98 protein-coding genes and 1 pseudogene (1 of these 99 running past the window's edge) are annotated in these 115055 nt (G+C 61.5%); 50 read left to right on the forward strand and 49 right to left on the reverse strand.

Features of this window, described 5'->3' with window-relative positions; genetic code table 11:
- Nucleotides 1-226 precede the first annotated feature (226 nt).
- Complete coding sequence (locus V7773_RS16080; RefSeq protein ID WP_336074135.1) at nt 227-610, reverse strand: DUF6124 family protein; 384 nt, start codon at nt 608-610, stop codon at nt 227-229.
- A 481-nt stretch (nt 611-1091) separates the two neighbouring features.
- Here V7773_RS16080 and oscA point away from each other — a divergent pair, with 481 nt between their 5' ends.
- The 8 genes from oscA to V7773_RS16120 all read left to right on the forward strand — a co-directional run bounded on the left by oscA (nt 1092) and on the right by V7773_RS16120 (nt 9802).
- Nucleotides 1092-1274 (forward strand): sulfur starvation response protein OscA, encoded by a 183-nt coding sequence (gene oscA / locus V7773_RS16085; protein ID WP_003186967.1) that lies wholly within the window; start codon nt 1092-1094, stop codon nt 1272-1274.
- 138 nt (nt 1275-1412) lie between these two features.
- Nucleotides 1413-2426 carry a sulfate ABC transporter substrate-binding protein gene (locus V7773_RS16090; RefSeq protein WP_336074136.1) on the forward strand — a complete coding sequence of 338 codons (1014 nt, stop codon included), beginning with the start codon at nt 1413-1415 and terminating at the stop codon, nt 2424-2426.
- A gap of 230 nt (nt 2427-2656) precedes the next feature.
- A complete protein-coding gene (gene cysT / locus V7773_RS16095) occupies nt 2657-3475 on the forward strand; it encodes a sulfate ABC transporter permease subunit CysT (protein WP_013692011.1) in 819 nt (272 codons plus the stop codon).
- 12 nt (nt 3476-3487) lie between these two features.
- Nucleotides 3488-4357 (forward strand): sulfate ABC transporter permease subunit CysW, encoded by an 870-nt coding sequence (gene cysW, locus V7773_RS16100; protein ID WP_336074137.1) that lies wholly within the window; start codon nt 3488-3490, stop codon nt 4355-4357.
- A 3-nt stretch (nt 4358-4360) separates the two neighbouring features.
- A complete protein-coding gene (locus V7773_RS16105; RefSeq protein WP_092225611.1) occupies nt 4361-5350 on the forward strand; it encodes a sulfate/molybdate ABC transporter ATP-binding protein in 990 nt (329 codons plus the stop codon).
- Nucleotides 5351-5716: 366 nt separating this feature from the next.
- A complete protein-coding gene (locus V7773_RS16110) occupies nt 5717-7084 on the forward strand; it encodes a cytochrome C (protein WP_336074138.1) in 1368 nt (455 codons plus the stop codon).
- Nucleotides 7074-7583, forward strand: a complete 510-nt coding sequence (locus V7773_RS16115) for a hypothetical protein (protein ID WP_063323499.1) — start codon at nt 7074-7076, stop codon at nt 7581-7583. The genes V7773_RS16110 and V7773_RS16115 overlap by 11 nt, the downstream gene beginning before the upstream one ends.
- Nucleotides 7580-9802, forward strand: coding sequence for a GMC oxidoreductase (locus V7773_RS16120; RefSeq protein ID WP_092349662.1), 2223 nt, complete (start codon nt 7580-7582; stop codon nt 9800-9802). Before V7773_RS16115 ends, V7773_RS16120 begins: the two co-directional genes overlap by 4 nt.
- 60 nt (nt 9803-9862) lie before the next feature.
- Here the strand turns inward: V7773_RS16120 and V7773_RS16125 are convergent, their stop codons facing one another.
- A complete protein-coding gene (locus tag V7773_RS16125) occupies nt 9863-10387 on the reverse strand; it encodes an Mpo1 family 2-hydroxy fatty acid dioxygenase (protein WP_063323497.1) in 525 nt (174 codons plus the stop codon).
- A gap of 88 nt (nt 10388-10475) precedes the next feature.
- On the opposite strand from V7773_RS16125, the gene V7773_RS16130 reads away from it, so the two are divergent.
- Complete coding sequence (locus tag V7773_RS16130) at nt 10476-11162, forward strand: Crp/Fnr family transcriptional regulator (protein WP_336074141.1); 687 nt, start codon at nt 10476-10478, stop codon at nt 11160-11162.
- Between the two features lie 190 nt (nt 11163-11352).
- Here the strand turns inward: V7773_RS16130 and V7773_RS16135 are convergent, their stop codons facing one another.
- On the reverse strand, nt 11353-12357 hold the full coding sequence (locus tag V7773_RS16135; RefSeq protein ID WP_063323495.1) for an AraC family transcriptional regulator: 1005 nt from the start codon (nt 12355-12357) through the stop codon (nt 11353-11355).
- Nucleotides 12358-12457: 100 nt separating this feature from the next.
- On the opposite strand from V7773_RS16135, the gene V7773_RS16140 reads away from it, so the two are divergent.
- Nucleotides 12458-13531: a fatty acid desaturase gene (locus V7773_RS16140; protein WP_336074142.1), complete on the forward strand. Its 1074-nt coding sequence runs from the start codon at nt 12458-12460 to the stop codon at nt 13529-13531.
- A gap of 139 nt (nt 13532-13670) precedes the next feature.
- Here the strand turns inward: V7773_RS16140 and V7773_RS16145 are convergent, their stop codons facing one another.
- The 3 genes from V7773_RS16145 to V7773_RS16155 all read right to left on the reverse strand — a co-directional run bounded on the left by V7773_RS16145 (nt 13671) and on the right by V7773_RS16155 (nt 17752).
- A complete protein-coding gene (locus V7773_RS16145) occupies nt 13671-16175 on the reverse strand; it encodes a TonB-dependent siderophore receptor (RefSeq protein ID WP_336074143.1) in 2505 nt (834 codons plus the stop codon).
- Between the two features lie 85 nt (nt 16176-16260).
- Nucleotides 16261-17262, reverse strand: coding sequence for a FecR family protein (locus tag V7773_RS16150; protein ID WP_336074144.1), 1002 nt, complete (start codon nt 17260-17262; stop codon nt 16261-16263).
- Entirely contained in the window at nt 17252-17752 is a 501-nt protein-coding gene (locus V7773_RS16155; protein ID WP_014335956.1) for a sigma-70 family RNA polymerase sigma factor, read from the reverse strand. Before V7773_RS16155 ends, V7773_RS16150 begins: the two co-directional genes overlap by 11 nt.
- Before the next feature lie 253 nt (nt 17753-18005).
- Between V7773_RS16155 and V7773_RS16160 the strand changes: the two genes are divergently transcribed.
- The gene (locus V7773_RS16160) at nt 18006-19886 is read left to right on the forward strand and encodes a methyl-accepting chemotaxis protein (protein ID WP_336074145.1); all 1881 of its coding nucleotides are present in this window, start codon (nt 18006-18008) and stop codon (nt 19884-19886) included.
- Between the two features lie 446 nt (nt 19887-20332).
- Here the strand turns inward: V7773_RS16160 and V7773_RS16165 are convergent, their stop codons facing one another.
- Nucleotides 20333-20458: a hypothetical protein gene (locus V7773_RS16165; RefSeq protein WP_256572709.1), complete on the reverse strand. Its 126-nt coding sequence runs from the start codon at nt 20456-20458 to the stop codon at nt 20333-20335.
- A gap of 158 nt (nt 20459-20616) precedes the next feature.
- Here V7773_RS16165 and V7773_RS16170 point away from each other — a divergent pair, with 158 nt between their 5' ends.
- On the forward strand, nt 20617-21567 hold the full coding sequence (locus V7773_RS16170; RefSeq protein ID WP_336074146.1) for a S66 peptidase family protein: 951 nt from the start codon (nt 20617-20619) through the stop codon (nt 21565-21567).
- A gap of 67 nt (nt 21568-21634) precedes the next feature.
- Here the strand turns inward: V7773_RS16170 and V7773_RS16175 are convergent, their stop codons facing one another.
- The 5 genes from V7773_RS16175 to leuS all read right to left on the reverse strand — a co-directional run bounded on the left by V7773_RS16175 (nt 21635) and on the right by leuS (nt 27817).
- Nucleotides 21635-22957 carry a lytic murein transglycosylase gene (locus tag V7773_RS16175; protein ID WP_063324233.1) on the reverse strand — a complete coding sequence of 441 codons (1323 nt, stop codon included), beginning with the start codon at nt 22955-22957 and terminating at the stop codon, nt 21635-21637.
- A 72-nt stretch (nt 22958-23029) separates the two neighbouring features.
- On the reverse strand, nt 23030-23194 hold the full coding sequence (gene arfA / locus V7773_RS16180; RefSeq protein ID WP_063324234.1) for an alternative ribosome rescue factor ArfA: 165 nt from the start codon (nt 23192-23194) through the stop codon (nt 23030-23032).
- A gap of 243 nt (nt 23195-23437) precedes the next feature.
- Entirely contained in the window at nt 23438-24475 is a 1038-nt protein-coding gene (holA, locus tag V7773_RS16185; RefSeq protein ID WP_092224999.1) for a DNA polymerase III subunit delta, read from the reverse strand.
- A gap of 39 nt (nt 24476-24514) precedes the next feature.
- Nucleotides 24515-25120, reverse strand: a complete 606-nt coding sequence (locus V7773_RS16190) for an LPS-assembly lipoprotein LptE (protein WP_336074148.1) — start codon at nt 25118-25120, stop codon at nt 24515-24517.
- Nucleotides 25121-25210: 90 nt separating this feature from the next.
- Nucleotides 25211-27817, reverse strand: a complete 2607-nt coding sequence (leuS, locus tag V7773_RS16195) for a leucine--tRNA ligase (protein ID WP_336074149.1) — start codon at nt 27815-27817, stop codon at nt 25211-25213.
- A gap of 303 nt (nt 27818-28120) precedes the next feature.
- On the opposite strand from leuS, the gene V7773_RS16200 reads away from it, so the two are divergent.
- Together V7773_RS16200 and V7773_RS16205 are read left to right on the forward strand one after the other, a co-directional pair.
- A complete protein-coding gene (locus tag V7773_RS16200; protein ID WP_063324238.1) occupies nt 28121-28441 on the forward strand; it encodes a hypothetical protein in 321 nt (106 codons plus the stop codon).
- A 103-nt stretch (nt 28442-28544) separates the two neighbouring features.
- A complete protein-coding gene (locus V7773_RS16205) occupies nt 28545-29306 on the forward strand; it encodes a YdcF family protein (RefSeq protein ID WP_336074150.1) in 762 nt (253 codons plus the stop codon).
- A 362-nt stretch (nt 29307-29668) separates the two neighbouring features.
- Here the strand turns inward: V7773_RS16205 and lnt are convergent, their stop codons facing one another.
- The 5 genes from lnt to miaB all read right to left on the reverse strand — a co-directional run bounded on the left by lnt (nt 29669) and on the right by miaB (nt 35105).
- On the reverse strand, nt 29669-31192 hold the full coding sequence (gene lnt / locus V7773_RS16210; protein ID WP_092348887.1) for an apolipoprotein N-acyltransferase: 1524 nt from the start codon (nt 31190-31192) through the stop codon (nt 29669-29671).
- A gap of 27 nt (nt 31193-31219) precedes the next feature.
- Complete coding sequence (locus V7773_RS16215; protein WP_003205870.1) at nt 31220-32059, reverse strand: HlyC/CorC family transporter; 840 nt, start codon at nt 32057-32059, stop codon at nt 31220-31222.
- Between the two features lie 40 nt (nt 32060-32099).
- Entirely contained in the window at nt 32100-32558 is a 459-nt protein-coding gene (gene ybeY, locus V7773_RS16220; RefSeq protein WP_003205868.1) for an rRNA maturation RNase YbeY, read from the reverse strand.
- Nucleotides 32551-33561 (reverse strand): PhoH family protein, encoded by a 1011-nt coding sequence (locus V7773_RS16225; RefSeq protein ID WP_092332904.1) that lies wholly within the window; start codon nt 33559-33561, stop codon nt 32551-32553. Before V7773_RS16225 ends, ybeY begins: the two co-directional genes overlap by 8 nt.
- A 215-nt stretch (nt 33562-33776) precedes the next feature.
- Nucleotides 33777-35105, reverse strand: coding sequence for a tRNA (N6-isopentenyl adenosine(37)-C2)-methylthiotransferase MiaB (miaB, locus tag V7773_RS16230; RefSeq protein ID WP_161951742.1), 1329 nt, complete (start codon nt 35103-35105; stop codon nt 33777-33779).
- A 133-nt stretch (nt 35106-35238) separates the two neighbouring features.
- Between miaB and V7773_RS16235 the strand changes: the two genes are divergently transcribed.
- On the forward strand, nt 35239-35568 hold the full coding sequence (locus V7773_RS16235) for a DUF1820 family protein (RefSeq protein ID WP_003185742.1): 330 nt from the start codon (nt 35239-35241) through the stop codon (nt 35566-35568).
- 158 nt (nt 35569-35726) lie between these two features.
- On the opposite strand, the gene V7773_RS16240 is transcribed toward V7773_RS16235, so the two are convergent.
- From V7773_RS16240 to V7773_RS16255, 4 genes are all read right to left on the reverse strand, one after another.
- Nucleotides 35727-36281 (reverse strand): tetratricopeptide repeat protein, encoded by a 555-nt coding sequence (locus tag V7773_RS16240; protein WP_003205863.1) that lies wholly within the window; start codon nt 36279-36281, stop codon nt 35727-35729.
- A 217-nt stretch (nt 36282-36498) separates the two neighbouring features.
- A complete protein-coding gene (hemL, locus tag V7773_RS16245; RefSeq protein ID WP_058546736.1) occupies nt 36499-37782 on the reverse strand; it encodes a glutamate-1-semialdehyde 2,1-aminomutase in 1284 nt (427 codons plus the stop codon).
- A 28-nt stretch (nt 37783-37810) separates the two neighbouring features.
- Nucleotides 37811-38437, reverse strand: a complete 627-nt coding sequence (gene thiE / locus V7773_RS16250) for a thiamine phosphate synthase (RefSeq protein WP_063324243.1) — start codon at nt 38435-38437, stop codon at nt 37811-37813.
- Between the two features lie 17 nt (nt 38438-38454).
- The gene (locus V7773_RS16255) at nt 38455-39252 is read right to left on the reverse strand and encodes a hydroxymethylpyrimidine/phosphomethylpyrimidine kinase (protein ID WP_003205858.1); all 798 of its coding nucleotides are present in this window, start codon (nt 39250-39252) and stop codon (nt 38455-38457) included.
- 325 nt (nt 39253-39577) lie between these two features.
- On the opposite strand from V7773_RS16255, the gene V7773_RS16260 reads away from it, so the two are divergent.
- The 4 genes from V7773_RS16260 to V7773_RS16275 all read left to right on the forward strand — a co-directional run bounded on the left by V7773_RS16260 (nt 39578) and on the right by V7773_RS16275 (nt 46067).
- Nucleotides 39578-41962 (forward strand): hybrid sensor histidine kinase/response regulator, encoded by a 2385-nt coding sequence (locus tag V7773_RS16260; RefSeq protein ID WP_092224993.1) that lies wholly within the window; start codon nt 39578-39580, stop codon nt 41960-41962.
- A 71-nt stretch (nt 41963-42033) separates the two neighbouring features.
- Nucleotides 42034-43683 carry an acyl-CoA dehydrogenase family protein gene (locus V7773_RS16265; RefSeq protein WP_336074152.1) on the forward strand — a complete coding sequence of 550 codons (1650 nt, stop codon included), beginning with the start codon at nt 42034-42036 and terminating at the stop codon, nt 43681-43683.
- Nucleotides 43684-43862: 179 nt separating this feature from the next.
- Nucleotides 43863-45362, forward strand: coding sequence for an AMP nucleosidase (gene amn, locus V7773_RS16270; protein WP_336074188.1), 1500 nt, complete (start codon nt 43863-43865; stop codon nt 45360-45362).
- A 138-nt stretch (nt 45363-45500) separates the two neighbouring features.
- Nucleotides 45501-46067, forward strand: coding sequence for a pseudouridine synthase (locus V7773_RS16275; RefSeq protein WP_336074154.1), 567 nt, complete (start codon nt 45501-45503; stop codon nt 46065-46067).
- Here the strand turns inward: V7773_RS16275 and V7773_RS16280 are convergent.
- The 5 genes from V7773_RS16280 to V7773_RS16300 form a co-directional block, all read right to left on the reverse strand.
- Nucleotides 46062-46271 carry a DUF2788 domain-containing protein gene (locus V7773_RS16280; RefSeq protein ID WP_007937369.1) on the reverse strand — a complete coding sequence of 70 codons (210 nt, stop codon included), beginning with the start codon at nt 46269-46271 and terminating at the stop codon, nt 46062-46064. The two genes, V7773_RS16275 and V7773_RS16280, sit on opposite strands and share 6 nt — an antisense overlap.
- A 235-nt stretch (nt 46272-46506) precedes the next feature.
- On the reverse strand, nt 46507-46986 hold the full coding sequence (locus V7773_RS16285) for an Lrp/AsnC family transcriptional regulator (RefSeq protein ID WP_025215622.1): 480 nt from the start codon (nt 46984-46986) through the stop codon (nt 46507-46509).
- Nucleotides 46987-47323: 337 nt separating this feature from the next.
- Nucleotides 47324-48001: a hypothetical protein gene (locus V7773_RS16290; protein WP_238992568.1), complete on the reverse strand. Its 678-nt coding sequence runs from the start codon at nt 47999-48001 to the stop codon at nt 47324-47326.
- Nucleotides 48002-48123: 122 nt separating this feature from the next.
- Nucleotides 48124-57765, reverse strand: a complete 9642-nt coding sequence (locus V7773_RS16295; RefSeq protein ID WP_336074155.1) for a hemagglutinin repeat-containing protein — start codon at nt 57763-57765, stop codon at nt 48124-48126.
- 35 nt (nt 57766-57800) lie between these two features.
- On the reverse strand, nt 57801-59492 hold the full coding sequence (locus tag V7773_RS16300) for a ShlB/FhaC/HecB family hemolysin secretion/activation protein (protein ID WP_063324250.1): 1692 nt from the start codon (nt 59490-59492) through the stop codon (nt 57801-57803).
- Nucleotides 59493-59827: 335 nt separating this feature from the next.
- Here V7773_RS16300 and V7773_RS16305 point away from each other — a divergent pair, with 335 nt between their 5' ends.
- Nucleotides 59828-60838: a DUF6515 family protein gene (locus V7773_RS16305; protein WP_336074156.1), complete on the forward strand. Its 1011-nt coding sequence runs from the start codon at nt 59828-59830 to the stop codon at nt 60836-60838.
- 136 nt (nt 60839-60974) lie between these two features.
- On the opposite strand, the gene V7773_RS16310 is transcribed toward V7773_RS16305, so the two are convergent.
- Together V7773_RS16310 and V7773_RS16315 are read right to left on the reverse strand one after the other, a co-directional pair.
- Entirely contained in the window at nt 60975-61868 is an 894-nt protein-coding gene (locus V7773_RS16310; protein ID WP_092149963.1) for a cation diffusion facilitator family transporter, read from the reverse strand.
- A 28-nt stretch (nt 61869-61896) separates the two neighbouring features.
- Entirely contained in the window at nt 61897-62316 is a 420-nt protein-coding gene (locus V7773_RS16315) for a polyribonucleotide nucleotidyltransferase (protein ID WP_092149960.1), read from the reverse strand.
- 95 nt (nt 62317-62411) lie between these two features.
- On the opposite strand from V7773_RS16315, the gene hrpB reads away from it, so the two are divergent.
- On the forward strand, nt 62412-64928 hold the full coding sequence (gene hrpB, locus V7773_RS16320; RefSeq protein WP_336074157.1) for an ATP-dependent helicase HrpB: 2517 nt from the start codon (nt 62412-62414) through the stop codon (nt 64926-64928).
- Between the two features lie 144 nt (nt 64929-65072).
- Here the strand turns inward: hrpB and V7773_RS16325 are convergent, their stop codons facing one another.
- Entirely contained in the window at nt 65073-66152 is a 1080-nt protein-coding gene (locus tag V7773_RS16325; protein ID WP_092348875.1) for an endonuclease/exonuclease/phosphatase family protein, read from the reverse strand.
- Nucleotides 66153-66242: 90 nt separating this feature from the next.
- Nucleotides 66243-66905, reverse strand: a complete 663-nt coding sequence (locus V7773_RS16330; RefSeq protein WP_092149951.1) for a YciC family protein — start codon at nt 66903-66905, stop codon at nt 66243-66245.
- 174 nt (nt 66906-67079) lie between these two features.
- Between V7773_RS16330 and V7773_RS16335 the strand changes: the two genes are divergently transcribed.
- The 3 genes from V7773_RS16335 (at nt 67080) to V7773_RS16345 (ending at nt 69070) form a co-directional block, all read left to right on the forward strand.
- On the forward strand, nt 67080-67829 hold the full coding sequence (locus tag V7773_RS16335) for a DUF2076 domain-containing protein (RefSeq protein WP_336074159.1): 750 nt from the start codon (nt 67080-67082) through the stop codon (nt 67827-67829).
- 128 nt (nt 67830-67957) lie between these two features.
- Entirely contained in the window at nt 67958-68437 is a 480-nt protein-coding gene (locus V7773_RS16340; protein WP_063324258.1) for a LabA-like NYN domain-containing protein, read from the forward strand.
- Between the two features lie 21 nt (nt 68438-68458).
- Nucleotides 68459-69070, forward strand: coding sequence for a 3'-5' exonuclease (locus V7773_RS16345; protein ID WP_053189903.1), 612 nt, complete (start codon nt 68459-68461; stop codon nt 69068-69070).
- 170 nt (nt 69071-69240) lie between these two features.
- Here the strand turns inward: V7773_RS16345 and V7773_RS16350 are convergent, their stop codons facing one another.
- Nucleotides 69241-69693, reverse strand: coding sequence for an Lrp/AsnC family transcriptional regulator (locus V7773_RS16350; RefSeq protein ID WP_336074160.1), 453 nt, complete (start codon nt 69691-69693; stop codon nt 69241-69243).
- A gap of 161 nt (nt 69694-69854) precedes the next feature.
- Between V7773_RS16350 and yedA the strand changes: the two genes are divergently transcribed.
- Together yedA and V7773_RS16360 are read left to right on the forward strand one after the other, a co-directional pair.
- Nucleotides 69855-70757 carry a drug/metabolite exporter YedA gene (gene yedA / locus V7773_RS16355; RefSeq protein ID WP_063324260.1) on the forward strand — a complete coding sequence of 301 codons (903 nt, stop codon included), beginning with the start codon at nt 69855-69857 and terminating at the stop codon, nt 70755-70757.
- Nucleotides 70758-70815: 58 nt separating this feature from the next.
- A complete protein-coding gene (locus tag V7773_RS16360) occupies nt 70816-72153 on the forward strand; it encodes a DEAD/DEAH box helicase (protein ID WP_336074161.1) in 1338 nt (445 codons plus the stop codon).
- A 121-nt stretch (nt 72154-72274) separates the two neighbouring features.
- Here the strand turns inward: V7773_RS16360 and V7773_RS16365 are convergent, their stop codons facing one another.
- Together V7773_RS16365 and V7773_RS16370 are read right to left on the reverse strand one after the other, a co-directional pair.
- On the reverse strand, nt 72275-73510 hold the full coding sequence (locus V7773_RS16365) for a TIGR03862 family flavoprotein (protein WP_336074162.1): 1236 nt from the start codon (nt 73508-73510) through the stop codon (nt 72275-72277).
- A gap of 179 nt (nt 73511-73689) precedes the next feature.
- Complete coding sequence (locus tag V7773_RS16370; RefSeq protein ID WP_092348863.1) at nt 73690-74610, reverse strand: histone deacetylase family protein; 921 nt, start codon at nt 74608-74610, stop codon at nt 73690-73692.
- A 73-nt stretch (nt 74611-74683) separates the two neighbouring features.
- Here V7773_RS16370 and V7773_RS16375 point away from each other — a divergent pair, with 73 nt between their 5' ends.
- From V7773_RS16375 to V7773_RS16385, 3 genes are all read left to right on the forward strand, one after another.
- Nucleotides 74684-75253, forward strand: coding sequence for a GNAT family N-acetyltransferase (locus V7773_RS16375; protein ID WP_063324264.1), 570 nt, complete (start codon nt 74684-74686; stop codon nt 75251-75253).
- A 104-nt stretch (nt 75254-75357) separates the two neighbouring features.
- Complete coding sequence (gene tesB / locus V7773_RS16380; protein WP_003205823.1) at nt 75358-76227, forward strand: acyl-CoA thioesterase II; 870 nt, start codon at nt 75358-75360, stop codon at nt 76225-76227.
- Entirely contained in the window at nt 76224-76817 is a 594-nt protein-coding gene (locus tag V7773_RS16385) for an HAD family hydrolase (protein WP_336074164.1), read from the forward strand. The genes tesB and V7773_RS16385 overlap by 4 nt, the downstream gene beginning before the upstream one ends.
- Before the next feature lie 70 nt (nt 76818-76887).
- On the opposite strand, the gene V7773_RS16390 is transcribed toward V7773_RS16385, so the two are convergent.
- Together V7773_RS16390 and ypfJ are read right to left on the reverse strand one after the other, a co-directional pair.
- Complete coding sequence (locus tag V7773_RS16390; RefSeq protein ID WP_336074166.1) at nt 76888-77835, reverse strand: alpha/beta hydrolase; 948 nt, start codon at nt 77833-77835, stop codon at nt 76888-76890.
- Nucleotides 77836-78720 carry a KPN_02809 family neutral zinc metallopeptidase gene (gene ypfJ / locus V7773_RS16395; protein WP_003205817.1) on the reverse strand — a complete coding sequence of 295 codons (885 nt, stop codon included), beginning with the start codon at nt 78718-78720 and terminating at the stop codon, nt 77836-77838.
- A gap of 211 nt (nt 78721-78931) precedes the next feature.
- Between ypfJ and V7773_RS16400 the strand changes: the two genes are divergently transcribed.
- Both V7773_RS16400 and V7773_RS16405 read left to right on the forward strand, forming a co-directional pair.
- On the forward strand, nt 78932-79708 hold the full coding sequence (locus tag V7773_RS16400; protein ID WP_072348468.1) for an IclR family transcriptional regulator: 777 nt from the start codon (nt 78932-78934) through the stop codon (nt 79706-79708).
- Nucleotides 79709-79770: 62 nt separating this feature from the next.
- A complete protein-coding gene (locus V7773_RS16405) occupies nt 79771-80649 on the forward strand; it encodes a DMT family transporter (protein ID WP_336074168.1) in 879 nt (292 codons plus the stop codon).
- Between the two features lie 274 nt (nt 80650-80923).
- On the opposite strand, the pseudogene V7773_RS16410 reads toward V7773_RS16405, so the two are convergent.
- Nucleotides 80924-81083, reverse strand: a pseudogene (locus V7773_RS16410) (IS3 family transposase); the annotation flags it as partial.
- 706 nt (nt 81084-81789) lie between these two features.
- On the opposite strand from V7773_RS16410, the gene V7773_RS16415 reads away from it, so the two are divergent.
- Nucleotides 81790-82800: a terpene synthase family protein gene (locus tag V7773_RS16415; protein WP_336074169.1), complete on the forward strand. Its 1011-nt coding sequence runs from the start codon at nt 81790-81792 to the stop codon at nt 82798-82800.
- A 702-nt stretch (nt 82801-83502) separates the two neighbouring features.
- Here the strand turns inward: V7773_RS16415 and V7773_RS30510 are convergent.
- Complete coding sequence (locus V7773_RS30510; RefSeq protein WP_442963488.1) at nt 83503-83757, reverse strand: transposase; 255 nt, start codon at nt 83755-83757, stop codon at nt 83503-83505.
- A gap of 105 nt (nt 83758-83862) precedes the next feature.
- Nucleotides 83863-85200, reverse strand: a complete 1338-nt coding sequence (locus V7773_RS16425) for an MFS transporter (protein ID WP_336074170.1) — start codon at nt 85198-85200, stop codon at nt 83863-83865.
- Nucleotides 85201-85471: 271 nt separating this feature from the next.
- Here V7773_RS16425 and quiC point away from each other — a divergent pair, with 271 nt between their 5' ends.
- Both quiC and V7773_RS16435 read left to right on the forward strand, forming a co-directional pair.
- Nucleotides 85472-87373: a 3-dehydroshikimate dehydratase QuiC gene (gene quiC / locus V7773_RS16430; RefSeq protein WP_336074171.1), complete on the forward strand. Its 1902-nt coding sequence runs from the start codon at nt 85472-85474 to the stop codon at nt 87371-87373.
- Nucleotides 87374-87476: 103 nt separating this feature from the next.
- Nucleotides 87477-88154 (forward strand): TetR/AcrR family transcriptional regulator, encoded by a 678-nt coding sequence (locus tag V7773_RS16435; RefSeq protein ID WP_063324270.1) that lies wholly within the window; start codon nt 87477-87479, stop codon nt 88152-88154.
- Between the two features lie 117 nt (nt 88155-88271).
- Here V7773_RS16435 and V7773_RS16440 read toward each other — a convergent pair whose 3' ends face one another.
- Both V7773_RS16440 and aroQ read right to left on the reverse strand, forming a co-directional pair.
- Nucleotides 88272-89123: a shikimate dehydrogenase gene (locus V7773_RS16440; RefSeq protein WP_371856981.1), complete on the reverse strand. Its 852-nt coding sequence runs from the start codon at nt 89121-89123 to the stop codon at nt 88272-88274.
- A gap of 5 nt (nt 89124-89128) precedes the next feature.
- Nucleotides 89129-89569: a type II 3-dehydroquinate dehydratase gene (gene aroQ, locus V7773_RS16445; protein WP_336074172.1), complete on the reverse strand. Its 441-nt coding sequence runs from the start codon at nt 89567-89569 to the stop codon at nt 89129-89131.
- A gap of 298 nt (nt 89570-89867) precedes the next feature.
- Between aroQ and idi the strand changes: the two genes are divergently transcribed.
- The 4 genes from idi to ispG all read left to right on the forward strand — a co-directional run bounded on the left by idi (nt 89868) and on the right by ispG (nt 94772).
- Nucleotides 89868-90434: an isopentenyl-diphosphate Delta-isomerase gene (gene idi, locus V7773_RS16450; RefSeq protein ID WP_336074173.1), complete on the forward strand. Its 567-nt coding sequence runs from the start codon at nt 89868-89870 to the stop codon at nt 90432-90434.
- Nucleotides 90435-90565: 131 nt separating this feature from the next.
- Entirely contained in the window at nt 90566-91363 is a 798-nt protein-coding gene (locus tag V7773_RS16455) for a polyprenyl synthetase family protein (protein WP_336074175.1), read from the forward strand.
- Nucleotides 91364-91384: 21 nt separating this feature from the next.
- On the forward strand, nt 91385-93316 hold the full coding sequence (dxs, locus tag V7773_RS16460) for a 1-deoxy-D-xylulose-5-phosphate synthase (protein WP_336074176.1): 1932 nt from the start codon (nt 91385-91387) through the stop codon (nt 93314-93316).
- Between the two features lie 151 nt (nt 93317-93467).
- On the forward strand, nt 93468-94772 hold the full coding sequence (ispG, locus tag V7773_RS16465; protein WP_336074177.1) for a flavodoxin-dependent (E)-4-hydroxy-3-methylbut-2-enyl-diphosphate synthase: 1305 nt from the start codon (nt 93468-93470) through the stop codon (nt 94770-94772).
- A gap of 26 nt (nt 94773-94798) precedes the next feature.
- On the opposite strand, the gene trmA is transcribed toward ispG, so the two are convergent.
- Both trmA and V7773_RS16475 read right to left on the reverse strand, forming a co-directional pair.
- A complete protein-coding gene (gene trmA / locus V7773_RS16470; RefSeq protein WP_336074178.1) occupies nt 94799-95878 on the reverse strand; it encodes a tRNA (uridine(54)-C5)-methyltransferase TrmA in 1080 nt (359 codons plus the stop codon).
- On the reverse strand, nt 95875-97170 hold the full coding sequence (locus V7773_RS16475; protein ID WP_092149903.1) for an NCS2 family permease: 1296 nt from the start codon (nt 97168-97170) through the stop codon (nt 95875-95877). The genes trmA and V7773_RS16475 overlap by 4 nt, the downstream gene beginning before the upstream one ends.
- 204 nt (nt 97171-97374) lie before the next feature.
- Here V7773_RS16475 and V7773_RS16480 point away from each other — a divergent pair, with 204 nt between their 5' ends.
- Both V7773_RS16480 and V7773_RS16485 read left to right on the forward strand, forming a co-directional pair.
- A complete protein-coding gene (locus V7773_RS16480; RefSeq protein ID WP_336074179.1) occupies nt 97375-97830 on the forward strand; it encodes a DUF4879 domain-containing protein in 456 nt (151 codons plus the stop codon).
- 78 nt (nt 97831-97908) lie between these two features.
- Nucleotides 97909-98475, forward strand: a complete 567-nt coding sequence (locus tag V7773_RS16485; protein WP_336074180.1) for a DJ-1 family glyoxalase III — start codon at nt 97909-97911, stop codon at nt 98473-98475.
- A 6-nt stretch (nt 98476-98481) separates the two neighbouring features.
- Here V7773_RS16485 and V7773_RS16490 read toward each other — a convergent pair whose 3' ends face one another.
- Nucleotides 98482-98769 (reverse strand): HigA family addiction module antitoxin, encoded by a 288-nt coding sequence (locus V7773_RS16490; protein ID WP_092149894.1) that lies wholly within the window; start codon nt 98767-98769, stop codon nt 98482-98484.
- Nucleotides 98770-98784: 15 nt separating this feature from the next.
- Nucleotides 98785-99063, reverse strand: coding sequence for a hypothetical protein (locus V7773_RS16495; RefSeq protein WP_092149892.1), 279 nt, complete (start codon nt 99061-99063; stop codon nt 98785-98787).
- On the opposite strand from V7773_RS16495, the gene V7773_RS16500 reads away from it, so the two are divergent.
- From V7773_RS16500 to V7773_RS16510, 3 genes are read left to right on the forward strand one after another with little or no spacing between them, the layout of a single operon-like run.
- Complete coding sequence (locus V7773_RS16500) at nt 99062-99583, forward strand: (2Fe-2S)-binding protein (RefSeq protein WP_336074181.1); 522 nt, start codon at nt 99062-99064, stop codon at nt 99581-99583. The genes V7773_RS16495 and V7773_RS16500 overlap by 2 nt on opposite strands.
- Nucleotides 99580-100581, forward strand: a complete 1002-nt coding sequence (locus V7773_RS16505) for an FAD binding domain-containing protein (RefSeq protein ID WP_336074182.1) — start codon at nt 99580-99582, stop codon at nt 100579-100581. Before V7773_RS16500 ends, V7773_RS16505 begins: the two co-directional genes overlap by 4 nt.
- Nucleotides 100581-102782, forward strand: a complete 2202-nt coding sequence (locus tag V7773_RS16510; RefSeq protein WP_336074184.1) for a xanthine dehydrogenase family protein molybdopterin-binding subunit — start codon at nt 100581-100583, stop codon at nt 102780-102782. Before V7773_RS16505 ends, V7773_RS16510 begins: the two co-directional genes overlap by 1 nt.
- Here the strand turns inward: V7773_RS16510 and V7773_RS16515 are convergent.
- Nucleotides 102779-104017: an MFS transporter gene (locus V7773_RS16515; protein ID WP_092224955.1), complete on the reverse strand. Its 1239-nt coding sequence runs from the start codon at nt 104015-104017 to the stop codon at nt 102779-102781. The genes V7773_RS16510 and V7773_RS16515 overlap by 4 nt on opposite strands.
- Before the next feature lie 505 nt (nt 104018-104522).
- Here V7773_RS16515 and V7773_RS16520 point away from each other — a divergent pair.
- From V7773_RS16520 to V7773_RS16530, 3 genes are read left to right on the forward strand one after another with little or no spacing between them, the layout of a single operon-like run.
- Nucleotides 104523-105959 (forward strand): cytochrome ubiquinol oxidase subunit I, encoded by a 1437-nt coding sequence (locus V7773_RS16520; RefSeq protein ID WP_092149874.1) that lies wholly within the window; start codon nt 104523-104525, stop codon nt 105957-105959.
- A gap of 3 nt (nt 105960-105962) precedes the next feature.
- Nucleotides 105963-106970 carry a cytochrome d ubiquinol oxidase subunit II gene (gene cydB, locus V7773_RS16525; protein ID WP_092464225.1) on the forward strand — a complete coding sequence of 336 codons (1008 nt, stop codon included), beginning with the start codon at nt 105963-105965 and terminating at the stop codon, nt 106968-106970.
- 11 nt (nt 106971-106981) lie between these two features.
- Entirely contained in the window at nt 106982-107146 is a 165-nt protein-coding gene (locus V7773_RS16530; RefSeq protein ID WP_086936717.1) for a DUF2474 domain-containing protein, read from the forward strand.
- Nucleotides 107147-107189: 43 nt separating this feature from the next.
- Here V7773_RS16530 and V7773_RS16535 read toward each other — a convergent pair whose 3' ends face one another.
- Complete coding sequence (locus V7773_RS16535; protein ID WP_336074185.1) at nt 107190-108329, reverse strand: methyltransferase; 1140 nt, start codon at nt 108327-108329, stop codon at nt 107190-107192.
- Nucleotides 108330-108511: 182 nt separating this feature from the next.
- A complete protein-coding gene (locus V7773_RS16540) occupies nt 108512-109225 on the reverse strand; it encodes an autoinducer binding domain-containing protein (protein ID WP_063324281.1) in 714 nt (237 codons plus the stop codon).
- A gap of 293 nt (nt 109226-109518) precedes the next feature.
- On the opposite strand from V7773_RS16540, the gene V7773_RS16545 reads away from it, so the two are divergent.
- A complete protein-coding gene (locus tag V7773_RS16545; protein ID WP_336074186.1) occupies nt 109519-110295 on the forward strand; it encodes a ferredoxin--NADP reductase in 777 nt (258 codons plus the stop codon).
- Between the two features lie 20 nt (nt 110296-110315).
- Here V7773_RS16545 and mscL read toward each other — a convergent pair whose 3' ends face one another.
- Nucleotides 110316-110729, reverse strand: a complete 414-nt coding sequence (gene mscL, locus V7773_RS16550; RefSeq protein WP_003205779.1) for a large-conductance mechanosensitive channel protein MscL — start codon at nt 110727-110729, stop codon at nt 110316-110318.
- A gap of 282 nt (nt 110730-111011) precedes the next feature.
- Between mscL and katB the strand changes: the two genes are divergently transcribed.
- From katB to radA, 3 genes are all read left to right on the forward strand, one after another.
- Nucleotides 111012-112553 carry a catalase KatB gene (gene katB, locus V7773_RS16555; protein WP_336074187.1) on the forward strand — a complete coding sequence of 514 codons (1542 nt, stop codon included), beginning with the start codon at nt 111012-111014 and terminating at the stop codon, nt 112551-112553.
- Between the two features lie 118 nt (nt 112554-112671).
- Entirely contained in the window at nt 112672-113220 is a 549-nt protein-coding gene (locus V7773_RS16560) for an ankyrin repeat domain-containing protein (protein ID WP_336074189.1), read from the forward strand.
- Between the two features lie 43 nt (nt 113221-113263).
- Nucleotides 113264-114631 (forward strand): DNA repair protein RadA, encoded by a 1368-nt coding sequence (gene radA / locus V7773_RS16565; protein ID WP_003185644.1) that lies wholly within the window; start codon nt 113264-113266, stop codon nt 114629-114631.
- Between the two features lie 192 nt (nt 114632-114823).
- Here radA and V7773_RS16570 read toward each other — a convergent pair whose 3' ends face one another.
- Nucleotides 114824-115055, reverse strand: partial view of a PilZ domain-containing protein gene (locus V7773_RS16570; RefSeq protein ID WP_063324284.1) — the 3' portion only. The gene runs 125 nt beyond the window's last position; only the last 232 of its 357 coding nucleotides appear in the window; its start codon lies beyond the right edge, outside the window; the stop codon is at nt 114824-114826.

Here is a 115055-nt window from a genome sequence, read left to right on the forward strand (position 1 = left end):
ACGCAATGCCTGCGTTCGGCCATCGTGGTTAACGGGGCGCCCGAGATCAACGTCCACCGCGAGGCGGCCTAGTAGCCGACCTGGCTCTGGGTGAGACCGCGTTTCCCCTGTGGGAGCGGGCTTGCTCGCGAAGGCGCCGGTTCAGCTTGCATCATTGTTGCCTGACACTCCGCTATCGCGAGCAAGCTCGCGATGGCGTCGGTTCAGCCTGCATCAATGCAAAGCTCTACCCCTTGGCCCCAGACGCCGCCATCTCCTTCGTTTCCAAATGATCCAACGCCCGCTCGACCAACAACTGCACCCCATCGGCCATGCGACTGATCGCCAGGGCCACGCAGCGGCGTGAGTCGTCGACGTCGTCGGCCAGGTCGGCGGCGATGGTGCTGATGGAGAGCAGGTCTTCGGAGGCGTTGGCGAGCAGGGTTTCGGTGTCTATGTGGGGGGACACGATGAAAAGTTGGTTTTTGTCGGGTTCGGGCGGTGAGGCGGGCTTGGGGTTGAGGTAGTAGTCGAGGGCGCGGGTGGCGGCGTCATCGAGCTTTTTTTCTTCCTGCGCTTGGACGCGGGATTTGTGGCCGCTTTGCGGAGGATTCGGTGAAGGCTTGACCATATTCTATGTACCAGAGTTGAGGTCGACATCCTTTCGCTTGCATTCGAAGAGGTGGCAACTGTACGTAGGTGTGCAAGACCGGTCCGGTACCGCCGGCAGACCCGAAGGCCTCCCACGCACAATTGCCATAACGGACGCGAGCATAAAAAAATGCTCGGTCAATAGCCATAACCAATTGCGTACCAGTCCGGGCTTGCACGTCCGTGTCACCGTTTTTTGCGATGACGAACAGAGGTTAGCCGCGGCATGGAGCGCTGCCTAGTTCATGAACAGCTCAGCGTTTTGAAGGAAATATCCCAGGCGTTAGCAGGGAAAGGCCTCCCAAGCGCCCCTGCCGTAGGACGTCGGCTACTTTCTGTAATTTCGGTTATATAAAAATTCTTAAATAGTCTTTTTAAGAATATCTGCGCTTATCTAGTATTGCTCCCACGCCGCAAGCAGTGCCGCCCACTGCCAGGCATTCATTCAAAGGAGCAGCAGCATGAGCGCATCTCTACGTAGCGTTGACGGCCAGGACGAAGCAACCATCTTGCGCGAGATCCAGAGCGCGTTGCGCGATCTACGCTTTGGGGCAGTGGAAATCACCGTGCACAACGCGCAGGTGGTCCAGATCGAACGCAAGGAAAAATTCCGCTTGCAGCAACCGAGTCATAAGCCGTCTTGAAGAAAGACAAAAGATCGCAGCCTTCGGCAGTGCCTACGGGGGGCTGAGTGTAGGGGCTGGTGAAGGCTGCGATCTTTTCTACAAGCCAAACGAATTTCCAGAAGCCATAAGAAAACCAGAATTCCAGGAGCTTTCACCATGTCGTCCATTCGTCGTTATGCCCTGGCCGCCCTGGCCAGTGCTGTTTTTGCAGGTTCCGCCGTCGCCAAGGATTACGAGCTGCTCAACGTGTCCTACGACCCGACGCGTGAGCTTTACCAGGATTACAACGCCGAATTCGCCAGTTTCTGGAAGAAAGCGCACCCGGACGACAGCGTGAAGATCCAGCAATCCCACGGTGGTTCGGGCAAGCAGGGCCGGGCGGTGATCGACGGTCTGCGGGCCGACGTGGTGACCCTGGCCCTGGCCGGCGATATCGATGAAATCGCCAAGCTGGGCAAGTCCCTGCCGGCGGACTGGCAAACACGCCTGCCGGAAGCCAGCACGCCCTACACGTCCACCATCGTGTTCCTGGTGCGCAAGGGCAACCCCAAGGGCATCAAGGATTGGGGCGACCTGATCAAGAATGACGTGTCGGTCATCACCCCGAACCCGAAGACCTCAGGCGGTGCTCGCTGGAACTTCCTCGCGGCCTGGGCCTACGGCCTGAAGGCCAATGGCGGTGACGAAGCCAAGGCCAAGGAATACGTGCAAGCGCTGTTCAAGCACGTGCCGATCCTCGACACCGGCGCCCGTGGCTCGACGATTACCTTCGTCAACAACGGTCAGGGCGACGTGTTGCTGGCCTGGGAAAACGAAGCCTTCCTGGCACTGAAGGAAGATGGCGGCGCCGACAAGTTCGACATCGTCGTGCCGTCGCTGTCGATCCTTGCCGAACCGCCGGTGGCGGTGGTGGACAAGAACGCCGAGAAAAAGGGCAACGCTGAAATCGCCGAAGCCTATCTCAAGCACTTGTACAGCCCGGCCGGCCAGGAAATCGCCGCGAAAAACTTCTATCGCCCACGTGACAAGGATGTGGCCGCCAAGTACTCCCGCCAATTCCCGAAACTGGAGCTGGTGACCATCGACAAGGACTTCGGCGGCTGGAAAACCGCGCAACCGAAATTCTTCAATGATGGCGGCGTGTTCGACCAGATCTATCAGGCGCAGTAAGCTGGACAGGCCATAAAATGGGCTCTGACTGCGGTTGCAATGTTGTTTACTCAAGGCTTGAAGGATTCTTTGTGGCGAGGGAGCTTGCTCCCGCTTGAGTGCGAAGCGCTCACAAAAACGGGGCTGCTGCGCAGCCCAGCGGGAGCAAGCTCCCTCGCCACGGATTCACTCGCCAGCGAACCACATTGCAATGACCGTCGGGGCTTTGCTGTTCTCAACCAAGGACTTCTATGTCGCGTCGCATATCCCCCGTCATACCCGGCTTCGGGCTGACGCTGGGCTACACCCTGGTGTACCTCAGTCTGATTGTGCTCATACCCCTGGCGGCGATGTTCGTGCATGCCGCCCAACTCACCTGGGAACAGTTCTGGGCGATCATCTCGGCGCCGCGGGTGCTGGCGGCCTTGAAGCTCAGTTTCGGCACCGCGCTGTACGCCGCGATCATCAACGGCGTGATCGGTACGCTGCTGGCCTGGGTGTTGGTGCGGTACACCTTCCCCGGCCGCAAGATCATCGACGCGATGATCGACCTGCCGTTCGCCCTGCCCACCGCCGTAGCCGGTATTGCCCTGACAGCGTTGTATGCGCCGACCGGCCTGGTCGGCCAGTTCGCCACTGACCTGGGGTTCAAGATCGCCTACACGCCGCTGGGCATCACCCTGGCGCTGACGTTCGTGACGCTGCCGTTCGTGGTGCGCACGGTGCAGCCGGTGCTGGCCGATATTCCTCGTGAAGTCGAAGAGGCCGCCGCTTGCCTCGGTGCCAAGCCGTGGCAGGTGTTCCGCCATATCCTGGTGCCAGCGTTGCTGCCGGCCTGGTTGACCGGCTTCGCCCTGGCCTTTGCCCGGGGCGTGGGCGAGTACGGTTCGGTGATTTTCATCGCCGGCAACATGCCGATGAAAACCGAGATCCTGCCGCTGCTGATCATGGTCAAGCTCGACCAATACGACTACACCGGCGCCACCTCCATCGGCGTGCTGATGCTGGTGGTTTCCTTCGTCCTGTTGCTGCTGATCAACCTGCTGCAGCGGCGTATCGAAACCCCATAAGGAGGCGCGAACATGTCCCAATCGTCTATTTCCGCGGCCTCCACCAATGCCGCCCGTCGCGGCAGTGCGACGTCGCGGCGAATCCTGATCGGCATTGGCTGGCTGATTTTTGCGCTGTTTTTGCTGTTGCCGCTGTTCATCGTGGTGTCCCAGGGGCTGAAGTCCGGCCTGGGGGCATTCTTTACCGCGATTTTCGAACCCGACGCATTGTCGGCGCTGAAGCTCACGGTGATCGCCGTGCTGATTTCGGTGCCGCTGAACCTGGTGTTCGGTGTCAGTGCCGCGTGGTGCGTGAGCAAGTATTCATTCCGTGGCAAGAGCATGCTGGTGACGCTGATCGACCTGCCGTTTTCGGTGTCGCCGGTGATCGCCGGCCTGGTGTATGTGCTGATGTTTGGCGCCCAGGGCCTGTTCGGGCCGTGGCTGTCGGATCACGACATCCAGATCGTGTTTGCGCTGCCGGGCATCGTGCTGGCGACGATTTTCGTCACCGTGCCGTTCGTGGCCCGGGAGCTGATTCCGCTGATGCAGGAGCAGGGCACCCAGGAAGAAGAGGCCGCGCGCCTGCTCGGTGCCAACGGTTGGCAGATGTTCTGGCATGTCACCGTGCCGAACATCAAGTGGGGGCTGATCTATGGCGTGGTGCTGTGTACCGCCCGCGCCATGGGCGAGTTCGGCGCGGTGTCGGTGGTGTCCGGGCACATTCGCGGGGTGACCAACACCCTGCCGCTGCACGTCGAGATCCTCTACAACGAATACAACCACGTGGCCGCGTTCGCCGTGGCGAGCCTGTTGCTGATCCTGGCGCTCTTCATCCTGCTGCTCAAGCAGTGGAGCGAAAACCGAATCAACCGCCTGCGCGCCAGCGCCGCGGAGGAATAAGTCATGTCGATCGAAGTTCGTAACGTCAGCAAGAATTTCAATGCCTTCAAGGCCCTGGATGACATCAGCCTGGACATCCAGAGCGGCGAGCTGGTGGCGCTGCTGGGCCCGTCGGGTTGCGGCAAGACCACGCTGCTGCGGATCATCGCCGGCCTCGAAACCCCGGACCAGGGCAACATCGTGTTCCACGGCGAGGACGTGTCCGGCCACGACGTGCGTGACCGCAACGTCGGTTTCGTGTTTCAGCACTACGCTTTGTTTCGCCACATGACGGTGTTCGACAACGTCGCCTTTGGCTTGCGCATGAAGCCCAAGCAGCAACGTCCGAACGAAAGCCAGATCGCGACCAAGGTCCATGAGCTGCTGAACATGGTGCAGCTGGATTGGCTCGCCGATCGTTACCCTGAGCAACTGTCCGGCGGCCAGCGCCAGCGTATCGCCCTGGCCCGCGCCTTGGCGGTGGAGCCCAAGGTGTTGCTGCTGGACGAACCCTTCGGTGCACTCGACGCCAAGGTTCGCAAGGAGCTGCGCCGCTGGCTGGCGCGGCTGCACGAGGACATCAACCTGACCTCGGTGTTCGTGACCCACGACCAGGAAGAAGCCATGGAAGTCGCCGACCGGATCGTGGTGATGAACAAGGGCGTGATCGAGCAGATCGGCTCGCCGGGGGATGTCTACGAAAACCCGGCCAGCGACTTTGTGTATCACTTCCTCGGCGACTCGAACCGCCTGCACTTGGGTGAGGACCGGCATGTGCTGTTCCGCCCTCACGAAGTCTCGCTGTCGCGCTCGGAGCTGGAAGACCACCACGCCGCCGAAGTGCGCGACATCCGTCCGCTCGGCGCCACCACTCGGGTGACCCTGAAGGTGGAAGGCCAGAGTGAGCTGATCGAGGCGGAAGTGGTGAAGGATCACGACAGCCTGGTGGGCCTGGCGAAGGGCGAGACGCTGTTCTTCAAGCCGAAGGTCTGGCAGAAAGTCGCCAACCTCTAAAAGCATCGCGAGCAAGGGCCTGGTGGTTCGATCGTTCCCACGCTCCTGCGTGGGAACGCCGCCAGGGACGCTCCGCGTTCCGCTTCTGGAAGGTGACGCAGAGCGTCACGGGATGCATCCCCACGCAGAGCGTGGGGACGATCAGCTTCACGCCAATCCATGGGATCGAGCTTGCTCGCGATGGCGTCCTCACTGCCCCCGATCAGAATCTGAATAACTCCACCCAACCTTGCTTCGATTGGTTCTACGCCAACGCCTTTTCCCCGCCCAAACCCTACCTAGACTCTGACAGGCCAGGAGGCAAGTGAGAGTCCATGACGGACCGGTGTTATCTCTCCTGGTGCCCTGATGCCAAGGAGAGAAAACATGAGAGTGGAAGTCAGTCGGCATGGCCCGCTTGGCTGTGCATTGTTAGGCGTCTTGCTGGCTCCGGCCGCCAGCGCCGCCCCTTCGTTGTCCCCCCAGATACCCTTCGATGTCACGGTGACCCACCCCGTTTCACTGGTCAGCCTGCAAGCCGATTTCGATGAGCTGTCGTGGCAAACCTTCATTGCCCTGAACTGGCCGGCGCTGGACAACGGTGATCCGAATACCGGCACGCCCATCGGCAAGCAGGATGGCGCCACCGTGTGGGAGAGCTGGAAAGAGAGCTACCAGATTTTCCGCGCCAAGGGCCAGGCGCCGCTGCCCTGGAATGCCCCGGCGACTCTGCCCGAAGCGTGCAAGTCGCTCAAGCCCGGTCGCCTGTTGCAGCAAATGGGCAAGGTACCCGATGTGCTGGATGAGTTTATCCAGCCCTTCGAGAGCGGCCCGCTGGTTGACCAGAACGGCACCTACACGCGCAACGAAATCGTGGTCAACCAATCGATGTTCAACGGCATCGTCGACAACGGTCTGTACAGCATCGAAGGCCAGCAGAAGTTCTTCGCCGCGAAGCCGACCAATACCGTGGCGTTCAGTTGTGGTTCCACCGAGACCAAACAGGTCGGCGCGGTGATGGTGAAGGCGTCGTGGAAAGTGCTGGGCCCCAACGACAACCGGCAGGACTTTCACACCGTCGATGCACTGGTCTACACGCCGGGCAACAACGACCCGAGCCATGGGCCGATTGTCGGAGAGTCGTGCGTGTCCGAGCCGGTCGGGTTGGTGGGATTGCACATGGTCCATAAGACCACCAGTGCGGCGCAATGGGTCTGGTCAACCTTCGAGCATGTGAAAAACGTGCCGGAAAAAACCACGCCTGTTGCCCAGCGCACGGGGCCTTATCTGTTCTACAACGCAGCCAGCCAAAGCGACATCAACCAACCGCCGCCACGGCCATGGAACCCGGCGGTCAAGGCGACGCCCTCGCAGATCGTGCGCGACGTGCCGCTCACCGAGGCCACCAAAAAACTGAACGCTACGTATCAAGGCCTGTTGCGTACGGTGAACCCGAAGAGCGTCTGGGCGAACTATCAACTGATCAGTACCCAGTGGCCGTCGGCCCCGTCACCGAACTGCCAGATATCGGCCGCCAACCCGCTGGGCAGCCCTGCCCCCTTGTTCCTGGCCAACGCCACGCTGGAGACCTACATCCAGGGCACCGTGCCCCAGGCGTCTTCCAGTTGCATGGCTTGCCATGGCAATGCGGCCACCCATGTCACCGAGTCGCCGCGTACCAGCTTCGCGGATTTCACCTATTTGCTCGAACGCGCACAGTCCACTGGCGGACAAGGAGTCAACCATGAGCAGTGATCTGGACAACTTTGTGGGCCTGTCATCGGCCCTGACCGGCATTCCCACGGATCGGCTGGCACCGGCGATCGACCAGGTGGGTTTGCCACCGATTTTTCTCGCGTTCATCACCCCGCGTATCACCCCTGAGGTGCTCAATACGTTGCTGACTCAATACGCCACGCTGGCAGCGGACAATGTGCCCCCCGACCAGATCGCCAAAGCGGTGCTGATGGATGGATCGCGACCGGCTGTCACGCAAGCGGCCCAAGCTGCGCGTTCGATCATGAAACTGTGGTTGCTGGGAGTCTGGTATCAGCCCTATGCCACTGGCAACTACAAATCGACCGACTCGACGGTGGTGTCCGACCAGGCTTACATCCAGAGCTGGGCCTGGAAAATCGCCCAGGCCCACCCCATGGGCTACAGCGAGATGTTTTTCGGCTATTGGAACACCACGCCACCGAGCCTTGAGGACTACACCGGCGTGCCTGCCAACACACAAGGAGCCTCGTCATGAGTACCGAACAAGCCGAGGTGATCATCGTTGGCGCGGGGTTGGCCGGCAGCATCATCGCTTATCAGTTGGGCATGGCCGGCGTGGATGTGTTGGTGCTCGAATCGGGTCCGGAGATCCCGGCCAACCGTGCGCAATACCTGGAGCGTTTCTACACCGCCACCCTGAAGACCCCGGAGTCGCCCTATCCGCCAGTGTCGACCCTGGACACGCCGCGTGACCCGAGCAAGGAAAATGCCCCGCGGGCGACCATCGCCGACCTGATCCTTGGCTGGGACAAGCCGCAAGTCAGCTATCTGGTGCAGAAAGGCCCACTGCCCTTCAACAGTACTTATGAACGGGTGGGCGGCGGCACGACCTGGCATTGGGTCGGGACCTGCCTGCGCATGGTGCCGAACGATTTTCGCCTGAAGAGCAAGTACGGCGTCGGAGTAGATTGGCCGATCGGCTACGACGACCTGCAAAGCGCCTATTGCCGGGCCGAGGCGGAAATCGGGGTGTCGGCCAATGTCGCCGACCAGGCCTACCTGGGCATGACGTTCCCCGAGGGCTATTCATTTCCGATGCACAGCATTCCGTTGTCGTTGGTCGATGGCAGTTTCGTCACAGCCGTGACCGGCAAGAACTTCGACGGCTTGCCGTTGGTGGTCAGCCCGACCCCGGCCGGGCGCAACTCCCAGCCCTATGCCGGGCGCCGGGTGTGTGCCGGCAATACCAACTGCACGCCGATCTGCCCGATCCAGGCCAAGTACGACGCCACCGTGACCCTGAACAAGGCCCTGGCCACCGGCAAGGTCCGAGTCATGTACCGGACCGTGGCCAGCAAAGTGACCGTGGGCCCGGACAAGAACATCAATGGCGTCGAATTCATTCAATACCAGCTTGGCGAGGGACCGAAGACGGGCACCGGCGTGGCCATCGGGCAGCGTTACGTGATCGCGGCCCATGCCATCGAAACTCCCAAATTGTTGCTCAACTCCAAGACCCCTGCCTGGCCCGATGGCGTGGCCAATAGCAGCGGCCAGGTCGGACGCAGCCTGTCCGACCATCCGATTTACCTGGCGTGGGGGCTGATGCCGGAAGGCAAGACGGTGTTCCCGTACCGGGGACCGGTGTCCACGGCGGGCATCGAGAGCCTGCGTGACGGCGACTTTCGCAGCCAGCGAGCGGCGTGGCGTATCGAAATTGGCAACGAGGGCTGGAACTGGCCGGTGGGCGACCCTTACATCACCGTGGCCGATTTTATCGATGGCAAGAACAAAAGCAGCACCAACCCGTTGCCATCGAAAGAGAACCCGCCGCCGCCCACTGAAGCGCTTTACGGCACGGCCCTGATTCAACGGCTCAATGACCTGTTCATCCGCCAGTTTCGGATCGGCTTTTTGGTGGAGCAGGTGGAGAAGGATCCCGACCAGTCCAAGAGCTACATCGTGCCTTCGACGGACAAGCTCACGGACGGGCTTGGCATTCTTCGGCCGGAAATCCACTACGACCTGTCCGATTACACCAAGGAAGGTTTCAGGCAGGCGAAGATATTGGCGAGCCACATCATCAAGGACCTGCTCGGCGCCGTGGAACTGACGGCACCTATTGGCCAAGGGAAATTCAGGTACAAAGAAGAGGATTACACCTTCCAGGGCGCCGGGCACCTGATGGGCACCTACCGCATGGGTGATGATCCGGCCAAGTCGGTGGTGGACAAGTACCAGCGCAGTTGGGACCACAAGAACCTGTTCCTGGTAGGCGATGGTGTCTTCCCCAGTACCGGCACCTCGAACCCGAGCCTGACGATCGCGGCGTTGTCGTTCCAGGCCGGGGACACTGTGGCCAACGACCTGAAGGCGGTGACGATGCAGGTCCAATCCAACATCGCCTGGCAGGGCACTGGCGTGAAGGTCAACGGGTTGGTTCCGCGTTTGGTTCGCTACGTCAGTGGGCTATGGTGTGCCAGTCCGCAGGGTGGAAATGTCGATGGAAATGGCGGTTCGAGGCACATCGACTACAGCAGCTATGCCTTGCCCGGTGCCGCCGAAGGTGCCTTGATCGGTCGCGTGGGCGATGGTGGCAAGCCGTTCCTGGTGGGGGATCTGGGGCAGGTTCCTGCCAGCGAGCAAGGCGAGCTGCAACTGTGCATCAATGATGACCTGACCGGGCAATACGGAGCAGGTTTGAGCGATAACACCGGTGCGCTGACGGTGCGGATCGAATTCGGCGCCCTGTAGTGCCTGAGCGGTAAGGCCCAACTCCTGTGGGAGCAAGCTCGCTCCCACAGAGGGGTGTTTTCAGGCGGCCGAACGCTGGTTGCGCAACGTCACCGGCCCGGCGCGCTCTTCGATGGCCTGCTTCAATTCGCCGCGAAGCCCCAGCAGGAAACCCGCTTCCACCACCACAAACAGCGGTCCGACAATCAGCCCGGTGAGGTCGTCGACAAACGCCGGTTTGCGGCCTTCGTAATAGTGGCCGACGAACTGGATCACCCAACCCACCACGAACATCCCCAGGCCACTGCTCAACCACACCGCCGTGCTTTGCGCGGCCAGTGTCTGACCCAGCCATAGCGCCAGGCCCAGCAGCACCGTCATCAGCACACCCAGGCGCACTTCCAGGCGTAGGTAGAACCAAGCACTGGCCACGGCCACCAGCAATGCCGGAGAAATCAGGATCGCGCCCAGCGGCCAACCGGGCCGTGACAGCAGCACGGCAACGGCGACGAAGATCAGCGGAATGCCAACGAAATGAGTGGCGATGTTGCGCGGGTCTCGGTGATAAGCAGCGTATTGACTGAGATGATCGACGAGGCTTTTCATTGTTGTTCCTCCTGGGGTGATGCCCGCATGATGCATCAGGTCTTGCACGACGCTCTGTCAGTTAGCCGACACTTGTCCCGGAGTTTCCATGAATTCGCATCCCTGGCACTCACAACTGATGGCCGGCCACTGGTACAGCCACTTGCCCGTTGAGTTACAGAATAGCCTGCTGGATATGGCCCGCGAGCGCCGCCTGCCGCCGGGCCATGGGCTGTTCAAGCGTGGCGATCCGCCGTGCGGGCTGTATGCCGTGCTGGAAGGCGCGGTGCGCGTCGGTGCGGTGAACGAACAGGGCAAGGAGGCACTGCTGAGTATGATCGAGGCGCCCCACTGGTTCGGTGAAATCTGCCTGTTCGATGGCCAGCCGCGCACTCATGATGCGGTCGTGGTGGGTCAATGCACGTTGTTGCACGTGCCGCAGGCGCCGTTGCTGGCCTTCCTGCAAGCGCAGCCGATCTACTGGCGGCATCTGGCATTGTTGATGAGCCACAAACTGCGCCTGACCTTCATCAACCTCGAACATCTGAGCCTGATGCCCGCCCCTGCCCGGGTGGCCCACCGCCTGCTGATGATCGCCGAAGGCTACGGCGAAATCGAACCGCCGCGCCGAATCTTGCAACTGCCCCAGGAGCATCTGGCGCTGATGCTCGCGCTGTCACGCCAGACCACCAACCAGATCCTCAAGGACTTGCAGGCCCAGGGCATTCTCCACCTCGGTTATGGCGAGATCGAAATCCTCGACATCGAACGATTGCGCGGGTTGACCACGATCTGAAACCAACCTGGCCCCCGTGGCGAGGGAGCTTGCTCCCGCTGGCCTGCGCAGCAGGCCCTTGGCATGTCTATAGGCAGGCGGAGCGCATTGGCCGGTTTTGCGACTGCTGCGCAGCCGAGCGGGAGCAAGCTCCCTCGCCGCAGGGGCTTGTCTGGGCGAAAGTCATCGCCCGCCCAGCCAATCCAAATCCCTAGCGCAACCCATCCCGAAACTGCCCCGGCGTCATCCCGGTCCAGCGCTTGAAGGCGCGGCTGAAGCTGCTGGCATCGGCAAAACCCAACAGGTAGCTGACTTCGCTCAGCGAGCAATTCGGATCCCGCAGGTGCAGCAGCGCCAGATTCTCCCGGCACTCGTTGAGCAGTGCGTCGAAGCGGCAGCCTTCGTCGGCCAGGTGCCGTTGCAGGCTGCGCAGGCTCAGGTGCATGGCCTGGGCGATGCGTTCGGCGCTGGGCTCACCTTCGGGCAGTTGGGCCTCGATGGCCGCGCGTACTTTGCGCTCCCAGGTCAATGGCTTGAGCTGTGCGAGGGTGCGTTCGAGCACTGTTTCATTGTGTTCGGCCAGTTCCGGGTTGGCGTCGTCCAGGTGGCTGTCGAAATCGGTGAGGTTGAACTCCAGGCAATCCTGCGCGGCGCCGAAATGCACCGGCGAGCGGAACACTTTGTGCCAGGGGCTGGGGTCCGCCGGTTCCGGGCGCCGCAGGTACACCGCCAGTGGTGCGTAATCACGGCCGAGGCGGTTGCGACAGGTGCGCACGTAAATCGCCGCGAACGCGTCGATGGCCTCGAAGGCTGGCGCCGGTCGGTCCGGCGGCACCTCGAGGCTAAAGCGATAACGGTCCTCTGCGCGGATCAGCTGGAGGGTTAGCGCATCGCTGACCACCGGGTGATAGCGTACGATCCGCTCGAACACTTCCCGCAGGCTGCCGCTGGCCACCAGGGCATAACCCAGCGCGTGAAAGGTGGTGGGGCTGACGAAACGCGAGACCCGCAGGCCGATGGCCGGGTCGCCGCTGGCCTGCACCGCCAAGGTCCACAGGCGGGTGGTGGCCGAGAGCGGGTAACGGGCGTTCGGGTCGTCCATCCATTGCGGGTCGAGGCCGGCTTCTACGCACAGGGCGTGGCTGTCCAGGCCCAGCGCATCGAGCTGTTTGCGCAGGGCGCGGGTCCAGCTGGCGAGGGAAGTCGGTTCAGTCATGACGATTGGCGCGTGCGGTCAACAGGTTGGCGTTTACGGCTACCACCCCAGGGGACAACGCCCGGCAGGATGAGCACATCTCTAACAGAGGATGTAAGCCATGCACGGCACTTGCGCAAGCCCCGAGCGATTGAATGCACAACAGCGATCAGCCCATATTCGCCAGGTTGTATTGGCCCGGGGCGAGGAGTTGCGTCGGCGCTATCCGATCCTGCGCCAGCAGGACGCGTTGGGCGCGGGCATCCTGGCGTTCGCCCTGGCCGGGATGATCGGTTCGGCGCTGCTCTACATCAACGGTTACCTGGCCGGGTGGGCGTGCCTGTTGCTCAACGCGTTCTTCGCGTCGCTGACCCACGAGCTGGAACATGACCTGATCCACAGCATGTATTTTCGCAAGCAGCGCCTGCCCCACAACCTGATGATGGGGTTGGTCTGGCTGGCGCGGCCGAGCACGATCAATCCGTGGATCCGTCGTCACCTGCACCTCAACCATCACAAGGTGTCCGGCAGCGAAGCCGACATGGAGGAGCGGGCCATCACCAACGGCGAACCCTGGGGGCTGGCGCGGTTGCTGATGGTCGGCGATAACGTGATGTCGGCGTTCATCCGCCTGCTGCGAGCCAGGACCTGGGCGCATAAGCGCAGCATTCTCAAGCGCACGCTGAAGGTGTATTTCCCGCTGGCGTTGCTGCATTGGGGCGCCTGGTATGTGTTTCTCGGTTTTCATGGGGCCAACGGCATCGCCGGTCTGCTGGGCACTTCAATTGACTGGTCGGCTACCACGCTGGCGACGATGCAGGTGATCGACATCGCCGCGGTGGTGATCATCGGGCCGAACGTGTTGCGCACCTTTTGCCTGCATTTCGTCAGTTCGAACATGCACTACTACGGCGATATCGAGCCGGGCAACGTCATCCAGCAAACCCAAGTGCTCAACCCCTGGTGGTTGTGGCCGTTGCAGGCGTTCTGCTTCAACTTCGGCAGCAGCCATGGCATTCATCACTTCGTGGTGAAGGAGCCGTTCTACATTCGTCAACTGACGGTGCCGGTGGCGCATAAGGTGATGCGGGAGATGGGTGTGCGGTTCAATGACTTCGGCACGTTCGGGCGGGCGAATCGGTTTGTGCGCCAGGACGGTGTGGTGCGGGAGGAAGGGGATACGGTTCGGGTTTGAAGCTGCCCCATCCGAAGGGCCAGAACAGAACCTGTGGCGAGGGAGCTTGCTCCCGCTGGGCTGCGCAGCAGCCCCAAAAAAACGGGCCGCTTCGCGTCCAGCGGGAGCAAGCTCCCTCGCCACAGGGAATGGGTTGCAGTTAGAACTGGTAACTCACCGTCGCCGCCACATTGCGCTCTTCGCCCATGTAGCAAAAGCTCAGGCTGGCGCACGAAGCGACGTAGCTTTCGTTGGTCAGGTTGTTCGCGTTCAGGCGCACGTCCACGCCCTTCAAGCCGACCTTGCCCAGGTCATACCCCACCGAGGCATCGAACAACGTGTAGGACGGCACTTTCATGGTGTTCTCCGCATCGGCCCAGCTGTAGCCGACATACCGCACGCCGCCGCCCAGGCGCAGGCCATCGAGGGTGCCGCTGTCGAACTTGTAATCCGCCCAGACGGAGGCCATGTGGCGCGGGGCCTGGGTCGGGGAGTTGCCCTTGTTTTCGATGATGTCGGTGGGCGTGCTGAGGGTGCTGACCATCGATTTCGAGTATTCGATGTCGGTGAAGGTGTAACTGCCCAGCACTTTGAATTGTTCGGTCAACTGCAGATGCGCTTCCAGCTCCAGGCCCTGGGAGCGCACGGCCCCGATGGCGCGGTAGAAGCTGTCCTGGGGCAGTTTGGTCGCCAGGTTTTCCTGGTCGATGCGGAACAGAGAGGCTGTGTACAGGTCGTCAGTGCCCGGCGGCTGATACTTCAGGCCCAGTTCCCATTGCTTGCCATCGGTGGGCGGCAGTGGGTTGCCGGCGCTGTCGGCATAGGAGTTCGGGTTGAACGACTCGGAGTAGCTGATGTACGGCGCCAGGCCATTGTCGAACAGGTACAGCGCTCCGGCACGGCCAGTGAGCTTGGTGCGTTTGTCGTTGATCTCGGTGCCTTCCGGGCGACCAAATTCAGCGATGCGGTTCTCATCCGAGGTTTGAACCCAGTCCTGGCGCAGGCCGAGGGAAAAGCGCCACTTGTCCATTTCGATCAGGTCTTGCAGGTAGACGCCGGTCTGCTCCAGGCGTCGCAGGTAGCTGGTGTCATAGCGACCAGTGATGGTCGAGTTGCCGTAGACCGGGTCAAAGGCGTTGATTGGCGCCAGACTTCCGCTGGTCCAATCGACCACGGTTTTGCGCCGCTGATAGTCGGCCCCCATCAGCACGGTGTGCTTGGTGGCGCCAGTGAAGAATTCGGCTTGCAGCATGTTGTCGACGATGAAGGAATGAAGCTTTTCTTCGGCGCCGGTGTAATAGCGGTTCAGCTCGTTGCTGGTGGGCGTGGTCCAGTCGTAGGCATAGACCTGATCGTTCTTGACCTCGGAATCCAGGTAACGGAAGTTCTGCCGGGCGGTGAAGACGTCGTTGAAACGGTGTTCGAATTGGTAGCCGAACGACTGCTGGTCACGCTCATAGCGGTCGATGCCGGGTTCGCCTTCGAAGAAGTGCTCGGAAATCCGTCGACCGTTGCGCTGATGCAAGGTGCCATCGGCCGGCATGCCGCCGTGGTAGCCGCCGTCGGGGTCATGCTGCAGGTAGGCTTGCAGGGTCAGCGAGGTGTCCTCGCTGAAGTCGATGTTCACTGTCGGCGCGAGGGCGAAGCGCTTTTCCTTGTTGTGGTCGAACTGGGTGTCGGAGGTGTCCGCCAGGCCGATCAGGCGATAGGTGATGCGTTTGTCGTCATCCACGGGGCCGGTGAAGTCGAAGCCCATGCCGCGTTGGCCCTGGGTGCCGACCGTGGCCTGGATCTGGTGATAGGCCTCGTACTGCGGCTTCTTGCTGGTCAGCGCCACCAGGCCACCCGGTGAACTGCGGCCGTAGAGTACCGAGGACGGGCCCTTGAGAATGTCGACCCGCTCCAGGAAGTACGGATCGACCTGCATGGAGCTGTAGGTGCCGCTGTCGCCCATGGACTTGAGGCCGTCGAGGTAGATGTTATCCACCGAGCCGTCGTTGAAGCCGCGCATCGCCACGTAGTCGTAGCGGTGGGTCGCGCCGTAGGGGTTGGTCAGCACGCCGGGGGTGTAGCGCATGGCCTGGGACACGGTTTGCGCGCCCTGGTCGTCCATTTGTTCGCGGGTGACCACCGACACGCTCTGGGAGGTTTCGCGCAGGGCGGTGCTGGTCTTGGTGGCGACCTGGCTGTGGGTGGCGTTGTAGCCTTCCATGCTGCCCAGGGCGTTACCCAAGGCGAAGCCCTTGATGTCGGTGGTCGGCAATTCCAGTGTGCTGCCAGCGGTCTCGGTCTGCAGCACGTAGCTGCTGCCATCCGGGCTGACGGCAACCAGTCCCGAGCCGCTGAGCAGTTGGCTCAGGGCCTGGTCCGGCGAGTACTCGCCCTTGAGCCCCGGAGACTGGACGCCGCCGGTTTGCGCCGGGGTGCTTGCCAGGGTGATCCCGGCCTGGCGGGCGAACTGGTTCAGCACATCGCTCAATGGGCCCGGGGCAATGTTGTAGCTCTGACGGCTGGCGGTCACGCCGTTTTGTGCGGCCACCGCGAGCATCGGCACGACGCTGACCCCCAGCGCCGTGGAGAACAGCGCGGCATGGATCGCCTGGCGCAGCAGGCCCGGTTGCGCAGAGAAGCCGAAGGGGTTCTTGAGAGGTACGCGCTCAGTCATTGTAGGTTCCGTAGGAGTCGCCGAAGGCAGATAAGGGGTGCTTACTGTCCTAGCCGGACGCCGGCCTGAAACCCGCCAAAAAAAATCAAGCCAGGCGCTGCACCGTTATCCACCAACGGGTTCGATAACGGATCTGTACGGGGAGCATGCGTGGCAGGACGGCGAGCAGTTTGTCGGTGTCCTCCAAACGGAAAACCCCCGACAAGCGCAGGTCGGCAACCGACGCCGCGCAGTTCATATAACCCGGGCGGTAGCGTCCTACTTCATTGAGGAAGTCTTCCAGGCGCATGTTGCGCGTGACGATCAACCCGTCGGCCCAGGCGCCTGCGTCCATGTCCAGCGGCGGTGCGAGGGCCGCTGTCGATGCCGTGATCAGATAGCTTTGCCCGGCCTCGACCTGAATGGGCCTGCCATCGCTGTTGGGGTGCGAACGGATGACGACTTGCCCGCTGGTGACGCTCAAGCGCGTGCAGTCGCTGTCCTGGCGCACCACGAAGCGCCCCTCCAGCCCTTCGAACAGGCCATGCCTGCTTTTCACCAGCAGCGGCCGCCCCGGGTCGCGACCACAGGTGACCATGATTTCGCCGCGGGCCAGGGTAATCAGGCGCTGCCGGGCGCTGAAGTCCAGGTCGGCGGCGCTGTGGGTATTGAGCTCCAGTCGCGTGCCGTCCGGCAACTGGAAACCTCGGCGTTCACCGGTGGCGGTGGCGAAGTCAGCGCTCCACGGTTGCCAGCCCAGGTCCTTGCCCAGCCAAGCCGCGCCGCTCACCACGGCGATGCCCGACAACAACTTCAGGGCCTGGCGACGACTGAGGCGCTGGGCACTGTTTTCCAGGGTGTCGAGGGCGATGTGGGCAGCGGGCACCGCCCGCAGGTTGGAGGTCAATTCGCTGTGCAGCGATTGCACCCGTTGCCAGGCCAGTTCGTGTTCCGGGTGGGCGGCGCGCCAGGTGTCGCACTGTTGGCGCAGGGTCGGGTGAGCGGTGTGATTGCGCAGGCGCAGCAGCCAGTTGATCGCCTGCCTGACCACCTGTTGCGACGGGCCGTTGCGGCGGCTCTGCAAGTGCTCCGCCGGCTCAGCTTTCATAACGCAGCACATAGCAGTGGTACAGCGCATCGGCGACGTAGCGCTCCACCGAGCGCAACGAGATGCCCATCTGTTCGGCGATCTGCTTGTACGTCAGGCCTTCGCACTGGGCCAACAGAAAGGCCCTGCGCACTTTCGGCTTGAGGCCTTCGAGCATCCTGGCAATGGCTTCAAGCAGTTCCAGGATCAGGGCCTGGGCTTCAGCGCCAGGGGTTTCGGCTTCCGGCAAGTGAGCTATGGTTTGCAGGTAGGCACGTTCGATTTCTTCTCGCCGCCAATGGTCGATCACCAGGCCTTGGGCGATGGTGCGCAAAAAGGCGCGTGGAGCTCGAAGTTCCAGGCGTTCGCTACGCTGCAACAGGCGCACGAAGGTGTCCTGGGCCAGGTCCGCCGCATCGGCGGCATTGCCCAGCCGGGTGCGCAGCCACGTATTGAGCCAGCCGTGATGCCGGCTGTAGAGCGCCTGTACTGCAAACTCGGGAGATGACATGGACGCAACGGCCTGGATGTTACAAATGATAATAGGTCGCATTGTCATCAGCCGTCGGCGAATTTGCAACCACCGTTCGCCCGCTGTGTCCTCCCGTCGGCTATTTCTTCGTATCCCTAATTATTTGTACAGGTTTGCCGACAGACTTGTACGTGTGCACCAAAGTGGAGCGGATTGATAACCGCTCGCACTGTTACATGGACCGTTGCAAATCTGGAATGCACCCCCACTCCTTGCCTAAGAAGCCTCATCAATGAATCTAAAGTTCAGCCACAAAATCCTTCTTGCCGCCTCTGGTGTGGTGGTCCTGGCTTTTGCCCTGTTCACGCTCTACAACGATTATTTGCAGCGCAACACCATCGGCAGCAGCCTTGAGTCGTCCATCGAGCAATCCGGCGACCTGACGGCCAGCAGCATCCAGAACTGGATGAGTGGCCGGATATTGGTGCTGGAAAACCTGGCGCAAAACATCGCGCACCAGGGTACTGCTGCCGATCTGCCAGGGCTGGTCGATCAGCCAGCGCTGACGTCGAACTTCCAGTTCACTTATGTGGGCCAGGCCAACGGTGTCTTCACCCAACGTCCGGACGCCAAAATGCCTGACGGCTACGACCCGCGTCAGCGCCCCTGGTACAAACAGGCGGTGACCGCTGATAAAACCATGCTGACCCCGCCTTACCTGGCGGCGGTAGGTGGCCTGGTGGTGACCGTTGCCCTGCCGGTGAAGCACAACGGCGAACTGCTCGGTGTGGTGGGCGGCGACCTGAGCCTGGAAACCCTGGTGAAGATCATCAACTCCGTGGACTTCGGTGGTATCGGCCATGCGTTCCTGGTCAGCGGCGACGGTCAGGTGATCGTCAGCCCGGACAAAGACCAGGTGATGAAGAACCTCAAGGACATCTACCCCGGGACCGCGGTGCGCATTGGCAAGGGTATCCAGGACGTTGAGCTGAACGGGCAGGACCGTATCCTTTCGTTTACTCCAGTGACTGGGTTGCCGAACGCCGAGTGGTACATCGGCCTGTCGATCGACAAGGCCAAGGCCTACGCGCCGTTGAGCCAGTTCCGTACGTCTGCGCTGATTGCGATGTTTGTCGCGGTGGCGGCCATTGCGTTGTTGTTGAGCCTGTTGATCCAGGTGCTGATGCGTCCGCTGACCACCATGGGTCGCGCCATGCAGGACATCGCCCAGGGCGAAGGCGATCTGACCCGGCGCCTGGTGGTGCAGGGCAAGGATGAGTTCGCAGTGCTGGGTGGTTCGTTCAACCAGTTCGTGGAGCGGATTCACGCGTCGATCTCGGAAGTGTCTTCCGCCACCCGTCAGGTGCATGACTTGTCGCAGCGGGTGATGACCTCGTCCAATGCGTCGCTTGTCGGCTCGGATGAGCAGAGCGCTCGCACCAACAGCGTGGCTGCGGCCATCAACCAGTTGGGGGCTGCGACCCAGGAAATCGCCCGCAATGCCGCCGATGCCTCGCAACATGCCAGCGGTGCCAGCGAACAGGCCGATGACGGTCGCCAAGTGGTGGAAAAAACCATCCAGGCCATGACCGAGCTGTCGCAGAAGATCAGCCTTTCCTGCACCCAGATCGAAACCCTGAACGCCAGCACCGACAACATCGGCCACATCCTGGACGTGATCAAGGGCATCTCCCAGCAAACCAACCTGCTGGCCCTGAACGCGGCCATCGAAGCGGCCCGTGCCGGTGAAGCCGGCCGTGGTTTTGCGGTGGTGGCCGATGAAGTGCGCAACCTGGCGCACCGCACCCAGGAGTCGGCGGAAGAAATCCACAAGATGATTACCTCGCTTCAAGTCGGCTCCCGTGAAGCGGTAACCACGATGAACGCCAGCCAGACGTCCAGCGAAGAAAGCGTGGAAGTGGCCAACCAGGCCGGCCTGCGACTGGTCAGCGTGACGCAGCGTATCGGTGAGATCGACGGCATGAACCAGTCGGTAGCCGCTGCGACCGAAGAACAGACCGCTGTCGTTGAAACCCTCAACATGGACGTCAGCCACATCAACCTGCTGAACCAGCAAAGCGTGGCCAACCTCAATGAAACCCTGAAGGATTGCGATGCCTTGTCCCAACAGGCCAATCGACTGAAGCAACTGGTGGACAGCTTCAAGATCTGACCCCAGTCGCAAGTCGAGCCACTGCCATCGCGAGCAAGCTCCCACAGGGGATTGGCGGTGAGCCTGGATCCTGGGTTCACTGCAACTCAATGTGGGAGCGAGCTTGCTCGCGATGGCGATCTTCAATGCAGCACAGGCCGCTCAGCCCAATGCTTGAACCTCAAGCCAACCCAATCCCTGTGGCGAGGGAGCTTGCTCCCGCTCGGCTGCGAAGCAGTCGTAAACCGGCGGGTGCGGTGTGTCTGATGCTCCGTATTTGGCAGGTTTTGGGGCCGCTTCGCGGCCCAGCGGGAGCAAGCTCCCTCGCCACGGGTTTGTCGACTGCCCTAAGTGAATGCCCCGCTTTTGCTTTGCTTTGCTTTGCTTTGCTTTGCTTTGCTTTGGATCTTGATCTTGATCTTGATCTTGATCTTGATCTTGATCTTGATCTTGATCTAGGCGCCCCGTTAAACCACGCTGGCCGAACGCAGGCATTGCGCAGTGGGCATCCCGGCATGGATGCCGGGATAGCCGCGCTGGGCCATGGATGGCCCTTCGCGGCGGCCCACGGAGCAATGCCTGCGTTCGGGCATGCCGAGCCTAGGCGAGGCACCGAGTGGTGGGGCAAGAGCGTTTTGCTTACTTTTGCGCTTTTCAAAAGTGAGCCGCTGTAAGAGCGGAACCATAAGTAGCCGTTACCGCAGCAACGGATATTCACACATAAGCACGACTCAAACCGGGAGATGCATGGATGACCGTCCGCCCCACCCACACCCTATCTCCACATCAACCCGTCCCGGCACTTCCGTCCGAAGGGTTGATCGCCGTGATCGCCCCCGCCGGCCCCGCCCCCCTGGACACGGAAAAAGCCATCCAATGGATGCGCGCCCGAGGTCATGAACTACGGCTCTTCCCAGGCGTCTACGAAAAGAACGACTACCTGGCCGGCAGCGACGAAATACGCCTCAACGACCTGCACACCGCCTTCGCCGACCCAGAAGTCAACGCGATCATCTGCCTACGCGGCGGCTACGGCACACCACGCCTGCTGGACCGCATCGACTTCGACCTCCTGCGACGCAACCCCAAGCCATTCGTAGGCTACAGCGACATCACCGCCCTGCACCTGGCCATCAGCCGCTACGCAGGCTTCGTGACCTTCCACGGCCCGCTGCTCAACGCCGATCTGCTGGGCGACAAGGAACCCCCGACCGTCACCTCGTTTTTCAGCCTGCTGCGTGGCCAGTTGAAGGCCGGCAGCGAGCTGAACCACCCCGCAGCCTACCCTTTGACCACCGTCGAGCCAGGCATCGCCCACGGACGTCTGCTGGGCGGCAACCTGTCGATGATTGCCGCGACCATGGGCACGCCTTTTCAGATCGACGCCGAAGGGGTGATCCTGTTCATCGAAGACGTCAACGAGCCGCTGTACCGCATCGACCGACTGCTGACTCAACTGCGGTTGGCCGGCACGTTGCACCAGCTACGCGGCGTTTTGGTGGGGGATGTGGCCGGGGTCGACGTCGAGGCGTTGAACCACTTGTTCAAGCAGACCTTCGAGCCGTTGCGTATCCCGGTGCTGTCCGGCTGGCGCAGCGGGCACTGCGATCCGAACCTGACCTTGCCCATGGGGGCCTTGGTGACGCTCGATGCGGAGGAGAAGAGGTTGGTGCTGGAGCAGGATGTGGTGGTCAGTCGCTAGTCATGTAGCGCCTGGGAGTCAGCTATCGCGAGCAAGCTCGCGATAGCGGTAGCCGCCATACGGCAATTCAGCGGCTACGCAACGCCTCCAGCAACTGCTGCGTCGGATACCCATCCGCCGGCCAGCCGAACGATTGCTGGGCACTGCGGATGGCCTTGCGGGTGTTGGCGCCGATGATACCGTCGGGGTTGCCCGCGTCGTAGTTGTGCTTGCTCAGCAGTGTCTGCAATTCGATGCGTTCGCTGCGGCTCAGGGGCAGGTCCTCCTTGGGCCACTGGCCATAGACCAGTCCGCCGTCGGTAAAGCGCTTTGACAACAACCCGACCGCCAAGGCATAGGACGACGAGTTGTTGTACTTGAGGATGGCGCGGAAGTTATCGAAGATCAGGAACGCCGGGCCGCGATGGCCGGCCGGCAGGAGCAGAGACGCCGAGAGCTGTTTGTCATCCGGGGTTATTGGCAGGCCGCCATATTCTGAAACCCCCAGTCGCTCCCATTCAGCAACAGGCTTGCGGATCGTGCCATCGGCCAGGGTGTAGTCGAAGCCCTCTGGGAGATCGACCTCGAACCCCCATGGCTGGCCACGCTGCCAGCCGGAGCTTTGCAGGTAATGGGCGGTCGAGGCCAGGGCGTCGGTGGAGCTGCCCCAGATGTCGCGGCGACCGTCGCCGTCGAAATCCACTGCATGGGTGTTGTACGTGGTGGGAATGAACTGGGTCTGGCCCATGGCGCCGGCCCAGGAACCGAGCATTTTTTCCGGTGTGATATCGCCCTGTTGCAGGATTTGCAGCGCGGCGATCAGTTGCGCATGGGCAAAACCCGGGCGCCGTCCTTCGTAGGCCAAGGTCGCCAGGGAATTGATCACCGACTTGCTACCCTGGAACTGGCCGAAGTTGCTCTCCATGCCCCACACCGCCACCAGCGCCTCGCGATCAACGCCATAACGCTGCTCGATACTTTGCAGGACCTGGGCGTTCTGCTGGATCAGGCTCTTGCCTTTGTTGACCCGCAGTGGCGATAGCGCGCCATCGAGGTATTCCCACACGGGACGGGTGAATTCCGGCTGGCTGCGATCGGCCTTGATCACGCTCATGTCCGGGCTGACGCCGACAAACGCACGATCGAACAGGTCGCCACGGATACCGGCGGCCAGTGCCTCCTTGCGAAACCCTGCCTGCCATTGCGCGAAGGTCTGGGTGGGCGCAATGGCCAGGTCTTCACCGGTCGGCACCAGGGGCGGGACGATGGCCGGAGCGGTCACGGCGGGGGCTGTCTGGAGCGGTTGGGCGTCGGCGGCAGTAGGTTTTTCGGCGCAGGCGACAAGCAGGGCAACGCTGGCGGCAATAATCATCTGGCGCAGTGGCCAACGATGGGAAAGACAGAAGGGCATGCACGGGTCCAGAAATACAAATCAGGTGCTGACCTTATCACGCGAAAGGGGTGTAGGGCTTGTCCGGGTGTTTCAAGCTGCCACAAAGCAAGAAGCCTCCCAGTTGTCAGACTGGAAGGCTTCGCGGCGGTAGCTGCCTTTGCCCTTGGCGGGTCGTTCCTGGCGGCTGCGGAACAGGGGCTGGGCGACGATGGATTTGGCCTTGTTGGGGCCATGCCTGGATGGCTTTTTGCTCATGATGATGTCTCGCGTGGGGTGGGTTTTGCGGTGCAAATCATGGGGCAGAGTTGGGGCGACTGTCCAGTCCCTGCATGCAGTAGGAAGTTTCGCCTCAGGTGGCGGATTTGGAGGAGACGGCTTTTGTGTGGCGAGGGAGCTTGCTCCCGCTGGGCTGCGAAGCAGACCCGAAAAACAGGGCCGCTTCGCGCCCCAGCGGGAGCAAGCTCCCTCGCCACAGAAAGCCCTATGGCCTGAGTGTGTTTACTCGGCAGGCAGGGGCAATCGTTGACCGGCCATCAACAGCGATAAGCGACTGAGGCTCATCCACGGTGAGCCGGCGGCCTGGCCCTTGATCTGCGCGTCGATGCGCTGGGCTTCGAGGAGCAATTGCGCCCAGCGCGACGCGGAATAGCGTTGCAGGGCCTTGCTCATCAGCGGTTTGCGCTTGTCCCAGACGGGCGGGCGGGCCTGGCTGAAGGCTTTGTCCAGTGGGACGCCCTGGCTGTATTGCAGGGACAGGTTGGCCAGCAGGCGTAATTCCCGGGCCAGGGCCCAGAGGATCACCGGTGGCTCGACGCCTTCGCCCCGCAGGCCTTCGAGCATGCGCAGGGCATGGGCGGCCTCACCGTTGAGGATCGCATCGGTCAGCCCGAAGACATCGAAGCGCGCACTGTCGGCCACGGCAGCCTGCACCGTTTCCACGGTGATCTGCCCGCCTTCGGCCATCAGCTTGAGCTTTTCGATTTCCTGGGCGGCGGCCAGCAGGTTGCCTTCGACCCGGGCGGCGATCAGTTCCACCGCGTCCTGGCTGGCCGAGAGGCCGGCCTGGGACAGGCGCTGGCGGATCCAGCTGGGCAACTGGCTGACATCCACCGGCCAGATCTGCACGAACTGGGTCTGCGGGCCTTCGACCAGGGCCTTGCCCCATTTGGTCTTTTGCGCGCTGCCGTCGAGTTTCGGCAAGCTGATGAGCAGCACGGTGTCCTCGGCCGGGCGAGAGCAATATTCGATCAGCGCAGCGGCGCCTTTGTCACCGGGTTTGCCAGACGGCAAACGCAGCTCCAGCAGGCGTTTTTCGGCGAACAACGACATGCTCGCCCCAGCCTGCAGCAGCGTGCCCCAGTCGAAACTGGCGTCGGCGGCAAATACCTGGCGCTCGTCGAAACCTTGCTGGCGTGCAGCGGCGCGGATGGCGTCGGCGGCTTCCTGGCACAGCAGCGGGTCATCGCCACTGATGATGTAGACCGGCGCGAGGGCGCCTTGCAGGTGTTTACCGAGTTGGGCGGGAGCGAGCTTCATAAGAGAAGGCGAGCGGGGCGCCGGAACGCCCCGCAAGGCTTATTCAGCCGGGATCTGCATCGGCGACTGTTGCGGGGTTTCCGCTTCAGCCTTGCGTGCCGCTTCCAGGGCTTCGGCCTCGGCTTTGGCCTTGGCATTGGCGGTCTGTTGCAGTTGCTCCAGCTGGGTCGGGCTCAGCTGTTGCAGGCGCAGCATCATGCGTTGCACGAGGTCACGACGCATTTCTTCGCGCACTTCGCTCGACTCCTGGTCGGAACCAGTGATGTTGTTGCCATCATGCAGGTAGACCTTCTGCACCTGCAGCTTGTCGTCCAGCAGTACCAGGTCGTTCTGGCCGCGGATCTCATAGCTCAGTACGTTGTTCAGTTCGTACTCGGCGGAACGACCGGCACCGGCATAGCTCAGGCTGCGCTGGCTCTGCTGTTCACGGGCCAGTACCAGCTTGTACGGGGCCCCGCTGTAGACTTTCACGCCACTGTTTTCCAGGGTGTCGCGCAGCAGTTTCACGGTGTCGCCATAGGCGTCCCGTGCGCTGAGGTCCAGTTCCGTGATGGCCAGCTCGGTGGTGCCGGTGCCGCGCAGTTGGAAGCCGCAGGCGCTCAACAGGACCGCCAGGCCCACTACCAGCAGATTACGTTTGATCATCTTGTTGCTCCCCTTGAACCCTATGGGGGTCGACCATGCGACCCCGCAGGTTGTATTCGGCGCCAGGCTTGAGCCTCGCGCCCGATCCAATTAGCTTGCGACGATGTTGACCAGCTTGCCGGGCACGACGATCACTTTGCGAATGGTCAGGCCATCGACGAAGCGCAGTACGTTTTCATTCGCCCGCGCAGCGGCTTCGACTTCTTCGCGAGTGGCGGCGGCCGGCATTTCGATCTGGCCGCGCAGCTTGCCGTTGACCTGGATAACCAGGGTCAGGCTGTCCTGCACCAGCGCGGTTTCGTCCACCACCGGCCAGCGCGCATCAATCACCGGGTCGGCGTGACCCAGTTGATTCCACAGCTCGTGGCTGATGTGTGGAGTGATCGGCGCGAGCAGCAACGTCACGGCTTCCAGGCCTTCGTGAACCAGTGCGCGATCCTGCTCGGTGCCTTGCGCGGCTTTTTCCAGCACGTTCATCAGCGTCATCACCTGGGCGATGGCGGTGTTGAATTTGTGGTTCTGGCCGACGTCATGGCTGGCCTGCTTGATGGCCAGGTGAATCGAGCGACGGACGGCTTTCTGCTCGTCGTTCAGGCTGGCGACGTCCAGTTTGCCCGGCAGGCCCTGGGTGACGTGGGCTTGGGCCAGGCGCCAGACGCGCTTGAGGAAGCGGTGCGAGCCCTCGACGCCCGAGTCGGACCATTCCGCGCTCATGTCAGGTGGCGAGGCGAACATCATGAACAGGCGGCAGGTGTCCGCGCCGAACTGGTCGATCATCGACTGTGGGTCGACGCCGTTGTTCTTCGACTTGGCCATTTTCTCGGTGCCGCCGATTTCCACCGGCAGGCCGTCGGCGATCAGCTTGGCGCTGATGACCTTGGCCTTGCTGTCGCGTTCGAGTTCGACGTCGCTCGGGTTGAACCAGGTGTAGGCACCGTTGGCTTCGCGACGATAGTAAGTCTCGGCGATCACCATGCCTTGGGTCAGCAGGTTCTTGAACGGCTCGTTGGAGCTCACCAGGCCTTCGTCACGCATCAGCTTGTGGAAGAAGCGTGCGTAGAGCAGGTGGAGAATGGCGTGTTCGATACCGCCGATGTACTGGTCCACTGGCAACCAGTGGTCGGCCGCGGATTTTTCCACCAGGCCGCCTTGATAGTGCGGCGAGGCGTAGCGCGCGTAATACCAGGAGGACTCGACGAAGGTGTCCATGGTGTCGGTTTCACGCTTGGCCGGTGCACCGCATTTCGGGCAGTTGCACTCATAGAACTCGGGCATGCGCGCCAGGGGCGAACCGGCGCCGTCGGGTACGACGTCTTCCGGCAGGACCACGGGCAGTTGATCTTCCGGCACCGGTACGTCGCCGCAGGTGTCGCAGTGCACGATCGGGATCGGGCAGCCCCAGTAGCGCTGGCGGCTGATGCCCCAGTCCCGCAGGCGGAATTGGGTGCGCGAGGCGCCGAGGTTCTTCTTGATCAGGGCGACTTCGATGGCATCGAATGCACCCGCGAAGTCCAGGCCGTCGAACTCGCCGGAGTTGATCAACTCGCCGTGTTCGCCATAGGCGTCCTGCCACGGTGCTGGGGTCTGGTCACCGGTGCTGGTGCGCACCACGGTCTTGACCGGCAGGTTGTACTTGTGGGCGAATTCGAAATCGCGCTCGTCGTGGGCCGGCACCGCCATGACAGCGCCGTCGCCATAGTGCATCAGCACGTAGTTGGCGACCCATACCGGCAGTTTCTCGCCGGTGAGCGGGTGCTCGACGAACAGCGAGGTTGGCAGGCCTTTCTTCTCTTGGGTGGCGACGTCGGCTTCGGCGACGCTGCCGCCCTTGCATTCGGCGATGAACGCCTGCAGCTCAGGGTTGTTCCGGGCCGCCAGGGTGGCCAGCGGATGCTCGGCGGCCACGGCGACATAGGTGGCGCCCATCAAGGTGTCCGGGCGGGTGGTGAAGACTTTCAGGGTGCCGGCTTCGCCAATGGAGGCGACGTCGTAGGGGAACTGCACTTCCATGCCCCGGGACTTGCCGATCCAGTTGCGCTGCATGGTCTTGACCTGCTCGGGCCAACCGGTCAGCTCGTCGAGACTCTCCAGGAGCTCATCCGCGTAGGCGGTGATCTTGAAGTAGTACATCGGGATTTCGCGCTTTTCGATCAGCGCGCCGGAGCGCCAGCCGCGGCCGTCGATCACTTGTTCGTTGGCCAGTACGGTCTGGTCCACCGGGTCCCAGTTCACGGTGCCGTTCTTGCGGTAGATCACGCCTTTTTCGAACAGGCGGGTGAACAGCCATTGTTCCCAGCGGTAGTAGTCGGGCTTGCAGGTGGTGACCTCGCGGGACCAATCCACCGCCAGGCCCAGGCTACGCAGCTGGGTCTTCATGTAGGCGATGTTTTCGTAGGTCCACTTGGCGGGGGCCACGTTGTTCTTCATCGCGGCGTTTTCCGCCGGCATGCCGAAGGCGTCCCAACCCATGGGTTGCAGGACGTTCTTGCCTTGCATGCGCTGGTAGCGGGAGATCACGTCGCCGATGGTGTAGTTGCGCACGTGCCCCATGTGTAGCTTGCCGCTGGGGTAAGGGAACATCGACAGGCAGTAGTAAGTCTCCTTGCCTGGCTGTTCACTGACTTCAAAGGACTTTTGCTCGTCCCAGAACGACTGGGCGGCGGCTTCGATTTCACGGGGCTGGTAGTGTTCGTGCATGGCTACTTTTGTACTGAATGGGGTGGCCCAATCCTCTTCGTTGCCATGCTGGACGCAGACGACGCCGAATGCGGCGTTTTCGATGCCCAGCCAAGCTGGAAGTGGAGTTACAGGAAGCGCCGTAGCATACATGACCGCGCTCTGCCGAGGGAAACCCTGATTGCTGCCGAACCACCGCCGAGGCATTGCCGATCATCGGCGATGACCCGTGTTCAGGGCCGTTGGTCGCGGCGCACTGCCGGTTTGCCCAGCGAAGCTAAGCTTCTCAATGGGGAGTGAGTCTTATCTTCAATGAGGTGAGGGATGGTTGAATCACAACGAAAAGTCGCTACACCTGAGTTGTACGAAAAACTGATCGATCGTCTCGGGGTGGCCCTGGACGCTGCAAGAACCGCCGGTCGCTTGCGTGATGAGCGCCCGGTAGAGCTGGAACTGCGAGGCTTGAGCCCCGCAGAGTTCGAACTGGTCAAGGCTTACCTTGAACAGGCCGGACATAACCCCCCCACCAGTGGGGCCCAGGTACTCAAGCGTCTCGAAGCGCCCCGTTCGGCCAAGGTTGTGTGGCTCAAGGACCGGACGCCTGATAAGGATGCAGTAAAGATCCGGTCGCTGCAGTTCAAGTAAAGCCGGATTCACGCGTGTCGCTTTTTTTGGTTCAAGGCTTTTTCGAATCTGTTGTCGCTTTGCGTCAACCCCCTTAGGCTTCGGGCATCTATGGAGATGCCCGATGCCCTTTCGCTATTTCATCAAACAACTTCTATTGCCGCCCGGCATTCTTCTGCTGCTGTTGGTGCTCGCCTGGTGGTGGCGCCATTCTCGGCCGCGCCTGGCCCGCCTGTGTTTCGCCGTGGGCCTGGGCGGTTTCTGGTTGATGAGCCTGCCGGTGATGGTGCAGTGGAGCGCCAAGGCATTGGAGCGTGAGACGCCGCTGCTGCGCAGTGAATGGGCGACCCTGGCCCAGCGTGCCGACGCCATCGTGGTGCTGGGTTCCGGTCGCGAGCGCGGTGACCTGGCCTGGGGTTCCGACCAGCCCACCGGTGTCGGCCTCGAACGCCAGCGTTATGCGGCGCGACTGGCCAAGGCGTCGGGCTTGCCCGTGCTGACCACTGGCGGCTTGCACTACGGCACCCCGCCCAGCGAGGCCAAGTTGATGGCCGACTCGATGCTGGAGGATTTTGGCGTCAACGTGCGTTGGCAGGAAGGACGTAGCCGCACCACCTGGGAAAACGCCCAGATGAGCGCCGAGATCCTGTTGCCGGAAGGCATCAAACGGGTTGTGGTGGTGACCCAGGCGTGGCACATGCCGCGGGCGGTCTGGAGTTTCGAGCGGTCAGGATTTGAAGTGGTGCCGGCGCCTGTCGGCTTCCTGGGCCCGGACAACGCCCGGCCACTGGGTGGCTGGATGCCGGAGTTCAAGTCGATCTGGCAGTCCGGGCAGTTGATGAATGAGGCGATGGGGTTGTTGGGGTATTGGTTGTTCTATCGCTGAGCATACGAAATGTGTGGGCCGAACATGGTTGTGGCGAGGGAGCTTGCTCCCGCTGGGCCGCGAAGCGGTCCCCCTAAAAACAGGGCCTGCTTCGCAGTCCAGCGGGAGCAAGCTCCCTCGCCACAAGAGCTCAATGGTCTTCCAGAGTGGGTCGTCGCCTGCCTTGTGCAGACATCCAATGCATGGGCGTTCGCCAATGTCATGGGCTAGCGAGCTTCTGTGGCGAGGGAGCTTGCTCCCGCTCGGCTGCGCAGCAGACGCCACTGTCGCCGGGCTGGAACATCTTCAGTGGTTGGGAAAAACGGGGCGGCTGCGCCACCCAGCGGGAGCAAGCTCCCTCGCCACAAGGGGGGCCAGAGGCCTTAAACGGTCTTGGCCATCCGGCTCGCCATCAACGCCCAGCCCAACAGCGACAGGCACAAAATGATCAGCGGCCACGAGCGCCATTGCAGGTACGGCGTCAGGTCGTGCATCGGCACCACTTCGCCGTACAGGATGCCACGCTCGAATTGCGGGATCTGTGCGGTGATCTGGCCGAAGGGGTTGATCAGCCCGGTGACGCCGTTGTTGGTGGCGCGGATCATCCAGCGACCGGCTTCCAGGGCACGCATCTGGGCCATTTGCAGGTGTTGCAACGGGCCGATCGAGGTGCCGAACCAGGTGTCGTTGCTGATGGTCAGCAACAGGTCGCTGCGCGCTGACAAGCTGGCGGCAAATTCCGGATAGACCACTTCATAGCAGATGAACGGCGCGATCTGGTAACCCTTGGCTTGCAGCAGTGGCTGGTCGGCCGGGCCCCGGGCGAAGTCCGACATGGGCAGGTCGAAGAAGGCGATCAGGCCGCGCAGGATGTCCTGTAGCGGCACGTATTCGCCAAACGGCACGAGCTTTTGCTTCAAGTAAGTACCGTCGCCTTCGCCGGTCACGGTGATGCCGTTGAAGTAACGCTTCTCGTGGCGCACCAGTTGGCGAATCGGCACACCGGTAATCAACGCCGAATGCCGCTCGGCGGCGAAGCTGCCCATCATGTCCAGATAACCCTGGGCAGATTCCTTGAGCACCGGTACTGCGGTTTCCGGCCAGATCAACAGGTCGACGCGCTTGGACGCAAAGCTCATGTCGCGGTATAGCGCCAACTGCGCGTTGAGCTGCTCGGGGTCCCACTTCATGCTTTGTTCGATGTTGCCCTGGATCGCCGCGACGCTCAGCGGGTCGCCCGAAGGACTGGTCCAGGCATGGCCCTTGAGGGCCAGGCCGGCCACCCATGGGCCGATCAGCAGCATCACGCCCGCGGCGATAAAGCCCTTGCGCCCGGTGCGGATCAACCGGGGCGCGTTGTACAGCAGCGCGGCGGTCAAGGCCAGGGTGAAGGATATCAGCCACATCCCGCCCAGCGGCGCGAGGCCGGCCAGCGGGCCGTTGAGCTGGCTGTAGCCGGAGTACAGCCAGGGGAACCCGGTGAGGAACCAGCCGCGGAAAGCTTCCTGGCCCAACCACAGCGCGGCGAACGCCAGGGCATCGGCCAGCGGCGCCTCGTTGCGGCGCAACCAGCGTGCCCACAGCCAGGCGGGCAGGGCGAAGAACCAGGCGATGGCGGCGATGAACAGCAGCATCAATAACCCGGCGAGCAGCACTGAGGCGCCGCCGAAGTTGTGGATGCTGACGTAGATCCAACTGGTGCCGGCACCAAACAGGCCAAAACCGAAACACCAGCCTCGGCCCAGGGCCTGGCGTGGCGAGAGCTCGCGCAGCCCGGCGTAGAACAAGCCGACCGCCAGCAATGCCAGCGGCCAGAGGTCGAACGGCGCCAAGGCCAGGGTGGTGATCGCACCGGCCGCCATGGCCAGCAGGTTACCGGGCCAGCCGGGGCGGGTTATCCAGCGCATTTTTGTCCTTAGCGGGTCTCGCAGGGGTTATCGGCCAATGGGCGACAGGCGCAGCAAGTGAATCCGACGGCTGTCGGCATTCAGGATGCGGAAGCGCCAGGAGCCGATTTCCGTGGTTTCGTTGCGCTTGGGCAGATGCCCGAAAGCACTCATCACCAGGCCGCCAACGGTGTCGAACTCATCGTCGGAGAATTGGCTGTCGAAGAATTCGTTGAAGTTCTCGATCGGCGTCAGGGCCTTGATCAGGAAGTCGCCGCTGGGCAGGGGCTTGATGTAGCTGTCTTCCTCGACGTCGTGCTCGTCCTCGATGTCGCCGACGATCTGCTCGAGGACGTCTTCGATGGTGACCAGGCCGGCCACGCCGCCGTATTCGTCGATGACGATGGCCATGTGGTTGTGGTTGGCGCGGAATTCACGCAGCAGCACGTTCAGGCGCTTGGACTCGGGCACGAAGGTAGCCGGGCGCAACAGGTCCTTGATGTTGAAGCTGTCGCCGTTTTCCTGAAGGATCAGCGGCAGCAGGTCCTTGGCCAGCAGCACGCCCATGACGTCGTCATGGCTCTCGCCGACGACCGGATAGCGCGAGTGAGCGGAGTCGACCACGGCGGGCAAAAATTCACGGGGGGTCTGGGTCGCCTTGATGCTGACCATCTGCGAGCGCGGGACCATGATGTCCCGGACTTGCAGGTCAGCGACCTGGATGGCGCCTTCGACGATGGCCAGCGCTTCGCTGTCCAGCAGTTTGTTCTGGTGTGCATCGCGCAGCAGCTCCAGCAGCTCCTGGCGGTTTTTCGGCTCATGGGCAAAAGCCTGGGTGAGCTTGCCCAGCCATGACTTCTGCCCGTTGCTCGATCGATCTTCGCTCATAGCGATTACTCTGAATCCTTTGTCGTTACAGGTTGATGTATCAGTGTTCGTCGCCGGCGTAGGGGTCGGGATGACCCAGCTCTGCAAGCAACGTTCGTTCCAGTGCTTCCATTTCTTCGGCTTCGTCATCTTCTATATGGTCGTAACCCAGTAGATGCAAGCAGCCGTGAATCACCAGATGGGCCCAGTGAGCCTCGGGGGTCTTGTCTTGTTCGGCTGCTTCACGCTCCACCACCGGGACGCAGATCACCAGATCGCCCAGCAGTGGAATGTCGAGCAGTTCGTCGGGTACGTCGGCGGGGAACGACAGCACGTTGGTGGCGTAGTCTTTCTGCCGCCAGGTGTGGTTCAGTTCACGGCCTTCGGGTTCGTCCACCAGGCGGATCGTCAGCTCCGAGTCGGCGCTGCGCTGGCGCAGGGCCAGTTCGCACCATTGGCGGAACTGGGCTTCGCTGGGGGCGGCGTGTTCGCAGGCCACTTGCAGGTCGAGTTCAAGCATTGTGGCGATTGCCTTTGCCTTCAGGCGCCTCGTCGGCCTCGCGATGCTCGAAGCGCTCGTAGGCTTCGACAATGCGCTGGACCAACGGATGACGCACGACGTCCTTGGGCATGAAGTGCGTGAAACTGATGCCCGGCACGTCCTTGAGCACCTGGATCACATGGTTCAGCCCGGACTTGGTGCCGCGGGGCAGGTCGACCTGGGTGATGTCCCCGGTGATGACGGCGGTGGAGCCGAAGCCGATGCGGGTCAGGAACATTTTCATCTGCTCGACCGTGGTGTTCTGGCTTTCGTCGAGGATGATGAAGCTGTTGTTCAGGGTCCGACCACGCATGTAGGCCAGCGGCGCGACCTCGATGACCTGGCGCTCGATCAGCTTGGCGACGTATTCGAAGCCGAGCATTTCATACAGCGCGTCATAGAGCGGGCGCAGGTACGGGTCGATTTTCTGGGCCAGGTCGCCGGGCAGGAAGCCGAGTTTTTCACCGGCTTCGACCGCCGGTCGCACCAGCAGGATACGCCGCACCTGTTCACGTTCCAGCGCATCGACGGCGCAGGCCACGGCCAGGTAGGTCTTGCCGGTACCGGCCGGGCCGATGCCGAAATTGATGTCGTTGCCCAGGATTTCCTTCACGTAGCGCTGCTGATTCAAGCCGCGAGGGCGAATCATGCCTTTTTTCGTGCGCAGGGCCACGGCAGGTTCCGACGGGGCATGGTTGTCGAGTTCTTCGACAGCCGACTCCTGCAGGAACAGGTGGACCGTATCCGGCGACAGCTCGCTCCCCTTGGTTTCCCGGTAGAGACGGCGCAGCAGGTTTTCCGCGGAGGTGGTGTGCTTGGGTTCACCGATCAGTTCGAACTGGTTTCCGCGATTGCGGATCTCGATGGCCAGGCGCTGTTCGATCAAGCGCAGGTGCTCGTCGAATTGCCCGCACAGATTGGCGAAGCGGCGAGCCTCAAAGGGCTCGAGAATAAAGCGATGTGGTTCGATGGGTGCGTTCAAGGTCGTTTTTAGCCGCCCGGGGGCAATTAAGGTGAAATCAAGGATAACGCCAGTAGGCTGGGTGCGAAAGCTCTTAAACAGGCGAATCTGATCACAGGGCTTGGCACGGTCCTTGTGGGAGCGAGCTTGCTCGCGATGGGGCCCCCACATTCAACATTGATATTGACTGTCGCACCGCTATCGCGAGCAAGCTCGCTCCCACAGGAAGTGTGGGGTTACTGGATCAGTGAACCGCGCAGGGAGTGCGGTTGCGCGGCGTCGATGTGCACGTCGGCGAACTGGCCGATCAGGGCCGGGGTGTCGCAGCGGAAGTTGACGATGCGGTTGTTTTCGGTCCGGCCTTGCAACTCGCCCGGGTCCTTTTTCGAGTAATCGGTCACCAGAATCCGCTGGACGGAGCCGACCATTTGTCGGCTGATCTCGAAACCTTGCTGGTTGAGGCGATGTTGCAAGGCGTTGAGCCGCTCCTTTTTCAGTTCTTCGGGGGTGTCGTCCGCCAGGTCGGCCGCCGGAGTGCCAGGACGCTGGCTGTAGACGAAGGAATAGGAGAAGTCGAAGCCCACGTCTTCGATCAGCTTCATGGTCTGCTGGAAGTCTTTCTCGGTTTCGCCAGGGAAGCCGACGATAAAGTCCGAGCTGATGCAGATCCCCGGCACTGCCGCGCGCAACTTGCGCAGCTTGGATTTGTACTCCAGCGCCGTGTGGTTGCGTTTCATGGCCGCAAGGATCCGGTCGGAGCCCGATTGCACCGGCAGGTGCAGGTGCTTGACCAGTTCGGGGACTTCGGCGTGGGCCTGGATCAGGCTGTCGGAGAACTCCAGCGGATGAGACGTGGTGTAGCGGATGCGGTCGATGCCATCCACTGCCGCCACGACGCGGATGAGTTCGGCGAGATCCGCCAGGCGCCCGTCATGGGTCAGGCCGCGATAGCCGTTGACGTTCTGCCCCAGCAGGGTCACTTCGCGCACGCCGTTTTCCGCCAGGTGGATGATCTCGGCGATCACGTCGTCGAATGGCCGGCTGACTTCTTCGCCGCGGGTGTAGGGCACCACGCAGAACGTGCAGTACTTGCTGCAACCTTCCATCACCGACACGTAGGCACTTGGGCCGTCGATGCGCGGTTCGGGCAGGTGGTCGAATTTTTCGATTTCCGGGAACGAAACGTCCACTTGCGGCAGCTTGGTGCTGCGGGCGGCGTCGATCATCTCCGGCAGGCGGTGCAAGGTCTGCGGGCCAAAGACCACGTCCACGTACGGCGCGCGATCACGAATGGCCGCGCCTTCCTGGCTGGCCACGCAACCGCCCACGGCGATGACCATTTCCGGGTTGGCCAACTTCAGTTCGCGCCAGCGGCCGAGCTGGGAATACACCCGGTCCTGGGCGCGTTCGCGAATCGAGCAGGTGTTGAGCAGGATCACGTCCGCGTCTTCGGCGCGGGCGGTGACTTCCAGGGCCTGGTGTTCACCCAGCAGATCGACCATGCGCGAGCTGTCGTACTCGTTCATCTGGCAACCGTGGGTTTCGATGTAAAGCTTCTTGGCCATGGACGGGATCATCACGTGATTCAAAGAACCGCGCATTATAGGGAACAAGTCCCCCGGTTCCTACCGCTGTGCGAGCAGTGGCTATGCTATAGTTCGCGCCCTCATTTTTACCCGCCGATGTGTTTCGCCAGCCATGACCAAACGTGAAGCTCCAATCTACAAGGTGATTTTCCTCAACCAGGGCCAGGTGTTCGAAATGTACGCCAAGCAGATCTATCAAAGTGATCTGTGGGGTTTCCTGGAAGTGGAAGAATTCGTCTTTGGCGAGCGCACGCAAGTGGTCGTCGATCCGAGCGAGGAAAAGCTCAAGGCGCAGTTCGAAGGCGTGGTGCGCAGCTTCGTGCCGATGCATTCGATCGTGCGCATCGACGAAGTCGAACGCCTGGGCACGCCGAAAATCAGCGAAGCCCGCGGCGCGGTCGGCAACGTGATGCCGTTTCCGATGCCGATGCCTGAGAAGTAGCCCTCGGCTCTTGGCAAGATGAGTCTCTAAGGTCGGGCACAGTCCTCTGTGGCGAGGGAGCTTGCTCCCGCTGGAGTGCGAAGCGCTCCCAGAAATCTTAGGGCCGCTGCGCAGCCCAGCGGGAGCAAGCTCCCTCGCCACAGGGGCCGGCGGCGGATTCAGGGCAGCGGCGAAAAAGGCGTACGCCCATCGGCGTTCTGCAATTCCATCAGGTATTTGCGAAAGATCTGCCCCAGCACCTGGGTGGCGACTTCCAGTTCGTCGCGGGGCATTTGCTCGGCGACTTCGTCGGCGGTGTCCAGGGCTTCTTCGGCGCCGTTGACTGCGGCCATCTTCAGGACGATATAGGCCTGGACGTTGTTGGCTGGCACGCCTTCGCCATGGAAGAACATGCCGCCGAGCTTGAATTGCGCCTGGGCATGGCCTTGCAGCGAGGCTTTTTCGAAGTAGTCGAGGGCTTTCTTGAGGTCGCGCGGCGCAGCCTTGCCTTCGTAGTAGAACTCGCCCAACTCGTATTGCGCTTGTGCATCACCTGCGTCCGCCGCTTTTTGACAGGCGTCGAGTGCCGGTGCGAGATCTTGTGGCTGGGTATTGAGCGTGCAACGGCCCAGCGCCGGGATCAACAACGAGTTACCGCCTGCCTGTGCATTCGCGAGCAGGGGCTGAAGGAGCAACAGGCAGCCCAAGGCAAGGGTGCGGCCGGTGCGGTTCATGGGAATCGACTTACCTCTGAGGGGCGCGCGGACCCTCCGGGGGATCCAATAAGCGCGCATTATGAAATAAGCAGGGCCATCCTTACAAAGTCTTTACTCGTTTTTCTGCTGCGAGGGAATGCTAATAGCTGCTTCGGGCATAAATACGTAGGAAAAAGGCGGGAGGTTGTCAGCAATCGCTGACGCCAGCTTCAGCCAGCGTCAGTTATCCACAGGCTTACTTCAGCGCGGCAAACGCCCGTTCGGCCGCATCGAGGGTGATCTTCAGCTCGGTCTCGCCATGGGCGATGGAGGTGAAACCGGCTTCGAATGCGCTCGGGGCCAGGTACACGCCGCCGTCGAGCATCAGGTGGAAGAAGCGCTTGAAGCGGTCGGCGTCGCTGGCCATCACGTCTTCGAAGGTGACGATGTCATCGGCACCGCTGAAATACAGGCCGAACATGCCCCCGGCCTGGGTGGTCACGAACGGAATGCCTGCCGCGTCGGCACGAACCTGCAAGCCGTCGAGCAGGCGGGTGGTGTAGTCGGTCAGTTCGGCGTGGAAGCCCGGGCGGCTGATCAGGCGCAGCGTGGTCAGGCCGGCGGCCATGGCCAGCGGGTTGCCCGACAAGGTGCCGGCCTGGTAGACCGGGCCCAGCGGCGCGATGCATTCCATGATCTTGCGCTTGCCGCCGAAGCAGCCCACCGGCATGCCGCCGCCGATGATCTTGCCGAAGGTGCTCAGGTCCGGCGTGACGCCGTAATGGGCCTGGGCGCCGCCGAGGGCCACGCGGAAACCGGTCATCACTTCATCGAAAATCAACACCACGCCATGCTGGTCGCACAGGCTGCGCAGGCCTTCGAGGAAACCCGGTGCCGGCGGCACGCAGTTCATGTTGCCGGCCACTGGCTCGACGATGATGCACGCCACTTCCTGGCCGACTTCGCCGAGCATCTTCTCGACTTCTTCGAGGTCGTTGAATGGCAGGGTCAGGGTGTGTTTGGCGAACGCTGCCGGTACGCCTGCCGAGCTCGGCACGCCCTGGGTCAATGCGCCGGAACCGGCCTTGACCAGCAGGCTGTCGGAGTGACCGTGGTAGCAGCCTTCGAACTTGATGATGCTGTCGCGGCCGGTAAAACCCCGCGCCAGGCGGATCGCGCTCATGGTCGCTTCGGTGCCGGAGCTGACCATGCGCACCATTTCCATTGACGGCACGATCGAGCAGACCAGGTCGGCCATCTCGGTTTCCATCGCGGTCGGGGCGCCGTAGGAGAGGCCGTGTACCAGTTGCTTGCGCACCGCATCCAGGACGTCCGGATGGCTGTGGCCGAGGATCATCGGGCCCCAGGAGCCGACGTAATCCACGTAACGCTTGTCGTCTTCGTCGGTGACGTACGCGCCTTCGGCGTGCTTGAAGAACAGCGGGGTGCCGCCGACGCTCTTGAACGCACGAACGGGCGAGTTCACGCCGCCGGGGATGTGTTTCTGGGCATTGGCAAACAGGGTTTCGGAACGGGACATGGTTGGGCTCTCGAAAACGGAAAATAGACTATTTGATCTGCAGCAGCTCATTGAAGGCGCGGGCGCGGCGCGTCACTTCAGTGGTGCTGTCGGCGCCGAACAGGCCGTGGACCACCGCCAGCAGGTCAACCCCGTGGGCCACCAGCGGGGCGGCATTGTCCAGGGTGATGCCGCCAATGGCGCACACCGGGATATGCAGTTTGAGGTGCGCCTGTGCGAGCAGTTCAAGGTTTGCGCTGGGGGCGCCGGGCTTGGTGTTGGAATTGAAGAAACGCCCGAACGCGACATAACTGGCGCCTTCGCTGGCGGCCTGTTCGGCCAGTGCCAGGCTGGCGTGGCAAGTGGCACCGATGATCGCCTTGTGCCCGAGCAGTGCCCGCACGGGCGCCAACGGGCCATCGGTCTGGCCCAGGTGCACGCCAACGCCCAGGCGCGCGGCCAGTTCGGCGTCGTCGTTGATGATCAACTGGGTCTTGTAGCGTTCGCACAGGTTGCGCAGTGCTTCGGCTTCCCGCAGCCGGCGGGCCTCGTCGCTGCTTTTGTCGCGGTATTGCAGCAGGGTGACGCCACCCTCCAGCGCCGCTTCTACATAAGCGAGGAACTTACCGGCCAGCAATTGGCTATCAGTGATGGCGTAAAGGCCACGTAATTTCATTCCACAGGCCTCCGGTGCTACGAGCAGAAATCCAGCGGCAGGCGACGCGGTACGAACTGGCCTTTGCCCAGTTGTTCGGCATCGCGCAGGGTGCGCCAGGTGTAATCCAGTGCCGTCTTGACGGCGCTGGCGAGCTGTTCGCCCTGGGCCAGCCGACCGGCCAGGGCGCTGGCCAGGGTGCAGCCGGAACCGTGGTAGCTGCCGGGCAGACGCTGGCAGGTAAAGGTTTCGCGCCCGCCGTCGCGGCTGTACAGGCGATTATGGACTTCATGTTCGTCGCCGTGACCACCGGTGATCAACAGGTGTTTGACGAAGGGCAGCAGTTTTTCCGCGCACTCGTCGGCACTACCCTCGGGCAATTCAGCAAGGATGCGTGCTTCAGGCAGGTTGGGGGTGGCGATGATTGCCAGGGGCAGCAGGCGTTCGCGCATGGCGTAGCCGACCTCATCCTTGCCCAGGCGCCCACCACCGCCGGCGCGCAGCACCGGGTCGCAGACCATCGGCAGGTGCGGGTGCGCCTGGAGCAGTTCGACCACCGTGTCGACCATTTCCAGTGAGCCAAGCATCCCCAGCTTGACCGCTGCCACCTGGGCATCGTTGAGCACGGCATTGGCTTGTGCCAGTACCCACTCTCGGTCGAGCACTCGGAAATCGCTGACGTTGACGGTGTCTTGCACGGTCAATGCGGTAACGGCAGGGGCGGCATGACAACCCTGGGCGAGCAGGGCTTCGATATCTGCCTGCAAGCCGGCGCCACCACTGGGATCGTGGCCGGAGAGACAGAGGACAACGGGGCGAGAGCTGTAGATATTCATGGTGCGCGAGCTTACCACCAAACCTGTTTTATCGGTTGGCGGGAGTCAGAGGATTTGTACGCTGGCTGTGATGGCAAGGCCCGGCTCCCTCGCCACGGTCATCGTTCAAGATTCCTGTCTGACCAAAGCAACAGCTCTATTTCAATGCTTAGCGCTGGAACGCCCGTTCTAGAGCCTTCTGTAGGAAAAATTTCAATGGTGCAAATTGGCCATCAACGGCTATGCTAGAGATGGATCCAACTCATAACAGGTAATGCCGGTTTTACGTCTACTCAGGGAATGGGGGGCTTCCTGACTCAACCGGACAGGCCGCGCTGGGGCTTAAATGCGCTATTTGCTGATGTTGTTGCTGTGCTTGTCCCCTCTGGCAAGTGCTCTCGAATTCGATGAATTCACCCAAAACCTGCCCTTGGGCCATGCCCTGCAGGTGTTCGAAGATGCGAGCGGCACGGCCTCTATTGACGATGTCCTGGCCCAGGCTGGCGCCGGTGCTTTCAAAGCCCACGACCAAGCCACGCTGAACGCCGGTTACTCGCGATCAGCCTTCTGGTTGAAAATCGACCTGCACTACCGTCCTGCCAATCCGGACGCCCAGCGTACCTGGCTGCTGGAGCTGGCATACCCGCCGCTGGACCACCTCGACTTGTATTTGCCCGATGCGTCGGGGGGCTATCGCCTGGTTCGCCAGACCGGTGATGCCTTGCCGTTCGCCAGCCGCGAGATCCGCCAGAACAACTACCTGTTCAGCCTGGCTTTCAAGCCCGAACAACGGCAGACCCTCTACCTGCGCCTGCAAAGCCAGGGTTCGATCCAGGCGCCGCTGACGCTGTGGTCGAGCACCGCTTACCTCGAACAACAGCCGGTGCGCTTGTATGTACTGGGGATCATCTATGGCGTGCTGCTGGGGATGCTGGTCTACAACCTGTTCATCTACCTGAGCGTGCGCGATACCAGCTACCTCTATTACATCTTCTACATTGCCTCGTTCGGCCTGTACCAGTTGTCGGTCAACGGTGCCGCCGTGGAATATTTCTGGCCGGACAACCCCTGGTGGGCAAACGCCGCGACGCCGTTCTTCATCGGCTGCGCGGGCCTGTTTGGCAGCCAGTTCGCCCGCAGTTTCCTGCAAACCGCCCAGCACAGCCGTTGGCTGGACCGCTTGCTGCTGGCGCTGATCGCCTACAGCGCTGTGGTGGTCGGCCTGTCGCTGATGACCAGTTATGCCCTGGCGCTGCGCCTGGCGACGGTGTTGGCGCTGCTGTTCACCGTGGTGATCTTCGCCGCCGGCCTGTTCGCCTGGTGGCGTGGTCTGCGGGTGGCGCGTTATTTCATCATTGCCTGGTCGGCGTTTCTGCTGGGGGGCATTGTCAATACGTTGATGGTGCTCGGTTACCTGCCGAACGTCTTTTTGACCATGTACGCCAGCCAGATCGGCTCGGCCATCGAAGTGGCACTGTTGTCCCTGGCCCTGGCCGACCGCATCAATGCCATGCGCGAGCAGCAGGCCCAGACCCTGTTGGACGCCGGGCAGAAACTCGAAGTGCTCAACCAGCAACTGGCCCACGGCAACAAGCTCAAGGATGAATTCCTCGCCACCCTGACCCATGAACTGCGCACACCGATGAATGGCGTGATCGGTTCCCTTGAGCTGATGGAAACCGTCGAGATGGACGAGGAGCTGACCCAGTATCAACAGACCGCCGCCGGTTCGGCGCGGGACATGATGCGCATGGTCAACGGCATCCTCACCCTGACCGAGTTGCAGGCCGGCAAGCTCAAGGTCTATCCGGCACCGTTCAGCCTGCGTGGGGTGGTCGATGCGCTGCAGGTGCAGTTCGGCGCCAATGCGGCGGCCAAGGGCCTGGATTTCAAGGTCGACGTGGCCCCTGGCCTGGCGGACCGGTTGCTTGGCGACAGTGGCAAACTGGCCCAGAGCCTGGAATGCCTGCTGGACAACGCCATCAAGTTCACCCGGGTTGGCGGCCTGGCCCTGCGAGTCAGCGGCAGGCCGACGGCGCTTGATCGGCTGGTGCTGTCCTTTGCTGTCATCGACACCGGAATCGGTTTTACCGACCTGGGGGAAGCGACCTTGTACCAGCGCTTCTTCCAACTCGACGGCTCGATGACCCGCGAATATGGCGGTCTCGGCGTGGGCCTGGCCATCTGCCGGCAACTGGTGGAATTGCTGGGCGGACGCCTGACCCACACCTCCGAACCCGGTCGTGGCAGCCGTTTCCAGTTGGACGTGGAGTTTGACGTGGCTTTGCCAGCGGCGGTCCCGACGCCGTTTTCCTTCGGTGGCCGCCAAGGCTCGCGCCTGCCGCAGGATTGCACGGTGCTACTGGCCGATGACAACAGCATCGATCAGTTGGTCATGCGCGGCATGTTGCTCAAGCTCGGTTATCGGGTGCGCACCGCCGACAGTGGCCGCGCTGCGCTGGATCTGCTGCACGGCGAGCGCTTTGATGCGGTGCTGCTCGATTGCCAGTTGCCGCCGCTGGACGGCGTGTCGCTCGGCTGCCAGATCCACACCTTGCCCGGCTGTGAGGAACTGCCGGTGCTGGTGGTCAGCCCGAATGTGGCGCGCGAATGCTGCCCCTCGGGCGCTCAGATCGATTACCTGAACAAACCCGTGAAATTCGAGGCACTGCAGGCGATGCTCCAGCGCCGGGTGCTGTGCCCGAGACAGGGTGAAAGCGCCGATATTTAGGCGGTTATGACACTTTGTCCGGCCTGGAGGCGGTGCTTAACTGAATCCCTGCCCGATCGAGGAGCCCTGTCATGAACCTGCACCAGTTCGCTGAAACCCACGACGTCACCAACCAACCACCGTCCCTGGATGGCGCCAACCTGTACCGCATCGACCTGCCGCTGCAGCAGTGGTCGCAGTACTTTGGGGCGGGCTGGGCGCAGGCGCGGATCGATGCGTATGGGGCGCTGGCCGGCGGGCCGTTGATGGAAGCGGGTTTCCTGGCCAACCAGAACAAACCGGTGTTCTCCAGCCACGACCGTTACGGCCATCGCATCGACCTGGTGGAGTTCCATCCGGCTTATCACCAGTTGATGCGCACCGCCGTCGAGCACGGCCTGCCCAGTTTGCCCTGGGCGCAGCCGCAACCCGGTGCGCATGTCGCCCGGGCCTCGATGACCTATTTGCACAGCCAGGCCGAAGCCGGCACCGGTTGCCCGCTGACCATGACCTTCGCCAGCGTACCGGCGCTGCGCTTGCAGCCGGATCTGGCCGAGCGCTGGCTGCCGAAGGTGCTCGCCACCGAGTACGACCCGCGCAACGTCGGCATGGCCCACAAGGCCGGGGTGACCCTGGGCATGGCGATGACCGAAAAACAGGGCGGCACCGATGTGCGGGCCAACACCACCAAGGCCTATCCGGTGGGTGCCAGCGGTCCGGGCCAGGCCTATGAGCTGGTGGGGCACAAATGGTTCTGTTCGGCGCCGATGTGCGACGCTTTCCTCACCCTGGCCCAGACCGACAAGGGCCTGACCTGTTTCCTGCTGCCGCGCCATCGCCCGGACGACACGCGCAATCAGTTCTACATCCAGCGCTTGAAGAACAAGCTGGGTAACTGTTCCAACGCCTCCAGCGAAGTCGAGTTCCGTGGCGCACTGGCCTGGATGGTCGGTGAAGAAGGCCGCGGCGTGCCGACGATCATCGAGATGGTGGCCATGACCCGCTTCGATTGCATGGTCGGCTCCAGCGCCCTGATGCGCCAGGCGTTGACCCAGGCCAGCCATCACTGTGCGCACCGCAAGGTCGGTGGCAAGTTGTTGAGCGAACAGCCGCTGATGCAGAACGTCCTGGCTGACCTGGCGTTGGAAAGCGAGGCCGCCCTGGCCTTGAGCCTGCGCATGGGCCGGGCGCTGGACCATTTGAATGACGAGCATGAGGCCAAGTTCGCCCGGCTGGTGACGGCGGTGGGCAAGTACTGGATCTGCAAGCGCGCCCCCGCGATGATCAACGAAGCCGCCGAATGCATGGGCGGCGCCGGCTACGTCGAAGACAGCATCCTGCCGCGTCTGTACCGCGAAGCGCCGGTCAACTCGACGTGGGAAGGCTCCGGCAACGTGCAATGCCTGGATGTGCTGCGCGCCTTGTCCAAGGAGCCCGGCGTGCTGGAGGTATTGTTCAGCGAATTGGGTGACGGCCACGGCGACAAGCGCCTGGCTGGCCACATCCACCAATTGCACGCCGCGTTCAAGGACACCGACGATATCCAGTACCGCGCCCGGCAATTGACCGAAGACATCGCCGTCGGCCTGCAAGCCAAGCTGTTGCTCGAGGCGGGCAACAGCGACGTCAGCGATGCCTTCATTGTCAGTCGCCTGGGTTCGGTCGGCCGGGTGTACGGTGCCTTGCCTCGGGGCTTGAATGTCGAGGCCATCGTTACCCGCTCGACCCCGCATGGATTCTAGGCAGGCTACGGCCAACACAGAGTGCTGTGGGAGCGGGCTTGCTCGCGAAAGCGGTATGTCAGCCGCCGAAGAGGTTGGATGTGCTGACGCCTTCGCGGGCAAGCCCGCTCCCACAGGTTTTCATGACGCCGAGAATACCCAATACGCCACTGTTCCCGTCGGGCGGCGATGCAGGCAAGATGAAGGCCTGCAAGTCAGAACACAGGAAGCTGATCGTGACCGAAGCGTTTATTGTCGTTCAAACCGCCGAACAAGCCGTGGATCGTCTGGCGGCCCTGCACGAACGTGCGACCACCGCGTTGAACCAGGCGCTGATGCGTTATCTCAAGGATCGCGTCGAGCCGGATGCCGAGCAAAGGGCGTTGTTTCGCTATCCCGCCTTGCGCCTGACCTACCACTGCCACGGCGAAGTCCCGCAAACCACCCGCGCTTACGCCAAGGTCCAACTGCCTGGCACCTACAGCGTCACCGTCACCCACCCCGCCGCCTTCCGTAAATACCTGCTGGAACAGCTGGTTCCGCTGATGCACGACTTTACCGTCACCGTGGAAGTGGGCGTCAGCGAGCAGAACATTCCTTACCCGTACGTGGTGGAGCAGGGCGACGAACTGGCCGGCTCCGGCGTGACCGCCGCCGTGCTGGCACGAGTTTTCCCCAGCACCGACTTGTCAGCCGCCACCGATGGCATTGCCGACGGCCTCTATGATTGGGAAAACACCGACCCGCTGCCCCTGGCGCTGTTCGACGCGGCTCGGGTGGATTTTTCCCTGCGCCGGCTGGTGCATTACACCGGCAGCGACTGGCGCCATGTGCAGCCGTGGATCCTGCTGACCAACTACCACCGCTATGTCGACCAGTTCATCGTCCATGGCCTGGAGCAACTGCGCAGCGACCCGCGCTTTGTGCGCATGGTCCTGCCGGGCAACGTGATCATCGACAAGAACATGGAGCACAGCGAAGCATCGGCCATTGCCGCCGGTGTGGTCTGGCACCGTTACCAGATGCCGGCCTATCACCTGCAAACCAATGATGGCCATGGCGTGACCCTGGTGAACATCGGTGTCGGCCCGTCCAACGCCAAGAACATCACCGACCACCTGGCCGTGCTGCGGCCCCATTGCTGGCTGATGATCGGCCACTGCGGCGGGCTGCGGCAGTCCCAGACCATTGGCGATTACGTGCTGGCCCACGCCTACATGCGCCGCGACGGGATCCTCGACCGCGTGGTGCCGCCGAACATTCCGATTCCGGCCCTGGCCGAAGTGCAGATGGCCTTGCAGCAAGCGGCGGCCAACGTCACTGGCGAAAAGGGCGACGAGCTGAAGAAACGCCTGCGCACCGGCACCGTGCTGACCTACGACGACCGTAACTGGGAATTGCGCTGGGCCCAGGAGCGTCCGTTGATCAACCTGTCCCGCGCCGTGGCGGTGGACATGGAAAGCGGCACTATCGCCGCCCAGGGTTATCGCTTGCGGGTGCCGTACGGCACGTTGCTGTGTGTTTCGGACAAGCCGCTGCACAGCGAAATCAAGCTGCCGGGCTCGGCCAACGCGTTCTATGAGCGAGCGGTCAACCAGCACCTGAAGATTGGCATCGAGGCGTTGGACCTGTTGCGCACCGAACTCAACTCGTTGCATTCGCGCAAGCTGCGCAGCTTCGACGAGCCGCCGTTCCGTTGATACGGCGGTGGTTATTTAGCGGTCAGGCCACTAGCATTGGCGGTCCTGACCGTTAGATACCGTGCCACCATGCCCCGTCCTCCACGCCCCGCTTCCCGCCGCCCTGGCGCGAAGCTTCCAGCCTCCGCCCCGCGCCGTGTGTCCAAGGCCCCGCCGGCCGAGCCGAAGCTGATCCTGTTCAACAAACCCTTCGATGTGCTGACGCAATTCAGTGACGGTGAAGGGCGGGCGACGCTCAAGGATTTTATCGACGTACCGGGCATCTACCCGGCCGGCCGGCTGGATCGCGACAGCGAAGGCTTGCTGTTGCTAACCAATGACGGACAACTGCAAGCGCGTATCGCTGACCCCAAGCACAAGCTGGCCAAGACTTATTGGGTGCAGGTGGAAGGCGAACCGACTGCCGAACAGTTGCAGCGTTTGCGCGATGGGGTGGCGTTGAACGACGGCATGACCTTGCCAGCCGAGGCGCGCCCGTTGGACGAGCCGCAGTTATGGCCGCGCAACCCGCCGGTGCGCTTTCGTAAAAGCGTACCTACGAGTTGGTTGGAACTGGTGATCCGCGAAGGGCGCAACCGCCAGGTACGGCGCATGACCGCCGCGGTGGGCCTGCCGACACTGCGCCTGGTGCGGGTCAGGATCGGCGACTGGACCCTCGAAGGACTCGATCAGGGCCAGTGGAGGGAAGTGCCGGCGCGCTTATAACGTCCCGGACTCGATCAGGCCGATCACCACGCTCTTGATCACGAACGCCGCCACGCCCAGCCCCAGCACAAAAAACAGAATGAACGAGCCGAAACGCCCGGCCTTGGATTTCTTCGCCAGGTCCCAGACGATGAAACCCATGAAAATGATCAGGATGCTGACCAGGCCGGTCATCATCCACTCTTCGAAAACAGCAGGATCCATCAGGACACTCCGGCGTAAGCGGGGTTGAAAAGGCGCGGCGAGTATAAGGCATGAGGCGCGGACGCGGGATTGGCCTGCGGCGGTGTGTCGCAGCTATTCATCGGCTGGGCTGTGGCGAGGGAGCTTGCTCCCGCTCGACTGCGCAGCAGTCGCAAACCGGTCCACTGGCAATCCGGCCGAAGCTTGGGGTCGCTTCGCAACCCAGCGGGAGCAAGCTCCCTCGCCACAAAAGCGGTCAGCTGCGCAGGTGAGTCAACGGCAGTTCGGTGCTGTTGAGCACCTGGTTCAGCACAAAGCTCGAACGCACGCTGGTGACGCCATCGATCCGGGTCAGATGCCCCAGCAGCAGTTTCTGGTAATGGTCCATATCCGGTACCACCACCTTGAGTTGGTAATCCGCGTCCATGCCGGTGACCAGGCTGCATTCCAGCACTTGCGGCAGGTTGCGGATGGCCGCTTCGAAGTTCTCGAAACGCTCGGGGGTGTGACGGTCCATGCCGATCAATACGTAGGCGGTCAGGCTCAGGCCCAGCATTTTGCGGTCGAGCAGGGCAACCTGGCGCGTGATGTAGCCGTCATCCTCCAATTGCTTGACCCGTCGCGAACAGGGGGAGGGCGACAGGCCGATGCGTTCGGCCAGTTCCTGGTTGGAGATGCGCGCATCGCGCTGCAATTCCGCCAGAATGCTCAGGTCGTAACGGTCGAGTTTGCTCATCGGTCGGGCCTTTATCTGGATAATTGCGGAAGATTATCTATCCAGGGTTAAAAATTGCGCAAGTGATGTTTATTTCCGCAATCTTAGCAATCCTCTGCCAGCGCCCCAGGCTTATGCTTATCACCAAGATCACTGCTCGGACAAACAGTCCAGTGCGGCCCGCCCAATCAGGCCGGCTGCGGTCGCGGCACTCACCGGTGTTGGCAGACCCCCGAGCTGCACACTGTCCAGAAGACGGCGTGAGGTGAGCCGACGTCATAAGCGTCGAGCACGGACGAAATTCTCAAGGGGAGGCCGACGGGTCTCCCTTTTTTATTGGGTGCAGATTCTGCTTTGGCTAGGGCACGTCATACCCGCAGGCGCGCAAGCGCTGGCGGGTCAGGCGTTTGTCCGGGTAGTCGGCGCCCCAGTTCAGGTGCTGGTCATAGCGGGATTTGACGTGGGCGCAGGCGGCTTTGATTTTTGCGTCAGCCTCGGCCAGGGCGGCATCGGACAGGCGATTGATTTTCAGGCTCTGGAAAAACGGCAGGATAAAGGCCTGATCCAGGTCATAGCCCTTGGTGCCTTCGGCCAAGCGTTGGCCGGCGCGGACATGGAACGGTTGCCTCAGGCCGCTCTGGTTTTCCCAGCACCAGTACTTGACGACCTCTTCCCAGGAGCCCGTCGGGCTGTGCCAAACGTTATGAAAACGCAGGCACCGCATCCCTTGACGAGTGACCCAGTCGATCTCCTGTGGGCGAGGCTCGCTCGAATACAGATCCATCTGAGCCCGTTTGTTTTGCAGAAATTGCTCGGGAGCATAGAGGTCCTCTACGTTCCCATCGAGCATGCCCTCTACGATCAGGAACAGTGACGACGCCAAGACCTCAAGCTCACCGGAACGAAAGCTGCCGGAGGTGCCCGCCGACAGCACGTCGCGGCGTTTGTCATAGGTAAAGCCACTTTTGATCGTGCCGCACGTGGTGTGTCGCAGCGGCTCGGGCAGGTCATAAGAGAAGCGAGGACTGAGGGTCACCCGCTGTTCTCCCACTTCACATAACATGCGGCTCAACCGCCGATCGTCCTCGTGCACCAACGGTGTCTGCCCGCAGCCCCAAAGGGTCACGGGCAGTAATAGCAGGGCAAGTCGGCTCAGCGTCAAAGTGAAGCGCCGAAGGCATTGCCGTTCTTGTCGATAAAGGTCGGTACGATATAGGTCTTGCTTCTGGTCCCGTCCGGGTTGGTGGTCGTGCCGTTCCTGAAGTCCTGCTGCAATTGACTGGCGCCGTTTCCGCACATCGATTGAACCTGGCACAGGTAGTTGGAGTGCGGGCTGTCTTTACCCATGAGGCCAGGGAGGGTGAAGACGGCCCCCAGGAAACGACTGATCGGGTCGCTGGAGTTCATGGCGTTGCGTCCCAGAAGGTCGGACACCGAATCGGTCATCGGCAACATCCCGAAGAACACCTGCTTGTCTGGCCGGTTGACCTGGAACACTGCATTGTCGGTAGTGTTGAAGCCGGCTTTTTCCGCTGCGGTGAAGAATTTTTGCGCGTATACCGGCGCCCCTGAAAGCTGGATGCTGCCGGCGTTTTGGCCAAAATCCAGGCCTTCGAGTGCCCGGTAGGTGAGCAACGCACCCTGGCTATGGCCGACCAGGTCCAGCTTGAAGCCCTGGTCGATGCCTGCCTGGTAGAACTCATGCAACTGCTGGGCGTTGCCGGAGCGCTTGATGCCTCCGAGGTTCACGTCCCATGCCGATTCCAACAGGTCGCCGAGGAAACCATGTTCCGGGTTGTAGGCCTGCATATAGTTGTCACGGCCGGTTTGCATACCGCCATTGACCAGCGCCGCCTCGAATGCATTCTGGATGCCGTTGGTGGCAATCGCTCCCGGCGCGTCGGGACGCAGGATCATGTCGAACTTGGTCTTGGCCAGGTCCAGCAGCGGCTTGCCGGTTTTCGGGTCCATGGCAACGTTGCCCTTGGCATCTTTCTGATAGACCAGTTCGGTGCGGTAGAAGCTCATGTCGCCACTGAGCAGCACGGGTAACTGCGTGGCTACGCCACCGTGGCTGATCACGCCTGGCATCAGGCCCAGGGTTCCGTATGAGGTTTTGTCCATGGCGCTTTGCATCACACCCGGAATCCAGGCCAGAGGTGCCAGGCTCGGATTTTCAGCCAGCGCCTGCTCAGTGGCCTTGGTCAGGTTGCCGTAGTTCTTGAACAGATCGGAGCTGTTCTTGCCATAGTCCTGCAGCCCTTTTTTCCACCGATCCAAGGTTTGCGACGGGTTGCCCACCGAGTTCAGCGACGACTCGCTCACATAGAGTTCGGTACGCTTTTCCTTGTCCTTGGTGATGTCATAGGCCTTGGTCAGATCGCGGTTGAGGCCGCTGGTGGAGTTTTGCCCGGTAACCGCGTCGTTGCGCACGATGATGTTGCCCGCGCCGACGGTGGCGCGCACATCCTGCTCGCGCTCCTTGCGGTAGTCGTAGCCGCTCACGCTCCAGCCATTGAAGCCTTCCTTGGGCGCGCCGCTCAGGCTCTTGTCGCCAGTGAAGGCCACGTCCTTGCCGCCGGTGGCCTTGGCGCCGTTACCCGCGTCCGCGCCCCAACCAAAGGCACCGCCAACGTTGACGTAGTAGCTGTGCTCCTTGTCTACGCCATTGATGTCACGGAAGCCCAGCGTGTTGGTGTCGAGCTTGAGCTTGCCGTTGTCGGCGGCGATCAGCGCACCGTCGATCTGGGTGTGTTTCTCGGTGCGGATATCCACGCCGTTTTTACCGGTGATGCTGGTTTGCTGTTCAACCCAGTTGGTCTTGCCGGTGGTCTTGCCCGCCCCCACTGAACCGCTGACGCCACCGCCACCGGCCAGGCCGATGCTGACGGTGACGCTGGCATCGAACTGCTTGCCGCTGACTTTGCCGGTGTCTGGCACCGACGACACCAGCAGGTCGCCGCCGACGCGGCCAACCACTTCGTCGGCGTGCAGGTTGGCGCCGGCGATGGTGGTGTCGTTGCCGCTGTTGAAGCGCAGTTGGTTGCCTGCGTACAGGTAGGCGGTCTGCTGTTTCTCGGTTTCCCGTTCCAGCTTGCCCTTGCCCATGTCGACGCTGGCGTAGACAGCGATGAAGTCCTTGCCACCCAGGGCGATGCCGACTTCTCCGCCACCGCTGCGCCGGGTGGATTCGCTGTCGGAGTCGTTCTGTGCGGCGCGGATGGTCAGGTCCTTGCCGGCACGCAAATCGATATCGTGGCCGGCAATCACCTGGGTACCGATCATGGTCAGGTTCTCACTGGCCTCGATGTTGGTATCACGCCCGGAGAGCAGTACGCTCGGGTTGTTAGTGCCCTGGGTCATTTCTTCGCTGGCCACGCCGTTGCTGCCACCGATCCCGGCGCGGGCACTGCCGCCGCCGCTCTGGCCATTGATGCCGCCCTGGCTGCGGGTGGTCTGGCTCTCCTGGTTGATTGCGCCACGGGCCACGTCGAGGTTGACGTTCTTGCCCACCAGGGTGATGTCGCGCCCGGCCTCGAACTGACTGCCGCGCACATTGAGGTTGTTACCGGCCACGGCGTTGATGTCACGCCCGGCGCTCAAAGTGGACGGGACGTTGTCGCGAATTTCCGAACGCGAGCTGGTGCCCTGGCTGGCCGAGCCAAGGTGAGTGGCGCTGGTCGGCCCGGAAGTGAAGGAGTTGATGGCGTCCACGGTGCTGAGCACGCTGGAGGCCTTGCTGACGTTGTCTTCACCTTTGCCGGTGCCGTTGATGGCGTCCATGGTGTTGCCATAGTTGTGGCTGATGTTGGCGGTCAGGCCGTTGCGGTCGCGGGTCTTGCTGCGCTCCTGGATGAAGGTTTCATCGGCGGCATCGACATTGATGTCGCGTGTGGCCTGCAGGCTGATGTCGCGCCCGGCGTCCAGGCCCGCACCTTCGAGGGTCAGGTCGCGCCCGGCCTGGACGGTCATGTCCTGGCCGGCCACCAGTTGGCTGCCGGCGGCAGTCTGCTGGGCGGCGCGGGATTTTTCCTTGGTCGCTTCGCGTCCGGCAAACGCAGTGAAACCGTTGCGATCGCTTTCCAGGGACAGGCCGCTCTGCTTCGTGGATTTCCAGTTGCTCTGGTCCTGGCTGTTACTGCCGGCCAGTACGTTGACGTCGCGCCCTGCGCCCACTTGCAGGTTACGCCCGGCCTGGGCGGTGCTGCCGATCATGTTCACGTCACGGATGCTCTGTACGGTGACATCGCGGCCAGCGGTGACTTGGCTGCCGACACTTTGGGTCTGCAGGTTTGCCTGCCCGGACTTCTTCGCCGAGGCGATGGAAATGAAGTTGCCGGAGGTGCTGAAGCCAACTTTGCTTTTGTACTTCTCGCTTTGACTGGTGGACTCGTTGGCTGCGTCCATCAGGTTGACGTCGCCGTTCTTGTCGACCATCCCGGCGCGCAATTGCGCATCGCGCTTGGCGTCGACACGGCTGGCGGACAGGTTGACGTTACCGCCAGCGACCACCACGGCATCGTTTCCGGCGCTCAGCTCGCTGCCCACTTGGGTGATGCTGCTGGAACTGCGGCTATTGCCGCTTTTGCTCAGGCCGAAGCTGCCTTTTTTCTTCATGCTGTAGCTGCTGTCGGTCTGCTCTTGCGCCGACATCAGGTTCACGTCGCCGGCCCCCCCCACCAGCAAGTCGTTGCCGGCCTTGAGCTGGCTGCCGATCACGCTTACATCGCGGCCACCCGTGAGGCCGATGCGTCCGTCCTTGTCCTGGGTGACGTTGACGGTCAGGTCGTGTCCGGCCTCGATCTGCGAAGCCACGTTGCTGGTCGACGAGTCCGCGCTCTGGGTGGTTTTGCTTTTGCCCCAGGAACCTTTTTTCTTCTGGTAGAAGGTCGAGGACTGTTCGTCCTGGGCCGAGACAATGGCTATGTCATTGCCTGCATTGAGGGCCAGGTCATGACCGGCCTTGACTTGGCTCGCCACGACCGCCATGTCACGTCCGGCGTTCACTTCCAGGTTGCCGCCAGTGGTCACGCTGGAGCCGAGGGTCTTAACCGTGTTGTTGGTCACCAGGCCACGGCGGATCGCATTCTGGGTGAAGGTGTGATCCTGCACCGCGAGCATTTCCACGTCGCGGCCGGCATTGAGCGTGGCATTGCCGTCGCTGTTGATCTGGCCTTTGTTGGTCAGGTCGCGTCCGGCGCTGACATTCAATTGCTGGCGGGCACTGATCAGGCTGCCCTGATCCAGGTTGGTCCGCGAGCCGGAACCGTAGAGCACTTCCATGGCGGCGCGCTCGTTGACGACGTCGCCTTTGACGGCGGTGAGGTCGACCTGATTGCCACGTACTTCGCCGCCCAGGGCGTTGCGAATACTGTTCTGGGCCATCAGGCTCACACGCTCGCTGGCTTGCGTCAGACCGCCCTGATAGAGATTGTTCCCCGCCTGTGCCACCAGGTTGCTGCTGGCCCGCAGGGTGCCGACGTTGGTCAGGTCGTTGCCGGCCATCAGGTTAATATCCCGGGCCTGCACCAGGCTGCCGCCGCGCAGGTTGCGCGACTCGGCCTGGGCCAGGTAGAGCACCGGCACCAGGACTTGCTGGCCCTGCACCTGGCGGGTCTCCATCCAGACAATGTCGTGGGTCAACGCCGCCACTTGCTGGGCGCTCAGGGCTACGCCGACGCTCAGTTGCAACGAGTTCTTGGCGGCGATGGCGTTATCCATCAGGTACTGGTATTGCTCGTAGTCGCTGGTCAGGCTGGCGGCGAGGAAGCGCTGACCGGTCTGAGCCAGCACCGCTTCGCGGATCAGGCGGGTTTCGTACAAGCCATCACCCAGGCGACGCCAGCTGCGGTCGTCGTTGTAGCCCAACAGGCCCAGCATGTAGTCGGAGCTCATGAAGCGCGAGAGGTTGGTCAGGTTCGGGTTGGTCTCGATCAGGTAGCGGCTGTCCGGATTCTGGCTACGCACGAACAGGCCATAGTCACCTTCCGGCAGTCGATAGGTGGCGAGCGCTGTGGGGTCGACGGCGGCGAAAGGTACGCCGGCAAAGTCCACCGGTACAAAGCTGAGCTGGGTGCTGCCGTCGGCAGTGACACGCTCGACGCGCCGTACATCTGCCGCCACCTGGGTGCTGCCGCCACTGCCCAGGGCATTGACGGTGATGGTCTGGCCACCGACCAGGCCAACGGTGTTAGTCAGGCTCTGGCCGGTCAACTGGGCGCTGGCCTGTTGAGTCAAGGTGCCGTTTTCCAAGTTGCCGGTGACGGTAAGGTTCAACTGGCGACCGGACTGCAAGGTCGAGGCGTAACCCGTCTGGGTGCCGTTGTGTACGACGCTGCTCTGGCCGATGAGCGGGTACTGGGTGATCGCCGTCGGAATCGGTTGCTGCTGGTCCGGGGCGCTGCCGGCGTTGGCCGCGTTCCAGGCATTGGCGTTGGACTCTGCCCAACGGAAGTCGCCCTGTTTCACCCCGTGCAGGAAGTAAGTGGTGCTTTCGACACGCTGGTCGAGGGTCGCCCCACGGTTGTAGAAGTTTGTCGCGTTGACGAATGCGTCGCGGTTGGCGGCAAGCAGGCTTTGCTTGTTTTCCACGGTACCGGCATTGATCAGCAGGTCACGTCCGGCAATCAGGCGTGCGCCCGGAGAGTCCTGGATGATTTTTCCCAGGTAGGTGCTGTTGACGATAAAAGTCGCGGTGTGGTGCTTGCCGGAGCAGTCGGTACAGTTGATGTCGATGCGGCGGCTGACAAGGGATTCGCCGATCTCGAAGGTGTCCTTGGTGTTTTCCAGGTTGGCGACATTGAGGTTCATGTCGCCTTCGCTTTCGATGTTCGCCGAGCGGTTGCTCAGGCTGTTTGCCTGGCCACCGTCGAGGGCGGCGAAGCTCAGGTTGCCCTTGCTGTAGATGTCGCCGTAGAGGTTGCTCAGGGTGGCGCCGCGCAGGTTCATGTCGGCGCCGCTGTAGATCAGGGTATTGGCTGAGGTGCTGATGCCGTTGCCCGCGAAGATGTCTACTTGGCCAAGGGCTCCGAGGGTTCCGCGGTTGCTGACTTGTGCCGCGTGGATCTTGAGATTCTGGCTGGCGATCAGGCGCCCCAGGTTGTCCAGGTTGCCGCGCAGGTTGAGGGTGGTATCACCGGCACTGGCGATACGTCCGCCATTTTGGGTCAGGTTCCCCGCCGAGAGGCTGACGGCCTTGGCCGCCGACAGCAGGCCGTCATTATTCAGGTCGCCGGTGAGCGTCAGGCTCAGGTCGCCGTCGCTGAGTACCTCGCCGCTGTTATTCAGGGTTGTGGCGCTTAACATCAGGTTGCTGGCACTGGCGATGCGGTCACCGGCCAGCAGGTTGAGGTTGTTGCCCACGGCCACATCCAGAGCGCCATTGAACTGCAGGCGCCCGGTGCCATTGATCGAGCCAATGTCCACATCGCCGTGGCCCAGACCCGTGATGCTGCCCTGGTTGCCGCTCAGGCTGGCGAGGTCGATCTTGAGCAGGCCTGCTCCGGTGTGTTCGACGCTGCCGGCAAGGTTGTTCAGCGCGCCAGCCTTGAGGTTGAGGGCCTGGCTGGTGACGCCGATGGAGCCGCTCTGGTTGTTCAGGTCGCCAGTGAGCAGAATCTGACTCAGGTTGCCGCCAATGGCGCGGATACGGCCAGTACTGTTATTCAGGTTGTCGCCGGTTAGCAACAGGTTGCCGCCCGATTCGATCAGGCCGGTCTGATTGTAGGTGCTCACAGCGTTGAGGCTCAGGGTCCTGGCGCTGATTTCACCGCCCGCGCGGTTGTCCAGAACCTGGCCCTGGCTGCTGAGCAGGCCTTGGGCATAGAGGCGGCCCGCCTGGTTGGTCAGGTTGTCGACCAGCAGTTTCAGGTCGCCGACCTGGGCGTTGATGAGCCCGGCCTTGCCTGCCAGTGCGCTGTTGTCCACAGAGGCGGCCACCACTTCGGCGCTGTCACCTTGCAAAGCACCACCCTGGTTGTTCAGTGTGCCTTGATTAAGCTGTAGATCGGCGTGGCCGCCGCGCGCCAGCACCAGGCCTTCGCTGTTATTCACGGTGGTGGCGGTGATTTTCAAACCCTCGGTGCCGGACAGCAGTTGGCCCTTGCGGTTATCCACCACCGTACCCTGCACATCCAGGCGTTTGCCAGCGAGGGTACCGCCCTGATTGTCAAACTGTGTGGCCTGGGTCACGCGAACTGCCGACTCGCCACCGTCGATCAGGCCCAGGGCGTTGTTCAATACGCCTGAGACCACCAGTTCAATCGTACCGCCGGTGGCAATCACCGAACCTTGTGCGCTGTTGTCCAGGCTGGAGGCATTGGCCCCGATACTACTGCCCAGCAGCACGCCGCCGTGGTTGTCGAGGTTGTTGCCATTGATCTGTAAATGCCCGTCGCTCTGCACGCGGCCCTGGTTGTTGAGCAATTGCCCCCGCGTCATGCCCTGGTCCTTGAGCGTCAGCAGCGCACCCCCGGTCCCGGCCAGCAGCAAGCCGTTGGCGCTGTTGTCGATGCGCCCTGCGCCAACGGTCAGTTGATCGCCCACCACGCGGCCGCCGCGGTTATCCAGCAAACCGCTTTGAGTCAACAGCAGTTGCTTGCCGACGATCACACCTTGCTGGTTGTTCAACGCTGCGGCGCTTACGTCGAGGTCGCCGACTTTGGCTTGAAGATGACCGGCGCTGTTGTTCAGTTGCTGGGCCACGACCATTGTCAGTTTGCCGGTCTCGGCGCTGAGCACGCCTTGGGTGTTCTGGCTGAGGCTGTCCAAACCCACGCTGAGCTGGCCGCCGTTGACGTTGCCCTTGAGGTTGTTCAGATCCCGGGCAGAGAGAGTGGCGACACTTGTGCCCTGCAGCAGGCCTTCGGTGTTGTTGACGTCCTGGGCGGTAAGATCCAGTTGATCGGCGCTGATCTTGCCTTGCTGGTTGTTCAGGGCACCTTGGCTGACCAGGGTCAACTGCTGGCCCACCAGTGTGCCGCCCAGGTTGTCCACGGTCCCGGACTTGACGGTCAGCACGGAGGCCGCCTGGATCCGGCCGCCCTGGTTGATCAGGTCTTGAGTCACGGTCAATGCGTTGTTGCCAAGTTCGGCACTGATCAGGCCATTGGTGCTGTTGTCCAGGCGTTCGGCAGTCAGTTTCAGGTGATCGGCGACGACTTTGCCGCCCTGATTCAGCACCCTGGCGGCGCTGACATCCAGCAGGCTTTGGGCTTGCAGCACGCCGCCGGTGTTGTCGAGTTGGCCGCTGACCTTGAGGTTGGACTGGCCGACACTGGAAGCGATCAGGCCACCTTGGTTGTCCAGGCGCTCGGCGGTCAGTTGTAGTTGATCGGCGATCACCGAACCGCGCAGGTTGGTCAGTTGTCGAGTGTTGAGTTCGAGGTTGCCACCGGCCAGTTCGAGATGGCCGTCGGTGTTGTCCAGGCTGTCGAGATTGAGGGTGGTGGACTGGCCGTCGCCGAAGCGGATCAGAGCGCCCAGGTTGACGATGGCCGGAGTCAATAGAGACAGCGTGTTCAGACCCAGCACCCGCGCCGAGGTGCCCTGGTTGACCAGGCGAGCACTGGTCAGGCCAACGTTGGCGCCCTGGATGATGCCGTTCTGGTTGTCGATCACCTCGCTGGCGTCTACTGCGAGGTTGCGGCTGGCGACGACGTTACCGGTGTTGGTCAGTTGTTTGGCGGTGATGGTGACGTCGCCGCCCTGGTTGCGGGTGTTGTCCGGGTTCACCCCGGCTTCGACGATTCCGTTGTTGATGACCTTGCCGGCGCTGGTGACGGTGACTTTGTCGCGAGCGGCAATGCTCTTGCCCACCGTTACATTGGCGCGGGTGTTTACGCTGACCTGGGTGCCAGCGTAGACCTTGCCTTGTACGTCCAGGCTTTGTCCGTTGACGGTGATGGCCTGGTTGGCGCTGGCGTTGTTCATGCTGACCTTGCCGCTGGCGTCGATCTGGATGTCGCCCACGCTGGCCGCCATGTCGCCCGCCAGGCGCACGCCCACACCTTTTTCGGTACCCACCAGACGAATCGCACCGGCGTACATGCCGCCCAGGGCCGAGCTGTCGATGGCCAGCTCGGGTTTTTCGCTACCATCCTCGGCGCGGGCGGTGGCGCTCAGATTGTCGGCGCTGACGTCGTTGCGGCCAGTCACCACATTGAGGTTCTTCGCATAGATATTGGCGTTGAGTTTGGCGCTGCGGGTAATCAGGTCGAACTGGTCGGCGTCACTGGCATCCAGGCCTGCACCTTCGATGCTGATGTCGCCACCGTCGACCTGGAAGCTGTCCAGGCGCTGGCCGTCCATGATGGGCTTGCCGGTGGTCAGGGTGGCGCGTGGCGTGTTGATAAAGCCACAACCGCTGCAGGTGATGCCATTGGGGTTGGCGACGATGACGCGTGCCGCTTGCCCGGCCACTTCGGTATAGCCGGCCAAGTGGCTGCGATTGCCACTGGTGATTTCGTTGAGGATGACCTGTGCGGCCTGGCCCTTGAGATTGCTGTTGCCGACGATGATGCCACCCAGTTGGGTGCTCTGCGTCTTACCAGTGGCGTTGTTGAGAATCACGCCGTTCTTGCCGACGTTATAGTCGGTGAACTTGTTGTGGGAAAGCCCGCTGCCATTGGCGCCGTTGATGTTGATCACCGGCACGCCGTTACCCGCCGCCCCAATGGTCGTCTTACCCCCCGCTGCCGCGTCGACCGCAAGACCTGCCGCCGCCGCGACGATGGGATTGAGGAACACAATCGAGGCCAAAGACAGGGCAATACTCTGAGACAGGGGGCTACGAACGTCCATGTGAAAGTCTTCCATTTACAAGAGCGAGTCGGGTGTCAGAAAAACAGATCGACGCGGAAATACACCGGGCGTTCACGTTTTTCGATAATCCCCGGGCGTTCCAGTGAGCGGGCAAAACTCACGGAAGTTGCGAGGTTCTTGCCCCTGGCGTTGAACTCCAGGGCGTTACCGGTGAGGCGACCGCGCTCGTCGGGGTTCGAGGATCTTCCCTCGATCACCCCGACATCGTAGGCAAACGCCACTCCGTACTCCTGCAACAGCGGTTGCAGGGGCTGCCAGGTCACAGCTCGGCGCCAGCGCAACTGGTTACGCCAGTAACCGCCGCTGTCGCCGGTCAAAGTCTGGTCTTGCAGGCCACGTACCGAACTGACACCACCGAGGCTGATTCGTTGCGGGCTGTAGAGTTCATCTTCGCTGCGCTGACCCGTTGCAAGGCTGTCGAAGCTGAAGTTTTCACCCCATAAGCGGAACGGCTGCAGGTAGCTCAGGGTCAGGCTGTATTTGTTGTAGCGCGATTGGGGGCCATGGTGGGAGCTGTCCCGTTGGGCATCCAGCATGCCAATCCCCTGTTGCCAGCCGGCATCCAGGTTGATGAACGCCGAGCCGACGCGCCGACCATGGTTGAGGTTCAATTGGGTCTCGGTGATGGTCACGCTGGAGGTGTCGATGAAGTTATCGTCCACGTAGTTGCGTGTGCGCAGTTGGCTGAGGCCGAAACTGACGCCGGTCTTGCTCACGTTATCGCGATGCAGTACGCGCTCGGCGCGCAATGCGTGGTTCTTGCTGGTACCGTCATAACCGAATGTGTAGCCTTGGGCGTTGCCGCTGGCGCGGTAGAAGCTCTGGCTGTAGGCGTAATTGAAGGTCCACCAGCCGTAGGGCACGCTGTAATACAGGCTCTGATTGTCGGAGTGACGCCAGTGATCGCTGACCGCGTCCTGATTGGCGCGCAGGCTCAATTGGTCGGCCAGGCCCAATGGGCTGTCCCAGTCCAGGCCCAGACCCATTTGCTGCTGGCCAGTGCTGCGGTCGCCGTCGTTGTTACGCGTGGCCGATACGCGCCAGGGTTTTTCACGCTCGCCCTTGAGGCCGATACGGCTGCCACCGACCTGCTCGCCTGGTGCCAGTTCGAGCTGGGCCTGACGGGACGGCAAGCGACTGAGCTGATCCACCAATTGTTCCAGTTCCCGCAGGTTCAGCGGCTCGCCGGTCTGACCGGGAAAAGTCATGGCCAATTCGCGAGGGGTGGCCAGGGCGGAGCTGTCGAAGCCTTCAAGTCGCCCTTCGACTACCACTATTTTCAACACGCCGCCCGACAGATCCTGCTGCGGCAGGTAGGCTCGCGTTGTGACGAAACCGCGCTCGAGATAGTGATGGGTCAAGGCCTTGAGCAAGGTATTGATCTGTCCGACCGACAGGCATTGGTTCTGATAGGGTTTGATCAACTGCTCGCGCATGCCCGCGTCTAGGTGGGCCGCGCCCTCAAGCTCGATGGTCTTGATGTCGAAGCAACGTTTGTCGTCGGGGGTGGCAGGGGCAGGCGCGGGCAAGGTCTTGCCGGGCAGTTGTTGGAGTTCGTCGAGGCGTTTTTGTTGTTCTTGCAGCAGTTGCTGCTGACGATCACGAATCAGATCGCGGTCACCGGGTGTTTGGATGGGCGCGGCATGGACCAGGGATGTAAACACCGCACAACAAGCCAAAACGTGCGTAACGCCAAAACGTGACATGCCTTCATTCCCTTGAATGGCTAACTGCGGCGGATGCCGGCGGTTGTTTCAGGCGAATAAGAAGTCCCTGTCGCCTGGCGAAAACGGTGGGCATCTTAAGTGGTAACGCTTCCTGTCTTGAAAAATTACTTGTAAATCCGACGAGCGGTAGTTGCCAGGTCATTTTTTGATGATGGCACTTTGCTTTATCTGACGTGGCCTTGCGCAAGGTGCTGGCCTGGTTGGGGGATCAGCAAATGCCTGCGAAATAAACCCCGTGACTGATAACCTGTTGCAGAACCGGCCTGGGCTTTTCCAGTCTTATCATCAGGCCCTGAACCGTTGTGAGGAATTTCATGAAGTCGCGCATCTGGCGTTTGGCAGGTGTTGGTCTGTTGTGGGCAAGTGTCAGTGCGCAGGGAATGGCCGACGATCAGCAAAACCGTGGCGGACCGGACGGCGGTCGTGGTCAGGACGGGCGCGATGGCAACGGCCGGGGTTATTCGGGCCAGCCGCGGCCACAGAACAACGAAATCATTCGTGGCGACAACAGTCGTCAGTTCGAGGTCAAGCCACTGCCGCAATATCAGGGCGGCCAGTCGTATAACCGTCCGCCTCAAGACCCCAACGGTCCCGGCCGTCCACAGCAGCAACCCGGCAATAACCTGCCGATACAGGGCCGGCCCGACAGCGTGACCCAGACCCAGGAACCGCGACCGGGTTACTACCGCGATATCCCGCGCCGCAGCGATGGCTATCCGAACGGCGGGCCACGCCCAGGTCATGACAATCGCCCCGACCAGCAATGGTCCGGCCGGCCGAGCGGTCATGGCACCGGCTGGGGCCCGGGACCGCAATATCGCCCAGGTTATGTGATCGACCGGTTCCCGGACCGCAACTACCGCGTGCCTTATCGCGGCCAGGATTATTTCTATTCCGGCGGCTACTGGTATCGCCCGCAAGGGCCGCGCTATGTCGTGGTCGCGCCGCCACGGGGCATTCGTACCCGGTATCTGCCGGATTACGCTCGGGAGGTGTGGATCGGCAGTTCGCTGTTTTTTCTTGCCGCCGGCGCCTATTACATCTACGAAGCCAACACCCAGGATTACGTCGTGGTCGATGCGCCGGTGGCCAACCCGCAGCCCCAGCCCCAAGGCAACAGCTACGACGTGGTGGCTTACCCGGCCAACGGCCAGTCGCCCGAGCAGGTCAACCAGGACGGGTACGATTGCTATCGCTGGGCGGTGCAGCAGAGTGGTTTCGATCCGCGCACCTACACCTATCCGCCGGCGCCGGAAGTGGTGCAGACCTATCGCCAAGCCCAGGGCAGTTGCTTGAGCAGCCGTGGGTATCAGGTGACTTATTGATTTAGCGCAGATCCCCTTTTGTGGCGAGGGAGCTTGCTCCCGCTCGGTTGCGCAGCGACCGCAAAATCTTGGGGCCGCTTCGCAGCCCAGCGGGAGCAAGCTCCCTCGCCACAGGTTCTGTGTCGGGCCTCGGGGATCAGGCCTTGGCGCCGTTGACCACTTCCAGCGGATCGGCATGCACCAGCACTTCGGCCTTCGGATAAGCGCGATGGATCGCATCGGCGGCCTGGTCGCTGATGCCGTGGGCCACTGACAGGGTCAGTTCCCCCGGCAGTTCCAGGTGCAACTGCACGAACCAGTGGTTACCGGAAATCCGCGTGCGCAGGTCATGGGCGCCCACGACGCCCGGCACGGCACAGGCCAGTTCCAGCATGTGCTGGCTGACGTCGGGCGGCAGTTCCTGATCCATCAGTACGGCGAAACTTTCCCGGGCGATCTGGACGGCGCTCCACAGAATGTAAATGGCGATCCCCAGGCCGAACCAGGCGTCCAGTTGATACCAGCCAAACCCGGCCAGCACCAGCGCCACCAGGATGCTGCCGTTGAGCAACAAGTCGGAGCGATAGTGCAGCGAGTCGGCACGCACGGCGTTGGAACCGGTGGCGCGGATGACCCGATGCTGCAACGCCAGCAGCGCCAGGGTCAGCCCGAGGGAAAACACGATCACGCCGACGCTCAGCCAGGGGGCATCCACCGGCACCGGGTTTTTCAGCCGCTCGAAAGCCTGCAAGGCAATCAATAAGGCACTGCCGCCGATAAACAGCGCCTGGGCCATGCCGGCCAGGGATTCGGCCTTGCCATGGCCGTAACGATGATCATCATCGGCGGGGCGCAGGGCGTAATGCACCGCCAGCAGATTGAGCAGCGAGGTGACGCCGTCCAATGCCGAGTCGGTCAGGCCGGCAAGCATGCTCACCGAGCCGCTCAGCCACCAGGCCAGCGCCTTGGCGACGACCAGGATGAGCGCCACGGCCACCGAAGCCCGGGTGGCCAGGCGCAGCAGGCGGGCGTGTTCGGTGCTGGTGGTCATGGCGCGGTCGTTCCTTCAGTAGCGCTTGTCATGCGGCGGGCTTGAGGCCGAGGGCGGCCAGTTGTTGCGCGCTGCCCTTGTGCTGGATCAGCCGAGGATCGTCCAGCGGGAAGCTGCGGCCCAGTTCGCGTTCCAGGATCGCCTGCAACACGTGGTTATTGACGGTGCCGTCGGGGTTGATGGCCGGCTTGAGTTTTTCTGGCTCGATCTGGACGCTTTTGCCCGGCTCGAAGTAAATGGCGCCGGTGGCGAAGTCCACCGCGAAGGCGATCAGGCCGGGGATGATGTAGAACAGCAGGCCGACGGCATCGAGGGCGGCAATCGCCGGGTCGATCTTGCCGTCGATCTGGCCGCGACGGTCCGGGTAGAAGATCGAGCCACAGGCGCTGATTTGAGTCAGCAGGGAGGCGACCAGCACGCCACCGATCACGCGAAAGGGAATACGCATAGCAATCTCCTGAACAGGTAAAGGCGTTGCTGGTTGGAGTCCAGACCACGCTAAACAGTTCGCCGTTATACTCGGCCCTCTGTTTTGGAGCCAGCATGATTTCTTTGCCGATTGATGAAGTTTTACCCGCCCTGCGTCAAGCCTTGGCATCGCGCCACGAAGCCGTGCTCGAAGCGCCGCCTGGTGCCGGTAAAACCACCCGTGTTCCCCTGGCCTTGCTGAACGAGCCCTGGCTGGCCGGGCAGACCATCCTGATGCTCGAACCCCGGCGCCTGGCGGCACGGGCGGCGGCCGAGCGACTGGCCAGCGAGCTTAAGGAAAAGGTCGGTGAAACCGTCGGCTACCGGATTCGCCTCGACAGCAAGGTCGGCCCCAAGACCCGCATTGAAGTGGTCACCGAAGGCATCCTCACCCGGCGCTTGCAGGACGACCCGGCGCTGGAAGGCGTAGGGCTGCTGATTTTCGATGAATTCCATGAGCGCAGTCTCGACGCCGACCTGGCCCTGGCCTTGAGCCTCAACGGTCGGGAGCTGTTTCGCGAAGACCTGCCACTGAAGATCCTGCTGATGTCCGCCACCCTGGAAGGTGAGCGCCTGGCCGGGTTGCTGGACAATGCGCCAATCCTGCGCAGCGAAGGCCGCATGTTCCCGGTGACGGTGCGCTGGGGCCGGCCGTTCCAGCCCGGCGAGTTCGTCGAGCCGCGGCTGGTGCAGGCAGTGCTGGAAGCACTGCACGATGAAACCGGCAGCGTCTTGGTGTTCTTGCCCGGGCAGGCGGAGATTCGCCGGGTCCATCAGCAACTGGCCGAGGCCTTGGGCGAGGGCGGCGATGTGTTGCTCTGTCCGCTGCACGGTGAACTGGACCTCGCCGCTCAGCGCGCTGCCATCGACCCCGCGCCGCCCGGCCAGCGCAAAGTGGTGCTGGCCACCAACATTGCCGAAACCAGCCTGACCATCAATGGCGTGCGGGTGGTGATCGACGCCGGACTGGCCCGGGTGCCGCGTTTCGACCCGGGCAGCGGCATGACCCGGCTCGACACCCAGCGCATTTCCCGAGCCAGCGCCACCCAGCGGGCCGGTCGGGCCGGGCGTCTGGAGCCTGGTGTCTGCTATCGATTGTGGTCCGAAGACCAGCATGAACAATTGGCCGCCTATGGCAGCGCGGAGATTCTGTCGGCGGATCTGGCCGGATTGGCCCTGCAGTTGGGGCGCTGGGGCGTGACGCCGGCGCAATTGGTCTGGCTCGACATCCCGCCCACCGCCGCCTATGCCCAGGCCCAGGATCTGCTGCAACGCCTCGGCGCGCTGGAGGGCGAGCAACTGACCCGCCACGGCCAGGCCATGGCCGAGCTGCCGGCTCATCCGCGTATCGCTCATCTGCTGTTGCGCGGTCAGGCGCTGGGGCTGGCGGACATGGCCTGCAACGTCGCCGCACTGTTGGGCGAGCGCGATATTCTGCGCGGTGCCGGCGCGGATCTGCACAGTCGCCTGGCCTTGCTGTCCGGTGAAGAGCGAGCAGCGCGCGGCGCCCAGGGCGGGGTGCAGCGGGCACGACAACTGGCCCGGCAATATCGCGGCTATTTACGAGGCAAGGCCGAAGAAGCCGTCGCCGATCCCGATCACCCGCGCTGGCTCGGTGCGTTGCTGGCGTTGGCCTATCCGGACCGCGTCGCCCAGCAGCGCCGCCCCGGCGGCGCTGAATATCGTTTGGCCAACGGCCGTGCGGCGCTGTTTGCCGAGGCTGACAGCCTGATGAAACAAGCGTGGCTGGTGATCGCCGACCTGGGCAGCCGCCAGGGGCAACGGGAAGAACGGATCTACTTGGCGACGGATTTCGACCCGGCACTGTTCGACTCGGTATTGGCCGAGCAGGTGCACACGGTGGATCAGTTGGATTGGGACGAGCGCGAAGGCGTGCTGCGGGCCGAGCGCCAGCGCAAGGTTGGCGAACTGGTGCTCAGCCGCGAACCGCTGACCGGCCTGGATGAGTCTGCCCGTAGCCAGGCCCTAGTGAACCTGGTGCGGCGCAAGGGCCTGGAATTATTGCCCTGGACCCCGGAACTGCGGCAATGGCAGGCGCGGGTGGCGCTGCTGCGTCGCCTGGACCTGGACGCCAAGGGCGAGAGCCAATGGCCGGATGTCAGCGATAGTGCGTTGCTGGGCAGTCTCGAACATTGGTTGATGCCGTATCTGGGCCGAGTCTCGCGCCTCAGCCATTTTGCCAACCTGGACTTGTCGAGCATCGTTCACAACCTGTTGCCCTGGCCGTTGCCGCAACGTTTGGATGAACTGGCGCCGCACCATTTGAGCGTGCCTTCGGGGTCGTCGATCCGCCTGGACTACAGCGAGCATCCGCCGATCCTGGCGGTGCGCTTGCAGGAGCTCTTCGGCCTGGCCGACACCCCGCGCATCGCTGGTGGGCGGCAGGTGGTCAAGCTGCACCTGTTGTCACCGGCACGCCGACCGGTGCAGGTGACCCAGGACCTGGCGAACTTCTGGCGCAGCACCTACGCCGAGGTGAAGAAAGACCTCAAGGGGCGCTACCCCAAGCATTACTGGCCGGATGATCCGCTGGTGGCGGAGGCGACGGCGCGGGTCAAGCCGCGTAAATAAGCTGAGGCAATTCAGGGTATGCAATACAAATTCTGTGGGAGCCGAGCTTGCTCGCGATAGCGGTGTGTCAATCAATAGCAATGCTGCTGATCCGCCGCCATCGCGAGCAAGCTCGGCTACCACAGGGGGCTTAGGTGAATCCTGCTAAGGTGCAGCCGGCAATAGGAACCGCGCAATCACCGGCAAGTGATCGGAGATGCGCAAGGTATCGTCCTGTCGCACCTGGGCTTCGACCCGCTTGATGCGCGGGCTGTAGAAGAGGTAGTCGACAGTACGGTCGGGGCCGTTGAGGCCGGGGTCGTTCGGGTAGTGGGTCAGCCAGTGTGCGCGGTCGATGCCGCTGGCCTCGTTGTTGGTGGGGATCATCGGGTATTTGTCCCACAACAGGTGCAAGGGGCTGTCGGCGGAGTAGGGCGTGCGTTGCTCGGACGGCAGGCGCCGGTACTGGCCCAGGGGCAGCAGGTTGAAGTCGCCGCCGATCAGCCAGGGTGTGCCAGCGGATTCGAGTTTATCCAAGGCCTTGGCCACGGCGGTGATTTGTCTGGGCAGGGTTTCGTCCGGCTCGGTGGCCCGTTCCAGATGGGTGTTGAGCACCGCCAGTTGACCGCCGCCGCTCAGCGACAGATAGCTCACCAACAAGGCATTTTTGGGCTGGAACTGACGGCTGATGATGTTGGCGTCTGCCACCGGCAGTTGTACCCGTTCGGCATGGTCGATGCGGTAGCGACTCAGGGTCGCCAGTTGCCGGCCGACGCTGCCGAAGATGTGTGGATCGGGGGTGAAGTCGGCCTTCCAGTCGAAAGTGCTGGTGCCGCACGGATAGAGGTCAGCCAGCCGCTCCTGCAACAGCTTGAGCTGGTCCTGGTAATCGCTGGCCTTGGCGCCCTTGTCCAGTTCCTGGAGCAGCACGACGTCCGGTTGCTCATCGCGGATGACCCGTGCCACTTCGTCGAGGCTGAAGGCCATGTCTTCCAGGGTCGGGCTTTCATCGTTGCCCTGGGCCAGGTCGTGCCAGAACACGTAGCGTTTGCCGGCGAGGAACTGCACGTTCCAGGTCATCACCTTCAAGGCCTGGCCGGGCACCAGCGGTGCTGCGTTGGCGGTGCAACTGACCGGCAAGGTTTCCCGAGGCTGTGGCCGCCAGGTCAGGCCGTAGATCGACAGGGCGGCCAGGCTGAGGATCAACAGCAGGCCCAGCAAGGTGTAGCGCAGTAGACGGGTCATGGCTCGGCTTATGGGCGAAACGCGAAAGTGCTCCCGAGCATAACCGAGAGCGGTTCTCAAGCCCAAGCCCAGGGCCTTCGCAGTGTGCGATCAGCGGTTGTCAGGCTTGGCTTCGATCAACATGAACATGCGGAACAGCACCACGCTGGTGAACAGTTGCAAGAAGCTGTGAACGCTTTCGATCAGCAAACTGAGCAAAGGATTCTGGGGCGGCGGGTACACCGAGACGCTGACCCCCTTGAGCAGCCACAGCGGGCCCATCACACAGAGGATGCACAGCAGGATCCGCCAGAAGTTGCCGCGGGACATGTTCAGGCTTTCCTTCATCGCCGCCAGGGGAGGCAGTCCCCTGAGGACCAACAGGTATTCACTGAAGGCCAGGGTCACCATTAGCCATAAGCCCGGCAGGAAATACAGCGACAGCCCCACCAGGATCAACAGCGTGTTGAGCGCCGTCAGCAAGGCAAAGCGTGGCCACAGGGTGAGGGCCGTTGCGAGCAGGTCACGGGTGCGTGGTGCTTCACCGCGGCTGCGGGCGTCGAGGAACAGGATCAACGCGGCGGTGTACAAGGGGTACACCAGCAGCCCGACGATCACGCTGTAGCCGGGAAAGCCGTCGGGGCCGAGGGCGCTGTCCACGCCTTGCTGCAGCAACGCCTCGAGTATGACCAGCGGCAGGCACAGTTGGGCGATTCGGCCCAGATGGCGCTTGAAGAAATACAAAGAGTCGCGCAGCACGTCAAACGGATTCATGAGTCGGTATCGCAGTTCAAAAGCGGTCCGACACTTTAACCGATCAGGCGCCCGCACAAGCAAACGTAAACATCAGGTAAAGACCATTGAAAGCTTTACGGCGAGCCCCATTACTGATGGGCACCGGTCTTCGGGATCGGAATGGTTTTTACCCGGCAATCTAATGAGGTCGCCATGAACAGCGAAGAACAAACCCTGATCGATGGACTGTTTTCACGGCTGCAACAGGCCGAAAAGGATTCAGCCCCGCGCGACGCCCAGGCCGAGGCGCGGATCAAGGAACACCTGGCCAGCCAGCCAGCGGCGGGCTATTTCATGGCCCAGGCGATTCTGGTGCAGGAGGCCGCGATCAAGCGCCTTGATGAACAGAACAAGCAACTCACTCAGCAAACCGAGCAATTGCAGGCCGAGCTGCAACGGGCCCGTTCCCAGCCATCGGCGCCCAGCGGTGGCGGAGGCTTTCTGTCGAGCATTTTTGGTGGCAGTGCCCGGGATTCACGCCCGGCAACCGCACCGACATCCAGTGGCGGAGGCTGGCGCGAACCGGCGCAGCCGTCCTTCAATGCCCAGCCCCAACAAGGCTTCGGCGCGCCGCCCGGCAATTATGGCGCACCGCAGCAGCAGGCCCCGGCCGCGGGCAGCTTCCTGGGCGGCGCCCTGAAAACCGCGGCGGGCGTGGCTGGCGGCGTGATGCTGGCCCAAGGCATCAGCAGCCTGTTTCACAGTAACCAGCAACCGCAGGAAATCGTCGAGGTCATCAAGGAAGAACCGGCGCAACCGGTCAACGATACCGCAGGCAACGGCTGGGGCGATGACTCGCGCGTGGCTGACAACGACACCTACGGCAACGACCAGGGCGGGTTCAGCGACGCGGACTACAGTGACGATTCATCTTCCTTCGGCGACGACGACTCCTTCGTCTGACCTGCCATTCGTCCGGGGCGCACAGGCGCCTCGGGCCGATTATTCGCGGAACAATCCTTCGGGCTGGCATACTGGGCGACTTTTCGGCCCTGGTGGCCTGTGTGCGTGTGCATCCAAGAGGAAACGCGGTGAAAAAAATTGCAGTGTTCGCCGATGTCCAGAACCTCTACTACACCGTGCGCCAAGCCTACGGTTGCCATTTCAACTACGCCGCGCTGTGGGCTGATGTCAGCAAGCAGGGGCAGATCGTCGAGGCCTATGCCTACGCGATCGATCGCGGTGACAGCAAGCAGCAGCAATTCCAGCAGATCCTGCGCAACCTGGGCTTTGTCGTGAAGCTCAAGCCCTATATCCAGCGCAGCGACGGCTCGGCCAAGGGGGACTGGGACGTGGGCATCACGCTGGACATCATGGACGCCGCCGACCACGTCGACGAAGTGGTGCTGGCCTCCGGCGACGGCGATTTTGATATGTTGCTCGAACGCATCATCACCAAGCACGGCGTGCAGGCCGTGGCCTATGGCGTGCCGGGTCTGACCGCCAACTCGCTGATCCGCGCCGCCAGCCGCTACGTGCCGATCGAAGGCGCGTTGCTGCTCAAGAATTGATTTTCACGGAGTTCAAAAGGTTTGGAACGCATCGCAGTCATCGACTTTGAAACCACCGGCATCACCCCGAGCAGCAGTTGCCGGGCCACTGAAATCGCGGTGGTGATGCTCGAGCAAGGCCGGATCGTCGACCGCTACCAGAGCCTGATGAATGCCGGTGTGCGCGTCCCTGCGTTTATCGAGCAACTGACCGGCATCAGCAACGCCATGCTGCGCAGCGCCCCCTCGGCGGAAAAAGTGATGAACGAGGTCAACGAGTTCGTTGGCATCACGCCGCTGCTGGCCCACAACGCCGCGTTCGATCAGAAATTCTGGGACTTTGAACTGGGACGGATCAAGCGCACCCGCCTGCAGAATTTTGCCTGCTCACTGTTGCTGGCCCGGCGCCTGATGCCGGCGGCGCCGAACCACAAGCTTGGCACGCTCAACGCTTTCGCCGGCCTGCCCCACACCGGTCAGGCTCACCGGGCCATGGCCGATGCCGAAATGGCCGCCAATCTCACCGCGCACCTGGCTTCGGAATTGCGGCAAAAGCATGGGCTGCGGGAGTTGTCCCATGATCTGCTGTGCAGTCTGCAGAAAGTGCCGGCGGCGAAGATCAACGAGCACCTCAAGCGCCATCGCGGGTTCTAAACACACCACAACCAACTGTGGGAGCGGGCTTGCTCCACAGTTTGATCATTCCCATCCTCCGCGTGGGAATGCCTCAACGGACGCTCTGCGTTCGGCTCTTGATGGGACGCAGAGCGTCCCGGGCTGCATCCCCACGCAGAGCGGGGGAACGATCTGGTCAAGGTTGACGGTTATTTCCCGTTGCCTTCCAACTGCCCCAACGGCACACGCTTTTCAATGGCGCTGGACAGCACGATCGAAGTCTTGCTGAAGCCGAACTTGGCGATGCGGTTGATCAGTTCTTCCAGTTCCGGCATCGAGCCCACCGCCGCTTGCATGATCACGCACGGGTCGCCTGTCACCCGATGACACTCGGTCAGTTGCGGGATCTTGCACAGTTCGTCGTAGGTCTTCTGGTTGCCGTGCTGGTTCATCCGCAATTCGATGATGCACTGCACCGGCAGGCCGATCTTCGCCATGTCGACTTTGGCTTGATAACCGGTGATGACGCCGCTGGCTTCCAGTTTGCTGACCCGCTCGGCCACGGCCGGGGCTGACAGGTTCACTTTGCGGGCCAGTTCGGCGTAGGACGCACGACCGTTTTCCAGCAGGGCGGCGAGCAGCATGCGGTCGTATTTATCCATGTATTGGCTTCCAAGTGACGTGACTTTCGAAAGCGCGGTTTATAGCGCCAATCTCCATGTTTTGAAAAGTGTATGGGTGGGATAAACAGGTTTTGTAACTTATTTTCCGTCTGTCGCCTTTCTAGAATAGCGACTCTCATTGTCCTGACTTCGAGCTGAACATGCCTGGCCCACGCCGTTTTCCCTTGCCATTGATTGCTGCCTTTTTTGCCTTGTACGTCATCTGGGGTTCAACTTACCTGGTGATTCGCATCGGTGTGGAGCATTGGCCGCCGCTGTTGCTGGCCGGGATTCGTTTTGTGCTGGCCGGTTCGCTGATGTACGGCTTCCTGCGCTGGCGCGGGGCACCGGCGCCAACCTGGGCGCAATGGAAGGCCGGGGCCATCATCGGCGTGCTGTTGCTCAGTTTCGGTAACGGCGCGGTCAGTGTGGCCGAGCACACGGGCGTGGCGTCCGGGGTGGCGGCGTTGGCCGTGGCGACGGTGCCTTTGTTTACCTTGCTCTGCGGATATTTCTGGGGCGCGCGTAACACGCGTCTGGAATGGGCGGGCATTGTATTGGGGTTGATTGGCATCGCGATGCTCAACCTGGGCTCCAATCTGCAGTCCAGCCCGTTGGGTGCGACCTTGCTGGTATTCGCGGCGGCCTCCTGGGCCTTCGGTTCGGTGCTGAGCAAACACTTGCCGTTGCCGGCAGGGGCGATGGCCAGTGCCGTGGAAATGCTGATAGGCGGTGTGGTGTTGTTGATCGGCAGTGTGGCCAGCGGCGAGCACCTGGACAGCATGCCGCCGCTGGAAGGTTGGTTTGCCTTGGCTTACCTGACCTGCTTCGGCTCGATCGTTGCCTTCAATGCCTACATGTACCTGCTCAAGCATGTGCGCCCGGCGGCGGCCACCAGTTATGCCTACGTCAACCCAGCCGTGGCGGTGTTGCTGGGGATCGTGTTCGCGGGTGAAACCATTGGCGCTGAAGAAAGTGTGGCGATGTTGGTGATCATCAGTGCCGTGGTGTTGATCGGTTTGCCGCAGTGGCGCAAACCCAAGCCTGCGCCGGCCGCTTCCTGATTTAGGGTAAACTGCCGCGCATTGCACACCATGCGCTGATTTTTCCTACGGTACTTCCATGACTTTCGCCACTCTTGGCCTGATCGAACCCTTGCTGCGCGCCCTCGAGACGCTCGGTTACCAGACCCCGACCCCAGTGCAGGCCCAAGCCATGCCGGCGGTGCTGGCCGGTCGCGACCTGATGGCCGCGGCCCAGACAGGTACCGGCAAGACCGCCGGTTTCGCCGTGCCGCTGCTGCAGTTGCTGACCACCGAAGGGCCGAAGGTCGCGGCCAACTCGGTGCGAGCGCTGATCCTGGTGCCGACCCGTGAGCTGGCCGAGCAGGTCCATGAAAGCGTGCGTCAGTACGCGCAAAACCTGCCGCTGAGCACCTACGCCGTGTACGGCGGTGTCAGCATCAACCCGCAGATGATGAAGTTGCGCAAAGGCGTCGACCTGCTGGTCGCCACGCCAGGGCGCCTGCTCGACCTGTTCCGCCAGAATGCGCTGAAGTTCAACCAGTTGCAGACCCTGGTGCTGGACGAAGCCGACCGCATGCTCGATCTGGGCTTCTCCGAAGAACTGGCGAACATCTACAAGGCCTTGCCGAAGAAGCGCCAGACCCTGCTGTTCTCGGCGACCTTCTCCGACGCGATCCGCCTGCTGGCCGGGCAGATGCTCAACGATCCGCTGAGCATTGAAGTGAGCCCGCGCAACGTCGCCGCCAACACCGTCAAGCAATGGGTGGTGACGGTGGACAAGAAGCGCAAGCCGGAATTGTTCGTGCACTTGATGCGCAAGCACAAGTGGAAGCAGGTGCTGGTTTTTGCCAAGACCCGCAACGGCGTCGATGCGCTGGTGGAAAAACTCCAGGGCCTGGGCGTCAACGCCGACGGCATCCACGGTGACAAACCCCAGGCCACCCGCCAGCGCGCACTGGACCGCTTCAAGGCCAGCGAAGTGCAGATCCTGGTGGCGACCGACGTCGCTGCCCGTGGCTTGGATATCGAAGATTTGCCGTTGGTGGTGAACTTCGACCTGCCGATCGTGGCCGAGGACTACATCCACCGTATCGGTCGTACCGGCCGGGCGGGCGCTACAGGGCAGGCAATCTCCCTGGTCTGCGCCGATGAAGTGAATTTGCTGTCAGCCATCGAGATGTTGACCCGTCAGACGTTGCCTCGCCAGATGGAACAAGACTTCGAGCCTGAGCACCGTGTGCCCGACACCGATGCCAGCGGCCAGGTGATCAAGAAACCGAAAAAGCCGAAGAAACCGAAAACCTCCGGTGGCGGCGGCAAGCGCAACCTGGGCAAGTGGGTGGACAGCGGCGACTCCTCGCCTGTGGAACCTTCGGTCAAGCCGGTGCGCAAAGTACCGGTGTTCAATACCGGGCCGCGTAAAAAGAAACCCTGATAGTTCACTGACCGATGATCGTTCCCACGCTCTGCGTGGAAACGCCTCTACGGACGCTCCGCGTTCGGCTTTGGGACGCGGAGCGTCCCGGGCTGCATTCCCACGCAGAGCATGGGAACGATCACTGTCTCAAGAATTCCAGCATCCCCAACCCCGCCGCCCGGCCACTGGCAAAGCACGCCGTGAGCAGGTAGCCGCCGGTGGGCGCTTCCCAGTCGAGCATTTCCCCGGCGCAGAACACGCCGGGTATCTGCTTGAGCATCAGGTGCTCGTCCAGGGCTTCGAATGTCACGCCACCGGCGCTGCTGATGGCTTCATCCAACGGGCGGGTTTTCACCAAGGACAATGGCAAGGCCTTGATCGCCTGGGCCAGGCGCGCCGGCTCAGCAAAGCAATCAGCTGGCGTGAGTTCGCGCAACAGCGCAGCCTTGACCCCGTCGATCCCCAACTGGCTGTGCAAGTGCTTGGCCATCGAGCGCGAGCCGCGAGGCTTGCTCAGGGCTTGCTGGATTTTATCCACAGGTCGGCCTGGCAGCAGATCCAGATGAATGGTCGCGCTGCCGTGTTGGTTGATGGCTTCGCGAATCGCTGCCGACAGGGCGTAGATCAGGCTGCCTTCGATGCCGGTGGCGGTGATCACGCATTCGCCGAGGCGCGGTACATCGTCGTTCAGGCCGATGGCGATGTTTTTCAGCGGGGCGCCAGCGAATTTGCTGACCATCAGATCGCTCCAGGCCTGCACTTCGAATCCGCAATTGCTCGGTTGCAAAGGCGCAAGGACTACACCGCGCTGTTCCAATGGCAACATCCAGGCGCCATCGGAGCCCAGCCGTGACCAACTGCCGCCGCCCAGCGCCAGCAACGTCGCGTCGGGTTGCAGGGTTTTTTCGCCCTCTGGTGCTGCGATCCTCAGGCTGCCGTCGGGGTGCCAGCCAAGCCAGCGATGGCGGGTGTGAATCGTCACGCCGGCATCGCGCAGGCGCTTGAGCCAGGCGCGCAGCAGCGGGGCTGCTTTCATGTCGGTAGGAAATACCCGTCCGGAGCTGCCGACGAAGGTGTCGATGCCCAGCCCGTGAATCCATGTGCACAACTCATCCGCGCCGAAGGCCCGCAGCAAGGGGGCGAGGTTCGGCGCGCGTTCGGCGTAACGGGACAGAAAGGCCGGAAAAGCTTCCGAGTGGGTGATGTTCATACCGCCGACACCGGCCAGCAGAAACTTCCTGCCTACAGATGGCATCCCGTCGTACAGGTCGACCTGGATCCCGGCCTGGCTCAACACCTCGGCCGCCATCAGGCCGGCGGGGCCGCCGCCGATGATGGTGACGTTTGGGGGGGAGGGCTTGGCGGCTTGGGTCATGGCAAATTGTGGGGCTGTGGAATAAGCGGCGCATTCTATCAGCACAAACTCCTGCGGGAGCGGTGATGATCAAAAAATAGCCAAGCGTTCGCACGCTATAAGCGACATAGCCTGTAGGCCATTTCACTCAGGTTATCCACAGGCCGCTCCACAGGCATTGTGGGTAACGCGCCCAGACTTCAATGACAACCTGATGACGCCCAGACCTTTTGTGCGCTGTGGTGCAGGATCCCGTGGCGGCGGGCCAGGGCCTGGCGGTCCTTGCTGTAGCCGCCGCCGATCACGCCGACCACCGGGATGTCGCGCCCCAGGCAATGGCGCATGACGCTTTCGTCCCGGGCGGCGAGGCCTGCATCGGTCAGCTTCAGATAACCGAGGGCGTCGTCCTTGTGCACATCGACACCGGCGTCGTACAGCACCAGGTCGGGCTGGTAGAGCGGCAGCAGGTAGTTGAGCGCATCGTCCACCACCTTCAGATAAGCGCCATCTTCCATGCCCATCGGCAGGGGAATGTCCCAATCGCTTTGGGCCTTGCGTGCAGGAAAATTCTTTTCGCAGTGCAGGGATACTGTCACGGCGTCCGGGGTGTCATGGAGTATTCGGGCGGTACCGTCGCCCTGATGCACATCGCAGTCGAAAATAAGCACCCGCGAAACTCGGCCGCTGGCCAGGAAATACCGGCTGATCACCGCCAGGTCATTGAAAATGCAAAAACCGGCCGGGTGGTCGTAATGGGCGTGATGGGTGCCGCCGGCCAAATGACAGGCCAGCCCGTGCTCAAGGGCCTGCTCGGCCGCCAGGAGTGAGCCGCCCACGGCGCGAACCGTTCGGCGGGCCAGGGCTTCGCTCCAGGGCAGGCCGAGTCGCCGTTGGTCTTCACGAGACAACTCGCCGCCCATGTAGCGTTCGATATAAGCGCGGTCGTGGGCCAGGGCGAGGATGTCCGGGGGACATAGCGACGGGCGCAGCAGATCGGCATCGCGGGTCAGGCCGCTGTCCACCAGGTGATCGCGCAACAGGCGAAACTTGTCCATGGGGAAGCGATGGTCCGGCGGGAACTCGGGGCTGTAGTCTTCGTGATAGATCAGCGGCAGTGGCATGGTGGTTTCAGCGGTGATTGAGTGACGGATCCTACCAGCGATGTAGACTCTGGGGCATGGAAGGGGAGTGAAAATGGAGCCGATACTGGAACTGGAAAGCGCACGGCTGCTGTTGCGGCAGTGGCGCGATGATGATTTGCCGGAATTTGCCGCCATGTGCGCCGACCCGCAGGTGATGCGGTATTTCCCGGCGCGCCTGAGCCGCCTGGAAAGCGCCGCCCTGATTGGCCGCGTGCGAGGGCATTTCGCCGAGCATGGTTTTGGTTTGTGGGCCCTGGAGCGCAAGGACACTGGCGCTTTCATTGGCTTCACCGGGCTGGGTGTGGTCGGGTTCGATGCGCCTTTCACACCGGCCATCGAAATTGGCTGGCGCCTGGCCCGGGAGCACTGGGGCCTGGGGTATGCCAGCGAAGCGGCCTGGACCGCCCTGCGTTGTGCCTTCGACCAGTTGAAGCTGGACGAAGTGGTGGCGTTCACCGCCGTGGATAACTTGCCGTCGCAAAAGGTCATGCAGGCCATCGGCATGCAGCATGATCCGGCTGACGATTTCGAACACCCGACACTCGCGGTCGGTCATCCATTGCGTCACCATGTGCTCTATCGCATCAATCGTGAGCAGTGGCTACAGACCCTGCACGGTTAGCCGACACGGACGTTTACAATGCCCGCCAAAATGGCCCGGGCCACTATCGATCCGCCGCCGCAGCATAGACTGCGCGGTTTTTGCGCTGTGTGAGGAAAGTCTGAATGAGCCACGTGTTGGAAGATCTGGTCGACCTGCTGACCCTGGAGCCGATCGAAGAGAACCTGTTTCGCGGGCGTAGCCAGGACCTGGGGTTTCGCCAGTTGTTCGGCGGCCAGGTCCTGGGCCAGTCGTTGTCGGCGGCCAGCCAGACCGTGGAGGAGGCGCGCCATGTGCATTCGATGCACGGTTATTTCCTGCGTCCGGGCGACGCGGCGTTGCCGGTGGTCTATCAGGTGGACCGGGTGCGTGACGGTGGCAGTTTCAGCACGCGCCGGGTGACGGCGATCCAGAAGGGCAACCCGATTTTCACTTGCAGTGCCTCGTTCCAGTACGACGAAGAGGGCTTCGAGCACCAGAGCAGCATGCCGCAAGTCGTCGGGCCGGAGAACCTGCCGTCCGAGCTGGAACTGACCCAGCAACGTGCGCACTTGCTGCCTGAGCACATGCGCGAAAAACTGCTGTGCCCCAAGCCGATCGAGGTTCGCCCTGTCACCGAAAAAGATCCTTACAACCCGCAACCGGCCGACCCGGTGAAATACGTGTGGTTCCGTGCCGATGGCGCCCTGGCGGATTCGCCGGCCTTGCACAAATACCTGCTGGCCTACGCGTCGGACTTCGGCCTGTTGACCACTTCGTTGCTCCCCCACGGCAAATCGGTGTGGCACAAAGACATGCAGGTCGCCAGCCTCGATCACGCCTTGTGGTTCCATGCCGACCTGCGCGCCGATGACTGGTTGCTCTACGCCATGGACAGCCCGTGGGCCGGCAACTCCCGCGGGTTCTCCCGTGGCAGCGTGTTCAACCGCGCCGGACAACTGGTGGCCTCGGTCACCCAGGAAGGCCTGATTCGCCATCGCAAGGACTGGGCATGAGCCTGGCCGAGATTCGTCACTGGGTGTTCGACATGGATGGCACGCTGACGATCGCCGTGCATGACTTCGCGGCGATTCGCGTGGCCCTGGCGATTCCGGCCGAAGACGACATCCTGACCCACCTGGCCGCGTTACCGGCGGATGAGGCAGCGGCCAAGCATGCTTGGCTGCTGGAGCATGAACGGGACCTGGCGCTGGGCTCCAGGCCAGCGCCGGGGGCGGTTGAGCTGGTGCGGGAGCTGGCTGGGCGCGGTTATTGCCTGGGCATCCTCACCCGTAACGCCCGCGAGCTGGCCCACGTCACCCTCGAAGCCATCGGCCTGGCGGACTGTTTCGCCGTGGAGGATGTGCTGGGCCGCGACGAAGCACCGCCCAAGCCCCACCCCGGTGGTCTGTTGAAGTTGGCCGAGGCCTGGAGCGTGGCGCCCGAGGCGATGGTGATGGTGGGCGATTACCGCTTTGACCTGGACTGCGGGCGTGCGGCGGGGGCGCGGACGGTGTTGGTGAACTTGCCGGATAACCCGTGGCCGGAGCTGACGGATTGGCATGCGCGCGATTGTGGGGAGTTGCGGCGGATGCTGTTGGCTTGAGCGCTGGGTTGACTGAACGATCGCTATCGCGAGCTTGCTCGTGATAAGTCCCAGTCATTCGCGACAAAACTTACTGCCCAAACAACACCTTCAGCCCCTCAGGCGAAGTCAACATCCCATCCCCGTTATGCCCAACCCCCGGCACTTCGATCAGCCGCTGGTTCAACCCCTCGGGATGACGCCGGGTCAGGTAGTCAAAAAAGAAATGCCCGCGCAGTAACCGATACGGCCCTTGGGTTTGTGCTTCGCAGCCTTTATCCAGCGCCGGATGTTCCGGGTCGGTGTCTTGTTGTCCGAGCAAATAGACGATGTCGCGCTTGACGTAGTTATCTTCCAGTTGCGCGGGTGTTTGCCCCGCCGCGTAGGCTGGCAAGTTCTGCAGGCCGTACTTCCAATGATTGAAGCCAGGGCAACCGGCAGGGTCGAAAGCCATGGGCCGTTGCGCATCGAAGTAGGCATAGGACGACGGGTTGGCAATGACAAAACGTGGGCTGACCCGGTATTGGCCGTGGGCGAGCAGGGCATAGCTCTGCACGACCTGGGCGCCGCCGGAATGGCCGGCGATGACGATCTCTTTCACTTCGGGAAACTGCTGTCGGTCACTGACTCGCGCAACGATGTCGTCGAGTACCTGGAAGGAACTGATTGGATGGGGCCCTGTGGATAAGCCACCGGCCATCCAGTCGTTGCCTTGCCAGCGCAGGAGGTCATTGGGCAATTGATGGCGCGCCACGTCCTGTTCGTTGAGAAACTGCGGGGCGATGATCAGGGTGGTGCCCAGTTGCCCGGCCTGCCCGGCGGCCTTTTCCGCGCTGTGCAGGTAGGTGTCGGCATTGCGCAGCCGACCGTGGAGGATGATCAACACGCGCTGGATGGACGCTAGCGGTGGGCTTACGCCGACGGCCATGGCGCCGCCCTTGAACTGCAGTCGCCCTTGGGCGACCACGTTGACGCCGTGTTCCTCGGCCTGGGCAACGGCGCAGCACAGCACCAGCCCGACCAACGTCCCCCACTTCATCTACAGGGTTTTCGCCGCGAACGTGTCGCACTGGCTGACCTGGCCCTGGGCGAACCCGGTCTTGAACCAGCGCACTCGCTGCGCCGACGTGCCGTGGGTGAAGGAGTCCGGCACCACGCGACCCTGGCCTTGTTGCTGCAAGCGGTCATCGCCGATGGCATTGGCGGCGTTCAGGGCTTCCTCGATGTCTCCCGGCTCAAGCCAGTTCAGGCGTTTTTGCGCATGGTTGGCCCACACACCAGCCAGGCAATCGGCCTGCAATTCCTGGCGTACCAACAAGCCACCATCGCCCTCCATCTGCCGGCCTTGCTGGCGCGCTTCCTGGATTTTCGCCGACACGCCGAGCAGCGTCTGCACATGGTGTCCGACTTCGTGGGCAATGACGTAGGCCTGGGCGAAGTCCCCGGCGGCGGCAAAGCGTTGGGACATTTCCTTGAAGAAACTCATGTCCAGGTAGACCTGGCGGTCTGCCGGGCAATAGAACGGACCGGTCGCCGACGAGGCCAGGCCGCAGGCCGAGTTGACCCGACCACTGAACAACACCAGTTTCGGTTGTTGGTATTGGCGTCCGGCCTGCTGGAACACCTGGCCCCAGGTGTCTTCGGTATCGCCGAGGATCGAGCGCACGAACTCGGCCTGTTCATCGTTGGCCGGCGGTGCCTGGCGGGTCTGTGAAGAGGTGGGTGCGGATTGATCCATCTGCCCGGCCAGTTGCCCGAGAATCTGCATGGGGTCCTGGCCGGTGATCCAGCCGATGCCGACGATCAGGAGGACGGCCGTCAGGCTCAAGCCCTTGCCGCCGCCGAAACGCATCCCGCCACCGCCCCCACCGTCACCGCGAGCGTCCACCACGTTGTCACTGCGGCGACCTTTTTTCCATAACATGTGGGCGTTCCTCTGATTGACCGGGGTGTCACTGTACTGCCGTTGCGGTGAGTCTAGCTTTTGAGGCGTCAGGATGCGCGTGATGCCTGAGCTTTCAGGCAACCGGCGCGGGGTTTGGTTCATCAGGGCATGAATGAATGGCGCACCGGTTCCAGAATTTGCATTACACTTTGCATATTCTAGAATCGCCGAACTTACCTTTGGATCGCCCATGGCCGGCAGTCAAATCGAACGGGTTTTCAATGTGCTGGAAAGCCTCGCCAGCGACCCTCGCGGCTGGCCGCTGTTAGGCTTGGCCGAACAGTTGCAGATTCCCAAGAGTGCCACCCACCGTTTGCTCGCCGAACTGATGCGCCTGGGCTATGTGCGCCAGAATCCCGAGAACCTGCGTTATCACTTGTCGACCCGCCTGGTCGCCATGGGCTTTCGTTATCTGTCGCGAAGCGGTGCCGACATCGTCCAGCCAGTGCTCGATCGCCTGGCACAGGAAACGGGTGAACTGGTGCGCCTGGGTGTCATCGAAGGGGAGTGCCAGACCTGGATCGCCAAATCTCAGGGGGCCCGTTCCGGCTTGCGCTACGACCCGGACATGGGACGTGAGACGCCGTTGTCCTATACCGCGTCGGGCCATGCCTGGCTGGCTTGCATGAGTGACGCCGAGGCGTTGGCGCTGGTGGCGCGCCAGGCCGTGCAAGTGCCGGAGGACGCCGGGCCAAACGCGCCACGCAGCCCGGCTGAACTGCTCCAGTACCTGCACCAGGCCCGCGAACACGGCTATGCCTGTGTCGAGGAAAGCTCGGCGATCGGCACGTCGGCCATTGCCGCTGTGGTCCGTCATCCATTGGACGGCCGGGTCATCGGCGTGTTGAGTGTTGCCGGCCCCAGCGCACGGATGACGCGGGCGCGGTTGCATGAGCTGGCACCGACCTTGCTGGCGTTTGCCGAGGAGTTATCGCAAGCCAGCCAGGCCTCGGAATTGTTCAGCTGAATGCGGTCTCGTCCGCCACAGGCAAGCCTTGCACCCCACATCACGCAACGCAGGATTCCTACATGACCGTCAGCACTCCGCTTTCCGGTGTCAATCAGGCTTTCAAGGGCATCCTGCTTATTCTGGTGGCGACGTTTCTGTTCTCCAGTCATGACGCCTTGTCGAAATATCTCTCGGGTTTCTACCCGATCATCATGGTGGTCTGGGCACGTTACGTGGTGCACACATTGTTGATGGCGGGTATTTTCCTGCCGCGCTCGGGGTTGCGGGTCCTGCGGACCAAGCGGCCTTTGTGGCAACTGGGCCGGGCGCTGTGCCTGCTGGGCACCAGTCTGTTCTTCACCACGGCGCTGTTGTATATCCCGCTGGCCGAGGCGACGGCGGTCAACTTTCTCGCGCCTGTGCTGGTCACCGCGTTGTCGGTGCCATTGCTGGGCGAACACGTGACACGCGGGCAATGGATCGCAGTGATCTTCGGCTTTATCGGGGTATTGATCATCGTCCATCCGGGCGGGGATCTGTTCACCCCGGCGGTGATATTGCCGTTCTGTTCGGCGCTGTTCTTCTGTTTCTACCAACTGCTCACGCGAAAGCTCAGCGAGATCGACAGCCCGACCACCAGCAACTTCTTCGCCGGCCTGTGTAACACCCTGGTGATGAGCGCGTTGGTGCCGTTCTTCTGGCAAGTGCCGAGCCTGTTGCACGGAGCGATGATGCTAGCGCTGGGCGCCTGCGGGATGACGGCGCACTTGATGCTGACCCAGGCCTTCCGCTTTGCCGCCCCGGCGCTGCTCGCGCCGTTCGGGTATTGCCAGATCGTGTTTGCCGGGCTGCTGGGCTGGTTGTTGTTCAACCATACGCCGACCCTGACCACCGTGGTGGGCATCGCCCTGATCTGCTTGAGTGGGTTGGCGGCGGCGTGGCAACAGCGGCGCAAGTGACCACCCCACAGAACCCTTTGTGGCCAGCCCAGTCCCCTGTGGCTAGCACAGCCCTCTGTGGCGAGGGAGCTTGCTCCCGCTGGGCTGCGAAGCAGCCCCCGCTTTCAGGCGATTGCTGCGCAATCGAGCGGGAGCAAGCTCCCTCGCCACGGGTGGATCGCTGTTCGTTAGGCTCTGTACGAAATCCCGAGAACCCCAATCGTCGCGCCTCCGTGCTGAGATTTTGTAGAGTCACCCGCCATCAACGGAAAAGAATTCTGTGATGACAAAGCGTGTCCTTCCGGGCTTGTTCGCGGTCGTCTTTTTGTTGGGTTTTGTCTGTCTTCTGGCCGTTGATGCAGGCCTTTGTGACGGCAGTATTCAGCCAGTTCAATCTCAGACAAACCAGCCGTTTCAAGGACGACGGCAAACTGGGTTTCGGCCGTCCAATTCTGACAGTGCTTTCCAAAAAAACCGACAGATAAACCCGCACTTAAAAATATCGCTTTATTCCTTAAAGCACTATTCACTATTCATAAAACATCTATAAATTTGTCACGATTGACAGTAGACCGATCTGCACTCCCCCGATAATAATTTTACGTACGGATGATCAACAACATGTAGAGGCAGATATGAAATGGGCTTCGTCATTGAATCCAGTGTTCAGTTTTTTGCGTGAACGAAATCCGGGAGCCGGAGTACAAGCCTGCGTATCACCCGACCTATCTTTGATCCTGGCACTGGATCACCGTCAAGCCAGGTGAAGAGGTGCGCGTGGGAGGTATCTGGCATGGTCAGTTCTTCCACCCCCGGAGGTCGGACAGGAGAAGGATCAAGGCAGTCTGAAATAAATTCACCAGTTGCAGTCAACGAACGGATTCACGCCCGAAGCGTGACCATACCGAACTATGTTGTGCCGTCATCCGCTCGATATTCCATTGTTTCAGGGATGTCGGCTTGATCCTGAAAGCGTTGTCGGCAGTATCAAATCATTTAAATCGTCCTGCTCTACATCGAGCAAGAAACACCTTGATCAATTCGCTAGCAACCTCAAAACATCTAAAGTACAAGGAGGTCTTACAGGGGTTAACCTTCAATTCGGAAAATAAAAGACTACAGGTGAAATCGGAAATTAATCAATTGACCAAGAGAGCGATTATGAATATTCGTGAAATTCTTGAAACAGGGCTTGTCTATCCTACCCCTGACTTGATAAGTCCATATGCCGCAACTATACAGGAGCACACCGACAAACAATGGATCGACGGCGAACTTAAAAGCCTGCTTCCCGAAGCCGCCCGCGAAAATTATAAGCGTGTACGTACCGGTTATATGTCTGCAAGGTGGTGGCCCCTTACGCCAACTTATGAAAGATTGATACCGTTGGCACGCCTTATGTTATGGTCTATGTATAATGATGATATATATGAGCTGTGTGCGCCCGAAGGGGTACGTCAAGGGCAAAAATGTTCCATTGCTATTTTAAAAGGAACCCTTACTGCCAGCGATGCCAATATTCCGCTCGGGGCGTTTCTCGCGCAAATGCGTCAGGAATTCCTGGCATTTATACCCCAGTCGTCCATCGATCGCATTGCAGATAAAATAGGTATTTATTTCGATGGTGTGGAAATAGAAACAATGTACAAAAAAGATAAGCGATTCCCGACACCATCCAATCAACGAATGATCCGGGAAAAGACGTTGATGCTTCGCGCCTTTAATGAATCCATGGAAGTGGAAACAGGTGTAACGCTTCCTGATGAAATACATAGGCACCCGGTTATCCGGGAGTTATCCAGGGTTTCCGGTCGTATTCCCGGGTATTTTAACGACATACAATCTCTGCTTAAAGAGGAAGCTACGGGTGATTTTTATGTGAATCTGGTAAAAGTACTGGAGAATTTCAAAGGCATAACAAGGGCAGAAGCCATAGAAGAAGTAATACGCATTAACAATGAAGACGTAAGTGAGTATTTGCACTTGCAAAAAAACCTTCCTGATTTTGGAGCATGGCAGCGGGATGTAGAGTACTATGTGCATTGTTTAAGCATGCCTTTCAATGGCTGGAAATCTGCAACATTAATAGAGTCGGATCGGTATTGGGAGGATGGGTATAATGCTCCCGAAGTATTTGAAGCGGCTGCCAATATTGTTCCTGATACAAATTGAATCTATTAAATAGATAAAGCTTGGCTATGAATAAATTGTCCTCATCCCAAAGTCGAGCCATCTCTGGTCTACTGTTTGCAGACCGAGCAGCGAAGCTTTTTTATGAAGAAACAAGCAAGTCGCATGATGAAAATTATGATGTCATCAATCCGAAATCAATTAAAGGGCACAAGAAATAATAGTTATCAGATGGGTGTCTTTATTTTGCCAGCTACTGCTGGAGGAGCCATTTACGGTCCACTGACAGAGTACGACACAAGCAAGAGAGCTACACACAAGCGCGGCTGATCCATTAGACCTCTGGGCGGGTTAAACGGGTGCCAATTTAAGTGCCCACGGGGTTATCCAATATATTCTTGAATAATCTATTCGTTAGGCTCTGTACGACAAGAGATGTTGCAAACACCGCGTGGAACAAGCCAGGGAGACCATGGCGGCCTAGCTTTTCGCAAGCTTGTCGAAGCGTGTCACGATCTTACGGTTCTCTTTCAGCCAGCCAAACATGCGTTCGATGATGTTTCACTGCCGGTCCTTGGGCCGAATCAAACAGCCTGGGTAAGCCAGGCTTGGGTTTGCGCTTCATTGAGCGCAGCGGGATGACAGGCTGCATTCGATATTGATCGCAGTAGCGGCGTAGCGCTTCGGCGTCGTAGCCCTTATCGGCAAGCAGCCATTTAGCGTTTGCGAGAGCGTCCATGTTGGCTAGACGGAATGCGTTTGGGCATCTGATCGAATGTCCCCTGGTTTCGCCAGCCCCCGAAACCGTTGATAGACCGTTGACCACGGGCCAAAGCGCTCCGGCATATCTAGCCACGCAGCCCCCGAGCAAAGTACCCAGAGCACCCCATCAATCATCAGGCGGTCGCTAAGGCTCGGTCGCCCTCGGCCATGGGGTTCGATGAAGAGATCGGAGACTACTCCCCAGGCCTCGTCCGAGAGTTCGCAACGCTTTGCCATCACAGAGTTCCTTTCCGTTGATGGCGGGTGACTCTACAAAATCTCAGCACTGGAGGCGCGACGATTGGGGTTCTCGGGATTTTGTACAGAGCCGCATGTGGACAATCAGTTTTCCAGGGTTGGCACCTTGCGCGGCGCCATGAAGTACAACCAGATCAGCGCCGTGAAGTACATCGCCGGGATCAGGGTGAACAGCACGGTGTAGTTATTGTTGGTCACGGTGAGGATGTGACCCACTAGCTGGGTCATGAACATCCCGCCGATGGCCGCGCACATGCCGCCGAAGCCGAACACCGTACTCATCATGTGCTTGGGCGTGTAGTCCATCACCAGACTCCAGATGTTGGCGGTCCAGGCCTGGTGCGCGCCGATGGCCAGGGAAATGGCGAACACTGCCATCCACAGGTTGCTTGCGCCGGCGGCCATGATCACGCCGATGATGCAGCAGGCGAACAGCAGCATGGACACCAGTCGCGCCTTGATCGGATCGAGGCCGCGACCGATCAGGAACGAAGACAGGATCCCGCCGCCCACGCTGCCGAAGTCGGCGGTGAGGTAGATGATGATCAACGGGATGCCCATCTGGGTCACATTGATGCCCAGGTTGTATTGCTGGTTCAGGAACGGCGGCAACCAATAGAGATAGAACCAGAACACCGGCGCGGTGATCGAGTAGGCCAGGGCGAACGCCCAGGTGCCGCGCATGCGCAGGATGCGTGAGAACGGCACGCGGACCTGGTCCGGTTCGTCCTGGGCCTGGATGTAGTCCAGCTCCGATTGTTTGACGGTGGGATGGTCTTCGGGGTTGAAGTATTTCAGGCCCCAGAACACCAGCCAGATCCCGCCGAGCGCGGCCATGCACAGGAACGCGGCCTGCCAGCCCCACACGTGCAGGACCAGCGGCAACAGCATCGGGGTGAACATCGCGCCGACGTTGGTCCCGGCGTTGAAGATGCCGGTGGCTACGGCCCGTTCGCCCGCCGGGAACCACAGTCGCGTGGTCTTCACGCAGGCCGGGTAGTTGGCGGCTTCGGTGAGGCCGAGGATGAAGCGGCAGACCATGAAGCCCACCGCCGAGGTGGCCAGGCCGTGGGCGCCGGTCGCCAGGCTCCAGAGCAGCACGGCGCAGAAGAACACGCGCTTGACGCCGATCCGGTCGATCAGCCGCCCCTGCAACACGAAGCCGACGGCATAACCGACCTGGAACCAGAAGTTGATGTTGGCGTAATCCATCGCCGTCCAGCTCATCTCCTTGGCCAGGATCGGCTGCATGACGCCCAGGGCGGCGCGGTCGATGTAGTTCAGCGTGGTGGCAAAAAACACCAGGGCGAGCATGCCCCAACGGGTCTTGCCCACGGCCATGGCGCCGCGGATCTTGTCTCCGACGCCGCCGGTGGAGGCACTCAGGCCAGTGGCCAGGCGGGAACTTTGGGAAGGAATCATAGCGTGTACCCGTTTTTGAAATTCTTATGGTCGGTCTGGGTCTGTCCATCGACGTCGGCGATCAGGGCTTGCGTCGATGTGGGGAGCGATGGTGCGCAGTGAGCAAAAAATCGTCAATTCGGCGATCGGCATTTTGTTCGATAATCGCCCAAAAAACTAACCGGATGGTACATATTAAATTGCTGAAAGAAACCGGCAGCTCAATAATCGGCTGACTCTTTAAAAAGCGGCGCACCTTTTGTAGCCGATGCCTGTCCCGGGAGCCGAAGTCATGCAGCGTTCCATTGCCACCGTGTCGTTGAGCGGTACCCTGCCGGAAAAACTCGAAGCCATTGCCGCCGCCGGTTTTGACGGGGTGGAAATCTTCGAGAACGACCTTCTCTATTACGATGGCAGCCCTCGGGAAATCAGGCAGATGTGCGCCGACCTGGGCATCGCCATCACCTTGTTCCAACCGTTTCGTGACTTCGAGGGCTGCCGCCGCGATCGCCTGTCGCGCAACCTGGAGCGGGCCGAGCGCAAGTTCGACCTGATGCAGGAACTGGGCACCGACCTGGTGCTGGTGTGCAGCAATGCCTCGGCCGATAGCGTCGGCGATGAACGGATTCTCATCGATGACCTGCGCCTGCTGGCCGAACGCGCTGGCGCACGCGGCTTGCGTATCGGTTATGAAGCGCTGGCCTGGGGGCGGCACGTGAATACTTATCAACAGGTCTGGAACATCGTGCGCCAGGCCGATCACCCAAGCCTCGGGGTGCTGCTCGACAGCTTCCACACCTTGTCCCTCAAGGGCGATCCGAGCGCGATCGCCGAGATTCCCGGTGACAAGATCTTCTTCGTGCAAATGGCCGACGCGCCGATCCTGGCCATGGATGTCCTGGAATGGAGCCGGCATTTCCGTTGTTTCCCGGGCCAGGGCGAGTTCGACTTGCCGGGTTTCCTGGCGCCGATCATCAAGAGTGGCTACACCGGACCGCTGTCGCTGGAAATCTTCAACGACGGTTTCCGCGCCGCGCCGCCACGGGCCAATGCCGCCGATGGCCTGCGCTCGCTGCTGTACCTGGAAGAAAAGACCCGCCAGCGCCTGGCTGCAGAAGCGCCCTCCATGCGCAATACCGACATCCTGTTCGCCACGCCGCCGGCCAGCGAATACGACGGCATCGAATTCCTCGAGTTCGCCGTGGACGACAACCTCGGCGCCAAGCTGTCCCATTGGCTGGAGCGGCTGGGGTTCGTCAAGGCCGGCCAGCATCGTTCCAAGAATGTCAGCCTGTTGCGCCAGGGCGATATCAACCTGATTCTCAACAGCGAACCGTACTCGTTCGCCCACAATTTTTTCGAAGCCCACGGACCGTCGTTGTGCGCCACCGCCGTGCGCGTGAAAAACAGCGCCAGCGCCCTGGAGCGGGCCGTTGCCTACAAAGGCCAGCCCTATCGTGGGTTGGTAGGCCCCAATGAACTGGAGCTGGCGGCGGTGCGCGCACCGGATGGCAGCCTGATCTATCTGGTGGACCAGCAGGCCGATGTCTACGGCACTGATTTCAATCTACAGCCGGGCGCGGTCATTGGGGCCGGGCTCAAGCGCATCGACCACATGGCGATGGCGCTGCCGGCCGACAGCCTCGACAGTTGGGTACTGTTCTACAAGAGCCTGCTGGATTTCGAGGCCGACGACGAAGTCGTCCTGCCCGACCCTTATGGCCTGGTAAAAAGCCGTGCGCTGCGCAGCCGCTGCAGTACGATCCGCTTGCCGCTGAACATTTCCGAGAACCGCAACACCGCGATCTCACACGCGCTGTCGAGTTATCGCGGCTCCGGCGTGCATCACATCGCCTTCGACTGCGACGACATCTTCGCTCAGGTCAGTCGTGCCAAAGAGGCGGGCGTACCGTTGCTGGACATTCCGCTCAATTACTACGACGACCTGGCGGCGCGTTTCGATTTCGACGATGAGTTCCTCAGCGAGCTGGCCTATTTCAACGTGCTGTACGACCGCGACGCCCAGGGTGGCGAACTGTTCCACGTCTACACCGAGCCGTTCGAAGGGCGGTTTTTCTTCGAGATCATCCAGCGCAAGAACGGCTACGTCGGTTATGGCGCCGCCAATGTCGCGGTGCGCCTGGCGGCCATGGCCAAGTCCCGCAGCGGTGGTTTGCGACACGCCAAGTTGTAGGGAAATCGTAAACGTGGCGGTAATGGGCCGTGTCGTGGCTTCCTTCAGTGCACGGTGCAGCCCATAATCGCCAGCCTGTGCAGTGATGGCCGTGAGCCCCGCAATGACTATGAATCCAGAGCTTTCCGCAGCCCTCGACGAACCCGTCGTCGCGCCGCGCAAGAGTCGCAAGAACAACCCGGAGAAGACCCGGGAGAACATTCTTCAGGAAGCCATCGTCGAGTTCGTCCAGCAAGGCCTGGCCGGTGCCCGGGTCGACGCCATCGCCGAGCGCATCCACACCTCCAAGCGCATGATCTACTACTACTTCGGCAGCAAGGAGCAGTTGTACGTCGAGGTGCTGGAAAAACTCTACGGTGATATCCGCACCACCGAGAGCCGCCTGCACCTGGCGGAACTGGCCCCGGTCGATGCGATCCGGCGCCTGGTGGAGTTCACCTTCGACCACCACGATCGCAATGTGGATTTCGTGCGCATCGTCTGCATCGAGAACATCCACAACGCCGAGTACGTGAAACAGTCCGGCGCGATCAAGGCGATGACCAACACCATCCTCGATTCCCTGGGCGTGATCCTGCGTCGCGGTGCCGAAGAGGGTGTGTTCCGTCCCGATCTGCAACCGCTGGATGTGCACTTGCTGATCAGTTCCTTCTGCTTCTACCGAGTGTCCAACCGCCAGACATTCGGTGAGATTTTTCAGATCGATTTGTCGGACGAAGCGATCAAGCAGCGGCATCGGCAGATGGTTTGTGAGTCGGTGTTGCGCTACCTACAGCCCTGAGCCGAACCGAATGTGGGAGCGGGCTTGCTCGCGAATGCGGTGTGTCAGTCGACAAATGTGTGACGGACAAACCGCATTCTCGAGCAAGCCCGCTCCCACAGGGATAATCCCCGGGCTTTAGTGATTCATGCTCTGGAAGTGTTCCAGCATCCGCTGTGCATCTGGCGCGACGCCGCTGAACAATTCAAACGCCTTCACCGCCTGGAACACCGCCATGTTGCCGCCATCCAGCGTGCGGCAGCCAAGGGCGCGGGCGTTGCGCAGCAGTTCGGTTTCCAAGGGAAAGTAAACGATTTCCGCCACCCACAATTGGCCGTGCAACAGCTCGACCGGCACCGGCATGCCCGGTAGTTTCGCCATGCCCATGGGCGTGGTGTTCACCAGGCCATCGGCCTCGGCCATGGCGGCGGACAGGTCATGCCCGGCCCGGGCACGACCAACGCCGAAGTGTTGGTTCAGGTTGTTGGCCAAGGCCTCGGCGCGACTGACCTCGACGTCAAAAATGCTCAGCGTCTGTACGCCTTCTGCCAAAAGCGCGTGGGCTACCGCCGCGCCAGCGCCTCCGGCGCCCATCTGTACCACGCGCCGACGTGCAACATCACCCAGGCCGCGGCGAAAACCCTCGGCGAACCCCAGGCAGTCGGTGTTGTGACCGATGCGCTTGCCATCCTTGAGCACCACGGTATTCACTGCGCCAATGCCCCGGGCCTCGGGCGACAGCTCATCGAGCAGCGGGATGATCGCCTGCTTGCAGGGAAAGGTGATGTTCAGGCCGGTAAAACTCATACGCTCGGCGGCCTTGAGCAAATCGGCCAAGGCGCCGCTGTCGAGTTTCAGCGCATCGAGGTCGATCAGCCGATAGAGGTAACGCATGCCTTGGGCATCACCCTCATGCTCATGGAGTGCCGGCGTGCGAGAGGCCTGGATGCCCGCGCCGATCAGGCCGGCCAGCACAGTGATATTCGACATGCTCATCAACCCTTCAACCGCTGACTGAAATGTTCAAGGGCCAGGCGATAACCATGGCTGCCAAACCCGCACATCACGCCGATGGCGATGGAGGAGACAAAGGAGTGATGGCGAAACGTTTCCCGGGCATGGACGTTGGACAGGTGCACTTCGATCACCGGGACTTCACTGGCGACCAGGGCGTCACGGATGGCCACCGAGGTGTGGGTCCAGGCCGCCGGGTTTATGACGATACCGGCGCAGCGGCTGCGGGCGCCGTGAATCCAGTCGATCAGTTCGCTTTCCTGGTTGGTCTGGCGAAACTCCACCGCCAGGCCGAGTTCGTCAGCGGTGCGACCGCACAGCGCCGAGATATCCGCCAGGGTTTCATGGCCGTAGGTCGCCGGCTCACGGGTGCCGAGCAGGTTGAGGTTCGGGCCGTTGAGCACCAGAACGATTGGCGGCATCAGCGTATCTCCATTGTTTTTGTGGGCTCGACGGATTATCGTCGGTTGGCTTGGAGACAAAATGTACCAGTTGGTTAATCAGGTCAATTCCGTCGAGGAGTCATAGCTGACAAAGCTGTTCGGTAATCGAACATGCGCTGTTGGGAAATACGACGGACGGAGTCACCGATGGGGCTCCTGTGCTTGCACCCAGCCGGCCGAGAGCTACATTCAAATAACCTTGTTCAATAAGTCTGAATTTCCCTACGCATTCTGGTCTGCAGTTGTGTCCAGTGGTGAAGACCTACGGAGTCTAACCATGGAAGAAACCCTCATTCTGGTCGATGAGGATGATTGCGAAACTGGCAGTGCGCATAAGTTGTTCATCCATCAACATGGTCTACGGCATCGGGCGTTCTCGATCTTCATCTTTGATGAGCACGGTCGTTTACTGTTGCAACAGCGGGCTCTCGGTAAATATCACTCTCAAGGGCTATGGTCCAATACCTGTTGCGGGCATCCGCGCCTGGGCGAGCAGACCCACGCCGCTGCACAGCGGCGCCTGTTCGAGGAGATGGGCCTAAGCTGTCCATTGAAAAAGGTGGCCTCGCTGCTCTACCGCGAACAAGTCTCGAACGAACTCATCGAGCATGAGTTCGATCACCTGTATGTAGGCACGTGCGACACCCCTCCGGTTGTCAATCCTGATGAGGCCCTGGCCTGGGAATGGTTGGCGCTGTCCGATATTCCCGGATGTATCACAGCGGCTCCTGACAGATACACGGTCTGGTTTCGGCGGATTTTCGAAACCTACACCCTGGCGGGTATCCGAGCCTGGCAGGTACTGGCTGTCCAGGCTTCTTCCATCGGCCATCAGGCCCTCTAAAAATCAGGGTGATAGATGTGCGTGACGCGCTATCGACACAGGGCGCTCTGCCTGCTTTTGGAGACTGGCGACAGGCGCAGTTGAATCGATTCGAGCGCTGCCTAGAAGCTGAACTGCCCTGCCTATCGATAGTGCCTGCGCGACTGCACGAAGCGATGCGCTACGCGGTATTGGGGGGCGGAAAACGGCTGCGACCATTATTGTGCCAGGCCAGCGGTATCGCTTTCGGCGCTGATCGGCAGGCTTTGGATCGGGTTTGTGCGGCAGTGGAAATGGTCCATATCAGTTCTCTGGTACAGGACGATTTGCCGGCCATGGATGACGACGGTCTGCGTCATGGCCGGTCTAGCGTCCATATCCGGTTCGACGAAGCCACCGCCATCCTGACAGCAAGCGCATTGCTGATGCAGGCCTTCATGACCTTGCGACACACGCCTGTCCCCCTCGCTCGGCAAGCCTTGCTGATGGAGGAACTGGCCCGTGCTGTCGGCCCCGGCGGCTTGTGTGGCGGTCAGATGCTCGATCTGAATGGTCTCGATACGGAGGTAGACGTTGCGGCCTTGGACATTATGTATCAGATGAAAACTGGCGCGTTGATCCGCGCCGCAGTGCGCATGGGCGCGCTGTGTGCCGGGCGGTCCGACGAAGATCTTGATTCGCTGGATCGCTACGCAGCGGCGATCGGCCTGGCATTTCAGATCGTCGATGACATTCTCGACGTGACCCAGGACTCGACAACGTTGGGGAAAACCGCCGGCAAGGATGCCCGCGGCAACAAACCGACCTACGTCTCGGTGCTTGGCCTGGAGCCATCTCGGTGCCTGGCTTGGCAGCTAAACGAACGTGCCCATGTTGCTTTGGCTGGCTTCGATGTTCGTGCGACCTATCTGCGTGAACTGGCTGACCTGATCGTCAATCGCCTGCATTAAGGCCATGAAAAGGAGTCCGGCATGTTCGAGCTACTGAACACCATCGATAGCCCCGGCGATTTACGCGTCCTTCATCCTCGGGCGCTCGATGTGGTTGCCGAAGAGTTGCGGGCCTTCATCCTGCACAGTGTCTCCCGGACCGGTGGGCATTTGTCGGCCAATCTGGGTAGCGTGGAGCTGGCTGTCGCGTTGCACTATGTCTTCGAGACGCCACATGACCGGATCGTTTGGGATGTGGGGCATCAATCCTATCCGCACAAGATATTGACAGGTCGGCGCGAGGCCATGGCCGGCATCCGCCAATGGGGCGGGATATCCGGTTTTCCCCGACGTCAAGAGTCCGAGTACGACTGCTTCGGAACGGCCCATGCAAGCACCTCAATTTCCGCGGCATTGGGCATGGCGCTCGGGGCTCGGACCAAAGGCGAACACCGGCATAGCATCGCTGTGATCGGTGACGGCGCCCTGAGTGGGGGAATGGCCTATGAGGCGATGAACAATGCCGGTCTGCACACCGACTTGCCGTTTCTGGTAATTCTCAACGATAACGATATGTCGATCTCTGCCGCCGTCGGTGCGCTGCGCCATTACCTGGGCAGATTGACTGCTCATCGTTGTGCAAGCGCGGCCAATGGCGGTATCAAGCGGATCCGGCGCGACGAATGGCCAAGGGATGAGAAGGGCGGAAAACTGCAGGCGCAACCCGAGGACTTCACGGGGGCGGCGACCCTGTTCCAAGCCCTGGGTTTCAACTATACCGGTCCTCTCGACGGTCACGACCTGGATGAGCTGATTCCGACCTTGCAGTTACTCAAAGGTTTGCGTGGTCCGCAATTGCTGCACGTCGTCACTGAGAAAGGGCATGGCTATAGCCCGGCGGCGATTGACCCGGTGTTGTACCACGGGCCTGGGAAATTCAATCTGGGCCAGGGCGTCCTGCCTACCGTACCCCGCCAGCAAAGCTACGCTCAGGTGTTTGGTCGTTGGCTATGCGACGAGGCCGAGCGTGATTCACGGGTCGTGGCGATCACTCCGGCCATGTGTGAGGGGGCGGGCCTGGGGCCGTTCGAGCAACGTTTTCCCGAGCGGTATTTCGATGTCGGTATCGCTGAGCAACATGCCTTGACCTTCGCCGCCGGGTTGGCGAGCGAAGGCTTGAAACCGGTGGTGGCAATCTATTCAACTTTCCTGCAGCGCGCTTATGACCAATTGATTCACGATATCGCGCTGCAGAACCTGCCGGTGGTGCTGGCGGTCGATCGGGCCGGGATTGTCGGTGCGGACGGCGCTACTCACACGGGAGCGTTCGATATCGCCTACCTGCGTTGCGTGCCCAACCTGATGATCATGACGCCGGCGGACGAAAACGAATGCCGGCAGATGCTACATACCGCTCTTGTCCAGGCCGGGCCGGTGGCCGTGCGTTATCCACGGGGTGGAGGCACCGGTCAGGCGGTGCAAAGCGATCTGAATACCTTGCCCCTGGGCAAGGGTGAACTGCGTCGGGAGTCGGGTCGAACCCCGGGTGAGCGTATCGCTATCCTCGCCTTCGGCTCAATGCTGCGGCCGAGTCTGGAAGTCGGCCAGGCATTGGATGCGAGCGTGGCCAACATGCGCTATGTCAAACCCCTGGATGTCGATCTGCTGGAGACTTTGGCCTGCACCCATGACTTGTTAGTGACGATCGAGGAGGGGTGTGTGAAAGGCGGTGCCGGGGGGGCATGCCTCGAACACCTGGCGGCCTCGGGGATTTTCCGGCAAGTGCTGCTGCTGGGTTTCGATGATCAGTTCATCGAGCATGGCGCGCCCGAGCAGTTGCTGGCCAGCTGTGGCCTCGACGCCAAGGGAATCATCGCTTCGATCCGGCTCTTTCGCGAGCAAATGGCGCAGCAGCGGCTGGACCTGCCGTTGTTCAGCGTAGGCGAGCAGACCTTCAACCAGTGGCAGCGATAAAAGTTGTCTGGTCCAGCCCCAGGGCTTCTTTGCGGTCGCTTCCGAGCTTACTGCGTGTAGCTGTCAAGCAACCACTAAAAGGGGGAACACATGGCGACCTTCAATCTACCGCCACTGTCCATGCCGTTTCCATCCGACGAGGGGGCAGACGATGAGCTCCAATATTGTCCGGCGCAAAACCCGCCAGGTCCGTATCGGTCCGGTGACCATAGGCAGTGCCAGCCCGATCGTTGTTCAAGCCATGACCAATACCGATACCGCCGACGCCCGGGCCACCGCGGCGCAGGTCGAGCAACTGGCGCTGGCCGGCGCCGAACTGGTACGGATCACGGTCAATGGCCATGAGGCGGCGGCCCAGGTCGCGAAGATTCGCGAGTTGCTGGATGCGCGTGATATCCAGGTTCCGCTTGTCGGCGACTTTCACTTCAATGGCCATCGCCTGTTGGCGACTTACCCCGATTGCGCCCAGGCGCTGGGCAAATATCGGATCAATCCGGGCAATGTCGGCAAGGGGGCCAGGCGCGACGAGCAGTTCTGCGAAATGATTGAAATGGCCTGTCGCTATGACAAGCCGGTCCGTATCGGCGTCAATTGGGGAAGTCTGGACCCGCAGTTGCTGGCTCGGATGATGGACCACAACGCCGCGCTCGCCGAGCCGCTGCCGGCCGATGCGGTGATGCGCGAATCCTTGGTGGTCTCGGCGTTGGAAAATGCACAGCGGGCCATCGAGGTCGGGCTGCCGGCGGAGCGGATTGTACTGTCGGCCAAGGTCAGTCATGTGCAGGACTTGATTGCCGTGTACCGCAACCTCGCCGAGCGTTGCGACTTTGCCTTGCACCTGGGGCTCACCGAAGCCGGCATGGGCTCCAAGGGGATTGTCGCCTCGTCCACCGCCCTGGCTGTGCTGCTGCAGGAGGGCATTGGCGATACCTTGCGCATTTCACTCACCCCCGAGCCTGGGGGCGAGCGTAGCCGCGAAGTACTGGTGGCCCAGCAAATCCTGCAAACCATGGGGCTGCGGGCCTTTACCCCCTCGGTGGTGGCCTGTCCCGGTTGCGGACGTACCCACAGCAGTTTTTTCCAGGAGCTGGCCCAGCAGATCGAGGATTACCTGCGCGAGCAGATGCCCCTCTGGAAAAGCCGCTTCAGTGGTGTGGAGCAGTTGCAGGTGGCCGTCATGGGCTGCGTGGTCAATGGCCCGGGCGAAAGTCGTCTGGCGGATATCGGCATTTCCCTGCCGGGTGCCGGAGAACACCCTTCGGCTCCGGTGTATATGAATGGCGAGCGGGTACTGACCCTCAAGGGCGAGGCCATCGCTCAGGAGTTCACCTTACTTCTGGAGGCCTATGTGGCGGCCCGCTACAGCGGGCAGGCGCAGGCACGGTGCGTTTTGGATGAGCTGATCGAGCGCCACGACGCGACCGCTCGCGGGCTGATTGCCCGTGGCAAACCATAGCCAGGGAGAATCGATGAGCCAGCAATTTAACGCCGAGTCAACAACACCCCGGATTCCATATGATGGGTCCAAGGAAATTGATCGAACAACGCGCAACGCGTAATGCGGTGAGTGTCGTGCAGTTGCGCGATGTTGGCTGCGAGGGTTTCGGGATTGCAGGAGATGTACAGGATGTTGTCAAAACGCCGGGTCAGCTCGCAGGTGTCCGGGTCCATGCCGGCGCGAGGCGGGTCGACGAAGACGCTGCCGAATTCGTAGCTTTTGAGGTCGATGCCATGCAAACGACGGAACGGCCGGACTTCGTTCAGGGCTTCGGTCAGCTCTTCGGCGGACAGGCGCACCAGCGTGACGTTATCCACCGCGTTTTCGCTGAGGTTGCTCAGCGCGGCGTTCACCGAGGTCTTGCTGATCTCGGTGGCCAGCACTTTGCGCGCACGGGTGGCCAGGGGCAGGGTGAAGTTGCCGTTGCCGCAGTACAACTCCAGCAGATCGTCGCTGCGATCGCCCAATGCCTCGTAGGCCCAGTTGAGCATCTTCTGGTTCACCGTGCCGTTGGGCTGGGTGAAGGCGCCTTCGGGCTGGCGATAGCTGAAGGTACGACCGCCCACTTCGAGTTTCTCCACCACGTAGTCGTGGCCGATCACTTCGCGCTTGCCCTTGGAGCGGCCAATGATGCTCACGCCGAGGTCGCTCGCCAGCTTCGAGGCGGCGGTGTGCCAATGCTCATCCAGCGGACGGTGATAACACAGGGTGATCATCGCATCGCCGGCCAGGGTGGTCAGGAACTCCACCTGGAACAGCTTGTGGCTCAGGGGCGCGCTGGCCTGCCAGGCGGCCTTGAGTTGCGGCATCAACTGGTTGATGCGCAGGCTGGCGATGGGGAACTGCTCGATGAGGATCGGCGTGCGCTTGTCGTCCTGGGAGAACATTGCGTAATGCCGTTCGCCGGCCTCGCGCCACAGGCGGAATTCGGCGCGCAGGCGGAAGTGCTCCAGCGGCGAATCGAACACCGCAGGTTCTGGTGCATCGAACGGCGCCAACAGGTCACGCAAGCGGGTGACCTTGTCCTGGAGCTGAGCGGCGTAGGCGTGGGAATCAAAAGTCATGCGTTGAACCAACCCAACTTGATCACGAAGAGAATCGACAGGATGACCAGCGCTGGGTTCAACTCACGGCCACGGCCGGACACCAGTTTGATGGCGGTCCAAGCGATGAAACCGAAGGCGATGCCGTTGGCGATGGAATAGGTGAACGGCATCGCCAGGGCGGTGATCACCACGGGGGCGGCCACGGTGATGTCGTCCCAATCGATTTCCGCCAGGCCCGAAGTCATCAGCACGGCGACGAACAGCAAGGCCGGCGCGGTGGCGAAGGCCGGGACGCTGGCGGCCAGTGGCGAGAAGAACAGCGCCAGCAGGAACAGGATCGCCACGATGACGGCGGTCAGGCCGGTGCGCCCACCCGCGCTGACACCCGCTGCCGATTCGATGTAGCTGGTGGTGGTGGACGTGCCCAGCAGCGAACCGGCCATGGCGGCGGTGCTGTCGGCGATCAACGCACGGCCCATCTTCGGCATGTGCCCGTCCTTGCCCATCAGCCCGGCGCGCTTGGCGACGCCGATCAACGTGCCGGAGTTGTCGAACAGGTCGACGAACAGGAAGGCGAAGATCACGCTCACCAAGCCGATGTCCAGGGCGCCCTTGATGTCCAATTGCAGGAAGGTCGGGGCCAGGGACGGTGGCATGGAGATCACGCCGCCGAACGGCGTGAATCCCATCAGGATCGACACGATGGTGACCGCCAGGATGCCGATCAGCACCGCTCCACGCACTTTCAGCGCTTCGAGGCCGACGATCAGGACGAAGCCGAGGGTCGCGAGGATCGGCGCCGGTTGCTTCAAGTCGCCCAGGCCGACCATGGTCGCCGGGTTTTTCACCACGATGCCGGCGTTGTTCAGGGCGATCAGCGCCAGGAACAGGCCGATGCCGGCGGCAATGGCCGAGCGCAGCGGCAGCGGGATGCTGTTGATGATCCATTCGCGGATACGAAAGATCGACAATATGAAGAACAGTACGGCGGAGATGAACACTGCGCCCAGCGCCACTTGCCAGGTGTGGCCCATGTGCAGGACCACGGTGTAGGTAAAGAAGGCATTCAGGCCCATGCCCGGTGCGAGGGCGATCGGGTAGTTGGCGATCAGGCCCATGACCGTGGAGCCAATGGCCGCTGCCAGGCAGGTGGCGACGAACACCGCGCCCTTGTCCATGCCGGTTTCACCGAGGATGCTCGGGTTGACGAACAGAATGTAGGCCATGGCCAGGAAGGTCGTGACGCCCGCCAGGATCTCGGTCCGCACGTTGGTGTTATGTGCCTTGAGTTGAAACAGCCTTTCCAGCATGTCTGCTCCCCGTGGCGCGCCCGGCGCCGTGAATGTATCGACCTCAACAGCAAAGCACAGGTCGCCAGCGGCGCCCGGGAATTTTCTGCGGGTCGGAAAAAGCCGCGCATCATACCAGCAGCGTAGCGTTGTGGCTGCGATCGTCGTCGATGTTTTGCCAACGCGCCAAGTGGGCCATACTGCGCGCGGTTCCGGGAGGTCTCTATGTATTGCATGAATAAAAAACTGCTGGCGGCGGTGGGTTGCATGCTGGGTGGGTGGTTGTCCGGACAGGCCGCCAATGCCGCGTCGGCGCAGCCTTTGAGCGAGGTCAAGGTGCTCAAGGTCGAGTCGCCGGCCTGTGGCTTCGAGGATATCGCGCCAGGGCAGGCGCAGACCCGTTGCGATCACAACGGGCCGAATATCAAAGTCTACGTGCTGGAGGTCGGCTACGGTCGGCAGCCCAATGTCACGCTGGACGGTTTCGAGGTCGATGGCACCCGCTCGCCGGTGTGTGCGTACAGCAATGGCAATCTCAACGATTGTTCGGCCCAGACCAAAATCGTCGGCTATTTGTACATCTTCGATCTGAAGGGCAAGCAGGAAGGCACCTTCAACTTCAGCAACATTTCGATCAATGCACCGGGCAATCGGATGTCGGCCCAGCTGTACATTAAATGACCTGTCGGCATGACAAGCTGAACGCGGCCCGGCAAACCTGACTAGGCTTCAGGAACCACCCCATCGGAGAGCGCGCCCATGATGCCTGGAACCAAGCTGCCTCGAGCCCTGATTACGGTCGCCGAAGGTGTCGATGACCTGCAGACAGTCACCCTGATCGACGTGCTGCGTCGAGCCCAGATCGAAGTGGTGGTGGCAAGCATCGAAGGGCGGCGGATGCTCACCTGTGCCCGCGGCACGCGCCTGACCGCCGATGGCATGTTGGTGGACATGCTTGTGCAGGATTTCGACCTGATCGTTCTGCCCGGCGGCATCATCGGTGCCCAACACCTGGCAAACCATCAGCCGCTGCAACAGCTGGTCAAGGACCAGGCCGCCACCGGACGGTTTTTCGCCGCCATCGCCGAAGCCCCGGCCCTGGCGCTACAGGCCTTTGGCGTCCTGCGCCAGCGGCGCATGACCTGCCTGCCGGCGGTGAGCCAGCAACTGTCTGGTTGCAGCTTTGTCGATCAACCCGTGGTGGTGGATGGCAACTGCATCACGGCCCAGGGTTCGGCCGCCGCCCTGGCGTTTGCCTTGACGTTGGTGGAACAACTCTGTGGCAAGGGTGTGAGGAGCGTGGTGGCGGCAGAGTTGCTGGCCTGACAGGCATCAAGCGTGTTGTGGGAAAGGTTCAATCACAGGCTGCACGCGCTGCTCGGCTTGCCACAAATCGTAATCGGTCTGGACGCCCAGCCAGACCCTGGCCTTGCCGATCCCGGCACGCTCCAGGCGCACAGCCAGGTCGGGGCTGACGGGCGCATGACCATGCAAGATCCGGGAAAGATGAGGCCGGGCGAAACCCAGGTGTCGCGCCAGTTCGGTGACGGTGATACCCAGTTCGGGCAGCACGTCCAACCGCAAGGTTTCGCCTGGGTGTGGCGGATTGTGCATGGGCATGTTCCAGCCTCCTGATCAGTGGTAGTCCAGATAATCGACCAGTTCGATATCGGACCCGATGAAGCGAAAAATGATTCGCCAGTTTCCCATGGGATCGAGTGTAAGGCGATACATTACACTTGATGCGGTATTTTTATACCGCACATGCCAGGCGAATCTGTGCATCCTGCGGTTTACAAGGCTTTGTGGAGCGTCGAAATTGCCTTGAACGCTCACCCCCACCCTGAAGTCGTACCCCTTATGACGGCGGTTTTCCAAAACGCCGCGAGTACGACCAACCGTGAGGTGTTCCATGAGCGCGACCCTGTCCGAAGCGACGCAGGCGTCCTTCGTCCGTCATCCGATCCATCTGACACTCAATGGCCAGGTGCATGAACTGCAGGTGTTGCCCTGGACCACCTTGCTGGACCTGCTGCGCGAGCAACTGGACCTGGTGGGCAGCAAGAAAGGCTGCGACCACGGCCAATGCGGCGCCTGTACGGTGTTGCGCGATGGCAAGCGGATCAATGCCTGCCTGACCTTGGCGGTGATGTGCGACGGCGCCGAGTTGACCACCATCGAAGGCCTTGCCGGTGACGACGGATTGCATCCCATGCAGCAGGCGTTCATCACCCATGACGCGTTCCAGTGCGGCTATTGCACGCCGGGGCAGATCTGCTCGGCGGTGGGCTTGGCCAACGAGGGCCGGGCGAAGACCCGTGGGCAGATCAGCGAGTTGATGAGCGGCAACCTGTGCCGCTGCGGCGCCTACACCAACATTCGCGATGCCATCGAAGAAGCTCTGCCGCTTTGCCAGCAGGGAGGTGATCAATGAATCCCTTCCAATACAGCAAGCCCGACACCGTGCAGGCGGCCGTCGATCTGTCGAGCCCGGTTTCCCGCTTCATCGCCGGCGGCACCAACCTGCTGGACCTGATGAAGGAAAACATCACCCGTCCCGAGCACCTGATCGACATCACCGGGTTGCCCCTGGCGGACCTCAGTGAAACCCCTTCCGGCGGGGTGATGATCGGTGCGCTGGTGAGCAATGCCGACCTGGCCTGGCATCCGTGGATCGAGCGCCGCTATCCGCTGCTGGCCCAGGCCATCCTGACGGGCGCCTCGCCGCAACTGCGCAACATGGCCAGTACCGGCGGCAACCTGCTGCAACGCACCCGCTGCTATTACTTTTATGACGCGAGCGTACCGTGCAACAAACGCCGGCCCGGCAGCGGTTGCCCGGCCCGGAGCGGTTTGAACCGGATCCACGCGATTTTCGGTGCCAGCGATCAATGTGTCGCCACCCACCCCTCCGACATGTGCGTGGCCTTGGCCGCTCTGGAGGCGGTGGTCCATGTCCTGGGCCGGGGCGGGGCGCGGACCATCGAGTTCGCCGACTTCCATCGCCTGCCCGGCGACGCCCCGGAACGGGACAATCAACTGGCCGACGATGAGCTGATCACCGCTATCGAATTGCCTGCCGTCGGTTTTGCCGAGCATAGCCACTACTTGAAGATCCGTGACCGCGCCTCCTACGCGTTTGCGCTGGTCTCGGTGGCGGCGGCGCTGGAACTGGACGGGCCGGTGATCCGCGAGGCGCGCCTGGCCCTGGGAGGTGTGGCGCACAAACCGTGGCGCGACCGGGCCGTGGAGAGTTGGCTGACCGGGCAGGCCGTCAGCCGCGAAACCTTTACCGCCGCTGCCGACGCGCTGCTGCAAAACGCCGAGCCGCTGGAGCACAACGGCTTCAAAGTCAGACTGGCGCGCCGGGCGATTGTCCGTGCCTTGAGTGACGCCGCATTGGGTTGCGCACCCCAGGGAGGACACGCCTGATGAACGCTGCGAGCAAATCCATAGGGCAACCCCTCGACCGGGTCGACGGCCTGCTCAAGGTGACGGGCCAGGCCCGTTACGCCGCTGAATACCCCGAGGACGGCTTGCTGCACGGCAGCGTCGTCTCCGGTACGGTCGCCCGTGGTCGTGTAGTGCGCATCGATGCGTCCCGAGCCCTGGCACTGCCCGGCGTGGTCGCGGTCATCGACCACACCAACCGGCCGAGGATCGCCAGCTACGACGAGCCCTACCAGGATGCCGATGCGGCGGACGGCTCGCCGTTCCGGCCGTTGTACAACGACCAAGTGCTTTACAGCGGCCAGCCGCTGGCCCTGGTGGTGGCGGAAAACCTTGAGCTGGCCCGGTATGCCGGTTCGCTGGTTGAAATCGAATACGACGCCGAGGCGCATCAGACCGATCTGATCACCTTGCAATATGACGCCCATCCGGCACCGGCCGAACTGCCCAAGCCCCGTGGGAATTTTCAGGGCGAGTACGCCAGCTCCGCGCTCAGCGTGGATGTGTCCTACAGCACGCCGATTGAACACCACAACCCCATGGAGCCACATGCCTCCACCGTGCTGTATCAGCCTGACGGCAGCCTGCACATCCATGACAAGACCCAAGGCACGCAGAACGGCCAGGCCTATGTGCAAAAGGTCTTCGGCCTGGAGCAAGAACAGGTGCGGGTGTTTGCCGCGTTTGTCGGCGGCGCCTTCGGTTCCGGGCTGCGCCCGCAATATCAATTGCCGTTGGCCGTGATGGCGGCATTGGCCCTCAAGCGCTCGGTGCGGGTCAGCCTGACGCGCCAGCAGATGTTCACCTTTGGCTATCGTCCGCGAACCCTCCAGCGCGTACAGCTGGGGGCGGCGGCCAACGGTCGCTTGCTGGCTGTGGCGCACAGCGCTATCGGCCAGACCTCGCGCTTCGAGGACTTCACCGAGCATGTGGTGGAGTGGAGCGGCATGCTCTATCACTGCGACAACGTCGAGCTGACTTACAAATTGGTGCCGCTGGACGTCTACACGCCCCTGGACATGCGCGCCCCCGGTGCCGCCCTCGGCTTGATTGGCCTGGAGTGCGCCATGGATGAACTGGCCTGTGCCCTGGCGATCGATCCGATCCAGCTGCGCTTGATCAACTACGCCGAACGCAACGAGAACGAAGGCAAGCCGTATTCCAGCAAGGAACTGCGTGAGTGCTATGCCCAAGGTGCCCATCGTTTCGGCTGGGACAAGCGCAACCCGGAACCGCGCAGCATGCGTGAAGGCCGGCAACTGGTGGGTTGGGGCATGGCCGGTGGTGTGTGGGAAGCCATGCAGCAGAAGGCCAGCGCCCAGGCGTCGCTGGACACCCATGGCAAGCTGACTGTCAGCAGCGCCACCACTGACATCGGCACCGGGACCTACACGATCATGACCCAGATCGCTGCCGAGGCGTCAGGCGTTTCCCTTGAGGACGTCACGTTTGTCCTGGGGGATTCGTCGTTGCCCACCGCGCCGCTGCAGGGCGGCTCGTTCACCGTATCGTCGGTAGGCACTGCCGTACAGCAGGCCTGTGAAGCACTGAAGGAAAAACTCCTGGCCGTGGCCCGCCAGGCATGTCCGGCCTTCAGTGGCGCGACCCTTGAGCAAGTGACGTTTGTCGATGGTCAGCTGCGGCTCGGCGAAGCGAGCGTTGCGCTCGCGGAGCTGGCGCAGAAAAGCGGCGAGACGCCGTTGCAAGCCCAGGTCACTGCCGAGCCGGATGCAAAACGCCAAGCCTACGCCACGGCCACTCACTCGGCGGTGTTTGTCGAGGTGCTGGTGGACGAAGACCTGGGGGCGGTGAAGGTCAATCGTGTGGTCAGCGCCATCGCCGCCGGCCGGGTCATCAACCCGAAAACCGCCCGCAGCCAGATTCTCGGTGGCGTGGTGTGGGGCGTCGGCATGGCCTTGCACGAAGAAACCTTGACGGACCACGCCCTGGGTCGCCACATGAACCACAACCTGGCCGAGTATCACCTGCCGGTTAACGCCGACATTGGCGACATTGAGGTGATTTTCGTCGAGGAACATGACGAGATCGTCAATGCGCTCGGGTCCAAGGGCGTCGGCGAAATTGGCGTCGTCGGGGTGGCCGCGGCGGTGGCCAATGCGATTTACCACGCCACCGGCAAGCGGGTGCGGGACTTTCCCATCACCCTCGACAAGTTGCTCTAGGCTTTTGCTGCATCCACCGGCTCGTGCATCCGGTCACGGTTGGCCAGGGTCGGGAACAGCTTGATCCAGGTCCCGGTCACCAGCAGCGTACCGACGCCGCCCATGACCACCGCCGGCACCGTGCCGAACCAGTGGGCGGTGAGGCCGGATTCGAACTCGCCCAACTGGTTCGAGGCGCCGATGAACAGCCCGTTCACCGCGCTGACCCGGCCGCGCATTTCATCCGGTGTTTCCAGTTGTACGAAGGAGGCGCGGATCACCATGCTGATCATGTCCGCCGCACCCAGCACCACCAGCACCGCCAGGGAAAACCAGAACGAGGTGGAGAGGCCGAAAGCAATGGTGGCGACGCCAAACACGCCTACAGCCGTGAACATCACCCGGCCGACTTTGCGCTCCACGGCAAACCGCGCCAGCCACAGCGACATCAGCAAGGCCCCGACCGCCGGTGCCGACCGCAACAGACCCAGGCCCCAGGGGCCGGTGAGCAGGATGTCCTTGGCAAACACCGGCAGCAACGCCGTCGCGCCGCCGAGCAACACCGCGAACAGGTCCAGGGAGATCGCCCCGAGAATGTCCGGGCGGCTGCGAATGAAGCGAATCCCGGCCAGCAAAGAATCCAGCGTTGCCTTGCCTTTGTTCAGTGGCGTCTGCCGGGCCGGCAGGTTGAGCATCAGGCAACAGGCGATGATGTAGAGCAGCACCGTCGGCCCATAGACCCAGACACTGCCAAAGGCATAGAGCAAGCCGCCGAGCGCCGGGGCGACGATGGTGGCCGACTGCTGGGCCGATTGCGCGGCGGCCACGGCACGGGGAAACAGCGCAGCCGGCACGATGCTCGGCAGCAGCGCCTGGGTGGTGGGCATTTCGAAGGAGCGGGCGGCGCCCAGCAGGAAGGCGAGGATGAAGATCATCTCCCGCGTGACGTTGTCAGTGGCGCTGCCGATCACCAGCGCCAAGGCAATCATCGCCTGCAATGTCTGACAGATGGCCGCCACCTTGCGGCGGTCATAGCGGTCGGCCACATGCCCGGTGTGGAGCATGAACAGCACGCGCGGGGCAAATTCCACCAACCCCACCAGGCCAAGGTCCAGGACGTTGCCGGTCAGTTGATAGAGGTTCCAGCCGATGGCCACGGTGAGCATCTGGAAGCCGCTGGCGGTGAATATCCGGGCCAGCCAGAAGGCGATGAAGGGACGATGGTGACGGAGCAGCAGCGGCGCTTGGCTGGGCATCTAGGACGGGTCCGGTGAGGAAGGCCACGCGATTATCGCCGAGCTGTAACTGGAAATTACGTCGGGCGGAAAAAATAGTTAGCCAAACATCTACTTTCGCCTGTGGACTGTTCAGGTCAAGGGCATCACGGACACCTGTGGCGAGGGAGCTTGCTCCCGCTGGGTTGCGAAGCAGCCCCAGGATTTTGCGGTCGCTGCGCAACCGAGCGGGAGCAAGCTCCCTCGCCACGGGTCCTGTGTACTCTGGAACGTTATGGATCAATCTGAGACAACCTGCCACGCGACAAACGACCACGCCGTTCATCGACGAGAATGCGGCTACTCTTTGAGCATTGCTTGATCCAGATCAATGCCTTTCGGGGCGTTGGGTTGGCGGCCATCCGGCCAGCGTCCTGCGTTGTGACGGTTTTAAAAAAAGAACGATTTGAAAAGCATCGCACTCCATATCCCTGGAGGCTGGTGCAAGCCCCGCCCGCAGCCGGTTTTACCTGACAGAGGAAGACTTATGTTCGGTTTGGAGGCGCTCGATCTCGCCCGAATCCAGTTCGCGTTCACCATCTCGTTCCACATCCTGTTCCCGGCCATCACCATCGGCCTGGCGAGTTACCTGGCGGTACTCGAAGGCTTGTGGCTCAAGACTCGCGATGACACCTACCGCGACCTGTACCACTTCTGGTCGAAGATATTTGCCGTCAACTTCGGCATGGGCGTGGTGTCCGGGTTGGTCATGGCCTATCAGTTCGGGACCAACTGGAGCCGTTTCTCGGACTTCGCCGGTGCGGTGACCGGGCCGTTGCTGACCTACGAGGTGCTCACGGCGTTTTTCCTCGAGGCGGGTTTCCTGGGCGTGATGCTGTTCGGCTGGAATCGCGTCGGCCGCGGTTTGCATTTCTTTTCCACGGTCATGGTGGCGATCGGCACCCTGATCTCGACCTTCTGGATCCTGTCCTCCAATAGCTGGATGCAAACCCCCCAGGGTTACGAAATCATCGACGGCCGGGTGATCCCGGTGGACTGGCTGGCGGTGGTGTTCAACCCCTCGTTTCCTTATCGATTGCTGCACATGTCCACCGCAGCGTTTGTCGCCACGGCGTTCTTCGTTGGCTCGTCGGCGGCCTGGCATTTGCTGCGCGGTCGCGATACCCCGGCCATCCGCCGGATGCTGTCGATGGCGATGTGGATGGCCTTGCTAGTGGCGCCGATACAAGCGGTCATCGGCGACTTCCATGGCCTGAACACCCTCAAGCATCAACCGGCGAAAATCGCCGCCATCGAAGGCCACTGGGAAAACGTCGGTAATGAACCGACCCCGCTGATCCTGTTCGGCTGGCCCGACATGCAAGCGGAAAAAACCAAGTACGCCGTGGAAATTCCTTACCTGGGCAGCCTGATCCTGACCCACAGCCTGGACAAGCAGGTGCCGGCCCTCAAGGAATTCCCGCCTGAGGACCGACCGAACTCGACCATCGTGTTCTGGTCGTTCCGGGTCATGGTCGGCCTCGGCTTGCTGATGATTTTCACTGGGCTGTGCAGCCTGTGGCTGCGCCGTAACGATCGGATCTATCAATCCCGGCCGTTTCTCTACATGGTGCTGTGGATGGGGCCGTCCGGTCTGGTCGCGATCCTGGCCGGCTGGTTTACCACGGAGATCGGCCGCCAGCCGTGGGTGGTCTATGGCTTGATGCGCACGGCCGATGCTTCGTCCGGCCACAGCTTCGCGCAGATGAGCATCACCCTGGTGCTGTTCGTCGTGGTGTATTTCGCGCTGTTCGGCGCCGGCCTGAGTTACATGATGCGTCTGGTGCGCAAGGGGCCGGAGGCCCACGAAACCGAGCCGAGCGACGGTGGCCCGGGTCAGAAACGTACGCCGGCCCGGCCATTGTCGGCCGCCGATGACGGCGACGACATGGACCATAACCAACGCTCGAACAAGGGGAATTGAATCATGGGTATTGATCTTCCGCTGATCTGGGCCGTGGTCATCATCTTCGGCATCATGATGTACGTGATCATGGACGGCTTCGACCTGGGGATCGGCATTCTCTTCCCCTTCGTCAAGGGCGAGCGCGATCGCGACGTGATGATGAACACCGTGGCACCGGTCTGGGACGGTAACGAAACCTGGCTGGTGCTGGGCGGTGCCGGGCTGTTCGGAGCGTTTCCGCTGGCCTACTCGGTGGTGCTTTCGGCGCTGTACCTGCCGTTGATCCTGATGCTCATCGGCCTGATCTTCCGCGGCGTGGCCTTCGAATTCCGCTTCAAGGCCAAGGCTGAGAAGCGTCACCTCTGGGATAAGGCATTCATTGGTGGCTCGCTGACGGCCACCTTCTTCCAAGGTGTGGCGCTGGGGGCGTTCATCGACGGATTCGAGGTGGTCAATCGCCAGTTCGTCGGCGGCTCCCTGGGCTGGTTCACGCCATTCGCGATGTTCTGTGGCCTGGCGTTGATCGCCGCCTATGCGCTGCTCGGCTGCACCTGGCTGATCATGAAGACCGAGGGCAAATTGCAAGAGCAGATGCATGACCTGGCCCGGCCGCTGGCGTTCGTGGTGCTGGCGGTGATCGGCATCGTCAGCATCTGGACGCCGCTGGCCCATGCGGACATTGCGGCCCGCTGGTTCACCCTGCCGAACCTGTTCTGGTTCCTGCCGGTGCCGATCCTGGTGCTGGTGACCATGTATGGATTGTTCCGCGCCGTGGCGCGCAACGCCAATTACATGCCCTTTATCCTGACCCTGGTGCTGATCTTCCTCGGCTACAGCGGCTTGGGCATCAGTCTGTGGCCGAACATTGTGCCGCCGTCCATCTCGATCTGGGACGCCTCGTCACCGCCCCAGAGTCAGGGGTTCATGTTGGTAGGCACACTGTTCATCATTCCGTTGATCCTGGTGTACACCTTCTGGAGTTACTACGTGTTCCGCGGCAAGGTGACCCATGACGACGGTTACCATTGAGGACGTCGAGCATGGGCAAACCTGACTTGAAAGACATCGAGGCCGCCGAGCGCAAGCCACTCTGGCAGCGGCTCGGCTGGCTGGCGCTGATCTGGGCCGGCAGTGTGCTGGCGCTGTTCATCGTTGCCAGCCTGATGCGGATGTTCATGAATGCCGCGGGCCTGACCACTCACTGATTGCCCTGTGGGAGTCGAGGTGCTTTGCTTGCGCAGGGACGATTTATTTACGGGCTTTGAGGATCACGAACTTCGGCGTGGCGGCCACTTGCTCGACACCACGGAACAATCGCGCCAGTTTGCTGTGGTAACCCAGGTGCCGGTTGCCGACGATGTACAGCGCGCCGCCTACCACCAGCGCTTCGCGAGCCTGCTGGAACATCCGCCAGGCGAGGAAATCGCCCACCACTTGCTGCTGGTGGAAGGGCGGATTGCACAGCACCACGTCCAGTGACTGCGCCTCTTGTCCGGCCAGGCCATCACCGGCCCGCAGGGTCACTTCGCGCTCGCCCAGGGCCGCACGCCAATTCTCGGCGGCCGATTGCACGGCCATATACGACTCGTCCACCAGGGTGTAATGGGCCTCGGGGTTTTGCAGGGCACTGGCGATGGCCAGCACACCGTTGCCGCATCCCAGGTCCGCGACCCGGGCCGTCCCGAGGTTTTTCGGCAGATGTGGCAGGAACGCGCGGGTGCCGATGTCCAGGCCTTCGCGGCAGAACACATTGGCGTGGTTGAGCAGCTCGATCTTCGGCTCGTCCAGCCAGTAACGCGTGGGGTAGGGCGATACGATCGGCGCACTGCCTTGTGAAGCGCCGGGTTGTGGCGTAGCAATCAACAGCCGCGCTTTTTTTACCGCCAGGGAGGCCTGCACCGGGCCGATATACCGCTCCAATAAATCGCCAGCGGCCCGGGGCAGGTGCTTGATCATGGCCCCGGCGATCACCTGGGCACCTGGTGCCAGTTGGCCTTGCAGGCGAATCAGCTGTTCCTCCAGCAGGGCCAGGGTTTTTGGTACTTTGACCAGGACACGATCGAATGGGCCAGTCAGTGGCGCGCTGGCGGGCAACGTCGGCACCGCATCGAAGGGGCGACCGTTGCGCACCAGGTTTTTCTCCAGTGCTTGCAACGCGAGGAAGGAGTCACCGCTGCTGGTGACATCGACCTTGTCGGCCAGGCTGGCCGCCAGGGCACCGAAGCCATCATTGAGCACCAGGACCCGAGTCTGCTTGCTTGGCTGTTGTTCGGCCAGGTACGCGAGCAGGTATTCATCGGCCGCATCGAAGGCTTGCAGTGGTTCGTTCTGCTGTTCGGGTTGGCGGATCAGGTCGAGTTGGGCGAAGGGGCTGTCGAGCAGGGGCATGGCTGGGGACTCTGGAAATCAACGAATGTCCCGCTGCCTGGAGGTAGGTGTCTGTGCGGGACCGCCTGAATGAACGGCGTCGCGTGCAAGAAGCGGCATCATTCAAGTGGGACCGTAAATGGTACGTTTTTTTGTTGCACATTACTCGCGGGTTTTTCAGCCGGGTGGTGTCACTCCACTGTTCAGATCACATGGATTTGGGCTGCTTTTGCCACCGCTGAAATTTTATTGCTGACGTTCAGTTTCCGCATGCAACTGCATACATGGAAATTCACGGTTCGTTCGGAAAGACAGAGAATCCTGCCCACTTCCGACGCGGTCTTGCCTTCGGCAGACCACCTCAACACTTCGATCTCCCTGGGTGACAGGTGACATTTGGGCTGGACTGCCAGGGCGTCAGACAATTTTTTGCTGGCGAGTGCGTGCAGCTTTTGACTGGCGAAGATCGCGTAGCCGAGATTTGCATAGTGCTCCTCGATATCAATGGGACAATGGGACCGAGCCAGGCTGAACAGGCTGCAACGTGCCCCTTGGTCATCATGAACGGCTTGGGTCCAGCCATACTTGAGTCCCTGTCGATTAAGTTCTCTCCATAACTTGGGGGCTTGAGCAAAAACAGTCTCATCCCACAAGATGGGGAGCGGTGATTGATTGCAATGTGCTACTAATGGATCGTTCGACGCATAGCCATTTTGTTCATAAAGTCTGTCCCATCCATAAGGGTAGTTATTCAGGTTCACCTTGCTAGTGTGCTTGTCGGGGCTTCCTAGATAGGTTGCAAATGCGCAATATTCAAATCCCTGATTGTTAAAGAAATTCAGGACCAGACGATAGGCCGTCTGCAGGTCCTTCTCGTAGGATAACTTCCTCAATAACAAGTCCTTCCACTTGTCCATCGCTCTCTCCTGGGTTTGATTCGTCCATGCGGATCCAATCCATGATGCGAAATTTGAGTGTAGGACTATTCTTAATTGGTAGTGAGTTTTTTTTAGTTTGCTTACATTTTGAAATGTTTAAGAAGCTAAACTTTTTAATTAGTTTTTTTTACAGTTTTGTGAGTTTTGTATAAGTTAAGTAAAAGATTTTGATGGTCAGATGCTGTTTGTGGCTAAAGTGCCATTACTCGTCATCGGTGGTGAAGACGCTCGCTTTGCGGGACACTGCAAGTCTTGTCCCATTGGAGTGGCTCATGACCGACAGCGCAGAGAAGTTCACCCGCCAAACCCTGCTCGATGTCCAGCCGTTGACGTCTCATTTGTTTACTTTGCGCACGACCCGGGATCGAGGCTTTCGCTTTCGGGCGGGTCAGTTTGCCCGGCTGGGGGTCGTCAAGGCGGACGGAACCACCGTCTGGCGGGCGTATTCCATGGTGTCTTCGCCGTTCGACGAGTTCCTCGAATTCTTTTCCATCGTGGTTCCCGATGGCGAATTCACCAGTGAGCTCAGCCGCCTGCAGCCGGGTGACGAACTGTTGGTGGATCGCCAGGCTTTCGGCTACCTGACGCTGGATCGCTTTGTCGATGGTCGGGATTTGTGGCTGCTGTCCACCGGGACGGGTGTGGCGCCGTTTCTTTCTATCCTCCAGGATTTCGAGGCCTGGGAAAAATTCGAGCGGATCATCCTGGTGTACAGCGTGCGCGAGGCGCAGGAGCTGGCGTATCAGGCGTTGATCAAGGAACTGCCCCAGCGCGACTACCTGGCCGAGTACGCTCACAAGTTTCGTTTCATTGCGACCGTCACCCGTGAGCAGCATCCGGGGGCGCTCAATGGGCGGATCACCACGCTGATCGAAAATGGCGAGCTGGAGCGGGCGGCCGGCGCAGCGCTGGCGCCGGAGCATTCGCGAGTGATGCTGTGCGGCAATCCGCAGATGATCGATGACACGCGCAAGTTGCTCAAGGCCAGGGGGCTGCAGCTGAGCCTGACCCGTCGGCCGGGCCAGGTGGCGGTGGAAAACTACTGGTAGGCTGTCAGTGACTGACTGCCTCAGGGCCGCTCGTTCTGGGCCTTGAGCAGATCGCGAATCTCACTCAGCAGCAGTTCTTCCTTGGTCGGGACAGGAGGCGCGCTGGGGGCTACGGCTTCTTCGCGCTTGAGGCGGTTGATCGCCTTGACGCCCATGAAAATGGCGAACGCCACGATGATGAAGTCGATGGTGCTCTGGATGAATTTACCGTAGGCCAGTACCACGGCAGGCGCATCACCCTGGGCGGCCTTGAGGGTGATGGCCAGGTCACTGAAATCCACTCCACCAATCAGCAGGCCGATAGGAGGCATGACCACGTCGCCAACGAATGACGAAACGATTTTGCCGAAAGCGGCACCGATGATGATCCCGACGGCCATGTCGACGACATTGCCTTTGACCGCGAAGGCCTTGAACTCGCTTAGCACGCCCATGAGCTATTCCTTGTAACAAATGAAAGATGACTGGCAGTGTAAATCAGCCCAACGAGTCCTGCTCGAAACGCCTGCTTACAAAGCTTCAATTATCGACCTGGTCCTGGGTGAAAAGTTTTCAAAGTGCCATCAATCGCGCGTGATACGCGGTTTCAGCCTGGCACCCCACAACGTTTTTTCTATCGACGCGGTACGGCATTTCTATTTAGGTTTTCCTTTTTCGAGCACTAGCCTCTGGATGGCGCACATGGATGCGCTCTATAACATCAGAGGAACACGCCTATGAACACTTCCCTTGGCCACGGGGCTTATTCCCCTCGCCGCGCTTTTTTTGTGCTGACCGCGAGCCTTTTGTCCTTGTCTGTCAACGCGGCCACCCTGACCCGGGACAACGGTGCCGCTGTCGGCGACAACCAGAACTCGCAAACGGCAGGCCCCAACGGCCCGACCTTGCTGCAAGACGTGCAGTTGATCCAGAAGCTCCAGCGCTTTGACCGTGAGCGCATCCCCGAGCGCGTGGTGCATGCCCGCGGGACCGGCGCCCACGGTACCTTCACGGTTTCCGACGATCTCAGCGATCTGACCAAGGCCAAGGTCTTTGCCGCAGGCCAGGTCACGCCAGTGTTCGTGCGTTTTTCTGCCGTGGTGCACGGCAATCATTCGCCGGAAACCCTGCGCGATCCCCGTGGTTTCGCCACGAAGTTCTACACCGCCGACGGTAATTGGGACTTGGTGGGTAACAACTTCCCGACCTTCTTCATCCGCGATGCCATCAAGTTTCCGGACATGGTCCACGCCTTCAAACCCGACCCTCGGACCAACCTGGACGATGATTCACGCCGCTTCGATTTCTTCTCCCATGTTCCAGAATCGACCCGCACCCTGACCGAGTTGTATTCCAACTCCGGGACACCGGCCAGTTACCGCGAGATGGACGGTAACGGTGTACATGCCTACAAACTGGTTAACGCCAAGGGTGAAGTTCACTACGTGAAGTTTCATTGGAAAAGTTTGCAGGGCCTGAAAAATCTCGATCCGAAAGAAGTTGTGAAAGTTCAGGGTCAAGATTACAGCCATATGACAAATGATCTGGTGAATCATATTAATAAGGGCGACTTCCCGAAGTGGGACTTGTACGTCCAGGTGCTCAATCCACAGGACCTTGCCAAGTTTGACTTCGACCCACTGGACGCGACCAAGATCTGGCCGGGTGTGCCTGAGCGCAAAGTCGGGCAAATGGTCTTGAATCGCAATCCGGCGAATGTCTTCCAGGAAACCGAGCAGGTGGCCATGGCGCCGGCCAATCTTGTACCGGGTATCGAACCTTCCGAGGATCGTTTGCTCCAGGGACGAGTATTTTCCTACGCTGACACGCAGATGTATCGCCTGGGTGCCAATGCCCTGCAATTGCCGATCAACGCCCCCAAGGTGGCGGTGAACAACGGTAACCAGGACGGCGCGATGAACCCAGGCAGCACCAGCACCGGCGTGAATTATCAGCCGAGCCGCCTGACGCCGCGTGAAGAACCGCAAGCGGCACGCTACAGCCAGGCCGCGCTGAGCGGTAGCACCCAGCAGGCGAAGATCCAGCGTGAGCAGAACTTCAAGCAGGCCGGTGATTTGTATCGTTCGTTCAGCAAGAAAGAGCGTGATGACCTGATCGACAGCTTCGGCGGCTCTTTGGCGACCACCGATGACGAGAGCAAGCACATCATCCTGTCGTTCCTCTACAAGGCTGACCCTGAGTACGGCACCGGCGTGGCTCGTGTCGCCAAAGGTGACTTGGCCCGGGTCAAGGCCCTGGCGGAAAAACTGACTGACTGATCCACCTGTGGGAGCGAGCTTGCTCGCGATTCAGGCGACTCGGTCTGGCTGTGCACCGCAGCGTCTGCATCGCGAGCAAGCTCGCTCCCACAGTCTTTAGTCATGGGGAGACGTCATGATGCGCAGATTTCTTTTATCGATGCTTGCGACCTGGTCACTGAGCGTACTGGCCGATCAGCCAATACCCACCGAACCGGTCGTCGTACAAGAACAGTTGCAAAACTATTACTTCGACGCCGCTCGCCGCGGCGATGTGCCGATGCTCGAGACTTTTATCGAGGCCGGTTATTCGCTCAATACCCAGGATGAAAAGGGCTACACCGCGCTGATCTTGGCGGCTTATCACGGCCACGGCCCGGCGGTGGAGCGGCTGCTGGCCGCAGGCGCCGATGCCTGTGCCCAGGACAAACGCGGTAACACAGCGCTGATGGGGGCGATTTTCAAGGGTGAAGTGCAGATTGCGCGTCGTTTGCTGTCCACCGATTGCAGCCCGGACCAACGCAACGGTGCCGGGCAGACCGCGGCGATGTACGCCGGTCTGTTCAAGCGTGATGAATTGCTCGATGCCTTGAAGGCCAAGGGGGCGGATCTGCAGGCCCAGGACCCGTTGGGCAATACCCCAGTGGGTCTGGCGAAGGGGGAAATCAGAATGCCGGCCCCGCGCTAGCCACTGCCTGGGCTATCATCGCGGTTTTTATCCGGGAGTTCAGATGGCCAAGGCAAAGCGCATGTACGGCTGCACCGAGTGCGGCTCGACCTTTCCCAAATGGGCCGGCCAGTGCAGCGAATGCGGGGCCTGGAACACCCTGACCGAAACCATGGTGGAAAGCGGCGGTGCGGCGGCACCTACCGGTCGCACGGGCTGGGCCGGTCAGCAGGCGCAGATCAAGACCCTGGCCGAAGTCAGCGTTGAGGAAATCCCGCGTTTCTCCACCGCATCCGGTGAACTGGACCGCGTGCTCGGCGGCGGCCTGGTAGACGGTTCGGTGGTGCTGATCGGCGGCGATCCGGGCATCGGCAAGTCCACCATCTTGTTGCAAACCTTGTGCAACCTCGCCACCCGCATGCCGGCGCTGTACGTCACTGGCGAAGAATCCCAGCAGCAGGTCGCCATGCGTGCCCGGCGCCTGGGCTTGCCCCAGGACCAGTTGCGGGTCATGACCGAGACCTGCATCGAGACCATCATCGCCACGGCGCGCCTGGAAAAACCCAAGGTGATGGTGATCGACTCGATCCAGACCATTTTTACCGAACAGCTGCAATCGGCCCCGGGCGGCGTGTCCCAGGTGCGCGAAAGCGCGGCGTTGCTGGTGCGCTACGCCAAGCAGAGCGGCACGGCGATTTTCCTGGTAGGCCACGTCACCAAGGAAGGCGCGCTGGCGGGGCCGCGTGTGCTGGAGCACATGGTCGATACCGTGTTGTATTTCGAAGGCGAATCCGACGGACGCCTGCGTTTGCTGCGAGCAGTGAAGAACCGCTTTGGCGCTGTCAACGAACTGGGTGTGTTCGGCATGACCGACAGGGGCCTTAAAGAAGTCTCAAACCCTTCGGCGATCTTTCTGACGCGTGCCCAGGAAGAAGTCCCTGGTAGCGTGGTCATGGCAACGTGGGAAGGCACCCGGCCGATGCTGGTCGAAGTGCAAGCGCTGGTGGACGACAGCCACCTGGCGAACCCGCGCCGGGTCACCTTGGGCCTGGACCAGAATCGGCTCGCGATGCTGTTGGCCGTCCTGCATCGACACGGTGGGATTCCGACTCACGACCAGGACGTTTTTCTCAACGTGGTCGGTGGGGTCAAGGTACTGGAAACCGCCTCCGACCTGGCGCTGATGGCGGCGGTCATGTCCAGCCTGCGCAACCGGCCGCTGCCCCATGATCTGCTGGTGTTTGGCGAAGTGGGGTTGTCGGGGGAAGTGCGACCGGTGCCCAGCGGGCAGGAGCGACTCAAGGAAGCGGCCAAGCACGGCTTCAAGCGCGCCATCGTGCCCAAGGGCAATGCGCCGAAGGAAGCACCACCGGGGTTGCAGATCATTGCCGTGACACGCCTGGAACAGGCGTTGGATGCGTTGTTCGAATAACCCTAAAGGCTGTACAAGGCCCTTTGTGGAGAATGGACTTATCTGTGGCGAGGGGATTTATCCCCGTTGGGCTGCGCAGCAGCCCTAAAACCTAACAACTCGGTGTGTCAGGTCGATTGCCGTCGCTTGTTTGGGGACTGCTGCGCAGCCCAGCGGGGATAAATCCCCTCGCCACAAGGGATCGGCGTTGATTCAGATATGGATCAACGCCGCCAACTCCCGCTCCAACTCGTCCTGGTCGCCCACGTTCAGCGCTACCAGCCGGCGTAGGTGTGCGATGGAGTCCAGGTCAATGTGCTCGCAGGCGAAGCCCAGGTGACCATGGTCATCATGGGCCAAACGAACTTCCATTTTGATCTCAGCATCAGGGCTCAAATGAATATCGGCCATGAAGGGTCGCTCGATATCGCCAAGCCAGGGTTCG

This window comes from Pseudomonas sp. 3JA, assembly GCF_036961705.1.
In the GTDB taxonomy this organism is placed as follows: domain Bacteria; phylum Pseudomonadota; class Gammaproteobacteria; order Pseudomonadales; family Pseudomonadaceae; genus Aquipseudomonas; species Aquipseudomonas fluorescens_Q.

Coding starts and splice junctions, on each gene's coding strand:
- V7773_RS16080 (WP_336074135.1), bottom strand. CDS start 610: ATGGTCAAGCCTTCACCGAATCCTCCGCAAAGCGGCCACAAATCCCGC.
- oscA (WP_003186967.1), top strand. CDS start 1,092: ATGAGCGCATCTCTACGTAGCGTTGACGGCCAGGACGAAGCAACCATC.
- V7773_RS16090 (WP_336074136.1), top strand. CDS start 1,413: ATGTCGTCCATTCGTCGTTATGCCCTGGCCGCCCTGGCCAGTGCTGTT.
- cysT (WP_013692011.1), top strand. CDS start 2,657: ATGTCGCGTCGCATATCCCCCGTCATACCCGGCTTCGGGCTGACGCTG.
- cysW (WP_336074137.1), top strand. CDS start 3,488: ATGTCCCAATCGTCTATTTCCGCGGCCTCCACCAATGCCGCCCGTCGC.
- V7773_RS16105 (WP_092225611.1), top strand. CDS start 4,361: ATGTCGATCGAAGTTCGTAACGTCAGCAAGAATTTCAATGCCTTCAAG.
- V7773_RS16110 (WP_336074138.1), top strand. CDS start 5,717: ATGAGAGTGGAAGTCAGTCGGCATGGCCCGCTTGGCTGTGCATTGTTA.
- V7773_RS16115 (WP_063323499.1), top strand. CDS start 7,074: ATGAGCAGTGATCTGGACAACTTTGTGGGCCTGTCATCGGCCCTGACC.
- V7773_RS16120 (WP_092349662.1), top strand. CDS start 7,580: ATGAGTACCGAACAAGCCGAGGTGATCATCGTTGGCGCGGGGTTGGCC.
- V7773_RS16125 (WP_063323497.1), bottom strand. CDS start 10,387: ATGAAAAGCCTCGTCGATCATCTCAGTCAATACGCTGCTTATCACCGA.
- V7773_RS16130 (WP_336074141.1), top strand. CDS start 10,476: ATGAATTCGCATCCCTGGCACTCACAACTGATGGCCGGCCACTGGTAC.
- V7773_RS16135 (WP_063323495.1), bottom strand. CDS start 12,357: ATGACTGAACCGACTTCCCTCGCCAGCTGGACCCGCGCCCTGCGCAAA.
- V7773_RS16140 (WP_336074142.1), top strand. CDS start 12,458: ATGCACGGCACTTGCGCAAGCCCCGAGCGATTGAATGCACAACAGCGA.
- V7773_RS16145 (WP_336074143.1), bottom strand. CDS start 16,175: ATGACTGAGCGCGTACCTCTCAAGAACCCCTTCGGCTTCTCTGCGCAA.
- V7773_RS16150 (WP_336074144.1), bottom strand. CDS start 17,262: ATGAAAGCTGAGCCGGCGGAGCACTTGCAGAGCCGCCGCAACGGCCCG.
- V7773_RS16155 (WP_014335956.1), bottom strand. CDS start 17,752: ATGTCATCTCCCGAGTTTGCAGTACAGGCGCTCTACAGCCGGCATCAC.
- V7773_RS16160 (WP_336074145.1), top strand. CDS start 18,006: ATGAATCTAAAGTTCAGCCACAAAATCCTTCTTGCCGCCTCTGGTGTG.
- V7773_RS16165 (WP_256572709.1), bottom strand. CDS start 20,458: ATGCCCGAACGCAGGCATTGCTCCGTGGGCCGCCGCGAAGGGCCATCC.
- V7773_RS16170 (WP_336074146.1), top strand. CDS start 20,617: ATGACCGTCCGCCCCACCCACACCCTATCTCCACATCAACCCGTCCCG.
- V7773_RS16175 (WP_063324233.1), bottom strand. CDS start 22,957: ATGCCCTTCTGTCTTTCCCATCGTTGGCCACTGCGCCAGATGATTATT.
- arfA (WP_063324234.1), bottom strand. CDS start 23,194: ATGAGCAAAAAGCCATCCAGGCATGGCCCCAACAAGGCCAAATCCATC.
- holA (WP_092224999.1), bottom strand. CDS start 24,475: ATGAAGCTCGCTCCCGCCCAACTCGGTAAACACCTGCAAGGCGCCCTC.
- V7773_RS16190 (WP_336074148.1), bottom strand. CDS start 25,120: ATGATCAAACGTAATCTGCTGGTAGTGGGCCTGGCGGTCCTGTTGAGC.
- leuS (WP_336074149.1), bottom strand. CDS start 27,817: ATGCACGAACACTACCAGCCCCGTGAAATCGAAGCCGCCGCCCAGTCG.
- V7773_RS16200 (WP_063324238.1), top strand. CDS start 28,121: ATGGTTGAATCACAACGAAAAGTCGCTACACCTGAGTTGTACGAAAAA.
- V7773_RS16205 (WP_336074150.1), top strand. CDS start 28,545: ATGCCCTTTCGCTATTTCATCAAACAACTTCTATTGCCGCCCGGCATT.
- lnt (WP_092348887.1), bottom strand. CDS start 31,192: ATGCGCTGGATAACCCGCCCCGGCTGGCCCGGTAACCTGCTGGCCATG.
- V7773_RS16215 (WP_003205870.1), bottom strand. CDS start 32,059: ATGAGCGAAGATCGATCGAGCAACGGGCAGAAGTCATGGCTGGGCAAG.
- ybeY (WP_003205868.1), bottom strand. CDS start 32,558: ATGCTTGAACTCGACCTGCAAGTGGCCTGCGAACACGCCGCCCCCAGC.
- miaB (WP_161951742.1), bottom strand. CDS start 35,105: ATGGCCAAGAAGCTTTACATCGAAACCCACGGTTGCCAGATGAACGAG.
- V7773_RS16235 (WP_003185742.1), top strand. CDS start 35,239: ATGACCAAACGTGAAGCTCCAATCTACAAGGTGATTTTCCTCAACCAG.
- V7773_RS16240 (WP_003205863.1), bottom strand. CDS start 36,281: ATGAACCGCACCGGCCGCACCCTTGCCTTGGGCTGCCTGTTGCTCCTT.
- hemL (WP_058546736.1), bottom strand. CDS start 37,782: ATGTCCCGTTCCGAAACCCTGTTTGCCAATGCCCAGAAACACATCCCC.
- thiE (WP_063324243.1), bottom strand. CDS start 38,437: ATGAAATTACGTGGCCTTTACGCCATCACTGATAGCCAATTGCTGGCC.
- V7773_RS16255 (WP_003205858.1), bottom strand. CDS start 39,252: ATGAATATCTACAGCTCTCGCCCCGTTGTCCTCTGTCTCTCCGGCCAC.
- V7773_RS16260 (WP_092224993.1), top strand. CDS start 39,578: ATGCGCTATTTGCTGATGTTGTTGCTGTGCTTGTCCCCTCTGGCAAGT.
- V7773_RS16265 (WP_336074152.1), top strand. CDS start 42,034: ATGAACCTGCACCAGTTCGCTGAAACCCACGACGTCACCAACCAACCA.
- amn (WP_336074188.1), top strand. CDS start 43,863: ATGAAGGCCTGCAAGTCAGAACACAGGAAGCTGATCGTGACCGAAGCG.
- V7773_RS16280 (WP_007937369.1), bottom strand. CDS start 46,271: ATGGATCCTGCTGTTTTCGAAGAGTGGATGATGACCGGCCTGGTCAGC.
- V7773_RS16285 (WP_025215622.1), bottom strand. CDS start 46,986: ATGAGCAAACTCGACCGTTACGACCTGAGCATTCTGGCGGAATTGCAG.
- V7773_RS16295 (WP_336074155.1), bottom strand. CDS start 57,765: ATGGACGTTCGTAGCCCCCTGTCTCAGAGTATTGCCCTGTCTTTGGCC.
- V7773_RS16300 (WP_063324250.1), bottom strand. CDS start 59,492: ATGTCACGTTTTGGCGTTACGCACGTTTTGGCTTGTTGTGCGGTGTTT.
- V7773_RS16305 (WP_336074156.1), top strand. CDS start 59,828: ATGAAGTCGCGCATCTGGCGTTTGGCAGGTGTTGGTCTGTTGTGGGCA.
- V7773_RS16310 (WP_092149963.1), bottom strand. CDS start 61,868: ATGACCACCAGCACCGAACACGCCCGCCTGCTGCGCCTGGCCACCCGG.
- V7773_RS16315 (WP_092149960.1), bottom strand. CDS start 62,316: ATGCGTATTCCCTTTCGCGTGATCGGTGGCGTGCTGGTCGCCTCCCTG.
- hrpB (WP_336074157.1), top strand. CDS start 62,412: ATGATTTCTTTGCCGATTGATGAAGTTTTACCCGCCCTGCGTCAAGCC.
- V7773_RS16325 (WP_092348875.1), bottom strand. CDS start 66,152: ATGACCCGTCTACTGCGCTACACCTTGCTGGGCCTGCTGTTGATCCTC.
- V7773_RS16330 (WP_092149951.1), bottom strand. CDS start 66,905: ATGAATCCGTTTGACGTGCTGCGCGACTCTTTGTATTTCTTCAAGCGC.
- V7773_RS16335 (WP_336074159.1), top strand. CDS start 67,080: ATGAACAGCGAAGAACAAACCCTGATCGATGGACTGTTTTCACGGCTG.
- V7773_RS16350 (WP_336074160.1), bottom strand. CDS start 69,693: ATGGATAAATACGACCGCATGCTGCTCGCCGCCCTGCTGGAAAACGGT.
- yedA (WP_063324260.1), top strand. CDS start 69,855: ATGCCTGGCCCACGCCGTTTTCCCTTGCCATTGATTGCTGCCTTTTTT.
- V7773_RS16360 (WP_336074161.1), top strand. CDS start 70,816: ATGACTTTCGCCACTCTTGGCCTGATCGAACCCTTGCTGCGCGCCCTC.
- V7773_RS16365 (WP_336074162.1), bottom strand. CDS start 73,510: ATGACCCAAGCCGCCAAGCCCTCCCCCCCAAACGTCACCATCATCGGC.
- V7773_RS16370 (WP_092348863.1), bottom strand. CDS start 74,610: ATGCCACTGCCGCTGATCTATCACGAAGACTACAGCCCCGAGTTCCCG.
- V7773_RS16375 (WP_063324264.1), top strand. CDS start 74,684: ATGGAGCCGATACTGGAACTGGAAAGCGCACGGCTGCTGTTGCGGCAG.
- tesB (WP_003205823.1), top strand. CDS start 75,358: ATGAGCCACGTGTTGGAAGATCTGGTCGACCTGCTGACCCTGGAGCCG.
- V7773_RS16385 (WP_336074164.1), top strand. CDS start 76,224: ATGAGCCTGGCCGAGATTCGTCACTGGGTGTTCGACATGGATGGCACG.
- V7773_RS16390 (WP_336074166.1), bottom strand. CDS start 77,835: ATGAAGTGGGGGACGTTGGTCGGGCTGGTGCTGTGCTGCGCCGTTGCC.
- ypfJ (WP_003205817.1), bottom strand. CDS start 78,720: ATGTTATGGAAAAAAGGTCGCCGCAGTGACAACGTGGTGGACGCTCGC.
- V7773_RS16400 (WP_072348468.1), top strand. CDS start 78,932: ATGGCCGGCAGTCAAATCGAACGGGTTTTCAATGTGCTGGAAAGCCTC.
- V7773_RS16405 (WP_336074168.1), top strand. CDS start 79,771: ATGACCGTCAGCACTCCGCTTTCCGGTGTCAATCAGGCTTTCAAGGGC.
- V7773_RS16415 (WP_336074169.1), top strand. CDS start 81,790: ATGAATATTCGTGAAATTCTTGAAACAGGGCTTGTCTATCCTACCCCT.
- V7773_RS30510 (WP_442963488.1), bottom strand. CDS start 83,757: ATGGCAAAGCGTTGCGAACTCTCGGACGAGGCCTGGGGAGTAGTCTCC.
- V7773_RS16425 (WP_336074170.1), bottom strand. CDS start 85,200: ATGATTCCTTCCCAAAGTTCCCGCCTGGCCACTGGCCTGAGTGCCTCC.
- quiC (WP_336074171.1), top strand. CDS start 85,472: ATGCAGCGTTCCATTGCCACCGTGTCGTTGAGCGGTACCCTGCCGGAA.
- V7773_RS16435 (WP_063324270.1), top strand. CDS start 87,477: ATGACTATGAATCCAGAGCTTTCCGCAGCCCTCGACGAACCCGTCGTC.
- V7773_RS16440 (WP_371856981.1), bottom strand. CDS start 89,123: ATGTCGAATATCACTGTGCTGGCCGGCCTGATCGGCGCGGGCATCCAG.
- aroQ (WP_336074172.1), bottom strand. CDS start 89,569: ATGCCGCCAATCGTTCTGGTGCTCAACGGCCCGAACCTCAACCTGCTC.
- idi (WP_336074173.1), top strand. CDS start 89,868: ATGGAAGAAACCCTCATTCTGGTCGATGAGGATGATTGCGAAACTGGC.
- dxs (WP_336074176.1), top strand. CDS start 91,385: ATGTTCGAGCTACTGAACACCATCGATAGCCCCGGCGATTTACGCGTC.
- ispG (WP_336074177.1), top strand. CDS start 93,468: ATGAGCTCCAATATTGTCCGGCGCAAAACCCGCCAGGTCCGTATCGGT.
- trmA (WP_336074178.1), bottom strand. CDS start 95,878: ATGACTTTTGATTCCCACGCCTACGCCGCTCAGCTCCAGGACAAGGTC.
- V7773_RS16475 (WP_092149903.1), bottom strand. CDS start 97,170: ATGCTGGAAAGGCTGTTTCAACTCAAGGCACATAACACCAACGTGCGG.
- V7773_RS16480 (WP_336074179.1), top strand. CDS start 97,375: ATGTATTGCATGAATAAAAAACTGCTGGCGGCGGTGGGTTGCATGCTG.
- V7773_RS16485 (WP_336074180.1), top strand. CDS start 97,909: ATGATGCCTGGAACCAAGCTGCCTCGAGCCCTGATTACGGTCGCCGAA.
- V7773_RS16490 (WP_092149894.1), bottom strand. CDS start 98,769: ATGCCCATGCACAATCCGCCACACCCAGGCGAAACCTTGCGGTTGGAC.
- V7773_RS16500 (WP_336074181.1), top strand. CDS start 99,062: ATGAGCGCGACCCTGTCCGAAGCGACGCAGGCGTCCTTCGTCCGTCAT.
- V7773_RS16495 (WP_092149892.1), bottom strand. CDS start 99,063: ATGGAACACCTCACGGTTGGTCGTACTCGCGGCGTTTTGGAAAACCGC.
- V7773_RS16505 (WP_336074182.1), top strand. CDS start 99,580: ATGAATCCCTTCCAATACAGCAAGCCCGACACCGTGCAGGCGGCCGTC.
- V7773_RS16510 (WP_336074184.1), top strand. CDS start 100,581: ATGAACGCTGCGAGCAAATCCATAGGGCAACCCCTCGACCGGGTCGAC.
- V7773_RS16515 (WP_092224955.1), bottom strand. CDS start 104,017: ATGCCCAGCCAAGCGCCGCTGCTGCTCCGTCACCATCGTCCCTTCATC.
- V7773_RS16520 (WP_092149874.1), top strand. CDS start 104,523: ATGTTCGGTTTGGAGGCGCTCGATCTCGCCCGAATCCAGTTCGCGTTC.
- cydB (WP_092464225.1), top strand. CDS start 105,963: ATGGGTATTGATCTTCCGCTGATCTGGGCCGTGGTCATCATCTTCGGC.
- V7773_RS16530 (WP_086936717.1), top strand. CDS start 106,982: ATGGGCAAACCTGACTTGAAAGACATCGAGGCCGCCGAGCGCAAGCCA.
- V7773_RS16535 (WP_336074185.1), bottom strand. CDS start 108,329: ATGCCCCTGCTCGACAGCCCCTTCGCCCAACTCGACCTGATCCGCCAA.
- V7773_RS16540 (WP_063324281.1), bottom strand. CDS start 109,225: ATGGACAAGTGGAAGGACTTGTTATTGAGGAAGTTATCCTACGAGAAG.
- V7773_RS16545 (WP_336074186.1), top strand. CDS start 109,519: ATGACCGACAGCGCAGAGAAGTTCACCCGCCAAACCCTGCTCGATGTC.
- mscL (WP_003205779.1), bottom strand. CDS start 110,729: ATGGGCGTGCTAAGCGAGTTCAAGGCCTTCGCGGTCAAAGGCAATGTC.
- katB (WP_336074187.1), top strand. CDS start 111,012: ATGAACACTTCCCTTGGCCACGGGGCTTATTCCCCTCGCCGCGCTTTT.
- V7773_RS16560 (WP_336074189.1), top strand. CDS start 112,672: ATGCGCAGATTTCTTTTATCGATGCTTGCGACCTGGTCACTGAGCGTA.
- radA (WP_003185644.1), top strand. CDS start 113,264: ATGGCCAAGGCAAAGCGCATGTACGGCTGCACCGAGTGCGGCTCGACC.